At 52.4% G+C, this 115,343-nt stretch carries 98 protein-coding genes, 1 tRNA gene, 1 rRNA gene and 1 other annotated feature (2 of these 101 running past the window's edge); of the genes, 61 read left to right on the top strand and 39 right to left on the bottom strand.

Annotation, left to right across the window (positions count from 1 at the left end; all coding sequences use genetic code 11):
- Positions 1-517, top strand: the 3' portion of a protein-coding gene (gene ampE, locus SK38_RS13600) for a beta-lactamase regulator AmpE (protein WP_048236132.1). It extends 338 nt beyond the left edge of the window; 517 of the gene's 855 nt are visible here — the last part of the coding sequence; its start codon lies beyond the left edge, outside the window; it ends in the stop codon at positions 515-517.
- 92 nt (positions 518-609) lie between these two features.
- Here ampE and SK38_RS13595 read toward each other — a convergent pair whose 3' ends face one another.
- The 3 genes from SK38_RS13595 to aroP form a co-directional block, all read right to left on the bottom strand.
- Positions 610-1,560 (bottom strand): glycoside hydrolase family 43 protein, encoded by a 951-nt coding sequence (locus tag SK38_RS13595; protein WP_048236131.1) that lies wholly within the window; start codon positions 1,558-1,560, stop codon positions 610-612.
- Entirely contained in the window at positions 1,557-2,966 is a 1,410-nt protein-coding gene (locus SK38_RS13590; protein WP_048236130.1) for a glycoside-pentoside-hexuronide (GPH):cation symporter, read from the bottom strand. Before SK38_RS13590 ends, SK38_RS13595 begins: the two co-directional genes overlap by 4 nt.
- Positions 2,967-3,124: 158 nt before the next feature.
- Entirely contained in the window at positions 3,125-4,498 is a 1,374-nt protein-coding gene (gene aroP / locus SK38_RS13585; RefSeq protein ID WP_008786209.1) for an aromatic amino acid transporter AroP, read from the bottom strand.
- A gap of 564 nt (positions 4,499-5,062) precedes the next feature.
- Here aroP and pdhR point away from each other — a divergent pair.
- The 5 genes from pdhR to traT all read left to right on the top strand — a co-directional run bounded on the left by pdhR (position 5,063) and on the right by traT (position 13,084).
- Positions 5,063-5,827 (top strand): pyruvate dehydrogenase complex transcriptional repressor PdhR, encoded by a 765-nt coding sequence (pdhR, locus tag SK38_RS13580; RefSeq protein ID WP_003018699.1) that lies wholly within the window; start codon positions 5,063-5,065, stop codon positions 5,825-5,827.
- 163 nt (positions 5,828-5,990) lie between these two features.
- Positions 5,991-8,654: a pyruvate dehydrogenase (acetyl-transferring), homodimeric type gene (gene aceE / locus SK38_RS13575; RefSeq protein WP_048236129.1), complete on the top strand. Its 2,664-nt coding sequence runs from the start codon at positions 5,991-5,993 to the stop codon at positions 8,652-8,654.
- Positions 8,655-8,668: 14 nt separating this feature from the next.
- On the top strand, positions 8,669-10,558 hold the full coding sequence (aceF, locus tag SK38_RS13570) for a pyruvate dehydrogenase complex dihydrolipoyllysine-residue acetyltransferase (RefSeq protein WP_048236128.1): 1,890 nt from the start codon (positions 8,669-8,671) through the stop codon (positions 10,556-10,558).
- A gap of 175 nt (positions 10,559-10,733) precedes the next feature.
- Entirely contained in the window at positions 10,734-12,158 is a 1,425-nt protein-coding gene (gene lpdA / locus SK38_RS13565) for a dihydrolipoyl dehydrogenase (RefSeq protein WP_003829486.1), read from the top strand.
- Positions 12,159-12,352: 194 nt separating this feature from the next.
- Complete coding sequence (gene traT, locus SK38_RS13560; RefSeq protein ID WP_048236127.1) at positions 12,353-13,084, top strand: conjugal transfer complement resistance protein TraT; 732 nt, start codon at positions 12,353-12,355, stop codon at positions 13,082-13,084.
- Positions 13,085-13,147: 63 nt separating this feature from the next.
- Here the strand turns inward: traT and SK38_RS13555 are convergent, their stop codons facing one another.
- Positions 13,148-13,942, bottom strand: a complete 795-nt coding sequence (locus SK38_RS13555; protein ID WP_048236126.1) for a DUF2950 family protein — start codon at positions 13,940-13,942, stop codon at positions 13,148-13,150.
- Between the two features lie 10 nt (positions 13,943-13,952).
- Positions 13,953-15,539, bottom strand: a complete 1,587-nt coding sequence (locus SK38_RS13550) for a DUF3300 domain-containing protein (protein WP_048236125.1) — start codon at positions 15,537-15,539, stop codon at positions 13,953-13,955.
- Positions 15,540-15,987: 448 nt separating this feature from the next.
- On the opposite strand from SK38_RS13550, the gene acnB reads away from it, so the two are divergent.
- The 6 genes from acnB to SK38_RS13520 all read left to right on the top strand — a co-directional run bounded on the left by acnB (position 15,988) and on the right by SK38_RS13520 (position 23,274).
- Positions 15,988-18,585 carry a bifunctional aconitate hydratase 2/2-methylisocitrate dehydratase gene (gene acnB, locus SK38_RS13545; protein ID WP_008786215.1) on the top strand — a complete coding sequence of 866 codons (2,598 nt, stop codon included), beginning with the start codon at positions 15,988-15,990 and terminating at the stop codon, positions 18,583-18,585.
- Positions 18,586-18,759: 174 nt separating this feature from the next.
- Entirely contained in the window at positions 18,760-19,122 is a 363-nt protein-coding gene (gene yacL / locus SK38_RS13540; RefSeq protein ID WP_020996227.1) for a protein YacL, read from the top strand.
- A gap of 180 nt (positions 19,123-19,302) precedes the next feature.
- Positions 19,303-20,256 carry a 2-keto-3-deoxygluconate permease 1 gene (locus SK38_RS13535; protein ID WP_008786218.1) on the top strand — a complete coding sequence of 318 codons (954 nt, stop codon included), beginning with the start codon at positions 19,303-19,305 and terminating at the stop codon, positions 20,254-20,256.
- Positions 20,253-21,524 carry a D-threonate kinase gene (gene dtnK, locus SK38_RS13530; RefSeq protein ID WP_048236124.1) on the top strand — a complete coding sequence of 424 codons (1,272 nt, stop codon included), beginning with the start codon at positions 20,253-20,255 and terminating at the stop codon, positions 21,522-21,524. The genes SK38_RS13535 and dtnK overlap by 4 nt, the downstream gene beginning before the upstream one ends.
- Positions 21,514-22,497 carry a D-threonate 4-phosphate dehydrogenase gene (locus tag SK38_RS13525; protein ID WP_082196955.1) on the top strand — a complete coding sequence of 328 codons (984 nt, stop codon included), beginning with the start codon at positions 21,514-21,516 and terminating at the stop codon, positions 22,495-22,497. The genes dtnK and SK38_RS13525 overlap by 11 nt, the downstream gene beginning before the upstream one ends.
- Before the next feature lie 9 nt (positions 22,498-22,506).
- A complete protein-coding gene (locus tag SK38_RS13520; RefSeq protein WP_032942381.1) occupies positions 22,507-23,274 on the top strand; it encodes a DeoR/GlpR family DNA-binding transcription regulator in 768 nt (255 codons plus the stop codon).
- 30 nt (positions 23,275-23,304) lie between these two features.
- On the opposite strand, the gene SK38_RS13515 is transcribed toward SK38_RS13520, so the two are convergent.
- Positions 23,305-23,652: a YacC family pilotin-like protein gene (locus SK38_RS13515; RefSeq protein ID WP_032941691.1), complete on the bottom strand. Its 348-nt coding sequence runs from the start codon at positions 23,650-23,652 to the stop codon at positions 23,305-23,307.
- A 153-nt stretch (positions 23,653-23,805) separates the two neighbouring features.
- Here SK38_RS13515 and cueO point away from each other — a divergent pair, with 153 nt between their 5' ends.
- The 3 genes from cueO to hpt all read left to right on the top strand — a co-directional run bounded on the left by cueO (position 23,806) and on the right by hpt (position 28,049).
- Positions 23,806-25,422: a multicopper oxidase CueO gene (gene cueO / locus SK38_RS13510; protein ID WP_048236122.1), complete on the top strand. Its 1,617-nt coding sequence runs from the start codon at positions 23,806-23,808 to the stop codon at positions 25,420-25,422.
- Between the two features lie 183 nt (positions 25,423-25,605).
- Positions 25,606-27,261, top strand: a complete 1,656-nt coding sequence (tcp, locus tag SK38_RS13505; RefSeq protein ID WP_048236121.1) for a methyl-accepting chemotaxis citrate transducer — start codon at positions 25,606-25,608, stop codon at positions 27,259-27,261.
- Between the two features lie 251 nt (positions 27,262-27,512).
- Positions 27,513-28,049 (top strand): hypoxanthine phosphoribosyltransferase, encoded by a 537-nt coding sequence (hpt, locus tag SK38_RS13500; protein WP_003018658.1) that lies wholly within the window; start codon positions 27,513-27,515, stop codon positions 28,047-28,049.
- Between the two features lie 70 nt (positions 28,050-28,119).
- Here the strand turns inward: hpt and can are convergent, their stop codons facing one another.
- The gene (gene can / locus SK38_RS13495; protein ID WP_048236120.1) at positions 28,120-28,782 is read right to left on the bottom strand and encodes a carbonate dehydratase; all 663 of its coding nucleotides are present in this window, start codon (positions 28,780-28,782) and stop codon (positions 28,120-28,122) included.
- A 108-nt stretch (positions 28,783-28,890) separates the two neighbouring features.
- Between can and SK38_RS13490 the strand changes: the two genes are divergently transcribed.
- From SK38_RS13490 to SK38_RS13475, 4 genes are all read left to right on the top strand, one after another.
- Positions 28,891-29,817, top strand: a complete 927-nt coding sequence (locus tag SK38_RS13490) for an ABC transporter ATP-binding protein (protein ID WP_003829469.1) — start codon at positions 28,891-28,893, stop codon at positions 29,815-29,817.
- Positions 29,814-30,584: an ABC transporter permease gene (locus SK38_RS13485; protein ID WP_008786229.1), complete on the top strand. Its 771-nt coding sequence runs from the start codon at positions 29,814-29,816 to the stop codon at positions 30,582-30,584. Before SK38_RS13490 ends, SK38_RS13485 begins: the two co-directional genes overlap by 4 nt.
- A gap of 103 nt (positions 30,585-30,687) precedes the next feature.
- A complete protein-coding gene (locus SK38_RS13480) occupies positions 30,688-31,128 on the top strand; it encodes a PTS sugar transporter subunit IIA (RefSeq protein ID WP_032942385.1) in 441 nt (146 codons plus the stop codon).
- A gap of 61 nt (positions 31,129-31,189) precedes the next feature.
- The gene (locus tag SK38_RS13475; protein WP_048236119.1) at positions 31,190-32,419 is read left to right on the top strand and encodes a polysaccharide deacetylase family protein; all 1,230 of its coding nucleotides are present in this window, start codon (positions 31,190-31,192) and stop codon (positions 32,417-32,419) included.
- Between the two features lie 6 nt (positions 32,420-32,425).
- On the opposite strand, the gene panD is transcribed toward SK38_RS13475, so the two are convergent.
- The 16 genes from panD to thpR form a co-directional block, all read right to left on the bottom strand.
- A complete protein-coding gene (panD, locus tag SK38_RS13470; protein ID WP_000621526.1) occupies positions 32,426-32,806 on the bottom strand; it encodes an aspartate 1-decarboxylase in 381 nt (126 codons plus the stop codon).
- Positions 32,807-32,901: 95 nt separating this feature from the next.
- Complete coding sequence (gene panC / locus SK38_RS13465) at positions 32,902-33,756, bottom strand: pantoate--beta-alanine ligase (RefSeq protein ID WP_048236118.1); 855 nt, start codon at positions 33,754-33,756, stop codon at positions 32,902-32,904.
- Positions 33,757-33,834: 78 nt separating this feature from the next.
- Complete coding sequence (gene panB, locus SK38_RS13460) at positions 33,835-34,629, bottom strand: 3-methyl-2-oxobutanoate hydroxymethyltransferase (protein WP_048236117.1); 795 nt, start codon at positions 34,627-34,629, stop codon at positions 33,835-33,837.
- 116 nt (positions 34,630-34,745) lie between these two features.
- A complete protein-coding gene (locus tag SK38_RS13455) occupies positions 34,746-35,966 on the bottom strand; it encodes a fimbrial protein (RefSeq protein WP_075553053.1) in 1,221 nt (406 codons plus the stop codon).
- Between the two features lie 33 nt (positions 35,967-35,999).
- Positions 36,000-36,584, bottom strand: a complete 585-nt coding sequence (locus SK38_RS13450) for a fimbrial-like protein (protein WP_048236116.1) — start codon at positions 36,582-36,584, stop codon at positions 36,000-36,002.
- Positions 36,585-36,595: 11 nt separating this feature from the next.
- Complete coding sequence (locus tag SK38_RS13445) at positions 36,596-37,204, bottom strand: fimbrial protein (RefSeq protein ID WP_048236115.1); 609 nt, start codon at positions 37,202-37,204, stop codon at positions 36,596-36,598.
- Positions 37,205-37,218: 14 nt separating this feature from the next.
- Positions 37,219-37,785: a fimbrial protein gene (locus tag SK38_RS13440; protein ID WP_048236114.1), complete on the bottom strand. Its 567-nt coding sequence runs from the start codon at positions 37,783-37,785 to the stop codon at positions 37,219-37,221.
- Positions 37,772-40,381: an outer membrane usher protein gene (locus SK38_RS13435; protein ID WP_048236487.1), complete on the bottom strand. Its 2,610-nt coding sequence runs from the start codon at positions 40,379-40,381 to the stop codon at positions 37,772-37,774. Before SK38_RS13435 ends, SK38_RS13440 begins: the two co-directional genes overlap by 14 nt.
- Positions 40,382-40,440: 59 nt before the next feature.
- Positions 40,441-41,175: a fimbrial chaperone gene (locus SK38_RS13430; RefSeq protein WP_008786240.1), complete on the bottom strand. Its 735-nt coding sequence runs from the start codon at positions 41,173-41,175 to the stop codon at positions 40,441-40,443.
- A 178-nt stretch (positions 41,176-41,353) separates the two neighbouring features.
- Entirely contained in the window at positions 41,354-41,947 is a 594-nt protein-coding gene (locus tag SK38_RS13425) for a fimbrial protein (RefSeq protein WP_048236113.1), read from the bottom strand.
- 359 nt (positions 41,948-42,306) lie between these two features.
- Positions 42,307-42,798 (bottom strand): 2-amino-4-hydroxy-6-hydroxymethyldihydropteridine diphosphokinase, encoded by a 492-nt coding sequence (folK, locus tag SK38_RS13420; protein WP_008786242.1) that lies wholly within the window; start codon positions 42,796-42,798, stop codon positions 42,307-42,309.
- A 51-nt stretch (positions 42,799-42,849) separates the two neighbouring features.
- On the bottom strand, positions 42,850-44,247 hold the full coding sequence (gene pcnB, locus SK38_RS13415; protein WP_204354956.1) for a polynucleotide adenylyltransferase PcnB: 1,398 nt from the start codon (positions 44,245-44,247) through the stop codon (positions 42,850-42,852).
- Between the two features lie 71 nt (positions 44,248-44,318).
- Positions 44,319-45,215 carry a tRNA glutamyl-Q(34) synthetase GluQRS gene (gene gluQRS, locus SK38_RS13410; RefSeq protein ID WP_048236111.1) on the bottom strand — a complete coding sequence of 299 codons (897 nt, stop codon included), beginning with the start codon at positions 45,213-45,215 and terminating at the stop codon, positions 44,319-44,321.
- Between the two features lie 70 nt (positions 45,216-45,285).
- Positions 45,286-45,741 (bottom strand): RNA polymerase-binding protein DksA, encoded by a 456-nt coding sequence (gene dksA, locus SK38_RS13405; protein ID WP_003829221.1) that lies wholly within the window; start codon positions 45,739-45,741, stop codon positions 45,286-45,288.
- A gap of 177 nt (positions 45,742-45,918) precedes the next feature.
- Positions 45,919-46,623 carry a DNA/RNA nuclease SfsA gene (sfsA, locus tag SK38_RS13400; RefSeq protein WP_008786246.1) on the bottom strand — a complete coding sequence of 235 codons (705 nt, stop codon included), beginning with the start codon at positions 46,621-46,623 and terminating at the stop codon, positions 45,919-45,921.
- A gap of 15 nt (positions 46,624-46,638) precedes the next feature.
- Entirely contained in the window at positions 46,639-47,169 is a 531-nt protein-coding gene (gene thpR, locus SK38_RS13395; protein WP_048236110.1) for an RNA 2',3'-cyclic phosphodiesterase, read from the bottom strand.
- A gap of 73 nt (positions 47,170-47,242) precedes the next feature.
- Between thpR and hrpB the strand changes: the two genes are divergently transcribed.
- The 10 genes from hrpB (at position 47,243) to fhuB (ending at position 63,895) form a co-directional block, all read left to right on the top strand.
- A complete protein-coding gene (gene hrpB, locus SK38_RS13390; RefSeq protein WP_048236109.1) occupies positions 47,243-49,672 on the top strand; it encodes an ATP-dependent helicase HrpB in 2,430 nt (809 codons plus the stop codon).
- Between the two features lie 135 nt (positions 49,673-49,807).
- Positions 49,808-52,348, top strand: coding sequence for a bifunctional glycosyl transferase/transpeptidase (gene mrcB, locus SK38_RS13385; protein WP_048236108.1), 2,541 nt, complete (start codon positions 49,808-49,810; stop codon positions 52,346-52,348).
- A 407-nt stretch (positions 52,349-52,755) separates the two neighbouring features.
- A complete protein-coding gene (locus SK38_RS13380) occupies positions 52,756-53,322 on the top strand; it encodes a fimbrial protein (protein ID WP_048236107.1) in 567 nt (188 codons plus the stop codon).
- A 47-nt stretch (positions 53,323-53,369) separates the two neighbouring features.
- Positions 53,370-54,083: a fimbrial biogenesis chaperone gene (locus SK38_RS13375; RefSeq protein WP_048236106.1), complete on the top strand. Its 714-nt coding sequence runs from the start codon at positions 53,370-53,372 to the stop codon at positions 54,081-54,083.
- A gap of 43 nt (positions 54,084-54,126) precedes the next feature.
- Positions 54,127-56,613, top strand: a complete 2,487-nt coding sequence (locus tag SK38_RS13370; protein ID WP_048236105.1) for a fimbria/pilus outer membrane usher protein — start codon at positions 54,127-54,129, stop codon at positions 56,611-56,613.
- 34 nt (positions 56,614-56,647) lie between these two features.
- The gene (locus tag SK38_RS13365; protein ID WP_231587316.1) at positions 56,648-57,646 is read left to right on the top strand and encodes a fimbrial protein; all 999 of its coding nucleotides are present in this window, start codon (positions 56,648-56,650) and stop codon (positions 57,644-57,646) included.
- Between the two features lie 210 nt (positions 57,647-57,856).
- Positions 57,857-60,106 carry a ferrichrome porin FhuA gene (gene fhuA, locus SK38_RS13360; RefSeq protein WP_048227070.1) on the top strand — a complete coding sequence of 750 codons (2,250 nt, stop codon included), beginning with the start codon at positions 57,857-57,859 and terminating at the stop codon, positions 60,104-60,106.
- Between the two features lie 47 nt (positions 60,107-60,153).
- Complete coding sequence (gene fhuC / locus SK38_RS13355) at positions 60,154-60,951, top strand: Fe3+-hydroxamate ABC transporter ATP-binding protein FhuC (RefSeq protein WP_003829206.1); 798 nt, start codon at positions 60,154-60,156, stop codon at positions 60,949-60,951.
- Positions 60,951-61,841 (top strand): Fe(3+)-hydroxamate ABC transporter substrate-binding protein FhuD, encoded by an 891-nt coding sequence (fhuD, locus tag SK38_RS13350; RefSeq protein WP_048236104.1) that lies wholly within the window; start codon positions 60,951-60,953, stop codon positions 61,839-61,841. The genes fhuC and fhuD overlap by 1 nt, the downstream gene beginning before the upstream one ends.
- A 14-nt stretch (positions 61,842-61,855) precedes the next feature.
- The gene (gene fhuB, locus SK38_RS13345) at positions 61,856-63,895 is read left to right on the top strand and encodes a Fe(3+)-hydroxamate ABC transporter permease FhuB (RefSeq protein ID WP_156183268.1); all 2,040 of its coding nucleotides are present in this window, start codon (positions 61,856-61,858) and stop codon (positions 63,893-63,895) included.
- 113 nt (positions 63,896-64,008) lie between these two features.
- On the opposite strand, the gene hemL is transcribed toward fhuB, so the two are convergent.
- Positions 64,009-65,289: a glutamate-1-semialdehyde 2,1-aminomutase gene (gene hemL, locus SK38_RS13340; protein WP_008786258.1), complete on the bottom strand. Its 1,281-nt coding sequence runs from the start codon at positions 65,287-65,289 to the stop codon at positions 64,009-64,011.
- Between the two features lie 168 nt (positions 65,290-65,457).
- Between hemL and clcA the strand changes: the two genes are divergently transcribed.
- Genes clcA through erpA form a run of 3 tightly spaced genes read left to right on the top strand, consistent with a single transcriptional unit; the run spans position 65,458 to position 67,305 of the window.
- Positions 65,458-66,879 (top strand): H(+)/Cl(-) exchange transporter ClcA, encoded by a 1,422-nt coding sequence (clcA, locus tag SK38_RS13335; protein ID WP_008786259.1) that lies wholly within the window; start codon positions 65,458-65,460, stop codon positions 66,877-66,879.
- A 23-nt stretch (positions 66,880-66,902) separates the two neighbouring features.
- The gene (yadW, locus tag SK38_RS25000; protein WP_122973801.1) at positions 66,903-66,968 is read left to right on the top strand and encodes a small protein YadW; all 66 of its coding nucleotides are present in this window, start codon (positions 66,903-66,905) and stop codon (positions 66,966-66,968) included.
- Positions 66,961-67,305, top strand: coding sequence for an iron-sulfur cluster insertion protein ErpA (gene erpA / locus SK38_RS13330; protein ID WP_032942401.1), 345 nt, complete (start codon positions 66,961-66,963; stop codon positions 67,303-67,305). Before yadW ends, erpA begins: the two co-directional genes overlap by 8 nt.
- A gap of 119 nt (positions 67,306-67,424) precedes the next feature.
- Here erpA and SK38_RS13325 read toward each other — a convergent pair whose 3' ends face one another.
- Genes SK38_RS13325 through mtnN form a run of 3 tightly spaced genes read right to left on the bottom strand, consistent with a single transcriptional unit; the run spans position 67,425 to position 69,577 of the window.
- Positions 67,425-68,048, bottom strand: coding sequence for a TRIC cation channel family protein (locus tag SK38_RS13325; protein WP_003829199.1), 624 nt, complete (start codon positions 68,046-68,048; stop codon positions 67,425-67,427).
- 37 nt (positions 68,049-68,085) lie between these two features.
- Positions 68,086-68,886 carry a vitamin B12 ABC transporter substrate-binding protein BtuF gene (gene btuF, locus SK38_RS13320; RefSeq protein WP_003829197.1) on the bottom strand — a complete coding sequence of 267 codons (801 nt, stop codon included), beginning with the start codon at positions 68,884-68,886 and terminating at the stop codon, positions 68,086-68,088.
- Positions 68,879-69,577 carry a 5'-methylthioadenosine/S-adenosylhomocysteine nucleosidase gene (gene mtnN, locus SK38_RS13315; RefSeq protein WP_003829195.1) on the bottom strand — a complete coding sequence of 233 codons (699 nt, stop codon included), beginning with the start codon at positions 69,575-69,577 and terminating at the stop codon, positions 68,879-68,881. Before mtnN ends, btuF begins: the two co-directional genes overlap by 8 nt.
- Positions 69,578-69,660: 83 nt before the next feature.
- Here mtnN and dgt point away from each other — a divergent pair, with 83 nt between their 5' ends.
- From dgt to cdaR, 3 genes are all read left to right on the top strand, one after another.
- Positions 69,661-71,178 carry a dGTPase gene (gene dgt / locus SK38_RS13310; RefSeq protein WP_048236102.1) on the top strand — a complete coding sequence of 506 codons (1,518 nt, stop codon included), beginning with the start codon at positions 69,661-69,663 and terminating at the stop codon, positions 71,176-71,178.
- A gap of 129 nt (positions 71,179-71,307) precedes the next feature.
- Positions 71,308-72,741 carry a serine endoprotease DegP gene (gene degP, locus SK38_RS13305; protein WP_003829191.1) on the top strand — a complete coding sequence of 478 codons (1,434 nt, stop codon included), beginning with the start codon at positions 71,308-71,310 and terminating at the stop codon, positions 72,739-72,741.
- A gap of 148 nt (positions 72,742-72,889) precedes the next feature.
- Positions 72,890-74,047, top strand: coding sequence for a DNA-binding transcriptional regulator CdaR (cdaR, locus tag SK38_RS13300; RefSeq protein ID WP_003829189.1), 1,158 nt, complete (start codon positions 72,890-72,892; stop codon positions 74,045-74,047).
- 87 nt (positions 74,048-74,134) lie between these two features.
- Here the strand turns inward: cdaR and SK38_RS13295 are convergent, their stop codons facing one another.
- The 4 genes from SK38_RS13295 to map all read right to left on the bottom strand — a co-directional run bounded on the left by SK38_RS13295 (position 74,135) and on the right by map (position 79,067).
- Positions 74,135-74,521, bottom strand: coding sequence for a DUF3461 family protein (locus tag SK38_RS13295; RefSeq protein WP_005132126.1), 387 nt, complete (start codon positions 74,519-74,521; stop codon positions 74,135-74,137).
- A 109-nt stretch (positions 74,522-74,630) separates the two neighbouring features.
- The gene (gene dapD / locus SK38_RS13290; RefSeq protein ID WP_003829186.1) at positions 74,631-75,455 is read right to left on the bottom strand and encodes a 2,3,4,5-tetrahydropyridine-2,6-dicarboxylate N-succinyltransferase; all 825 of its coding nucleotides are present in this window, start codon (positions 75,453-75,455) and stop codon (positions 74,631-74,633) included.
- Between the two features lie 31 nt (positions 75,456-75,486).
- A complete protein-coding gene (glnD, locus tag SK38_RS13285) occupies positions 75,487-78,159 on the bottom strand; it encodes a bifunctional uridylyltransferase/uridylyl-removing protein GlnD (protein WP_003829184.1) in 2,673 nt (890 codons plus the stop codon).
- 113 nt (positions 78,160-78,272) lie between these two features.
- The gene (gene map / locus SK38_RS13280; RefSeq protein ID WP_003829182.1) at positions 78,273-79,067 is read right to left on the bottom strand and encodes a type I methionyl aminopeptidase; all 795 of its coding nucleotides are present in this window, start codon (positions 79,065-79,067) and stop codon (positions 78,273-78,275) included.
- A gap of 449 nt (positions 79,068-79,516) precedes the next feature.
- Here map and rpsB point away from each other — a divergent pair, with 449 nt between their 5' ends.
- From rpsB to tilS, 20 genes are all read left to right on the top strand, one after another.
- The gene (gene rpsB / locus SK38_RS13275; RefSeq protein WP_003018553.1) at positions 79,517-80,242 is read left to right on the top strand and encodes a 30S ribosomal protein S2; all 726 of its coding nucleotides are present in this window, start codon (positions 79,517-79,519) and stop codon (positions 80,240-80,242) included.
- 136 nt (positions 80,243-80,378) lie between these two features.
- Positions 80,379-81,230, top strand: a complete 852-nt coding sequence (gene tsf, locus SK38_RS13270) for a translation elongation factor Ts (RefSeq protein ID WP_003018551.1) — start codon at positions 80,379-80,381, stop codon at positions 81,228-81,230.
- Positions 81,231-81,375: 145 nt separating this feature from the next.
- Positions 81,376-82,101, top strand: a complete 726-nt coding sequence (gene pyrH, locus SK38_RS13265) for a UMP kinase (protein WP_003018549.1) — start codon at positions 81,376-81,378, stop codon at positions 82,099-82,101.
- 139 nt (positions 82,102-82,240) lie between these two features.
- Entirely contained in the window at positions 82,241-82,798 is a 558-nt protein-coding gene (gene frr, locus SK38_RS13260; RefSeq protein WP_003018547.1) for a ribosome recycling factor, read from the top strand.
- A 183-nt stretch (positions 82,799-82,981) separates the two neighbouring features.
- Positions 82,982-84,178, top strand: a complete 1,197-nt coding sequence (ispC, locus tag SK38_RS13255; protein ID WP_048236101.1) for a 1-deoxy-D-xylulose-5-phosphate reductoisomerase — start codon at positions 82,982-82,984, stop codon at positions 84,176-84,178.
- A 187-nt stretch (positions 84,179-84,365) separates the two neighbouring features.
- Positions 84,366-85,124 carry a (2E,6E)-farnesyl-diphosphate-specific ditrans,polycis-undecaprenyl-diphosphate synthase gene (gene ispU / locus SK38_RS13250; protein ID WP_008786266.1) on the top strand — a complete coding sequence of 253 codons (759 nt, stop codon included), beginning with the start codon at positions 84,366-84,368 and terminating at the stop codon, positions 85,122-85,124.
- 12 nt (positions 85,125-85,136) lie between these two features.
- Positions 85,137-85,994, top strand: a complete 858-nt coding sequence (cdsA, locus tag SK38_RS13245) for a phosphatidate cytidylyltransferase (RefSeq protein WP_003829174.1) — start codon at positions 85,137-85,139, stop codon at positions 85,992-85,994.
- 11 nt (positions 85,995-86,005) lie between these two features.
- A complete protein-coding gene (rseP, locus tag SK38_RS13240; RefSeq protein ID WP_003829173.1) occupies positions 86,006-87,358 on the top strand; it encodes a sigma E protease regulator RseP in 1,353 nt (450 codons plus the stop codon).
- Positions 87,359-87,387: 29 nt separating this feature from the next.
- Positions 87,388-89,805 carry an outer membrane protein assembly factor BamA gene (bamA, locus tag SK38_RS13235; protein ID WP_048236100.1) on the top strand — a complete coding sequence of 806 codons (2,418 nt, stop codon included), beginning with the start codon at positions 87,388-87,390 and terminating at the stop codon, positions 89,803-89,805.
- A 122-nt stretch (positions 89,806-89,927) separates the two neighbouring features.
- Positions 89,928-90,413, top strand: coding sequence for a molecular chaperone Skp (gene skp, locus SK38_RS13230; RefSeq protein ID WP_003018533.1), 486 nt, complete (start codon positions 89,928-89,930; stop codon positions 90,411-90,413).
- A 3-nt stretch (positions 90,414-90,416) separates the two neighbouring features.
- Positions 90,417-91,442, top strand: coding sequence for a UDP-3-O-(3-hydroxymyristoyl)glucosamine N-acyltransferase (gene lpxD, locus SK38_RS13225; RefSeq protein ID WP_006686790.1), 1,026 nt, complete (start codon positions 90,417-90,419; stop codon positions 91,440-91,442).
- Between the two features lie 103 nt (positions 91,443-91,545).
- Positions 91,546-92,001, top strand: a complete 456-nt coding sequence (fabZ, locus tag SK38_RS13220) for a 3-hydroxyacyl-ACP dehydratase FabZ (RefSeq protein ID WP_003018528.1) — start codon at positions 91,546-91,548, stop codon at positions 91,999-92,001.
- 3 nt (positions 92,002-92,004) lie between these two features.
- The gene (lpxA, locus tag SK38_RS13215; protein ID WP_003018525.1) at positions 92,005-92,793 is read left to right on the top strand and encodes an acyl-ACP--UDP-N-acetylglucosamine O-acyltransferase; all 789 of its coding nucleotides are present in this window, start codon (positions 92,005-92,007) and stop codon (positions 92,791-92,793) included.
- Entirely contained in the window at positions 92,793-93,941 is a 1,149-nt protein-coding gene (gene lpxB / locus SK38_RS13210) for a lipid-A-disaccharide synthase (RefSeq protein ID WP_003829168.1), read from the top strand. Before lpxA ends, lpxB begins: the two co-directional genes overlap by 1 nt.
- Positions 93,938-94,534, top strand: coding sequence for a ribonuclease HII (rnhB, locus tag SK38_RS13205; protein WP_048236099.1), 597 nt, complete (start codon positions 93,938-93,940; stop codon positions 94,532-94,534). Before lpxB ends, rnhB begins: the two co-directional genes overlap by 4 nt.
- Positions 94,535-94,558: 24 nt before the next feature.
- A complete protein-coding gene (gene dnaE / locus SK38_RS13200; protein ID WP_008786271.1) occupies positions 94,559-98,041 on the top strand; it encodes a DNA polymerase III subunit alpha in 3,483 nt (1,160 codons plus the stop codon).
- 12 nt (positions 98,042-98,053) lie between these two features.
- Positions 98,054-99,013 carry an acetyl-CoA carboxylase carboxyl transferase subunit alpha gene (gene accA, locus SK38_RS13195; RefSeq protein ID WP_003829164.1) on the top strand — a complete coding sequence of 320 codons (960 nt, stop codon included), beginning with the start codon at positions 98,054-98,056 and terminating at the stop codon, positions 99,011-99,013.
- Between the two features lie 99 nt (positions 99,014-99,112).
- A complete protein-coding gene (ldcC, locus tag SK38_RS13190; RefSeq protein WP_048236098.1) occupies positions 99,113-101,251 on the top strand; it encodes a lysine decarboxylase LdcC in 2,139 nt (712 codons plus the stop codon).
- A 66-nt stretch (positions 101,252-101,317) separates the two neighbouring features.
- Complete coding sequence (locus SK38_RS13185) at positions 101,318-101,707, top strand: VOC family protein (protein WP_003829160.1); 390 nt, start codon at positions 101,318-101,320, stop codon at positions 101,705-101,707.
- Positions 101,708-101,768: 61 nt separating this feature from the next.
- Positions 101,769-103,064, top strand: a complete 1,296-nt coding sequence (gene tilS / locus SK38_RS13180; RefSeq protein WP_048236097.1) for a tRNA lysidine(34) synthetase TilS — start codon at positions 101,769-101,771, stop codon at positions 103,062-103,064.
- A gap of 42 nt (positions 103,065-103,106) precedes the next feature.
- Here the strand turns inward: tilS and rof are convergent, their stop codons facing one another.
- Complete coding sequence (rof, locus tag SK38_RS13175; RefSeq protein WP_003018503.1) at positions 103,107-103,367, bottom strand: Rho-binding antiterminator; 261 nt, start codon at positions 103,365-103,367, stop codon at positions 103,107-103,109.
- Complete coding sequence (locus tag SK38_RS13170; RefSeq protein ID WP_048214883.1) at positions 103,354-103,554, bottom strand: YaeP family protein; 201 nt, start codon at positions 103,552-103,554, stop codon at positions 103,354-103,356. Before SK38_RS13170 ends, rof begins: the two co-directional genes overlap by 14 nt.
- Positions 103,555-103,742: 188 nt before the next feature.
- Between SK38_RS13170 and SK38_RS13165 the strand changes: the two genes are divergently transcribed.
- From SK38_RS13165 to nlpE, 3 genes are read left to right on the top strand one after another with little or no spacing between them, the layout of a single operon-like run.
- Positions 103,743-104,288 (top strand): YaeQ family protein, encoded by a 546-nt coding sequence (locus SK38_RS13165; RefSeq protein ID WP_003018497.1) that lies wholly within the window; start codon positions 103,743-103,745, stop codon positions 104,286-104,288.
- Positions 104,285-104,707 carry an alternative ribosome rescue aminoacyl-tRNA hydrolase ArfB gene (gene arfB, locus SK38_RS13160; protein WP_032942412.1) on the top strand — a complete coding sequence of 141 codons (423 nt, stop codon included), beginning with the start codon at positions 104,285-104,287 and terminating at the stop codon, positions 104,705-104,707. The genes SK38_RS13165 and arfB overlap by 4 nt, the downstream gene beginning before the upstream one ends.
- 30 nt (positions 104,708-104,737) lie before the next feature.
- On the top strand, positions 104,738-105,436 hold the full coding sequence (nlpE, locus tag SK38_RS13155; protein WP_085951559.1) for an envelope stress response activation lipoprotein NlpE: 699 nt from the start codon (positions 104,738-104,740) through the stop codon (positions 105,434-105,436).
- Between the two features lie 44 nt (positions 105,437-105,480).
- Here the strand turns inward: nlpE and proS are convergent, their stop codons facing one another.
- The 6 genes from proS to metN form a co-directional block, all read right to left on the bottom strand.
- Positions 105,481-107,199: a proline--tRNA ligase gene (proS, locus tag SK38_RS13150; protein ID WP_048236096.1), complete on the bottom strand. Its 1,719-nt coding sequence runs from the start codon at positions 107,197-107,199 to the stop codon at positions 105,481-105,483.
- A gap of 113 nt (positions 107,200-107,312) precedes the next feature.
- Entirely contained in the window at positions 107,313-108,020 is a 708-nt protein-coding gene (gene tsaA / locus SK38_RS13145) for a tRNA (N6-threonylcarbamoyladenosine(37)-N6)-methyltransferase TrmO (protein ID WP_003829147.1), read from the bottom strand.
- Complete coding sequence (rcsF, locus tag SK38_RS13140; protein WP_003018477.1) at positions 108,017-108,421, bottom strand: Rcs stress response system protein RcsF; 405 nt, start codon at positions 108,419-108,421, stop codon at positions 108,017-108,019. Before rcsF ends, tsaA begins: the two co-directional genes overlap by 4 nt.
- Before the next feature lie 116 nt (positions 108,422-108,537).
- Positions 108,538-109,353, bottom strand: a complete 816-nt coding sequence (gene metQ / locus SK38_RS13135) for a methionine ABC transporter substrate-binding lipoprotein MetQ (protein ID WP_003829145.1) — start codon at positions 109,351-109,353, stop codon at positions 108,538-108,540.
- A gap of 44 nt (positions 109,354-109,397) precedes the next feature.
- Entirely contained in the window at positions 109,398-110,051 is a 654-nt protein-coding gene (locus tag SK38_RS13130) for a methionine ABC transporter permease MetI (protein WP_003018471.1), read from the bottom strand.
- Positions 110,044-111,075, bottom strand: coding sequence for a methionine ABC transporter ATP-binding protein MetN (metN, locus tag SK38_RS13125; protein WP_003829140.1), 1,032 nt, complete (start codon positions 111,073-111,075; stop codon positions 110,044-110,046). The genes SK38_RS13130 and metN overlap by 8 nt, the downstream gene beginning before the upstream one ends.
- Positions 111,076-111,264: 189 nt before the next feature.
- On the opposite strand from metN, the gene gmhB reads away from it, so the two are divergent.
- From gmhB to SK38_RS13110, 3 genes are all read left to right on the top strand, one after another.
- Positions 111,265-111,831 carry a D-glycero-beta-D-manno-heptose 1,7-bisphosphate 7-phosphatase gene (gene gmhB, locus SK38_RS13120; protein WP_003829138.1) on the top strand — a complete coding sequence of 189 codons (567 nt, stop codon included), beginning with the start codon at positions 111,265-111,267 and terminating at the stop codon, positions 111,829-111,831.
- Positions 111,832-112,201: 370 nt separating this feature from the next.
- Positions 112,202-113,743 (top strand): 16S ribosomal RNA (locus tag SK38_RS13115).
- 85 nt (positions 113,744-113,828) lie between these two features.
- Positions 113,829-113,904: transfer RNA gene (locus SK38_RS13110), tRNA-Glu, on the top strand.
- A 221-nt stretch (positions 113,905-114,125) separates the two neighbouring features.
- Positions 114,126-115,343, top strand: a sequence feature (mutual gap in cmsearch alignment for this rRNA model is longer than 100); it runs 2,659 nt beyond the window's last position.

Raw genomic sequence — 115,343 nt, 5'->3', positions numbered from 1 at the left:
GACGCTTATCCATGGGGTTCCGCCGGACTGCGATGAGCGTGAATTCTTGCGCGAACTGCAGAACGCGCTGTTATGGAACAACTTCCGTTTTTATCTGGCGCCGTTATTTTGGCTGATTGTCGGTGGTCCGTGGGGACCTGTGACGCTGGTCGGTTATGCTTTTTTACGCGCCTGGCAGTCCTGGCTGGCGCGCTATCAGACACCGCACCAGCGTCTGCAATCAGGCATTGATGCGATCCTGCATGTGCTGGATTGGATCCCGGTGCGTCTGGCGGGCGTGGTCTATGCGCTGTTGGGACATGGTGAGAAAGCGCTGCCGGCCTGGTTTGCCTCGCTTGCGGATCTGCACACGTCGCAATATCAGGTGCTTACGCGTCTGGCGCAGTTCTCGCTGGCGCGTGAACCGCACACCGATAAAGTCGAAACGCCAAAAGCCGCCGTTTCGCTGGCGAAGAAAACCTCGTTTGTGGTGGTGGTGGCTATTGCGGTGCTCACCATTTATGGGGCATTAGTATAGCGTTGTGCCGGATGGCGCTAATGCTTATCCGGCCTACAATGAAAAAACGTGTAGGCCCGGTAAGCGCTAGCGCCACCGGGCAGTGCAACGGTTTAGTTCGTATCAGCAGGCGGCACGCCAAAATCTGGCATGCCGTTTTCGTCCCAACGCACGGGCTTCAGACGAGTGTGGCGGTTTGGGTCGTACAGCGGATCGCCCTCGATTTCGGTGTAGTTTCTCGCGTGATACACCAGTACATCTTCACCTTCCGGCGTTTGTGTAAAGCTGTTGTGTCCTGGCCCAAACTGGCGGTTTTCATAACTGGTGGTAAAGACCGGACGCGGTGATTTGTGCCAGTTCTGCGGTTTGAGCGGATCGGCGTTGAGGTCAATCCACAATAATCCCATACAGTAGTTCTCATCGGTGGCGCTGGCGGAATAGCTGATAAACAGCTTATCGCCATGAACCATGACGGCAGGACCTTCATTGACCCAAAAACCCCGGCATTCCCAGTCATACTCAGGATGACTTAGCATGACCGGCTCGCCTTTAATCGTCCATGGATTTTCCAGCTCAGCGAGATAGATATTGGAGTTTCCGGCGATATCGGGCGACTTCTGCGCCCAGAGGTACCACTGTTTTCCCTGATGGTTAAAGGTGGTGGCATCAAGCGCAAAGGTATCAAACTGCGTTTTAATCTGACCTTTCTCCGTCCACTGCCCGGTCAACGGATCGGCGTCGGCACATTCGAGCGCAAACATGCGATGCTGGAACATCCCCAGCTTGTCGAGCGACTGTGTGTGGGTGGCAGCAAAATAGATGTACCACTTGCCTGCCAGATGATGGATTTCGGGTGCCCAGATGAGTTGGCTCATGGGGCCGCTTTCTGGTTTGCGCCAGACGACAACCGGGGCGGCGGTGCGCAACCCCTCCAGCGAGTCGGCCCGGCGTATCTCCAGTCGGTCATATTCGGGTACTGAAGCAATGAAATAATAGTGGCTACCGTCACGTAAGATAAACGGATCGGCACGCTGTTCAATAAAGGGATTTGGCCACTGATTCATTGGGCTTTCCTTACGGTTTCAGTCGTTTTTATATCGTGGTATTCATTCAGTTCACGGTAGTTGGCGCGGCGCTTTTCTAAATCTGTCTGGATTTGCTGCATAAACTCGCGGTCAACTTTAAGCAGACGAACCACGCCTGCGGTAATCAGGTAGCCTACGCCCGGTATGATGGTAAACAGCAGCATAATACCGTTAATGGCAGAGTCGCTTTGCGCTTTCGCCCCAGCGTCGTAACCGTACCAGGAGAGCAGGAAGCCGACCATCGCTCCGGCAATCGCCAGGCCCAGTTTCAGGAAGAACAGGTTACCGGAGAAGCTGATTCCGGTGATGCGTTTACCGGTTTTCCACTCGCCATAGTCATCGACATCCGCCATCAGCGACCAGTGCAGCGGAGAAGGAATTTGGTGCAGGATGTTGAGCAGGAAGTAGAGCACCATAATCATCATGGTGGCTTTCGGATCGAAGAAGTAAAACGCGGCAGAGAAAATCGCCAGGATAATATTGGTCCAGAAGAAGACTTTCAGTTTGCACCAGCGATCGGTTAATACCTTCGCCAACATACTGCCGATCATCATGCCGACCACACCAAGACTGATAAACAGCGTTGCGAACTGCGTGCTTTGCTGCATAACCCATGTCACGTAGTACATGGTGGCAGCCATGCGAATAAAGCCCGGACAGACGTTGCACAGTGTTAACAGCAGAATTTTTACCCACTGATCGTTCTTCCACACGTCTTTCAGATCGGCTTTTAAATCGTCATTGGTCTGGACAGCAGGGCGCACGCGTTCACGGACCGTAGCGAAGCAAAACAGGAACATACACATGCCGATGAAAGCCAGAACCGCCATCGCCATCTGATACCCTTTGGCTTTGTCTTCCCCGCCGAACCAGTCGGCCATTGGCAGCAAGGTGAGGGACAGCAGCAGGGTTGCAATGCCTACCAACACAAAGCGATATGACTGGCAGGCGACGCGTTCCTTCGGATCGTTGGTGATGACGCTGCCGAGCGAGCAGTAGGGAATGTTGATCGCTGTATAAGTAATAGATAGCAGGAAGTAGGTAACGAACGCATAGATAACTTTGCTGTTATAGGTCCACTCTGGAGTGGTAAACATCAGTACGCTGAATAACGCGTACGGGAAAGCCATCCATAAAAGCCATGGACGAAATCGACCATATTTACTACGGGTGCGGTCGGCCATCGCGCCCATTATAGGGTCGGTAACGGCGTCGATAACGCGTACTGAGAGCAGTAATACGCCGACCAGTGCAGGTGCCAGACCAAAAATGTCTGTGTAAAAATAGTTAACAAACAACATGATGGCGCCAAAGATGATGTTGCATCCGGCGTCGCCCATTCCATAGCCGATCTTTTCTTTCACCGTGAGCTTACTGGTTTCCATCAACTGCACTCCATTAATGAGATATGGAGAGAATTATTGTCCGGTACCGGTATATTTGCGTTGCAGGATAACGCCGCTGATATGGACTAAACAGTCGTGAGTGGGAAAGTGTGAGACAGGTAACAACCCCCACCTGACGCAGGTGGGGGGAGGGGGGATTAATGCGCTTTAACCGCGCCGGCTGTTTTCTGTTTGCACAAGTAGCCGATGCCAAGAATAGCAATCCATACAGGGATTAAGTACACCGAGATCGCCATGCCCGGCGTCATCAGCATAATCACCAGTACTGCAGCCATGAAAATCAGGCACACCCAGTTACCCAGCGGATAGAGCAGCGCCGGGAAGCGGGTGGTAACACCCTGCTGCTGTTTGGCTTTGCGGAACTTCATGTGCGCCAGGCTAATCATTGCCCAGTTGATCACCAGTGCGGAAACCACCAGCGCCATCAGCAGGCCAAAGGCGGATTCCGGTGCCAGGTAGTTGATCAGCACACACAGAGCCGTCACCAGTGCGGAAACCAGAATGGTGTTCACCGGTACACCGCGTTTGTCGACGTTCATCAGCGCTTTCGGCGCATTGCCCTGCTGTGCCAGACCGAACAGCATACGGCTGTTGCAGTATACGCAGCTGTTATAGACAGAAAGGGCGGCAGTCAGCACTACGATGTTCAGGGCATTAGCAACAAAGGTGTCGCCCAGTTCGTGGAAAATAAGGACAAACGGGCTGGTATCCGCCGTGACACGTGTCCACGGCATCAGGGAAAGCAGAACCGCCAGCGAACCCACATAGAAAATCAGGATACGGTAGATAACCTGGTTGGTCGCTTTGGGAATGCTTTGCTCCGGGTTATCCGCTTCTGCTGCGGTGATCCCGACCAGCTCCAGCCCACCGAAAGAGAACATAATAATAGCCATCATCATCACCAGACCGGTGAAGCCATGCGGCAGGAAGCCTCCCTGGTCCCACAGGTTGCTGACGCTGGCCTGCGGGCCGCCGTTACCGCTAAACAGTAACCAGCCGCCGAACAGGATCATCGCTACGACGGCAATGACTTTAATAATGGCGAACCAGAACTCCATCTCACCAAACACTTTCACGTTGGTCAGGTTGATGGCGTTGATCAGCACAAAGAAGGCAGCCGCAGACACCCATGTTGGGATCTCCGGGTACCAGAACTGGATGTATTTACCCACGGCAGTTAGCTCTGCCATGGCAACCAGCACGTACAGCACCCAATAGTTCCAGCCGGAAGAGAACCCCGCGAAACCGCCCCAGTATTTATAAGCAAAGTGACTAAATGAGCCTGCAACGGGCTCTTCAACCACCATTTCACCTAACTGACGCATAATCAAAAAGGCGATAAAGCCGGCAATAGCGTAACCCAGAATAATACCCGGCCCTGCAGACTGGATAACGGATGCGCTACCGAGGAATAACCCGGTACCAATCGCGCCACCCAGCGCGATTAGCTGTATATGGCGGTTCTTAAGGCCGCGCTTGAGCTGATCGCCATGCTGTTGACTTTCCATCATGAAACCTCGTGTGTGGTTTTACTCTTCATATTTCGAGTGCTTATTTTTTGAACTACGCAGCAATGCGTGTGTAAGTTTGCAATTCCGTTTGTTGTATTAATTTGTTTACAGATGCTTTTGATAAAATGTTGCCTTAATACTTTTGTCTTGATCAGAATAATGATACGCGAGCGCGAATGCACCTGCTTTATGCGGGGAAGATGACGAGTTGAATAAAAAGAAACCATTTGTAAATGCAAGTTTATCTACCACAAAATTTCCATTTTGAATTTCTATTCATTAATAGTGGTTGATATATCGATAAATAAGCAGGTGAATCGGTTCAGATGAGATAATTTTTCGTTTCAATTCCGTTAAAACTACCCCGAGGTGGGTAAATTTAACATTTGTGCATAGTTACATGTTTGAAACGTTATTTCTGTAATGTTGTTAAAATATGCCTCCTTTACTGATTTCAATCAAAACCTGTATGGACAGATGGTGAATACTTTGTTACTTTAGCGTCAAGAACATGAAATTGGTAAGACCAATTGACTCCGGGCAAATGGCTTAAGACAGGAAATCATGGCCTACAGCAAAATCCGCCAACCAAAACTCTCCGATGTGATTGAGCAGCAGCTGGAGTTTTTAATTCTTGAGGGGACACTTCGCCCCGGAGAAAAACTCCCACCGGAACGCGAGCTGGCAAAACAGTTCGACGTCTCCCGCCCCTCCTTACGCGAGGCGATCCAACGCCTTGAAGCGAAGGGCTTACTGCTTCGTCGTCAGGGCGGTGGCACTTTTGTTCAGAGCAGCCTGTGGCAGAGCTTTAGCGACCCACTGGTAGAGCTGCTCTCCGACCATCCTGAATCCCAGTTTGACCTGCTTGAGACGCGCCATGCGCTGGAAGGTATTGCGGCTTATTACGCTGCACTGCGCAGCACGGATGAAGACAAAACGCGTATCCGTGAACTCCACCATGCGATCGAGCTTGCTCAACAGTCCGGCGATCTTGACGGCGAATCTGATGCGGTACTCCAGTATCAAATTGCTGTCACCGAAGCGGCACACAATGTGGTGCTGCTCCATTTGCTAAGGTGTATGGAGCCGATGCTGGCCCAGAACGTTCGGCAAAACTTCGAATTGCTGTATGCGCGTCGTGAAATGCTGCCACTGGTTAGCAGTCACCGTACCCGTATTTTTGAAGCAATTATTGCCGGGAAGCCGGAAGAGGCGCGTGAAGCGTCCCACCGTCACCTGGCGTTTATCGAAGAGATCCTGCTGGACAGAAGCCGTGAGGAAAGCCGTCGTGAACGCGCCTTACGCCGTCTGGAGCAACGAAAGAATTAGTGATTTTTCTGGTAGAACGTTAACCAGAAGATGTTGTAAATCAAGCGCCATATAAAGTGCGCGGCAACTAAACGCAGAACCTGTCTTATTACGCTCTCTGGCGAGAACGTAATGGGACAGGTTCCAGATAACTCAACGTATTAGATAGATAAGGAATACCCCCATGTCAGAACGTTTCCCAAATGACGTGGATCCGATCGAAACTCGCGACTGGCTACAGGCGATCGAATCGGTCATCCGTGAAGAAGGTGTTGAGCGTGCTCAGTATCTGATCGACCAACTGCTTTCAGAAGCTCGCAAAGGCGGCGTGAAAGTAGCGGCAGGTGCAGGGGCCAGCAATTATGTAAACACTATTGCCGTTGAAGATGAACCGGAATACCCGGGCAATCTGGAGCTGGAACGTCGTATTCGTTCTGCTATCCGCTGGAACGCCATCATGACCGTACTGCGCGCGTCTAAAAAGGACCTCGAGCTGGGTGGCCACATGGCATCCTTCCAGTCCTCCGCAACGGTATATGATGTTTGCTTCAACCACTTCTTCCGTGCACGCAACGAGCAAGATGGCGGCGATCTGGTGTACTTCCAGGGTCACATCTCTCCGGGCATCTACGCACGCGCATTCCTGGAAGGTCGTCTGACTGAAGAGCAGATGAACAACTTCCGTCAGGAAGTACATGGCAAAGGCCTGTCTTCCTACCCGCACCCGAAACTGATGCCAGAATTCTGGCAGTTCCCGACCGTATCTATGGGTCTGGGCCCAATCGGTGCTATCTACCAGGCTAAATTCCTGAAATATCTGGAACACCGTGGCCTGAAAGATACCTCTAAACAGACCGTTTACGCCTTCCTGGGCGACGGCGAGATGGATGAGCCAGAATCTAAAGGTGCGATCACCATCGCGACCCGTGAAAAACTGGACAACCTGGTCTTTGTTATCAACTGTAACCTGCAGCGTCTTGACGGCCCGGTAACCGGTAACGGCAAGATTGTTAACGAACTGGAAGGCATCTTCGCGGGCGCTGGCTGGAACGTTATCAAAGTCATGTGGGGCGGTCGTTGGGATGAGCTGCTGCGTAAAGACACCAGCGGTAAACTGATCCAGCTGATGAACGAAACCGTTGACGGTGACTACCAGACCTTCAAATCCAAAGATGGCGCATACGTACGTGAGCACTTCTTCGGTAAATACCCGGAAACCGCAGCACTGGTTGCTGACTGGACTGACGAGCAGATTTGGGCTCTGAACCGTGGTGGTCACGATCCGAAGAAAGTCTACGCTGCACTGAAAAAAGCGCAGGAAACCAAAGGCAGAGCAACTGTAATCCTGGCCCATACCATCAAAGGTTACGGCATGGGTGACACTGCTGAAGGTAAAAACATCGCTCACCAGGTTAAGAAAATGAACATGGACGGCGTGCGTTATATCCGCGACCGTTTCAACGTTCCTGTGACCGATGAGCAGGTTGAAAACCTGTCTTACATCACCTTCCCGGAAGGTTCTGAAGAGCACACTTATCTGCACGCTCAGCGTCAGAAACTGCATGGCTACCTGCCAGCTCGTCAGCCGAACTTCACCGAGAAGCTGGAACTGCCGGCTCTGGAAGACTTCGGTGCGCTGCTGGAAGAGCAGAACAAAGAAATCTCCACCACTATCGCTTTCGTTCGTGCCCTGAACGTGATGCTGAAGAACAAGTCGATCAAAGATCGTCTGGTTCCGATCATCGCTGACGAAGCGCGTACTTTCGGTATGGAAGGTCTGTTCCGTCAGATTGGTATCTACAGCCCGAACGGTCAGCAGTACACCCCGCAGGACCGTGAGCAGGTTGCTTACTACAAAGAAGACGAGAAAGGTCAGATCCTGCAGGAAGGTATCAACGAACTGGGTGCAGGCGCATCCTGGCTGGCTGCTGCGACTTCTTACAGCACCAACGATCTGCCGATGATCCCGTTCTACATCTACTACTCCATGTTCGGGTTCCAGCGTATTGGTGACCTGTGCTGGCAGGCAGGCGACCAACAGGCTCGTGGCTTCCTGATTGGTGGTACTTCCGGTCGTACGACGCTGAACGGTGAAGGTCTGCAGCACGAAGATGGTCACAGCCATATTCAGTCTCTGACTATCCCGAACTGTATCTCTTACGATCCGTCTTACGCGTACGAAGTTGCGGTCATCATGCACGATGGTCTGGAGCGTATGTACGGTGAGAAACAAGAGAACGTTTACTACTACATCACCACGCTGAACGAAAACTACCACATGCCGGCAATGCCAGCAGGTGCCGAGGAAGGTATCCGTAAAGGTATCTACAAACTCGAAACCCTCGAAGGTAAGAAAGGTAAAGTTCAGCTGCTGGGCTCCGGTTCTATCCTGCGTCACGTGCGTGAAGCAGCACAGATCCTGGCGAACGACTACGGTGTAGGATCTGACGTTTACAGCGTAACCTCCTTCACTGAACTGGCGCGTGATGGCCAGGATTGTGAGCGCTGGAACATGCTGCACCCGCTGGAAACTCCGCGCGTTCCGTACATCGCTCAGGTGATGAACGACGCTCCGGCAGTAGCATCTACTGACTATATGAAACTGTTTGCCGAACAGGTTCGTACTTATGTACCGGCTGATGATTATCGCGTACTGGGTACTGACGGTTTCGGTCGCTCTGACAGCCGTGAAAACCTGCGTCACCACTTCGAAGTTGATGCTTCCTACGTGGTTGTAGCGGCCCTGGGCGAACTGGCTAAACGTGGCGAAATCGATAAGAAAGTGGTTGCTGACGCAATCATCAAATTCAACATCGATGCAGATAAAGTTAACCCGCGTCTGGCGTAAGAGGTAAAAGAATAATGGCTATCGAAATCAATGTACCGGACATCGGGGCTGATGAAGTTGAAATCACCGAGATCCTGGTCAAAGTAGGCGACAAAGTTGAAGCTGAACAGTCGCTGATCACCGTAGAAGGCGACAAAGCCTCTATGGAAGTTCCGTCCCCTCAGGCGGGTATCGTTAAAGAGATCAAAGTCTCTGTTGGCGACAAAACTGAGACCGGCAAACTGATCATGATTTTCGATTCCGCCGACGGTGCAGCAGCTGCTGCACCTGTTCAGGCAGAAGAGAAGAAAGAAGCAGCTCCGGCAGCAGCACCTGCTGCCTCTGCGGCGAAAGACGTACACGTACCTGACATCGGCGGCGACGAAGTAGAAGTTACCGAGATCATGGTTAAAGTGGGCGACACCGTTGCGGCTGAACAGTCTCTGATCACCGTTGAAGGTGACAAAGCCTCTATGGAAGTTCCGGCGCCGTTCGCAGGTACCGTCAAAGAGATCAAAATCAACACGGGTGACAAAGTGTCTACCGGTTCCCTGATTATGGTCTTCGAAGTGGCGGGCGCAGCGCCTGCTGCAGCACCGGCTCAGGCGGCTGCTCCAGCAGCAGCGGCGGCTCCGGCTGCTTCCGGCTCGAAAGAAGTTAACGTACCGGATATCGGTGGTGACGAAGTTGAAGTCACTGAAGTGATGGTTAAAGTGGGCGATAAAATTGCCGCTGAGCAGTCACTGATCACCGTTGAAGGCGATAAAGCGTCGATGGAAGTTCCGGCACCGTTCGCGGGTACCGTGAAAGAAATCAAAATCAGCACCGGCGACAAAGTTAAAACCGGTTCTCTGATTATGGTCTTCGAAGTCGAAGGCGCAGCACCTGCAGCCGCTCCTGCACAAGCAGCTGCTCCGGCTCCGGCCGCTGCACCAGCGCCTGCGCAAGCCGCAGCTCCGGCCGCGAAAGCGGAAGGCAAATCTGAGTTTGCTGAAAACGACGCTTACGTTCATGCAACGCCGCTGATTCGTCGCCTGGCGCGCGAATTCGGTGTGAACCTGGCGAAAGTGAAAGGTTCTGGCCGTAAAGGTCGTATCCTGCGTGAAGACGTTCAGGCTTACGTGAAAGACGCTATCAAGCGTGCTGAAGCGGCTCCGGCTGCAGCAGCAGGTGGCGGTATCCCGGGCATGCTGCCTTGGCCGAAAGTGGACTTCAGCAAGTTTGGTGAAATCGAAGAAGTGGAACTGGGCCGTATCCAGAAAATCTCTGGTGCTAACCTGAGCCGTAACTGGGTGATGATCCCGCACGTTACTCACTTCGATAAGACCGATATCACCGATCTGGAAGCGTTCCGTAAACAGCAGAACGCCGAAGCTGAAAAACGTAAACTGGACGTGAAATTCACCCCAGTAGTCTTCATCATGAAAGCCGTTGCCGCAGCTTTGGAACAGATGCCGCGCTTCAACAGCTCCCTGTCTGAAGACGGTCAGCGCCTGACCCTGAAGAAATACATCAACATCGGTGTAGCGGTTGATACTCCGAATGGTCTGGTTGTTCCGGTCTTCAAAGACGTGAACAAGAAGAGCATTACCGAGCTGTCTCGTGAACTGACCGTGATCTCCAAGAAAGCGCGTGATGGCAAGCTGACCGCTGGCGAAATGCAGGGCGGTTGCTTCACCATCTCCAGCATCGGTGGCCTGGGTACTACCCACTTCGCGCCGATTGTGAACGCGCCGGAAGTGGCTATCCTCGGTGTCTCCAAGTCCTCTATGGAGCCAGTGTGGAACGGTAAAGAGTTTATGCCGCGTCTGATGATGCCGATTTCGCTCTCCTTCGACCACCGTGTAATTGACGGTGCGGATGGTGCGCGCTTTATCACCATCATCAACAACATGCTGTCTGACATTCGCCGCCTGGTGATGTAAGCGAAAAAGCCGGCCCGACGGCCGGCTTTTTTCTGGTAATCTCATGAAGTCAGTGAGGTTATTGTGCGAAAGACAAATCGGTTGCCGTTTGTTGTTTCAAAATTGTTAACAATTTTGTAAAATACGGGCGGATAGAACGACCCGCTGGACGACGGGTATAAATTAAGAGGTCATGATGAGCACTGAAATCAAAACTCAGGTCGTGGTACTTGGGGCAGGCCCTGCAGGTTACTCTGCTGCCTTCCGTTGCGCAGATTTAGGTCTGGAGACCGTCATCGTAGAACGTTACAGCACCCTTGGTGGTGTTTGTCTGAACGTCGGCTGTATCCCTTCTAAAGCGCTGCTGCACGTAGCAAAAGTTATCGAAGAAGCCAAAGCGCTGGCTGAACACGGTATCGTTTTTGGCGAGCCGAAAACCGATATCGACAAGATTCGTACCTGGAAAGAAAAAGTTATCACTCAGCTGACCGGCGGTCTGGCGGGTATGGCCAAAGGCCGTAAAGTGAAAGTGGTTAACGGTCTGGGTAAATTTACCGGGGCAAACACCCTGGAAGTTGAAGGCGAAAACGGCAAAACCGTGATCAACTTCGACAACGCAATCATCGCGGCGGGTTCCCGTCCGATCGAACTGCCGTTTATTCCGCATGAAGATCCGCGCGTGTGGGATTCCACCGATGCACTGGAACTGAAAACTGTTCCTAAGCGCCTGCTGGTAATGGGCGGCGGTATCATCGGTCTGGAAATGGGTACCGTGTACCATGCGCTGGGTTCAGAGATCGACGTGGTTGAAATGTTCGACCAGGTTATCCCGGCTGCCGACAAAGACGTGGTTAAAGTCTTCACCAAGCGTATCAGCAAGAAATTCAACCTGATGCTGGAAACCAAAGTGACCGCCGTTGAAGCGAAAGAAGACGGTATCTACGTTTCCATGGAAGGCAAAAAAGCCCCTGCCGAAGCTCAGCGTTACGATGCTGTGCTGGTCGCTATCGGTCGTGTACCGAACGGTAAAAACCTCGACGCGGGCAAAGCTGGCGTGGAAGTTGACGACCGTGGCTTCATCCGCGTTGACAAACAGCTGCGCACCAACGTGCCGCACATCTTTGCTATCGGCGATATCGTCGGTCAGCCGATGCTGGCACACAAAGGTGTTCATGAAGGTCACGTTGCCGCTGAAGTTATCGCCGGTAAGAAACACTACTTCGATCCGAAAGTTATCCCATCCATTGCATACACTGAACCAGAAGTTGCATGGGTTGGTCTGACCGAGAAAGAAGCGAAAGAAAAAGGCATTAGCTACGAAACCGCCACCTTCCCGTGGGCTGCTTCTGGCCGTGCTATCGCTTCCGATTGCGCAGACGGTATGACCAAACTGATTTTCGACAAAGAATCTCACCGTGTTATCGGTGGTGCGATTGTCGGTACCAACGGCGGCGAGCTGCTGGGTGAAATCGGTCTGGCGATCGAAATGGGTTGTGACGCAGAAGATATCGCGCTGACCATCCACGCGCACCCGACTCTGCACGAGTCCGTGGGCCTGGCGGCAGAAATCTTTGAAGGTAGCATTACCGACCTGCCAAACCCGAAAGCGAAGAAAAAGTAATCTTCCCGCTTTTGTGAAAACGCCTCTTCGGAGGCGTTTTTTTTGCCTGAAAACTACCAGTTTTAGTAGTCATCTCATTGATATTTCCACTAAAAAAAATTGCGCAACTGCCGATACTTTTTTCGCCATTGTGTGGCTACTGGCCGCACGGAGAAGAGGCTCTGGACTCTCTATTACACGAAAAAGGAAAATACATGTCTTTAAAAAAAATCGCGGTTGTTGGCATGGTTGTCGCGACAATGACGCTGACCGGTTGTGGTGCGATGACCACCGCCGTTAAAAAACGTAACCTTGAAGTGAAAACGCAGATGAGTGAAACCATCTGGCTGGAGCCTTCCAGCGAGAAGACCGTCTACATTCAGGTAAAAAACACCTCTGACAAAGACATGAGTAACCTGCAAACCCTGCTGGCAAATGACCTGTCAGCGAAGGGGTATAAAGTGACCAGTTCGCCAGACAGCGCTTATTACTGGGTGCAGGCGAACGTGTTGAAAGCGGACAAAATGGATCTGCGTGAAGCTCAAGGCTTCCTGAAAACAGGTTACGAAGGTGCCGCGATGGGCGCAGCGCTGGGCGCGGGGATTACCGCTTATAACAGCAACTCCTCTGGTGCGGCGCTGGGTGTTGGTATCGCGGCGGGGCTGATCGGCATGGCCGCGGATGCGATGGTGGAAGACGTTAACTACACCATGGTTACTGACCTGCAAATCTCTGAACGCAGCAAAGCGAAAGTGACAACGGATAATGTTGCTGCATTGCGTCAAGGGACATCTGGCATCAAGCTGCAAACCAGCAGCGCACAAGGCGATCGCGCAAAATACCAGACCCGCGTTGTGTCTAATGCTAACAAAGTGAATCTGAAGTTCGAAGAAGCGAAGCCGGTGTTGGAAGCTCAACTGGCGAAATCTGTCGCTAACATCCTGTAATTTGTTGCGGGTTGCCGGGGGGCGGCTATGCCTTACCCGGCCTACTAACCTTCCGACTCGGTATCAGGGCGCTACAGGTTGCCAGTTTTTATCCGGATGGAATGTGGTTAACGCTTGTGCTTTCTGCTGTGATTCAACACCGAGATCGGCCTGGTAGACTTTGTCTTCACCGTTAATGATAAAACTCATCACGCCGGTGTGATCGTAGCTAACGGGCCAGGCTACCATGGCAAAACCGCTGGTTTTATCGGCAAGGATCCGGAAGCGATAGCCGTGATAGCCCATGCCCGGCTCCTGTGGACTGAAGGCTGGGCCAAGCGGGCTTGGCGCTTCGCCCGGCGAAACAGGCCAGTACAGACCATCCTTTTTCCCTTCAGAACTGACAATCTTTTGCGCGTATTTCTGGTTCAACGCAAAATAGCTCTGCTGAGCATCCACATAGGCGTGCAACGCCTCGATGGCAGCAAGTTCGTTGCGTCCAATCTCACGGGTCAGGATCTCTTCGGCCGCTTCCTTGATATCAAATTGCCAGCCTGAAGCGTTTTTGACGACCGGGATTGGCAGTTGCCAGTCGCTGTCCCCAACCACAAGATGCGCCGTATTGCCGTCGATGACAGTGCTATGGCGTACCTTCCAGTCACGCAGGAAGCGATCAACCGCATCAGGATCGACGCCTTCTGGCGGCAGAAAATCACGCCAGTTTTCCCCGAGCAGGTTGCTCATTGCACTTTCATTTTGCTCACTGATAGCGTTTGCCAGCGCATCTGTTGCCTGGTCTGGTGTGCTGAAGGATTGTTGTGCCATCGCGGTGGCCGAAACCATGAACAACACCATTCCACTGAGTAGTTTATTTTTCATGTCGGTTCCCTTAACGATGACGGAATTCACGGTGTTCAGCACGCCCGCCAGAAGGCTGGCGCGATGGCTGATTACGGGCGACCTGCCGGCTCTGGGCACCTCGCTGTTGCTGTGCCTGCCAGTTGGCGGAGCGACTGTCGTTACCGCTCAGCGCATTGGCGCGTGGCTGGCTGGTTCGCTGTTGAAGATTGCGCTGTTGTACATTGCGTTGCTGCGCCGGTTGCGTGACCCGTTTCTCCTGTCGCTGGGCGACTGCCTGGCGATTCTCCCGCTGCTGAGTGCTCGTCCGCTTCGCGGTTTGCGGTTTGGTATCGTAACCGCGGTAGTTATTACGTTGGGAAATTTGCTTCAGTTGTTGATTCGATGCCTGACGCTGGGCGTCTCTCGTGCCCGTACGCGCCGTTTGCGGGAATGTTTTCCCCGTCGATTTTTCCATCTGGCTCAGGGCTGCCTGACGCTGGCTATCACGGTTGACCGGTCTTTGCTGGGTCGAACTTAACCCGGTTGCCGTGTTAGTGGAGTGGAAGCGGTTATTGAGCTGGCTATTTGGGTAAGGCACACCCTCACGGTAGGCCGGGTTATGCTGCCAGGTACGGTTGGCATCTGTCAGGCGCTGACCACTGATTTTATTGAAGTTATCAACGTTAATGTTGATGTTGTTATCACCGTTGCGGTTATAGCCGCCATGGTTATCCCAGTCATCATTATGATGGTGGTCGTCGTCGTCATCCCAGTCGATGTTGCTGAAGATGGCATAGGTTGTGGCGACACCAAGGCTGAAGCCTAAACCATTGACGAAGCTGTTACCAAATTGCTCACCGGGCGTTGGTGGCAGATAGGTTGGCGGATAGGCGGTATTCGGCCAGGTACCGTAAACCGTGTTCGGGTTATAGGTTGGAACGTACACCACCTGCGGATCGGCGGATTCAATCTTGATGACAGTAGGGCTTGTCGTGGTGGTAGTGCTGGTCGTCGACGTGCTGGTGGCGGTTTTCGCCGGTGCCGCTTTGGTCACGGTGGTGACGGTCTGTTGCGGTGTTGATTGCAGCGCGCCGGTTTGTTGCGCCAGCGCGCGCAGACGTTGAACGGAATCCATGACGTCCTTCGGCTGTGCGAGGAAAGCATCGCCCAGACTTTGTACCCACGGCGGATTTTCACCCATCAGCGACATCAACTGAGGAAAGGCAACCAGCGATTTCACGCTGGGATCCCAGGGCTGGCTGGCAACTGCCTGAATGGCGGCATCGCCCTGCATTTTGGGATTGTCTTTTGACCACTGTGCGGCCTGGATGACGTTAGCCGGATAGGTTGAGGCCATCAAAATTTGCGACAACAGCGAGTCTGGATAGAGCGCGATGGGCGCAACCCACTGATCGATCTGTGCTGCCGAGTAGGTTGGTGCCACGGCGGGTGCAGTTTGCTCTACCGGGGCGGGGGCCGCTACGGGAGCTGGGGCCGGTGTTGACGGTTGCTGCGCAACGGGGGCCGGAGCAGCAGGCTCCGTTGTGCGACTTTTAACAAACATCACGCCAGAGGCGGCAAACAGCCCGGCACTGCACAAAAGGACAAGCAGATGTGGCTTAAGGGGCAACTTCATAAAATGACTCCAACGAGACGAGCGCTGTGCCGTGAGGCGTTCCTGTTGCCGCGAGTATTATTCACCCGTGTTAGACAGTTTTGACTTTTATGGTTGATTCACCAGGTAGGTCCGAAAAAAGAGTGTGAGTATTTATTACACAATTATATGTGATGGCGGAAAAATCGCTGGAATATTCAGCCGATCGCGCTTGAAAATTAACCGTTTATGGGCGGTTTTAAGCTGACTTAATTTCACCTCGCCTTGTCGCTATACCATTCTTAACGATTCAGCCAATTTTTTATGTTGCTTTTTTGTAAACGGATTAACACTTAATGAAAATCCTGTTATTGTGCCTTATGCGGTACCGGGCATTTACCCTACTAACTACTGTCTCACAGGAGCGTGAAGAGAATCGCCCATCTACAAAAGCGCCGCATTATGACAATGAGAGCGAGGAGATATCGTCGTGCTAGAAGAATACCGTAAGCACGTAGCTGAGCGTGCTGCCCAGGGGATTGTGCCAAAACCTTTAGACGCAACCCAAATGGCTGCACTTGTCGAGCTGCTGAAGACCCCGCCTGTGGGCGAAGAAGAATTCCTGTTAGACCTGTTGATCAACCGCGTTCCTCCTGGCGTAGATGAAGCCGCTTATGTTAAAGCTGGTTTTCTCGCCGCTGTCGCAAAAGGCGACACCACCTCCCCGCTGGTTACCCCAGAAAAAGCCATTGAACTGCTGGGTACCATGCAGGGTGGCTACAACATTCATCCGCTGATCGACGCGCTGGACGATGCAAAACTGGCGCCGATTGCCGCCAAAGCGCTCTCTTCAACGCTGCTGATGTTCGATAACTTCTACGATGTAGAAGAAAAAGCCAAAGCGGGCAACGAATATGCGAAGCAGGTAATGCAATCCTGGGCTGATGCCGAATGGTTCCTGAACCGTCCAGCTCTGGCTGAAAAAATCACCGTTACCGTCTTTAAAGTGACGGGTGAAACCAACACCGATGACCTTTCTCCGGCACCGGATGCATGGTCTCGCCCGGATATCCCTCTGCACGCGCTGGCGATGCTGAAAAACGCCCGTGAAGGTATCGAACCGGATCAGCCGGGCGTGGTTGGCCCGATCAAACAGATCGAAGAATTGCAGAAAAAAGGTTACCCGCTGGCTTATGTGGGTGATGTTGTCGGTACCGGTTCTTCGCGTAAATCCGCAACCAACTCCGTGCTGTGGTTCATGGGTGACGACATTCCTCATGTGCCGAACAAGCGTGGCGGCGGCCTGTGCCTCGGCGGCAAAATTGCACCTATCTTCTTCAACACCATGGAAGATGCGGGCGCACTGCCGATTGAAGTGGACGTGTCGAACATGAACATGGGCGACGTGATTGACGTTTACCCGTTCAAAGGCGAAGTACGCAACCACGAAACCGGCGAACTGCTGGCAAGCTTTGAGCTGAAAACCGAAGTCCTGATCGACGAAGTACGCGCCGGTGGCCGTATCCCGCTGATCATCGGTCGTGGCCTGACCACCAAGGCGCGCGAAGCGCTGGGTCTGCCGCACAGCGACGTATTCCGTCAGGCGAAAGACGTGGCGGAAAGCAGTCGTGGCTTCTCCCTGGCACAGAAAATGGTTGGCCGCGCTTGCGGCGTGAAAGGCATCCGTCCGGGCGCGTACTGCGAACCGAAGATGACCTCCGTCGGTTCTCAGGATACTACTGGCCCTATGACCCGTGACGAACTGAAAGACCTGGCGTGCCTGGGCTTCTCGTCTGACCTGGTGATGCAGTCCTTCTGCCACACTGCGGCGTATCCGAAGCCGGTTGACGTGAACACGCATCACACGCTGCCAGACTTCATCATGAACCGCGGCGGTGTGTCGCTGCGTCCGGGCGACGGCGTTATTCACTCCTGGCTGAACCGCATGCTGCTGCCGGATACCGTAGGTACCGGTGGTGACTCCCATACCCGTTTCCCTATCGGGATTTCCTTCCCGGCAGGTTCTGGTCTGGTGGCGTTTGCTGCTGCGACCGGCGTGATGCCGCTGGATATGCCGGAATCCGTTCTGGTGCGTTTCAAAGGCAAAATGCAGCCGGGTATCACCCTGCGCGATCTGGTACACGCCATCCCGCTGTACGCGATCAAACAGGGTCTGCTGACCGTTGAGAAGAAAGGTAAGAAGAACATCTTCTCTGGTCGCATTCTTGAAATCGAAGGTCTGCCGGATCTCAAAGTGGAGCAGGCGTTCGAATTAACCGACGCCTCCGCTGAACGTTCTGCTGCCGGTTGTACCATTAAGCTGAACAAAGAGCCGATCGTTGAGTATCTGAGCTCTAACATCGTTCTGCTGAAGTGGATGATCGCAGAAGGTTACGGCGATCGCCGTACGCTGGAACGTCGTGTGCAGGGCATGGAAAAATGGCTGGCGGATCCGCAGTTGCTGGAAGCCGACGCTGACGCAGAATACGCGGCAGTGATCGACATCGATCTGGCGGATATCAAAGAGCCAATCCTGTGTGCACCGAACGATCCGGACGACGCGCGTCTGCTGTCTGACGTACAGGGCGAGAAGATCGACGAAGTGTTCATCGGCTCCTGCATGACTAACATCGGCCACTTCCGTGCCGCTGGTAAGCTGCTGGATGCGCACAAAGGCCAACTGCCAACGCGTCTGTGGGTGGCTCCGCCAACCCGTATGGATGCGGCACAGCTGACCGAAGAAGGTTATTACAGCGTGTTCGGTAAGAGCGGTGCGCGTATCGAAATTCCAGGCTGCTCTCTGTGCATGGGTAACCAGGCGCGTGTAGCCGACGGCGCAACGGTGGTGTCGACCTCTACCCGTAACTTCCCGAACCGTTTAGGTACTGGGGCGAACGTCTACCTGGCTTCTGCGGAGCTGGCGGCGGTTGCGGCGCTGATCGGCAAACTGCCGACGGCGGAAGAGTACCAGACCTATGTGGCGCAGGTAGATAAAACGGCCGTAGATACTTACCGTTATCTGAACTTCGACCAGCTGTCTCAGTACACCGAGAAAGCCGATGGTGTGATTTTCCAGACCGCGGTGTAATGCCCTAAAGCATTTTGTGTAAAAACGCATCAATGCCCGGAGAAGTCTGCTTCTCCGGGCATTTTTATTTCTATTCCTTATACCCACTACGCTTTTTTTCTGCCGCGCTGCTGCGATAATTACAGCAAGGCGCAATGCGGTATTGGCGCATTGCCGGGAGTAGAGGAAGACATTATGGATTACGAATTTCTGCGCGATATTACCGGGGTGGTAAAAGTGCGTATGTCCATGGGCCACGAGGTGGTGGGGCACTGGTTTAATGAGGAAGTGAAAGAAAACCTGGCCTTACTTGATGAAGTGGAACAGGCAGCGCGTGCGGTTAAGGGCAGTGAGCGCTCCTGGCAGCGAGCAGGGCATGAATACACGCTCTGGCTGGATGGCGAAGAAGTGATGGTTCGCGCTAATCAGCTGGAGTTCTCTGGCGATGAGATGGAAGAGGGGATGAGCTACTACGACGAAGAAAGTTTTTCGCTCTGTGGTGTAGAGGACTTTCTTCAGGTTGTGGCGGCATACCGCGAATTTGTGCATCAATCCTGAGATATTTCAGATATCAATGAAGCCGGGTGAGACAAACCCGGCTTTTTTTTCGTCCGAATGATTATTTGATTTTTATTAATCATTCAAAAACTGTGATCTGCCGCGTTTGTGATCTGATTTTGATTGAATATAATCGTTGTGATTTTGTTTAATCACAACATAACAACAGGCGGGAAGACCATGAACATCAAGAAGGCAATAGAACGCGTACCCGGCGGCATGATGGTTGTGCCGTTGGTTATCGGTGCCATTATCAACACTTTTGCCCCGCAGGCGTTGCAGATCGGTGGATTCACCACGGCTTTATTTAAAAATGGCGCGGCTCCCTTGATTGGCGCGTTCCTGCTCTGTATGGGGGCGGGAATTAGCGTAAAGGCGGCGCCGCAAGCTTTGCTACAAGGCGGCACGATTACGCTGACCAAGTTACTGGTCGCGATTGCAATTGGTCTCGGGGTTGAACACCTGTTTGGCGCGGAGGGCATCTTTGGCTTAAGCGGTGTTGCCATTATTGCGGCAATGAGTAACTCCAATGGCGGGCTTTACGCGGCGCTGGTTGGCGAGTTTGGCAATGAACGTGATGTCGGCGCGATCTCCATTTTGTCTCTGAATGACGGGCCTTTCTTTACCATGATCGCGCTGGGCGCGGCGGGTATGGCAAATATTCCTATCATGGCGCTGGTGGCGGTTCTTGTTCCGTTGGTGGTTGGCATGATCCTCGGTAACCTCGACGCTAATATGCGTGACTTCCTGACCAAAGGTGGTCCACTGCTTATTCCTTTCTTTGCGTTTGCACTTGGAGCCGGTATTAACCTGGAAATGCTGCTGCAAGGCGGTCTGGCGGGCATTCTGCTGGGCGTGCTGACCACCTTTGTGGGCGGTTTCTTTAACATTCGTGCCGATCGTCTGGTTGGCGGGAGTGGTATTGCTGGTGCTGCGGCATCCAGTACGGCGGGGAACGCCGTCGCGACGCCACTGGCCATAGCACAGGCCGATCCCTCGCTGGCAGAGGTTGCCGCTGCGGCAGCGCCGCTGATCGCTGCGTCAGTCATTACAACCGCCATTCTGACGCCAATTCTTACGTCGTGGGTCGCGAAAAGGCAGTCTCGTCAGGCCGTGCAGGAGAAGAAAGCATGAAAATGATCGTTATCGCCGATGACTTTACGGGCTCTAACGATACCGGCGTACAGCTGGCGAAAAAAGGGGCGCGTACCGAAGTAATGCTGACCCCAGCGCAGAAACCGTCGCGCCGCGCCGATGTTCTGGTCATCAATACGGAAAGCCGGGCGATGCCGGCAACGCAGGCCGCCGCGGCTGTACAACAAGCGTTAGCGCCATGGTGTGAGGGCGAAGCAATACCGCTGGTATACAAAAAAATAGACTCGACATTTCGTGGCAATGTGGGGGCTGAAGTCACTGCAGCCATGCGTACAGCCGATCGGACGCTGGCCGTGATTGCGGCGGCAATTCCTGCTGCCGGGCGCACCACGCAGGATGGCTTGTGCCTGGTCCATGGTGTGCCGCTGCTGGAAACGGAATTCGCCAGCGATCCAAAAACGCCTATTCACTCTTCGCGTATTGCTGAACTGGTCGCGCTGCAAAGCGATGTCCCTGTACATGAGGTGTCGCTGGTGGATGTGCGTCGGGGAAGTTTGAGTGCGCTGCTGAGCGCTTTTGCAAAAGCCGGCGAATGTATGGTGGTGGTGGATGCCGTGGAAGAGCGAGATCTCGCGCTCATTGCGCAGGCGGTTTGTGAGCAAAAACAGATGCCGCTGCTCGTAGGGGCGGCAGGGCTGGCCAATGCGCTACCAGCCGCAACGTTTATGCAAGAAAAGCAGGAATTACCGGTGTTGGTTGTGGCTGGCTCAATGAGTGAGGCAACGCGACGTCAGGTGGAAAAAGCAGTGTGTCAGGGTCGGGCAAAAGTCGTTGATATCGATGCCGCGCGGTTGGTTGCATCGTCATTTGCACCGGAAATGGACTCTGTTATTGAACAGGCTTGCGCGCAACTGAGCCAGCAGCAGCACACGATCTTACGCACCAGTCGATGTGCAGAAGACCGGGACATGATCGACACGCTGTGTTTCAACGTGGGGATGAGTCGCCAGCAGTTGGGAGAACTGCTGAGTCAGCGTCTAGGGGAGATAACGCTGCGCATTATTGAACAAGCACGTATCGGCGGATTGTTCCTGACCGGAGGCGATATTGCCACGGCGGTCGCCAGTGCGTTGGGTGCTGAAGGGTATCGCATCCACAGTGAGGTCGCCCCCTGTATTCCGTGCGGAACGTTTGTGAATAGCGAGATTGACGACTTGCCGGTTATTACCAAAGCGGGTGGATTCGGTTCTGATACGACCCTTTGCGATGCGCTGTATTTTATTGAGGAGATGTACCGTGGTAACTAAAACAATTGCGATTACGATGGGAGATCCGGCGGGGATTGGTCCGGAAATTATTGTTAAAGCGCTACGCGAAGATGAACTTAATGGTGCACCGCTGGTGGTGGTTGGGTGCCTAAAAACGCTGCAGCGGTTACAGGCTCAGGGGCTGGCTGACGGAGTAACATTTCGCGCTATTGAACAGGTCGCCGATGCCAGATTCACGCCAGATACGATTCATGTGATTGATGAACCGCTGGCGAAACCTGACGAACTGCTCCCAGGTACAGTGCAGGCGCAGGCGGGCGATCTGGCCTATCGCTGTGTGAAGCGGGCGACTGAACTGGCGATGAAGGGGGATGTACATGCCATCGCGACCGCGCCGTTGAACAAAGAAGCGCTGCATCTCGGCGGACACAATTATCCTGGGCATACCGAACTGCTGGCAACGCTGACCGAAAGCCGCGACTATGCGATGGTGCTGTACACCGATAAGCTGAAAGTTATCCATGTTTCGACGCATATCGCTCTGCGCAAATTCCTTGATACGCTCAATGGGCAACGTGTCGAAACGGTGATTGGTATCGCGGATACCTTCCTGAAGCGCGTAGGCTTTGCACACCCGCGTATTGCCGTTGCGGGGGTGAATCCACATGCCGGAGAGAATGGCCTGTTTGGCGATGAGGAAATTCGTATTGTCGGACCCGCGATTGAGAATATGAAAGCGAAGGGGATGGATGTTTACGGTCCGTGCCCTCCGGATACCGTGTTTTTACAGGCTTATGAAGGTCAGTATGACATGGTGGTGGCGATGTACCACGATCAGGGGCATATCCCGCTGAAATTGCTGGGTTTCTATGATGGTGTAAATATCACAGCAGGTTTACCGTTTATTCGTACCTCTGCCGATCACGGTACGGCATTTGATATCGCCTGGACGGGAAAAGCAAAATCTGAGAGCATGGCCGTATCGATCAAACTGGCAATGCAACTGGCGTAATTTACTGTTATGAAAGGGCAACACCGTCTGGATAAGATTGTGGCGTATTTGAAAAATCATACGCTGGTTACCGTGGAACAGTTGGTTGACGCGGTTGACGCCTCTCCAGCAACGATCAGGCGCGATCTCATCAAGCTGGATGAACAGGGTGTGATCAGCCGCAGTCACGGCGGTGTTGCGTTACGACGCTTTGAAGCGGCGCAGCCAACCACAAACGAAAAGCAACTGCGATCGCCTGCTGAGAAACGGGCGATTGCGCGTTTTGCCGCCTCAATGGTGCGTGCGGGCGATGCCGTGGTGCTTGATGCCGGTACCACAATGCTGGAGCTGGCAAAATGTCTGACGCATTTGCCGCTGCGAGTGATTACCGTTGATCTGCATATTGCCCTGTTTTTGTCAGAATTCCGTCAGATAGAGGTGACGATCGTCGGTGGACGCATCGATGACAGCAGCCAGTCCTGTATTGGTGAGTTTGGCCGGAAAATGTTGCGCAGCGTCTATCCTGATATTGCTTTTATGAGCTGTAACACCTGGAGTATGGAAAAGGGTGTAACCACGCCAACGGAAGACAAAGCGGGATTAAAGCAGGAAATTATTGCGAATGCCCAACGGAAGGTATTGCTGGCGGATAGCAGTAAGTACGGCGCACATTCGTTATTTAACGTCGCGCCGCTTAGTTGCTTTACCGATGTTGTTACCGATGTGAATCTACCGCCAAACGCGCAGGCTGAATTAAAAGCGCAATCCGTTGCCCTGACGCTGGTACAGCCAGAGTAACTGCACTCTCAACCCTGATTGCGCCGGAGATTATTTAACGTAGGCCAGCAGGCTCAGAGAGTCACGCGCCAGCGCTTTGCATTTCTTTGCTGTTGGGATGCCGATACCGCTGAGATCGCGGTAGCTGTCTTCACCCAGCGCTTTCATATTGAAGGTGTCGTAATTACTCAGGTCCCACTGGTTTTGCTGGGCAAAAAAGACCAGTGCGCGACGAATCTGCCCATTAGGCAAATTCTGGTATCCACAGTCATTTTTCAGAAAAACAAAAACTGCCGTTAAATCGGCCATATCTTCGGCTTCGGACTCGCTGAGCGCGTAGCTATTTGCGCATACGGCCATCAGGGTGCCGAACAAAACTGTTCTGAAAAACGTCTTCATTGCTTCTACCACTGCATCACGGAATTTAAACGTTAGCATACTGCGAGCGAAGCGACGACCTTTATTATTAGCCGTTCACTTGACCTTCCCGTAAGGGGAAGGCTTATGCTTAAAAGATAGCCTGCTTAAGCTGCTGAATATAAGGAAGTGATTATGCAACGTCGTGACTTTTTAAAGTACTCCGTGGCGCTGGGCGTCGCGTCAGCGTTACCTCTGTGGAGCCGGAGCGTATTTGCCGCAGACCGCCCTGCATTGCCCATTCCTGACCTGCTAACCGCGGATGCCTCAAACCGTATGCAATTGGTGGTGCAAACCGGAAAATCGAGCTTTGCTGGTAAAACAGCGACGACCTGGGGATATAACGGCAATTTACTCGGACCTGCGGTCAAGCTGAACAAAGGGCAGTCGGTGACCGTGGATATCCATAACCAGCTTGCCGAAGAGACGACGTTGCACTGGCACGGTCTGGAAATCCCCGGTGAAGTAGACGGTGGGCCGCAAGGCATTATCCCGGCGGGCGGGAAACGTTCCGTGACCTTCACGCCGGATCAACGGGCGGCAACCTGCTGGTTCCACCCGCATCAGCATGGAAAGACCGGTCGTCAGGTAGCGATGGGACTGGCCGGACTGGTGCTGATTGAAGATGAAGAGATTCGCAAGCTGATGCTGCCTAAGCAGTGGGGCATTGATGATGTGCCGGTGATTATTCAGGACAAACAGTTCTCTGCTGATGGGCAGGTTGATTATCAACTGGACATCATGACCGCCGCCGTCGGCTGGTTTGGCGATACGCTGCTGACCAACGGGGCGATTTATCCTCAGCATGCCGCACCGCGTGGCTGGTTGCGTCTACGCCTGTTGAATGGTTGTAACGCACGCTCACTGAACATTGCGGCCAGCGACAATCGTCCTTTGTACGTCATTGCCAGCGACGGCGGACTGTTGGCGGAACCGGTAAAAGTGACCGAGCTGCCTATGCTGATGGGCGAGCGCTTTGAAGTGCTGGTGGATGTCAGTGACGGCAAAGCTTTTGATCTGGTCACTCTACCAGTCAGCCAGATGGGGATGGCGATTGCGCCATTCGATAAGCCGCACCCGGTGATGCGCGTTCAACCGTTGCTGATTACCGCTTCCGGCACGCTGCCAGATTCGCTGACATCCATGCCATCGCTGCCATCACTGGAAGGTCTGACGGTGCGCAAGCTGCAGCTGTCGATGGATCCGATGCTCGATATGATGGGCATGCAAATGCTGATGAAGAAATACGGCGGTCAGGCCATGGCGGGTATGGATCATGGGAAGATGATGGGCCATATGAATAATGACAATATGGGCCACGGCAATATGAATCATGGCAATATGAACCACGGTGAGATGGGGAATATGCAGCATGGCGACATGGGCAACATGAAGCATGGAACATTCGACTTCCATAATGCCAACCGGATTAATGGCCAGGCATTTGATATGAATAAACCGATGTTTGCCGCGGCGAAAGGTCAGCACGAACGCTGGGTGATTTCCGGCCAGGGCGACATGATGCTGCATCCGTTCCACATTCACGGCACGCAGTTCCGCATTCTGTCTGAGAATGGCAAAGCGCCTGCCGCACACCGCGCGGGATGGAAGGACACTGTGCGGGTAGAAGGCGGCGTGAGCGAGGTGTTAGTGAAGTTTGACCACGACGCGCCAAAAGAGCATGCCTATATGGCGCACTGCCATCTGTTAGAGCATGAAGATACCGGGATGATGCTCGGCTTCACCGTCTAAAAAATTACGCTGTGCTTATCCGGCCTGCAGAAATTTCTCGTAGGCCGGATAAGACACAGTCTCTTTACAGCGTTTCACCGCACGACTCCCTCCTCCTGCAAATTCTGCTATTGCACATAAAGTAATCGCCTTTGAAGCCGATAATCATTGGGTACCCAATGTGAGTTCAATGGATGAAATACTATGATTAAAAATGTGCGTGTTATTACCGGCATTCTTCTGGTTCTCGCCATTTTCTGTTTGCTACAGGTCGTGACAGGAAGCTTTTTTTATTCTGCGGTAAACAATGATCGCCATAATTTCCAGAACTCAGGCACCCTGAATGCCCAACAGGAAAATCTGAGTGATAGCGTCAATACGCTGATTAAAACCCGAGTAACGGTAACCCGCGTAGCAATTCGTTTCTTAAAGAATCAACGCGATCCGGCCTCACTGGCGGCCATTGATACTTTGCTAAAAACGGCGAGTGAGTCGATGAAGAAGGCTGAGGGATACTTCGCGCATTATCAGTCATTGCCGCAGGTGTCGGGGCAGAATCCGCAAATTGCATCTGAAATGGAAAAACAGTATCGGCAGATGCACGACGTGATGGCGTTATCGATAGAGTATCTGCGCGCGAATAACTATCAGGCCTATGGCGATCTTGATGCTCAGAAGGCGCAGGATGAAATGGAAGCCAGCTATGACCAGTGGCGTAACGAAAACAACGCGTTGCTGCAACACGCGGCGGCGGAGAATCAGCACAGCTTTACCCGCATGCAATGGACGTTAGGGGCAATTGTCGTCGCTGTGCTCATCGTTCTGGGCATGATCTGGAGTGGGTTGCAGCATATGCTGCTTAAACCCCTGGCGCAGATCATGGAGCATATCCGCATTATTACCCGTGGTGATCTGACCCATCAACTCGACGTCCAGGGACGTAATGAAATGGGACGTTTGGCCACGGGCTTAGATGAAATGCGACAGTCGCTGATTTCGACAGTCACGTCGGTGCGTAACAGCTCAGAAACGATTCATAGCGGCGCAACGGAAATCTCATCAGGTAACAACGATCTGTCTTCGCGTACTGAGCAGCAGGCTGCTTCACTTGAAGAGACAGCCGCCAGCATGGAACAGCTTACCGCGACCGTGAAGCAAAATACGGACAATGCGAAACAGGCGACTCAACTGGCTAAGAATGCGTCTGATACTGCCGCACGTGGTGGACGGGTTGTTGATACTGTCGTGCACACGATGAGTGAAATTGCCGGTAGTTCACAGCAAATTGCGCAGATCACCAGCGTCATCGACAGTATTGCTTTCCAGACCAATATCCTGGCGCTCAACGCGGCGGTTGAGGCTGCCAGAGCAGGAGAGCAGGGACGCGGATTTGCTGTTGTGGCGGGTGAAGTCCGTACCCTGGCAAGCCGTAGCGCTCAGGCAGCCAAAGAGATCAAAGCGTTGATTGATAACTCAACCCACAGCGTGGGGATGGGATCTCAGCAGGTGTCGGACGCGGGTAAAACGATGAAAGAGATTGTCGCAGCGGTCACCCGCGTGACGGACATCATGGGGGAAATCGCCTCAGCCTCGGAGGAACAGAGTCGGGGGATTGAGCAGGTGAGTCTCGCGGTCTCGCAGATGGACAGTGTCACACAACAAAACGCCGCGCTGGTAGAGGAGTCTGCCGCCGCAGCCGCTTCGTTGGAACAACAAGCTGAACAGTTACGCCTGGCCGTGGCGGCATTTCGCATCACTCGCGATGCCTCCAACAGTGAGCATCGAAAACCACCTAAGGATACTCCACGAGCGACCTCTGCGGGGAGTTCGCCACAAGACCCGCACTGGGAAACGTTTTAGCCACAGGCTGCCGTGCGCTCCTGGTTTTGATTAATAAGCGTACAAAAAACGACGCAAACGGGTTCTCCTGTGAACTATCAGAGGAACCCGCTCTCTTTACTGGTATACTTCATCAACTGAATTGTTTGTATGCTGTCGCAAGTTTTGTGGTTAGAGCGGGTCGCCGTCTGTCAGTCGGTGTATCAACGTAAGCGCTTTCTTTCGATCTGCATGATGTGTCAACTGATAAAAATCAGTGAGTTATAGGGTTTATGAAACATACTGTTGAAGTGATGATCCCGGAAGCGGAGATCAAAGCGCGTATTGCTGAACTGGGGCGCCAGATTAACGAACGTTACAAGGACAGCGGCAGCGATATGGTGCTGGTTGGTCTGTTACGTGGCTCATTTATGTTTATGGCGGATCTGTGCCGTGAAGTGCATGTCTCTCACGAAGTCGATTTCATGACGGCATCCAGCTACGGTAGCGGAATGTCTACCACGCGTGATGTTAAAATCCTGAAAGACCTGGATGAAGACATTCGTGGCAAGGACGTGCTGATTGTCGAAGACATCATCGATTCCGGCAATACGCTGTCCAAAGTGCGTGAAATTCTGAGCCTGCGCGAGCCGAAATCCCTGGCTATTTGTACGCTGCTGGACAAACCTTCTCGTCGTGAAGTGAATGTTCCGGTCGAGTTTATCGGCTTCTCAATTCCTGATGAGTTTGTGGTCGGTTACGGCATTGACTATGCCCAGCGTTATCGCCATCTGCCGTATGTTGGCAAAGTAGTGCTGCTGGACGAGTAATTGGCTGGAGCGCCTGATGGCGCAGGTTTGTAGGCCGGGTAAGGCGTCGCCGCCTCCCGGCAATGTCACATTATTTATGGTTGCAGTGTTTCTGACTCAGGTTAGACAATCCCTGGCGATAGCGCTGTTCCAGCGTTTCGCGGCTGGTGGCGGTGACGTCGAGATCGCGCAGCAGGCCATCATGAATACCGTAAGCCCAGCCGTGAATGGTCACTTTCTGACCGCGCTTCCAGGCTGAACGCATAATGGTTGAGTGGCCCAGGTTATAGACCTGTTCCATGACATTCAGTTCGCACAGGGTGTCCATACGACGTTCCTGCGGCATTTCGCCCAGCAGTGAGCTGTGTTTGAACCAGATATCGCGGATGTGCAGTAACCAGTTATCAATCAGCCCCTGTTCTTTATTTTCAATCGCCGCCTGGACGCCGCCGCATCCATAGTGGCCGCATATAATAATATGTTCCACTTCCAGCACATCCACCGCATACTGAACCACTGAGAGACAGTTCAGGTCGGTGTGAATAACCAGATTGGCAACATTGCGGTGAACAAATAATTCACCCGGTTCAAGACCGGTCAATCGTTCAGCGGGAACGCGGCTATCGGAACATCCAATCCATAGAAAACGCGGATTCTGGGCATGCGTCAGCGTTTCAAAAAATCCGGGATCTTCTTCTATCAGCATCTTTGACCATAGTGCATTGTTGCTGATGAGTGTATCTATGTCTTTCATGGAGTAGCACGACCCGAAGCCAGATAAATTCGATGGGCTAATATAGGGTAACTCCATCATTATTTAAACTATATATAAAATGTCAGAACGTAAGGTAAGTATAAAAACATGACCATTGCTCTGGAACTTCAACAACTTAAAAAAACTTACCCCGGTGGCGTTCAGGCGTTACGCGGGATAGATTTGCAAGTCGAAGCGGGTGATTTTTATGCGCTTTTGGGACCGAATGGCGCAGGAAAATCCACCACCATTGGAATAATCAGCTCGCTGGTGAATAAAACCTCCGGGCGGGTGAGTGTCTTCGGATACGATCTTGAAAAAGATACGGTTAATGCTAAACGCCAGCTTGGCCTGGTACCGCAGGAATTTAACTTTAACCCGTTTGAAACCGTGCAGCAGATCGTGGTCAACCAGGCGGGTTACTACGGTGTTGAGCATAAAGAAGCGGTCAAACGCAGCGAACTATATTTGAAGCAGCTCGATTTATGGGAAAAACGTAACGAGCGCGCGCGCATGCTGTCTGGTGGGATGAAACGTCGTCTGATGATTGCCCGTGCGCTGATGCACGAGCCGAAATTACTCATTCTGGATGAACCAACGGCGGGCGTCGACATTGAGCTGCGTCGTTCAATGTGGGGCTTTTTAAAGGATTTAAACGACAAAGGCACCACCATTATTCTGACCACTCACTATCTCGAAGAAGCGGAAATGCTGTGTCGTAATATCGGCATTATTCAGCACGGCGAGCTGGTGGAAAACACCTCGATGAAGAGTCTGCTCTCCAAGCTGAAATCCGAGACCTTTATCCTCGATCTGGCACCAAAAAGTCCGCTGCCGAAACTGGAAGGTTATCAGTACCGACTGGTCGACACTTCCACGCTGGAAGTGGAGGTTCTGCGTGAACAAGGGGTCAACAGCGTCTTCTCTCAGCTGAGCGCACAGGGCATTCAGGTATTGAGTATGCGTAACAAAGCGAACCGACTGGAAGAACTGTTTGTTTCTCTGGTGCATGAAAAACAAGGAGATCGCGCATGATGCAGCTTTACTGGGTTGCGCTGAAAAGCATCTGGGCGAAAGAGATCCACCGCTTTATGCGTATCTGGATCCAGACTTTGGTGCCACCCGTCATCACCATGACGCTCTATTTTATTATCTTTGGTAACCTGATCGGCTCGCGTATCGGCGAAATGCATGGCTTTAGCTACATGCAGTTTATTGTGCCGGGGCTGATTATGATGGCAGTGATCACCAACTCGTACGCCAACGTGGCCTCGTCATTCTTTAGCGCCAAGTTTCAGCGCAATATCGAAGAGCTGCTGGTCGCCCCGGTGCCGACGCACGTGATTATCGCCGGTTTCGTCGGCGGCGGCGTGGCGCGTGGCCTGTGCGTAGGCATTCTGGTCACGGCTATTTCACTGTTCTTCGTACCGTTCCAGGTGCATTCCTGGGTCTTTGTGGCGCTCACGCTGGTGTTAACGGCGGTACTGTTCTCGCTAGCCGGTTTGCTGAACGCAGTCTTTGCTAAAACCTTTGACGATATCAGCCTGATCCCCACCTTTGTGCTGACGCCGCTGACCTATCTGGGTGGCGTGTTCTATTCGTTAACGCTGCTGCCGCCGTTCTGGCAGGGACTGTCGCATCTGAACCCAATTGTCTACATGATTAGTGGCTTCCGCTACGGCTTCCTGGGTATTCATGATGTTCCGCTGGTCACCACGTTTGGCGTGCTGGTGGTGTTCATTGCGGCGTTTTACTTGCTGTGCTGGTACCTGATTCAGCGCGGACGCGGCCTGCGTAGCTAATTCTTTCTTCCTCTCCTGACTCGGGAGAGGAAGACTTTTGATGCTTATCACCATTACCGATTTATCACCCTGATAAACTACTTGCCTGCTAAGGAGGTAGGCAATGTTAGGTTGGGTAATTACCTGTCATGACGATAAGGCACAGGATATGCTGCATCGTCTGGAGAAAAAGTACGGTCCGTTGGAGCAATGTCAGGCGGTAAGTTTCTGGCGTGGGCTCAGCTCGAATATGTTAAGCCGCATGATGTGCCATGCCCTGCATGCCACAGACTCTGGTGAAGGGGTAGTATTCCTGACGGATATGGCCGGGGCTGCGCCTTACCGTGTGGCTTCGTTAATGAGTCATAAACATCCCCAGTGCGAAGTGATTTCAGGTATCAGCTATCCATTGCTTGAGCGAATGATTTCGTCACGGGAATCGCTGAGCAGTTCTGCGTTTCGTGATTGCATCGTCGCGCTTGGCGGCCCCGAAGTCTCCAGCCTCTGGCATCAACAACAAAAAAATCCCCCCTTCGTGTTGAAGCATGATTTGTATGAGTATTAATCATTGGTATTGATGATGCTTTTGCTACAATAACCGAGGTTTCTCGCCTCGGTTAAATCATATGGTTATGCGCGTTTTGTTTGTTCTGTTGCTCCTGTTCTCTGGTGGCGTAGGTGCGGCCTTGCCCGCTCGCTATATGCAAACCACGGAAGATGCGGTGATCTGGGCGCATATTGGCAATAAGACGGAGACTGTCGGTAATTTACGCGCGGGACAGATTATTGCCGTTGAACCGGATGCAAAGGATTACTACACCTTCAACTTCGGCTTTGGCAAAGGCTACATCGACAAAGGGCACCTGGAGTCTGTGCAGGGGCGTCAGCGTGTGGAAGACGGCCTGGGTGACTTAAATAAACCGTTGAGTAACCAGAATCTGATTACCTGGAAAGATACTCCGGTCTATAACGCGCCGGACGTAGGCAGTGCGCCGTTTGGTACGCTGGCTGAGAATCTACGCTACCCGGTGCTCAGTCGGCTGAAAGACAGACTGAATCAGACCTGGTATCAGATTCGCATCGGCGAGCGGCTGGCCTATATCAGCGCGCTGGATGCTCAGCAGGATAACGGTATCCCGATTCTGACTTACCATCATATTCTGCGCGATGAAGAGAACACGCGTTTTCGTCATACCTCCACCACCACATCAGTGCGCGCGTTCAGTAACCAGATGACCTGGCTGCGAGATATGGGCTATACCACGCTGACGATGTATCAGTTAGAAGACTACCTCAATAATCGCGCAAACCTTCCGGCGCGTTCGGTCGTTATTACGTTCGATGATGGCCTGAAGTCCGTTAGCCGCTATGCGCATCCCGTCCTCAAGCAGTATGGCTTTAAGGCGACGGCGTTTATCATTAGCTCACGTATCAAGCGCCACCCACAGAAGTGGGATCCGAAATCGCTGCAGTTTATGAGTATTTCCGAGCTGGAAGGGATTAAAGATGTTTTCGACTTCCAGTCGCACACCCATTTCTTGCATCGGGTGGATGGCCAGCGACGACCTATTTTACTCAGCCGTAACTATCACAATATTCTGTTTGATTTTGAACACTCCCGTCGGGCGCTCGGGCAGTTTAATCCGCATGTGCTCTATCTTTCCTACCCGTTTGGCGGCTATAACGCGACGGCGGTGAAAGCGGCGCATGATGCCGGTTTTCATTTGGCGGTGACGACGGTGAAAGGGAAGGTGAAGCCTGGCGATAACCCGATGTTGCTAAAGCGGCTGTATATCCTGCGGACGGATTCGCTGGAAACAATGTCGCGGCTGATAGTCAATCAGCCGCAGGGGTAAGGGCTGTCAGGCGACCTGTACCGGAATGGCTTTTGCAGTGCGTTTCATTTCGTTGTCGCCTTCAAAATAGGCCACTTTCGGACGCCATGTACGGGCTTCTTCGTCAGACATGGTGACGAAGCTGGCGATAATCACAATGTCGCCAACTTCAGCACAGTGCGCCGCTGCACCGTTCACCGAGATGATTCTGGAGCCGCGTTCAGCCGCAATGGCATAGGTTGAGAAACGTTTACCATTGGTCACGTTCCAGATATCAATAGCTTCGTTTTCCAGAATACCTGAGGCATCGAGGAAATCCTGGTCGATGGCGCAGGAGCCTTCGTAATGCAGGTCCGCCTGCGTGACTTTTACGCGGTGGAGCTTGCCTTGCAGCATGGTGCGAATCATAACTTCTATACCCTGTCGTTTACCTTGGCTAAGCAGGCGCGACTGGCCTGCTTTGAGAAATCTTCAGGCAGTATTGCCCGATTTTTAACCCCTGTCTACTGGGCTAATGTAACGCTTTGATTATCGATCAGACGAGCCTGACCCAGCCATGCTGCGGCCAGAATCACCGCGCGTTTACTGGTTTCAGTCAACTCCAGCAGCGTGTCGGCATCACGAATCTGAATATCGTCGGCGCGGAAGCCTTTTTCATTCAGTTCTTGTTCGGCAATGGTAATAATTTCTTGCAGTTCACGATTACCCGCAATCAGCTTTTCAGCGATACCGTTCATCACGTTGTACAGGCCTGGCGCAATTTTACGCTGTTCTGCCGTTAGATAACCGTTACGTGAGCTGAGGGCCAGACCGTCTTTGGCGCGAATAATCGGTACGCCAACGATCTCAATGTCATAACCCATGTCCGCTACCATTTTGCGGATCAGCGCCAGCTGTTGGAAATCTTTTTCACCAAAGCAGGCGATATCGGGTTGGATCAGGTTAAACAACTTGCTGACGATAGTGGAAACACCACGGAAGTGGCCCGGGCGGCTGGCGCCTTCCAGCATGGTAGAGAGGCCGGGAACATCAACGAAAGTCTGGCCTTCCAGACCCTGCGGGTAGATCTCTTCAACGGCCGGAGCAAAGACATAATCGACTTTACGCTTGTTCAGCTTTTCGCAATCTTCCTGCAGGGTGCGCGGATAGCGCACCAGATCGTCTGGTCGGTCAAACTGCATCGGGTTAACGAAAATGCTGACGAACACCACATCATCCCGCGCTTTTGCTTCATCGACCAGTTTCATATGGCCGTCGTGCAGGTTACCCATGGTGGGAACCAGTGCGACGCGTTTGCCTTCCTGACGCAGACGACGAATATGCTGGCGCAGCAGCGGCAGGGTTTCAATGATTAACACGACAAGACTCCTTGAGTTGCCTGAGGTACCGTAGGCCGGATAAGACGCGTAGCGTCGTCATCCGGCACGGTCAGAAAATTAGTGGAAGCTGTGCTCTTCACCCGGATAAACGCCGGACTCCACTTCAGCCATATACTGCCGCACTGCGGCGCGCATGTCGCCTGCTTCATTGAGGAAATTCTTCGCAAATTTCGGAATGTGGCCGCCGGTAATGCCAAAGGCATCATGCATGACGAGGATTTGCCCGTCGGTGACGTTGCCGGCACCGATACCAATCACCGGGATCGACAGCGCTTCAGTGACGCGCTTCGCCAGCTCAACCGGCACGCACTCCAGCACCAGCAACTGAGCGCCAGCGGCTTCTAAGGCCAGCGCATCATCCAGCAGTACCTGCCCGGCGTCGCCGCGGCCCTGAATTTTATAGCCGCCGAAGATATTCACCGACTGGGGTGTTAATCCCAGATGGCCGCAAACCGGCACCGCGCGTTCGGTGAGCATTTTCACCGTATCTACCAGCCAGGCGCCGCCTTCGATTTTGACCATATTAGCGCCCGCGCGCATGACCACCGCAGCGTTTTCAAACGCCTGCTTCGGAGTGGCATAAGCCATAAACGGTAGGTCGGAGAGCAGCAGACAATTCGGTGCGCCGCGACGCACGGCTCGGGTGTGGTAAGCAATGTCTTCAACGGTGACGGGCAGGGTGGAGTCGTGCCCCTGTACCGTCATGCCCAGCGAATCACCGACCAGCATCACGTTGATGCCTTCATCGGCAAACAGCTTAGCGAAGCTGTAGTCGTAGGCGGTGATAGTCGCGAAGCGCTTTTTCTCTTGTTTGCATTTCTGCAACACAGCGATAGTGGTGGGTTTGCTCATAACCTCTCCGGCCATAATATTGATGAATATAATGGCCGCATTGTAGGGGAATGAAGCAGAAAAGCGTTAGCCCTTTGTGTGTATTCCCGGCAGCGAGAGCCGCCGGATTAACGCGCTTAGGGATAGTCAATAGTGAAGCTGCCTGTCGCTTTGAACTCGCCGGGTTTGATGGTGTTGCTACCGTCTTGTTTCAGCGTTGCTCTGAAATTCAGAATCTGATCGGGGTTACCGATATTGCTATAGGTATAGTCTTCCATATTCGTAAACTTATAAACGGAGCTGGAGTTGTTTGGCATGATCGTCATCCAGTCGCTGATGCTTGCTGGATTCTTCTCGCCGGCAACCGTCACGCCAATACCGCTGGCGGCACCAGATGTTAAAGTATTACCCAATAATGCGTTGTCACTGCTGCCTGTTATTGTTGATCCTAACTTCACTTCGACATTTTTAATGTAGGTACAGTTACTTAATTTTATTGAAAAGTCTTTTGTCACACCGTCGCCTTTCAGTTCTTCTGCGTTGCGACTGCCAAAAGGCACGGTAGATCCTGAAACACCTTCACCTGTAACGGCAGTGGCAGTACATGTTGGGTAGTGAATCGTTATTGAACCTGGACTGATGACGTAATCAAGGTAGTGGTTGCCACCACCGATACTGGTGTCTGAAAGCTTAAATCGGAAGTTGTAACCGGTACTTGTTGGAAAGGTAACGTTAACTGCTGATGTGGTTGGCTTAAATGTATCATCAGCATAAAGATGGAATTTAATCCACAGAACAATTCCCCCCATTTCAAAATAACCTTTCTTCCATGCGATTGAATCACAGAAAGTGGAGAAATCTGCATAAGAGGTACTAATGAAATTCAGATCAAAGGACTTATAATCCGTACCACCGCCGTTCCAGTCAACCCAAAATGAACTCCCTGGATAATAGGCGGTGCCAAAGTTAATCTTGGTAATTTCCATACCAAGATACAAACCCGTAGTATTTGTTTTCCATAATGGATTGCCGCTATTATTTTTAATACCCGCACTCTGAAAACCATGATAAAGATTTACACTATGAACATCGTGGTTATAGTTACAATTAAGTCCATGCTTGGGATCAAATTCTGTCGCACCAGAAACGGCAAGTTCGCGTAAGCCTGATTCTGTATGGGCGGCAACTGAAGGGAGCAGGTTCCATGAGAATGGAGCTGAGTAGTCTTGTACATCTGCATATTCTGCACCTCCTTGATACGAGGTCGCTTGCCCAATATAGACAGACCAGGCATAAGCGTTGCTGGCTCCTAACCATAAAAATAGAGATGATATTAAAAGGAGTATGTTTTTCTTCATGGCTAATTTCCCTATTAATGGTCGTTCCGAATTTTATTGGTAGGTGACATTGACAAGTACATGGCTACTTAATTGACCTGGCGTCACCGTGCCGCTATCAAGGATTTTTTGCATTCTGGAATAAAAGGTCCAGGTTGTATCGCTATAATCTGTAGCGGAAAATATCGCCCTTGACGAGCCGTCAGTATTCAACACATTTTGACGTGGTGAATCTGTGGTGAAAATCACTACTCCTACATTTGCCACACCGCCCGAGGTCTGAGTTAGATCATTCGCAAATACCTGCTGATTGCCCTTCGCAAACTGGCCGCTTTGGGGGGTAAAGTTAAAAGTAACATTAGTGATGGCTCCGTCACTGATTGGACAATTCAGAAGTTTAATTGAAAACTCTTGACCGCCTTCATAATCAGTTTCCGCAGTAATGCCGTCGGCAAAATAGGCGGGACCTACGGTTGCGAAATTTACCGTTCCACTGCCGTTAATCTCTAACTGGCAGGTATCCTTCTGCACGGTGGCGGTGAAATCCACGTTGGTGTCGGCATACAGCGGCGCGACAACCAGAGCTGTTGCCAGCCCTGGAATTAACGCGGAGAGTGTTAATCTACGCAAACGCATCATGGTGATTACCGTTACTGGTAAGTAATGGTGAACGTGGTTGGTGAATAGAAATCACCGGCAGTAATACCAGAAAGGGCAGCACCTTGAACGGCTACCATACGTGCGCTGAGTGGGTAATCTACAGGCGTTGTTGTGGTGGCGCTGCTCAGATCAACGGTCTCTGGGTTTTTATTATAACAGTGGAATTGCACGCTATCTGTACCTCCAGGTGTACTGGTTGTCCAGACCTCAACACCGGTTTTGCTCGCTTTTGTGCTCGATGTTGAAGAGTTTGCAAATGCTGCCTGATTTGAGTCACCGCCAGAACAACCGACGTTATTTGGTGATAAAGTAACGGTCGCAGTTTTGTCCTTTAATCCCGCGCATTCACTAAAGCGCAGCTTAAACGGTTTCACTTTTGTTTTTGCAAAAACTTCAGAGATATAGACATTACCAAAGGCAATGGTGTTGGTAGCGGTCTCGCCGTCAACCACCGATGCCGCACAGGTACCGGCGGTGATATTTGCCTCTACGGTTAAGTCCAACTGTGCAGTACCATCAGCCTGCGCCATGGTGGAAACGCCCGCCCCCATCGTTGCCAGTGCGCCAATCATTAACCCGCGCAAAAGTTGTTTTTTCATTATCATCGTCCCTGTTATTGATAAGTGAAGGTGAAGGTCGCTTTAGAGCTGAATGCACCGGTGGTACCTGCGCCATCCGTCAGTTCGCGCAGCGCCACTGTCATTTCGACGGCGTTGTTAGTACGTTCTTCAGGGGTCCAGGTGAAGGAACCAGAACCTGGCTTCATATAGGTTTCATCACTGACGCTTTTACGTTTAAAGCCCATACCGATATTGGTGGCGGCACCTGAATCAGCGGATTCATTTTTAATGAAGTTACCGCTGGCAGAGGTCGAGGTTGCCAGTGCTGTGGTGATACTGGTCAATGAACCGGCACAATCGCTGGCGACGAACTTAAAGTTCTTCTGCGATTCAGCTGATTTCTTAATGATCTTATCCAGACCAACATCGCCCACCGTTAACTTATAGCCGTTGGTGGCATCGCCAGAAACCGATGAGCCATCCAGGGCCGCAATGGTCATGCTGCAGGTGGTGGCCAACACGGTGGCGGTGAAGTCGACGTTAAGTGTTTCCGCCTGACTGGTCAGCGGAAAGAGTACCGCGAGTACGGAGGCAGCTAAAAAGCGCTTATTCCTTTTCATTGGGGATTCCATTTGTATTGTGGTTAGTGACACGACACGTAATGTTGTCTAACAGTAGGGTCTGGCTGGAGCCGACCGTTTGTTGCGTTGCTGGCAACAGGAAGGTTGCCGTACAGGTTGCGGGTTGGTTATTTTCAAACCAGCGCACCGTAAGTTCGCCGTTATCGCTAATACCGCGGACAAAAGCCTGGCCGCCCTGGCCCATATTGCCGATCTGTACATTGTTCTCATAAACTTCGGCGCCGAATGGGATCGTCTGGTGATCGCTGCGCGTCATGTTGAGAATGGCTGAACGTCCTTCATCGGTTTCGAAACTGGCGAAAACGACCGCACCATCGCGTGGTACCAGTGTGGTACTGGTGCTCTTCAGCTCGACGTCGTTATCCATCGTGTCGATGTCGAGATTGACCTGGTTTTCCCGGTAGGCCGTCAATGAGTTCGTTGCGCCATAACCCCAGCGATCAATTGTGCTGCTTCCACCGTTAATCCGAGCGCCTTTAGCGCCAGGCGCTTTCACCAGCACAATGGCATCGCTGTTGCCAAAGTTGTCGTTGGTAAACGTTAAACCACCGCTGTGCAACACAAAACCGCCGTCAGTGGAGAGCGAATACTGACGATTACTGTCGTTATTCGCCGAGGCGGATGCTGAAAGATCTCCCCATGGGGACTGATAGCTGGTATATCCACCAATATCGGAGATGTTTTTCCCCTCTTTTTGCATGGTGTAGCCTGTATTCACGCTGTAGTTCAGCTTATTGTCTTCGCTGCTGCCGCTACTGTTCATGCTGAGCTGGTGCCCACCGTTAAAATCGGTACGCATCTGGGTGCTCAAGTTGCTGAATCCTGAGCGGCGACGTTCACCACCCAGCAGGTTCTCCAGCGGAATATTGAAGTTGATATAAAGCGAATCATCCTTATCGCCTTCTTCATCCCAGGTGCGCTGCAGGTTGATACTCATGCTGCCCCAGGAAAATCCTTTGCCATAACCCAGGCTGTAATCGCTGCGGCTCTCGTTGCTTGCCCAGTAGTCGGTCCAGGTGGCTGACAGATAAAATGAACCGTAATCAACCTCAGCGGACTGCAAAGGTTGGTTCATGCTGACGGTGACCTGATTCTTCATACGCGAGAAGTTATTCATGGTATTGCGTTCTGCGTCAGTACCTTTGAATTTGGCATCGTCGATTAGCTCTAGCGCGTCATTCAGGCCCAGGTAGTCTCGCGTCGAGTAGCGATAGGCCGCGACGTTGAACGACGTATCGGTCGCCTCAATCAGTTTGTTCCAGGTCAAGCGATAGCTTTGGCCTTGATAGGTATTGTCGTCAGGGATATCTGCGCGTGAATGGGTAACGTCAACCGCCAGTGCGCCAAAGGGTGTATTCAGACCCAGACCGAGGAGTCCAGCGAAATAGTCGTTGTCCGTTGCCTGAATACCGGTGTAGGCCGTCAGAAAGTTGTTCAGACCGTAGTAGTATGAGCCCTGAGCCAGGTTTGGTTTGTCATGAAGTTCGTCGTTATTGACTTCCCCGACGCTCACGTCCCAGCGTCCGACGCCCGGGCGCTGCATCTGCATGACCGAAGAAAACGGCTGGGAGAAAGTACGTTTACTGCCATCAGCTTCTTCGATGGTGACGATCAGGTCGCTACCGTAGCCGGAAGGGCTGATATCGTTGATCTCGAAAGGTCCCGGCGGAACGGTCGCTTCATAAATCTTATAACTGCCCTGAGTCACGGTCACTTTGGCGTTAGTGTTGGCGACGCCGCGGATAATAGGCGCATAGTTAGCCAACTGTGAAGGCAGCATACGCGTGTCGCTATACAGACGTGCCCCGCGGATGTTCACCGAGTCAAAGGTTTCGCCAGTGGTATAGGCTTCGCCGACAATCAGCTGTGAGCGTAGTGCCGGGAGGTCGCGCTGCAGATAACGGTTCTGGTATTCGAAATTGCTGCCGCCGTCCTTCGCCCAGTTGTAGTTACCACTGGCACGAAGACGCCATGCACCGAGATTGATGCCCGTATTAAATGCAGCATACAAGCTATCGCTGTCAGTATCGTGGTTGGTGCTGTGGTAGCCGTTAAGGGTATAGGAAAACAGGGCTGCCGGGATGCCGCTTTCCCACAAGGAGGGTTCGACATAGCCAGAATAACCTTTAATGAGCCACGCCTGAGGAACGGAAATATCCAGGCGCTGCTCACCCATATCAAAGCTTACGTTTGACTGCTCGATAAGTGCAGGTAGGTTTAAGCAGTCATCCCCATCTTCATCGCCTTTTTTCAGAATAGCGTGTTCGTTGCCGATCTCAGGCTGCTTAATGTGCAGCTGTGCCAGATTCTTCGATGTCAGGCAGGCTTGTGCGCTATTTTTACCGACATCAACAAAGGGTAGGGTCAGGCTTGCTACTGATTTCTCGTTGACGAAAACTTTCACACTGTAGGTTCCCGCTGGCGTAGGGTTGCCGTCGGAATATTTACTGATATCGATACTAGCCGCGCTACTTCCCATTAAAAATGAGCTGTCGTACTCGACGCTTTCTGCGGCAAAACCGGGCTGGCTGTAAAGCAGTGCACAGCACATCGCCAGTAGCGTTTTTTTCGGCATCGATTCGGTATAAGGAAAGTTTTGCACCGTCTTTTGCATCCTGCGTTTTGATTAATCGATTACAGTGAAACAGAGCCTTCGATCATGCCGCCATAATCGTTAATGGCGTGGTAGTCCAGTTTGCCTGATACGGTATTTTGTAGACCTTTGACGTTAAAAGAGGCATTGCTCAAAGGCGCAACCATGGTGGCATCAACGGTATAGCGCTTCCCGCCAACCGTAACGACAGCATCATTAAATGAAACGTAGTAAGGTGTTGGGTTATTAACCTTTAGCGTCGTATGACCTTGTTCATTCCCCATCTGCCACTTCAACTGTTTGGTGGCTTCTGCAGGTGAACCCTGTAAACCGGCAGGGCGGTAAAACAGTTTGATACGAGTGCGGAAAGCTAACTGCAGCAAACTTTTGTTTTCTTCTTTGTTGGCGTCTGCTTTTGGCGGTACTTCCAGCACGTTAAACCAGAACACGCTTTCACGGTCTTTTGGTAATGCTGTGGTTTGGGTAAACATTACTTTCACGGATTGACCGTGCTTTGGTTCTATACGTGAAACGGGAGGAGTGGAGACGAATGGGGCCTTAATACTGCCTGGATCGGCATTATCATTCCCGAGATCAATCCAGTTTTGCACCAGCAGCGGTCGGGTACCTTTATTTTCCAGGCGGATACTGACATCTTTTTTATTTTCATCATAAATGATGCGCGTGCCGGAAATGATAATATCGGCATGACTGGTATTACTCAATAAGCTTCCTGCTAGTACCAATGTGGTAAGCGTTTTCTTAAAATTCAACATGAGCATTCCTTGCCAGTGGATGATTTGGTGTTCTTAATTTAAGAAACGAGGTGCGATAGTAATCGTAATTCTCACCTCGTTATTACAAGCTGTGTTAATGACAAACGGTGTAATAATTCCGGTTAATGCTATTAACGCGCTTTTTTGTATACTTATTTCATCAGTAAAGCGTTAATGCTTACTGATAAGTAAAGGTATACATTGCGTTAGTGGTAACGTGACCTGGGGTTACGTCATCACTCAGTACTGCTTTCACATAGGAAGCTACAAAGTGGTAGGTAGCGATTTTGCTGGCATCGAAGGTGGCTTCGTGAACGTCTGCACCGTCAACTTTCATCAGCGTTTTGGTGTCTGCATCGTGAATCGCGATGTTTACGTTCTTCGCAGCAGCCATGCCGGCGGCAGTCAGGTTGGTGTCGTTATCCAGCGTGCCTTTGGTGTTACCAAAAGAAGAGACCATTGACAGACTGGCCTTAGTTCCGGTGGTCACTTCGGATGCATCTTTACAGTTCAGAACGATGGAGAAAGGTTCTGCTTTTGCGCCGTAAGTAGCATCAGCGACTTCAGTGGTGATATCCGCCGGGGTTGCGGTTTCCAGATAGATATTGCCATCAGTGGATTCATCACCACGGCTGGTGGAAACGACTTTAGAACAGGTTGTAGCACTGACTAAACCGTGAAAATTAAGCTGACCGCCTTCTGCATCCGCTGCCATTGCTGAAGTTGAGCCCATTGCCATAACCATAGCTACTGCCAAAATTGCTTTTTTCATTACTGTATCCTTACAGGATTTGAAATATTAGATAATTACTACTTTGCTATATTAAATAGCAGGGGCATATTCTAGCGGTTAGTAATGTTTTGTAAAATAACTTGGGTCTATGATTTTTATAAAATCATTTTATTTTAAAATTATTGTAGGAGGGCTTTCTTTGTTTTTTGAAATATATTTTTATGGGATATAGGTTTGTGTGATAAAGCGCAAGGAACAAACAACTACTGGTCTTTAATAATAATTGTTTTGCATGGATGATGTCTGAGTAGTATGTGTTAATTAGATTTACTGAAAGGAAAATGTAGTTTAATTAATTTGAGTGAGGCTTTTCATAATTAATTTATTATATAACGCGGTTACCATTGCGCCGGACGAGGAGTGGTTTGCTGGATGAAAAACGCAAGTGGTTGTTTATCGTCTGGAAAGATAAGATCCGGCGCGATTTCAGCGAGCGGCCACAGCATAAAACCACGGTTTTTCATGTCGTAGTGCGGTACGGTCAGACGTTCGGTGTTAATCACTTCATCGCCAAACAGCATAATGTCGAGGTCCAGCGTTCGTGGTCCCCAGCGTTCGGCTTTGCGCACCCGGCCCTGCTGTAACTCAATGCGTTGGGTGTGATTGAGTAATTCTTCCGGCGCAAGGGTGGTTTCCAGTGCGACGGCGGCGTTCAGGTAATCGGGTTGATCCTGTGGGCCTAATGGTGGCGTACGGTAAAATGAGGAGACAGCCACGATTCGGCTGTCAGGGATTTCCCCGATCGCTTTCACGGCAGCATTAACCTGCTCCAGAGGGGAGGCTAAATTACTGCCGAGGGCGATATATACCCGTCGTTTTTCAAGCTGCATCTGTGTCACCGCCTTGATACGACTCGAAATTTGTTGGGTATACGTGATAGGTCATGCGGAGCCTTCACGGCGTGGCGCGCGTTTACGCGGGCGACGATGGCGACGACGTGTGTCTGGCTCTTCATCCAGCTCGTTCAGCATGCCTTTTTGTTCTGGCGGCGCAGAAACCTGGAATTCACCCCACCATTTCGCCAGTCGCTGCAATTCCGCGTTGTGTTCGACTTCAGCACGCAGCGCTAACAGGTCGTAAGCTGCGCGGAACTTTGGATGCTCCATCAGCTTCCAGGCGCGTTTGCCCTGGCGACGGGACATACGTAACTGCAACTGCCAGATATCGCGGGTCAGTGAGGTCAAACGTTTCGGGATCGCCAGCGAGCGGCAGGCTTCGTCCAGCACGTCGTTCATTGCCAGCGCGAAAGCGTCGTAATAGGCCAGACCGCTTTCTTGCGCAATTTTCTGTGCGGCTTCCAGTAAAGGATACCAGAACATGGCAGCAAACAAGAACGCCGGGTTAACGCGCATATCATTGTGAATGCGGTTATCGGTATTCTTCAGTACCTGGGCAATGATGCGTTCCATCGGGCTGTCACCGTCTTCGGTGAAGTAGCGCGTAATGGTTGGGAACAGCGGTTGGAACAGGCTGTACTCACGCAGTTTTTTATAGGTTTCGTACCCATAGCCCGCCTGTAACAGCTTGAGCGCTTCTTCAAACAGGCGTGCAGGAGGAATATCGTTAAGCAAGGTAGCCAGACGTGGGATCGGCTCTGCGGTTTCCGGGCTGATACGCATGTCGAGCTTGGCGGCAAAGCGTACGGCGCGCAGCATACGCACGGGATCTTCGCGATAGCGCGTTTCCGGATTACCGATCAGGCGAATGATGCCCTCTTCGAGATCCTGCATTCCCCCAACGTAATCACGTACGGTGAAATCGGCCACGCTGTAATACAGGCTGTTAATCGTGAAATCACGACGCTGTGCATCTTCTTCGATGGAGCCGAAGATGTTGTCACGCAGCAGCATACCGTTTTGCCCGCGCTGCGATGTTGTGCGATCGGATTCGCTGCCTTCATGATGGCCGCGGAACGTCGCCACTTCGATAATTTCAGGGCCGAACATGACATGGGCCAGACGGAAACGGCGACCGACCAGGCGACAGTTACGAAACAGTTTACGCACCTGATCCGGCGTTGCGTTAGTGGTGACATCAAAATCTTTCGGTTTTTTGCCCAGCAAAAGATCGCGTACACCACCGCCAACCAGCCATGCCTCGTATCCGGCCTTATTGAGCCTGTACATTACCTTCAGGGCATTTTCACTGATATCTTTGCGGGAGATAGAGTGCTGCTCACGCGGAATTACCGTCATATGTGGACGGGCGACGGCGAGCTCAGCCTCGCGCTCCTCGCGGCTTAGCACCTTGCGGCAAAAATTAGCGACTCGGGTAAAAATAGTGCACCTCGGTAGTGTCAAACTTCAATCAGAACAAGTGTTGCTGTGTAAAAATAGCGGCTAATCATAGCTCAGCATGATGCATTTGAGAATGCCGGATTTAAGATCGCCGATTCAGGCACTGCTGTCAGACGCCAATTCTCAACGGCAAACTCCAGGATCTGATCAACCTGCATATCCTGCCACGGGATATCGGCACGCTGGCCGAGAAAGCGCAGCGCGGCAATAATCACCGGACGCGGATCGCCTTGCGGCAGCGCAGGTGCATGATTTTGTTTTGAAAGTTTAGCGCCTTGTTCGTTGAGCGCCAGCGGAAGATGAATATAGTCAGGCGCTTGCCAGCCAAACTGCTGATACAAAGAGATTTGCCGCACCGTGGGTTCGATAAGATCGGCGCCGCGTACAATCTCCGTTACGCCCTGAAAGTGGTCATCTACCACTACCGCGAGGTTATAGGCAAACAGCCCGTCGCGGCGGTGAATAATAAAATCTTCACCAGCAAGCTGCGGGTCAGCCTGAATCACACCGCGTAGCAGGTCAGTAAACTGCATCACCGGGTGACGTTGCTTTATGCGGACTGCCGCCTGCTCTGGTCCGAGGCGTAACTCACGGCAGTGGCCGTCATAAATACCGCCGACGCTTTGAATACGCGCCCGCGTACAGGTGCAGTAATAGCTCAGATCCTGTTGATGTAACCAGGCGAGCGCCTCGCGGTAGGCATCATGACGTTGGGATTGCCATAAAATATCGCCATCCCAGTGCAGTCCGTAATGTTCCAGCTGACGCAGAATCGTATCTGCAGCACCGGGAACTTCACGAGGGGGGTCAATATCTTCAATGCGCACTCGCCAGATTCCGCGCTGTGCGCGGGCCTGCAGGTAACTCCCGAGGGCGGCAATTAGTGAACCGAAATGCAGTTCGCCAGAAGGGGAAGGGGCGAAGCGGCCTATATAGTGTGAATCACTCATTTTGCGGACTAACAAATAATAAGGCGGGAGAAGCTCCCGCCTGTAGTAAACGTGGTAAAAATGACCGGAATTAACCTGCCATTTGTTTTTCGCGGATTTCTGCCAGCGTTTTACAGTCGATGCACAGATCGGCTGTCGGACGCGCTTCCAGACGGCGAATACCAATTTCTACGCCGCATGATTCGCAGTAGCCGAAATCTTCGTCTTCTACTTTCTTCAGCGTCTTCTCGATCTTTTTGATCAGTTTGCGCTCACGGTCACGGTTACGCAGCTCAAGGCTGAATTCTTCTTCCTGTGCGGCGCGGTCCACCGGATCAGGGAAGTTAGCCGCTTCGTCTTGCATATGAGTTACGGTGCGATCGACTTCATCCCTAAGTTGATTGCGCCATGCCTCAAGAATACGCCTGAAGTGCGACAGCTGGGCTTCGTTCATATACTCTTCGCCCGGTTTCTCCTGGTACGGCTCCACCCCAGCGATGGCGAGAATACTCAGGGACGATGTTTTACGGTTTTGCCCTTCTTGCATGTTGCTTCTCCTTAACACGCACTATCGATCCCCATGTTCGGGGGAAAAATCAGGTCGCTATAAATAGCAGATGCTTTTCCGGATAGCAATTATCTAAACGTAACACTTGACAACCCTGTGAGGAAAAGCGTATTTGCCCACGCGCCCAGAATACTAATTGACCAGATATTTACACCATTACAAGGTAATGGGCAACGGCTCTTTAAGAGTCATACCGTGGGCAGAAAGTTCCGCTTTATAAACCAGAATTTCAACCCCCTTAAGCTGTGCTTCAACTAATAATTGCGCATATTTTGCATCGATATGGCGCGCGGGTGAAAACCGTGTAATGGCTGAATGTAGCACGGCGAAAAATATCACTGCCCGCTTGCCTTCAGCCGCTACGCTCATCAATTCCCGAAGATGCTTCTGACCTCGTTCAGTGATGGCATCGGGAAAATAACCCTGCTCTTTTTCCGCCAACGTGACTGATTTCACTTCAATATAGCAGTCAGGTCGGGAATCTGCCTGTAACAAAAAGTCGATGCGGCTCCCTTCGGCTCCGTATTTTACTTCACTTTTCAAAGTACTGTAGCCTGAAACTTCCGAAATTAACGCCTGCTGAATCGCCTCTTTCGTTAATCTGTTGGCCCACAGCGTGTTAACACAAATAAATTCACCGGATTGGGTTTGCGTTAATTCCCAGGTATGTGGATATTTGCGTTTAGTATTTTCTGATGTCGAATACCAAACGGTGTCACCTGGCATTGCGCATCCGGTCATTGCACCGGTATTTGGGCAGTGTAGCGTTAACGCTGTGCCATCGGGTGTGATCACATCCGCTAAAAAGCGCTTATAGCGCTGAATGAGCGTTGCAGGTTGTAAAGGTGGAGAAAATTGCATAAGCAGTCCCTTTAATTATTCAGTCAGCGTCCAGTGTTGCAGCGGCGTATAACGCGTGCGTCCTCGTGAGAATGAGGAGGAGTAAAGTGCGAACTCCGTTACCGGAAATGACCAGCCGAAGCCCGGTGGAGGGATTGGAACCGCGTGACCGGCATCGCGCAGCAGCGTGATATGCGGGTGAAACGGCTGCGGGCTTTGATAGCACCCGCTGCGCGCGGCCTGCGCCCGTAGCATATTCGCCAGTTGCAGCAACCCGCGCGGCGGCTGACGCATACCCAGCCACACGACCCTGGATCGCAGCCATTGCCCGGCATCATCGAATTTGAGCGTGAAACCTGGCTGGCGAATACGCCCCGCGAGCTGCGACAGCGCCTGTTGCTTCTCAGTGCTGACGTCGCCTAAAAAGGCCAGCGTCAGATGCAGATTATCAGCCGCGACGGGGCGACCCGCTTCAGGGGGGAACTGCGCGGCCCGCCAGTGGATTAGCTGCTCCCGAACCCCGGCTGGCAATTCAATCGCAAAGAACAGCCTTTTTGGCTCAGACATGATGGATACTCGGTTATGAATTAACGCGATGCTACAATGCAGCGCGAAGAATGTTAACCCTCTGGAGCCATTTGTGACGTCGTTGCCCGTTGCCGCTGTAGTGCCTGAACTGCTTACCGCCCTTGATGCCTCGCCGCAGGTTCTGCTGACGGCGCCGACCGGTGCCGGGAAATCGACCTGGCTGCCGTCGCGACTTCTTGAGCATCGCGGTATTACGGGGCGGATTATTTTGCTGGAGCCGCGCCGCCTGGCAGCGCGCAATGTGGCGCAACGATTAGCGGAATTGCTGAACGAAAAGCCTGGTGAAACCGTGGGCTATCGCATGCGCGCACAAAGTTGCGTAGGGCCGCAGACCCGGCTGGAAGTGGTAACAGAGGGCGTCCTGACGCGGATGATCCAACGCGATCCTGAACTGACAGGCGTCGGGCTGGTGATCCTCGACGAATTTCACGAACGGAGTTTACAGGCTGATCTGGCGCTGGCGCTATTGCTGGATGTGCAGCAAGGGCTGCGGGACGATCTGAAACTGTTGATTATGTCCGCCACTCTGGATAACGGGCGTTTGCAGCAGATGTTGCCCGATGCGCCGACGATCGTTTCTGAAGGCCGCGCATTTCCCGTTGAGCGGCGGTATCAGCCGTTGGCGGCGCATTTGCGTTTTGATGAAGCGGTGGCGATAGCGACGGCGGAGCTATTGCGCCATGAAGGTGGGTCACTGCTGCTGTTTTTACCGGGTGTGGGCGAAATCCTGCGTGTACAGGAGCAGCTGGCTACGCGTGTAGGCAGCGATGTTGTGCTGTGTCCACTGTACGGCGCGTTAACGCTTTCCGAGCAGCGTCAGGCGATTGTGCCCGCGCCGCAAGGCAAACGCAAAGTGGTGCTGGCCACCAATATTGCTGAAACCAGCTTAACGATCGAAGGCATCCGGCTGGTGGTGGACTGCGCCCAGGAACGCGTGGTGCGCTATGACGTGCGTACCGGTCTGACGCGACTGATTACCCAGCGCATCAGCCAGGCTTCGATGACTCAGCGCGCGGGACGTGCGGGTCGTCTGGAGCCCGGTATTTGCGTGCATCTGCTTGCCAAAGAGCAGGCAGAAAGAGCGGCAGCGCAGGGGGAAGCGGAGATATTGCAGAGCGATCTGTCCGGGCTACTGATGGAGTTGCTGCAATGGGGATGTACCGAACCTGAGCAACTGAACTGGCTGGATACGCCGCCCGCCATCAACCTGCAGGCGGCAAAACGGCTGTTGCAGATGCTGGGCGCGCTTGAGGGCGACAGGCTCAGTGCCCGCGGGCAGAAAATGGCGGCATTGGGTAACGATCCTCGTTTAGCGGCGATGCTGGTCGGTGCCCAAAATAATACCGAAGCGGCTACGGCGGCAAAACTGGCCGCGATTCTGGAAGAGCCGCCGCGCGGTGGAAGTACCGATCTGACCGTGGCGTTTTCACGAAATCAGCCCGCCTGGCAGCAGCGCAGTCAACAGTTGCTGAAACGGCTTAACGTTAGCAGCGGGCAGCCTGACAGCACGCTGCTCCCCTCATTGCTGGCGCGGGCGTTTGCCGATCGGATCGCGCGTCGACGCGGGCAGGAAGGGCGCTATCAGCTGGCGAATGGCATGGGCGCCATGCTGGATGCCGATGATGCCTCAGGACGCCATGAATGGTTGATAGCGCCACTTTTGTTGCAGGGCAGCGCTTCGCCAGACGCGCGTATCTTGCTGGCTCTGCCGCTGGATATCGAGTCGCTGATGCAGGCATGTCCTGAGCTGCTGCAACAGTCCGACACCATCGAATGGGATGAAACCCAGGGAACGTTAAAGGCATTGCGTCGGTCGCGCATTGGTCAGCTCACGGTAAAAGTACAGCCATTGGCCAAACCCTCGGAAGAGGAGTTGCATCAGGCGATGTTGAATGGCATTCGCGATAAAGGGCTAAGTGTGCTCAACTGGACGCCGGAAGCCGAGCAGTTTCGACTGCGTCTGCAATGTGCGGCAAACTGGTTGCCAGAGTATGACTGGCCCGCGGTAGATGAGGATTCTCTGCTGGCGTCGCTGGAGACCTGGCTGCTGCCGCACATGGGCGGTGTGCACTCGTTACGCGCATTAAAAGCACTCAATGTGGGACAGGCGTTGCGCGGTTTACTGGACTGGTCAATGTTGCAACGTCTGGATAGTGAGCTGCCTGCGCATTACACTGTGCCGACGGGAAGCCGGATTGCCATTCGCTATCATGAGGATAATCCTCCAGTATTGGCAGTTCGGATGCAGGAAATGTTTGGTGAAGCAAAGACTCCAACCATTGCCCAGGGGCGCGTGCCGCTGGTGCTGGAGCTGCTGTCTCCGGCCCAAAGACCGCTACAGGTGACGAGCGATCTGAGCGCGTTCTGGCAGGGATCGTACCGCGAGGTGCAAAAAGAGATGAAAGGGCGTTATCCCAAACATGTCTGGCCGGACGATCCGGCGAATACCGCGCCAACGCGGCGCACCAAAAAGTATTCGTAATGTAACTGTAGGCCGGATAAGGCGTTATGCCGCATCCGGCGAAAGAGCGGTAATAATTGAGAGATTTCTTCTTCTGTCGCAGGACGGAAGAACAGAGAATCGGGCCCTTGCGCCTGAATGTTGCGGAGAAAAAGCATGGCGGGGAATGACCGCGAGCCAATTGGACGTAAAGGGAAACCCTCGCGTCCGGTGAAACAAAAGGTGAGCCGTCGTCAACTCAGAGATGAAGAGTATGACGACGATTATGATGATGATGACTATGAGGATGAAGAACCGATGCCGCGTAAGGGTAAAGGCAAAGGGCGTAAGCCTCGTGGTAAGCGCGGCTGGTTCTGGCTGCTGGTAAAACTGTCGATTGTCTTTTTGGTGCTGATCGCCATTTACGGCGTTTATCTGGACCAAAAAATTCGTAGCCGTATTGATGGCAAAGTCTGGCAGCTTCCTGCGGCAGTTTATGGCCGTATGGTTAACCTTGAGCCAGAAATGCCTATCGGCAAAAACGAGATGGTGAAGCTGCTGGAGGCCACGCAGTATCGTCAGGTGACGAAGATGACGCGTCCGGGCGAATTTACCGTACAGGCGAAGAGCATCGAGATGATTCGTCGTCCGTTTGACTTCCCGGACAGTAAAGAAGGGCAGGTGCGTGCGCGTCTGACCTTTGACGGCGATCATCTGGACACCATCGAGAATATGGATAACAACCGCCAGTTCGGTTTCTTCCGTCTCGATCCGCGTCTGATCACCATGCTCTCTTCACCTAACGGTGAGCAGCGCCTGTTTGTTCCGCGTAGCGGCTTCCCGGATCTGCTGGTGGACACGCTGCTGGCGACCGAAGATCGTCACTTCTATGAGCATGACGGTATCAGTCTCTATTCCATTGGCCGTGCGGTGCTGGCGAACCTGACAGCTGGTCGTACGGTACAGGGGGCCAGTACGCTGACTCAGCAGCTGGTGAAAAACCTGTTCCTGTCCAGCGAACGTTCCTACTGGCGTAAGGCCAACGAAGCCTATATGGCGCTGATCATGGATGCGCGTTACAGCAAAGACCGCATTCTTGAGCTGTACATGAACGAAGTCTATCTCGGCCAAAGCGGTGATAACGAGATTCGCGGCTTCCCGCTGGCGAGCCTCTATTATTTCGGTCGTCCGGTAGAGGAGCTGAGCCTCGACCAGCAGGCGCTGCTGGTGGGGATGGTTAAAGGGGCGTCGATCTACAACCCGTGGCGTAACCCGAAACTGGCGCTGGAGCGTCGTAACCTGGTTCTGCGTTTGCTGCAACAGCAGCAGATTATCGACCAGGATCTGTATGACATGCTGAGTGCGCGTCCGTTAGGCGTACAGCCGCGTGGTGGGGTGATCTCCCCGCAGCCTGCCTTTATGCAGATGGTGCGTCAGGAGCTCCAGGCGAAGCTGGGCGATAAAGTTAAAGATCTCTCCGGCGTGAAGATTTTCACCACCTTTGATTCCGTGGCGCAGGATGCCGCAGAAAAAGCGGCGGTGGAAGGCATTCCGGTACTGAAGAAACAGCGTAAGCTGAGCGATCTGGAAACCGCGATTGTGGTCGTTGACCGCTTTAGTGGTGAAGTTCGCGCCATGGTCGGCGGAGCAGAACCGCAGTTTGCGGGCTATAACCGTGCGATGCAGGCGCGTCGTTCGATTGGTTCTCTGGCCAAGCCTGCAACCTATCTGACCGCGCTCAGCCAGCCGAAGTTGTACCGCCTGAATACCTGGATTGCCGATGCGCCGATTGCGCTGCGTCAGCCGAACGGCCAGGTGTGGTCACCGCAGAACGATGACCGTCGCTATAGCGAAAGCGGCAAAGTAATGCTGGTGGATGCGTTAACGCGTTCAATGAACGTGCCAACGGTAAATCTGGGGATGGCGCTGGGCCTGCCTGCTGTAACCGATACCTGGTTGAAGCTGGGTGCGCCGAAAGATCAGCTTAACCCGGTTCCGGCCATGCTGCTGGGTGCGTTAAACCTGACGCCAATCGAAGTGGCGCAGGCGTTCCAGACTATCGCCAGCGGTGGGAACCGCGCGCCGCTGTCGGCGCTGCGTTCGGTGATTGCCGAAGATGGTACCGTGCTGTACCAGAGCTTCCCACAGGCCGAGCGTGCTGTTCCGGCGCAGGCGGCGTATATGACGCTGTGGACTATGCAGCAGGTGGTTCAGCGTGGTACGGGTCGCCAGCTTGGCGCGAAGTATCCGGGTCTGCATCTGGCAGGGAAAACCGGGACCACCAACAACAACGTGGATACCTGGTTTGCTGGGATCGACGGCAGCCAGGTGACCATCACTTGGGTGGGCCGCGATAACAACCAGCCAACCAAGCTGTACGGTGCCAGCGGCGCGATGTCGATTTATCAGCGTTATCTGGCCAACCAGACGCCAACACCGCTGGTGTTGACGCCGCCGGAGGATGTGGTGGATATGGGCGTAGACTACGACGGTAACTTCGTTTGTAGCGGCGGGATGCGCACGCTTCCTGTATGGACCACCGATCCGGATTCACTGTGTCAGCAAAGTGAGATGCTGCAGCAGTCGGGTAATCCGTTCGATCAATCTTCTCAGCAGCCACAGCAACAGCAGCCTCAACAGCAGCAACCGCCGCAGCAAGAGAAGAAGGACGGCGATGGCGTAGCCGGTTGGATTAAAGAGATGTTTGGTAGTAATTAATTCAGTAGTAAATTAGACCTAAACACCCGCTATTAGCGGGTGTTTTTATTTCTGGGTAAAATGAGTTTTATTTTTTTCATGATGTAATTGTATTGATTTAATTTTAATTAAGAACAGATTAAGTAAAATAAATGTTTGCAAAAAACATTGGAAATTAAATGGTTAACTTCTTTTATGATGTGTGAAAAATTGCAGGCTATAGACAGTCTCTCCGGTGGTTTGATTTAATCCGCGAGTGAACACTATACACGATTCATTGTATTGATTTGATGAAGGGATTTCAGAAGATCATGTTTTTTGCATATCTTTATTCTTTTCTCTCCGTGCTCACCCTCAATATTTCTCGCCAGTAATTTATTATTGGCAATGGGACTTTGTCATTCAATCGTTCTGATTAAGGGATTCTAATGAATAAAAAGCTTCTTACTGTGCTGATGGCCGGAAGCCTGATTGCCGCTGTAAATACTTCTGCATTTGCAGAAGATACGGGTAAGGTAGAGTTTTCTGGCCGTATTGTTGCCGACACTTGCGTTATTGATGTCGATGGCGCAGGAGCAAATACCGTGGTGACTTTTGCTGATGCTTACCCGGAGAATTTTGGTTCAGATGGGGCAATTGGCCCGACAAAAGATTTCCAGATTTCTTTGGCTAAATGTGACCCTGCCATAGCAAGTTTAAACCTGAGGTTCAGTGGTGACACTACTGACGGCGAGAATTTACGCCTGAAGAACGACCTTAGTGATGCGAGTGCTGCAAAAAATGTGGGTATTACCGTGACCAATAATAATGGTGGTAACACTGACGTTGTGTTTGATGACTCCGTTCCGGCATCAACCACGGATGTGGCGAATACTGGCGATGAAGCGACGCCTTCTATTTTCAACTATACCGCGAAAGTGATTCAGATTGGTGATGAACAACCGACTGCAGGTAAATATCACGCCTCCGCGAATTTTACCGTGTTCTATCGTTAAGTATGACAGGCAGCCCTTCAGGGCTGCCTGACCAGGGAGTATTGCGGGTGAAATTATATGCGCGAATTTGTTTTGCCATCATTGGGCTTATTGCCATAAATGCACAGGCCAGCATTGTCCTGGGGGGAACTAGAATCATTTACCCGGAGAATAAAAAAGAAGTACAGATATCTATTAAGAATAAAGAAGATGCCAATAAATATCTGATACAAAGCTGGGTAACAAAGACAGATAACACAAAAGCGCCTTTTATTATCACTCCGCCGATTTATAAAATGGACGCTAATGGCCAGGCTCTGCTGCATATCGTCTTTATTGGCGATAAAGGATCGCTACCACAAGACCGTGAATCGATGTTTGTTGCCAACTTTAAATCTGTTTCGGCTATGCCTGATGAATTAAAAGATAAAAATACGTTGCAGTTTGCGATGAAAACACAGCTGAAACTTTTTTGGCGGCCAGTGGGTCTTAAAGAATCGGCCGCTGCCGGTGCGTGGGAAAAATTACGGTTTAGCCGTCAGGGTTCTCAATTAACCGCAAAAAATCCAACGCCATTTCATATTTCGTTATTAGAACTCTCTGTTGGCGGAAAGCAGGTAAAACCTCTCGCAGACAGTTCTGTACCTGAGTCATTGTCAATGACGGTTCCTCCCTTTGGGGAACAGATATTTTCAATACCTGCAACTGCAGTAGGTGATGTGTCATGGGCTGCAGTGAATGACTATGGTGCTGCAACGGTGAAAAAGCGCCAACAACTATAAACGCAATGACGCGTATGGGTAAAAATTAAAGGGACTTTATTATATGCAGCCTTATCCTTTGCGATCTTGCCGACTCTTTTTGCTCAACAGCATTACGCTGGCATTATGCTCATTTTTGCACCCAGCGAGTGCTGAAGATGAATTCAATTTGCATATTCTGGAACTCGGTACACCGTTAGAGAATACGTCAACACTGGAAACCTTTTTGCAAAATAATGGGTTACAGCCAGGAACTTATTTGACTGAAGTTGTGTGGGATTATGATCGCATTGATAAGCGAAATATTACATACGTACTATCGCAGGATAAGACGCAGTTACTCCCGCAGTTCAGCAAAGGGGATCTCAGAGAGCTGGGGGTGAAGGTTGATAGCCTTCCCGGCTTGAAATCATTGGCTGATACGGCTCCAGTTGGCGACATCGCCCAGTACATATCGGGAGCAAAGTTTGATTTTCAACTCGATAGCCAAACTCTTTTCGTGCGGATCCCGCAAATTTATCGCGACCAGCAAGTCGCTGGCGCTATCCCTATTAAAGACTGGGACGATGGCATTCCTGCGGCATGGAGCAGCTATTACATTAGCGGCAACCGCCAGCAAGTAAATGGCGAGAACGATAACTCGAACTGGGCAAGCCTTAATTCCGGTCTAAATCTTGGCGCCTGGCGGCTTCGTAATTCAAGTACCTACAGCAATTCGGATGGCTGGAATGCGATCAGCACCACGCTGGAGCGGGATATTAAATTTCTGCAAAGTCAGCTTGAAATTGGCCAGACATATACCAACGGCGAACTGTTTGACAGCGTACAGATGACAGGGGTGAAGCTGGAAACCGATACCAGCATGTTACCCAATAGCTTACAAGGGTTTGCGCCTGTTGTGCGCGGAATTGCCAATAGCGATGCAAAAGTAACGATTAAGCAAAATGGCTACACGATATACCAGACTTATGTCTCCAGCGGCCCCTTTGAAATCAGAGATCTCAGTCAGGTAACAGCAGGGTCAGATTTACAAGTTACCGTTAAAGAGGCTGATGGAAGCGAGCATTCGTTTATTCAGGCAAGCGCTTCGGTACCCATCTTACAGCGTGAAGGTGCGCTGAAATATAGCCTTGCTGGTGGAAAATACCGCGATAGCGATAACGGCGAGGAACCTGGGTTTGGTCAGGCGACGGTAATCTACGGCATGCCTCATGGCATTACGCTGTATGGCGGAGCGCTCGAAGCATCAATTTATCGTGCCGGTTTGGTCGGGGCAGGGGCCGATCTCGGTGAACTTGGTTCTGTGTCTGTAGATGTTACTGCGGCCAGAACTCAGTTTGACGACGGGCGTGGTAATGCCAATGGTTTATCCTGGCGCGCACAATATTCCAAAGACTTTTCTGCAACAGATACCACGGTGACGCTGGCCAGTTACCGTTATTCCACTTCTGGTTTTTATACCTTCCAGGAAGCACTCGATCAGCGCGATAGAGGTGAAGATGATGGAATCTACAATTACCGTAAAACAAACAATCGTCGTAGCCGTTTACAGTTGAGTATGTCGCAATCATTGGGCTCTGTCGGGTCTGTGTATATCAATGGTTATCAACAAGATTACTGGGATATGAGTGGGCATGAGCGCAGTGCCAGTATGGGATTCAGCTCCAGTTGGCAGGACATCACCTGGTCTGTGAACTATAGCCTGACAAAAACACCAAACAGCGATAATGACCAGCAGGTTGCATTTTCCGTCAATATTCCTTTGTCACGTTGGCTGTCAAACAGTTGGGCGACCTACAACCTAAACAGCGCTAAAAATGGCAATACCGTGCATCAGGTTGGGATTGGCGGGACTGCGCTGGAAGATAACAACTTAAGTTATAACCTGCAGCAAAGCTATACCGATCACGATACTGGATATGGTGCGAGCATGACGGGGCGTTATCGTGGCTCATACGGTGAAATTGGGGCGAACTATAGCTATGCCAAAGATAGCAAACAGTGGAACTACAGCGCGCAAGGATCCGTCGTCGCACATCCTTATGGTATTACGCTGGGGCAATCTGTCCAGGATGCTTTTGCTATTGTCCATATTGACGAGGGAGCAGATGTTAAAGTCCAGAATATGCAAGGTATTTATACTGACTACTGGGGAAATGCGGTCGTACCATATTTAACTAATTATCGTCGTAATACCGTCACGGTGAACAGCGGGGAACGCGACGATCTGGATATCGAAAAACCGGCCAAAGATGTCGTACCTACGAAAGGGGCAGTTGTCGCAGCTAATTTCTCTGCCCGCCAGGGTATTCGCGCCTTATTAACACTTCACCATGGATCGAGTTTTGTGCCTTTCGGCGCGGTACTGTCAATTGAGGGGGGCTCCTCAATAGTCGGAGATGGTGGCGAAGTTTATCTGACCGGTTTGAAAGGTAATGTACCGTTTAAAGTACAGTGGGGTAGTGCTCCAGAACAACGCTGCGAAGGAAATGCACAGATCCCGGAAGATATCGAGTCCTCTATTTACCAGGCTGCGGTTGAGTGTCGATAGTGTAAAGGGAAAACATAAAATGGACTGTGGGAATATGAATAATTATATGATTTTTAGATTGATCCTATGTTGCGGTCTATTGTTCGCACAGCAATCAGTTCAGGCATCCTGCAAAATAGATAATGATGCGTCGCCGTCAACCTCTACGTTCAATATGCCGTCGTTTACGGTAAATGCGGACGCCGCTCCAGGTACGATCATTGCAACCCAGGAAGTGACTGGCGACCTTATTAATGTCGTGGACTGTACAGATAATGGCGATATCTATACAGGTTATACCGTATTCACGAGTAGCGATGCCCGCACGGATAATCCCCTTAGCCGTGTTTATCAAACAAATGTTCCGGGAATAGGTTTTCGGGTTGCCTGGTCTAAAGATAGCTCTTCCGCCCTAACAGAAGGATCGCTGGTTACCCCTATGCATCTAGGGACGGCAAAAACAACCCACTTAAGTGACTATAGTATTCAATCACGTGCGAGAGCTGAATTTGTCGTCACTGGTGTTGTGCAGTCAGGGGTTATTGACGTCAACATGCTCAATGCGGACTGGATTTATGATTCGCAGGTTATTGCTCAAATTCGCTTTGCGCCAATAGCGATTAACGTTACTGCTAACACCTGCAATTTGGTTGAAAAAAATATCACAGTGCCGCTTAAGAGAATCATGACTAGCGATATTGTGGAGGGCTATTCCGATGTTGTGTCTGATGATAGTTTCAAGATTCAGCTGGAACAGTGTGTCGCGGGCATCAAACTTGATTATAAATTCACCACTGCCGGTTCAACTGGCGTGAGTGGCAATAGCGACATCCTGGAGATCGCCAGTGGTAATGACGCAGCCGAAGGGGTCGGATTACAAATTCTCGACAGCAACAATAATGTGCTGAAATTTGATCAAGATTACAACGCGGTAGCGCAAACAAGCGATAGGCAGTCTGTCACTATCCCTTTGAAAGCGAGATATGTACAAACAGGCACTGTAAAAGCGGGAAAGGTTGACTCTGTTGCGACATTTAACGTTTTTTACCGCTAGCCAAAAATAGCCTGTGTATTTGCAGGCTTTTCTTTTCAACATTCCAGCCTAATTTATTAACCCTTTCTTTTCATCTGGTTATTTCTTAACCCCTCAGTTTTAGTAGGGACGCGTATTGCTTGCGATCGCAACAGTGTTTCGAATATTATGCTCTCGTTATAATAATAATTCTCGTTTACGTTATCATTCACTTTCATCAGAGAAATACCAATGGCGCGTCTTAAAACTGCTCAGCCAAGTTCATCGCTGCGTAAAATCGCAGTAGTGGTAGCCACAGCGGTTAGCGGCATGTCTGTCTATGCACAGGCGGCGGTTGACCCGAAAGAAGAAACCATCACCGTAACTGCTGCACCTGCTCCGCAGGAAAGCGCATGGGGGCCTGCGGCAACCATCGCTGCACGACAGTCTGCTACGGCGACCAAAACCGACACTCCGATTCAAAAAGTTCCTCAGTCTATTTCAGTGGTCACCGCCGAAGAGATGGCGTTGCATCAGCCAAAATCGGTCAAAGAAGCGCTCAGCTACACCCCGGGCGTTGCCGTGGGTACGCGTGGCGCGTCCAATACCTATGACTACCTGATTATTCGCGGATTTGCCGCAGACGGCCAAAGTCAGAATAACTATCTGAATGGCCTGAAGATGCAGGGCAACTTCTACAATGATGCGGTCATCGACCCTTATATGCTGGAGCGCGCCGAAGTGATGCGCGGTCCGGTTTCCGTTCTGTACGGAAAGAGCAACCCGGGTGGGTTGTTGAACATGGTCAGCAAGCGCCCGACAACGGAGCCGCTGAAAGAAGTTCAGTTCAAAATGGGCACTGACAGCCTGTTCCAGACCGGTTTTGACTTCAGCGATGCGCTGGATGACGATGGTGTGTACTCATACCGCCTGACCGGCCTGGCGCGTTCCGCGAATGCGCAGCAGCAGGGCGCAGAAGAACAGCGTTATGCTATCGCGCCATCTTTCACATGGCGTCCGGATGATAAGACGAATTTCACCTTCCTCTCCTACTTCCAGAACGAGCCGGAAACCGGTTATTACGGCTGGTTGCCGAAAGAGGGGACCGTGTCTAAGCTGCCAAATGGTTCACGTCTGCCGACCGATTTCAACGAAGGTGCGGACAACAATACCTACTCTCGTAACGAGAAGATGGTGGGCTACAGCTTCGACCACGAATTTAACGACACCTTTACCGTACGTCAGAACCTGCGTTATGCGCAAAACAAAGTGTCGCAGAAAAGCGTTTACGGCTATGGCATGTGCTCCGATCCGCTGTATACCAAAGATCCGGCTAACAGCCCTTGCGCCAGCATCCCTCAGTCAGATTGGGATCACACGCTGACTCGTCAGTACGTTGACGATAATGAAAAATTGCAGAATTTCTCTGTTGATACCCAGTTGCAGAGCACATTCGCCACCGGTTCCCTGGATCACACATTGCTGACCGGCGTTGACTATATGCGTATGCGTAACGATATCAACTCCTGGTTCGGTTGGGCTGGTTCGGTAGCGCCGTCTGATATCTATAATCTTGATCGTAGCGATTTTGACTTTGGCTCGCACCCTGGACCTGGCGCAGCTTATCGCGTTCTGAATAAACAGGAACAAACGGGCCTGTACGCTCAGGATCAGATGCAGTGGGATAAGGTGCTGGTCACTCTGGGCGGTCGTTACGACTGGGCTAAGCAGGACTCTCTGAACCGCGTTTCTGGTGTGCTGGACTCCCGTGATGATCGACAGTTCACCTGGCGTGGCGGTGTTAACTACCTGTTCGATAACGGTGTAACCCCGTATTTCAGCTACAGCGAATCGTTTGAACCTAATTCTCAGGTTGGGGAAAGCGGCAATATCTTTGCGCCATCTAAAGGTAAGCAGTACGAAGCGGGCGTGAAGTACGTGCCGAGCGACCGTCCGATTGTATTAACCGGTGCCGTTTACCAGTTGACCAAAACCAACAACCTGATGGCCGATCCGAATGGATCGATCTGGTCAGTTGAAGGCGGTGAAATTCGTTCACGCGGTGTGGAAATCGAAGCGAAAGCGGCACTGTCTGCCAGCGTTAACGTGGTGGGTTCTTATACCTACACCGATGCGGAATACACCACCGACACCAACTACAAAGGCAATACGCCTGCTCAGGTGCCAAAACATATGGCATCACTGTGGGGGGATTACACCCTCTATGATGGCGCGCTTTCCGGGCTGACGTTGGGTACGGGTGTTCGTTATACTAGTTCCAGCTATGGCGATCCGGCAAACTCCTTCAAAGTGGGAAGCTACACGCTGGTAGATGCGTTAGTACGTTACGATCTGGCGCGTGTTGGTATGGCTGGCTCCAACGTGGCGCTGCATGTGAACAACCTGTTTGACCGTGAATACGTCGCCAGCTGCTTCAATACTTATGGCTGCTTCTGGGGCGCAGAACGTCAGGTCGTTGCAACTGCAACCTTCCGTTTCTAATTTCTCTTTGGGCACGCTTTGCGTGCCCGTTTTACAAGTTGGCTGCTATGCAGGAAAACAGATCCCATCCCGACACCACTTTTGCGTTGCGTAATGTCTCCTTTCGTGTGCCTGGCCGCACGCTTTTGCATCCTCTCTCATTAACTTTTCCTGTAGGGAAAGTGACTGGCCTTATCGGCCACAACGGTTCCGGTAAATCGACATTATTGAAAATGCTGGGACGTCATCAGCCGCCGTCAGAAGGTGAAATCCTGCTCGACGAACAGCCGCTGGAGAGCTGGAGTAGTAAAGCGTTTGCCCGCAAGGTCGCCTATCTGCCGCAACAGCTGCCGCAGGCAGAAGGGATGACGGTACGCGAACTGGTGGCGATTGGTCGTTATCCGTGGCACGGGGCGCTGGGGCGTTTTGGCGTTGCCGACAGAGAGAAAGTAGAAGAAGCAATTTCGCTGGTAGGTTTAAAGCCGCTGGCGCACCGTCTGGTCGATAGCCTGTCCGGTGGGGAACGCCAACGCGCGTGGATTGCCATGCTGGTGGCACAGGACAGCCGCTGTCTGCTGCTTGATGAACCGACTTCCGCGCTGGATATCGCCCATCAGGTTGACGTGCTGGCGCTGGTGCACCGCTTAAGCCAGCAGCGCGGGCTGACGGTGGTTGCGGTGCTGCATGATATCAATATGGCGGCCCGTTACTGCGATTACCTCGTTGCGCTGCGCGGCGGTGAGATGATTTCTCAAGGAACGCCTGCTGAACTTATGCGCAGTGAAACTCTGGAACAAATTTACGGTATCCCGATGGGCATTTTGCCGCATCCGGCCGGTGCCGCACCCGTGAGTTTTGTCTATTAATGATCGGATTACATCATATTACTCGTCGGCGGCTGCTTACGGCGATGGCGCTGTCGCCTCTGCTGTGGCGGATGAATGCGGCGCACGCCGCGGCGGTTGATCCCCAGCGCATTGTAGCGCTGGAATGGCTGCCGGTAGAGCTGCTGCTGGCGCTGGGTATTACGCCGTATGGCATCGCAGACATCCCTAACTACAAGCTGTGGGTCAGTGAGCCTCCTCTGCCGGACTCGGTAATTGACGTCGGGCTACGTACGGAACCCAATCTCGAACTGCTGACCGAAATGAAGCCCTCATTTCTGCTCTGGTCGGCAGGTTACGGTCCTTCCCCTGAAAAGCTGGCGCGGATTGCACCTGGCCGGGGATTTAACTTCAGCGATGGCAAAAAGCCGCTGGCCGTTGCGCGACAGTCGCTGCAGGAAATGGCGCAATTGTTCAATCTGCAAGCTTCTGCTGAACGCCATTTGACTGAGTACGATCATTTTATCGCCAGCCTGAAACCGCGCTTTATGCAACGCGGCGCGCGTCCCGTGCTCCTGACATCCCTGCTTGATTCGCGGCATATGCTGGTGTTTGGTTCAAACAGCCTGTTCCAGGACGTACTGGACGAATATGGGATCCCTAACGCCTGGCAGGGAGAAACAAACTTCTGGGGCAGCACTGCCGTGAGTATTGACCGTCTGGCTGCTTATAAGGATGTCGATGTGCTGTGCTTTGATCACGGCAACGATAAAGAGATGGCTGCGCTGATGTCTACGCCATTATGGCAGGCAATGCCGTTTGTCCGTGGCGGACGTTTTCAACGTGTGCCTGCCGTTTGGTTCTATGGCGCAACGCTATCGGCCATGCATTTTGCCCGTATTCTGGATAATGCGTTGGGAGGCAAAGCGTGAGCAGGAAACTTGAAATGCCGGATGGCGGCGCGAAAAGCGCTTTATCCGACCTACGGTTTGGGCGCTTTGTAGGCCGGATAAGGCGAAGCCGCCATCCGGCGTTGCTGTTGTTGGTGCTGTTTGTTGCTGCCTGCTGGCTGACATGGGTTAACTTCTCCGTTGCGCTACCGCGCAGTCAGTGGCAACAGGCTATCTGGTCACCGGATATCGACATCATTGAGCAGATGGTTTTTCACTATAGCCTGCTGCCGAGGCTGGCGATATCGCTATTGGTCGGCGCCGGGCTGGGTCTGGTCGGCGTGTTGTTTCAGCAGGTGTTGCGTAACCCGCTGGCGGAGCCAACCACGCTGGGCGTTGCGACTGGTGCGCAGTTGGGCATTACGGTTACCACGCTGTGGGCTATTCCTGGTGCGCTGACCACGCAATTTGCGGCGCTGGCGGGAGCATGTGTCGTTGGGGCGCTGGTGTTTGGCGTTGCCTGGGGCAAGCGTCTTTCTCCGGTGACGTTAATCCTTGCCGGGCTGGTGGTCAGCCTGTACTGCGGGGCGATTAACCAGTTGATGGTTATCTTCCATCACGATCAGCTGCAAAGCATGTTTTTATGGAGCAGCGGCACGTTAACGCAAACCGACTGGAGCGGCGTACAGCGTCTGTGGCCGCAGCTGTTGGGCGGTGTGATGCTGACTCTGTTGTTATTACGCCCAATGACGCTGATGGGACTGGATGACGGCGTGGCGCGCAACCTCGGTCTGGCGCTGTCGCTGGCACGTCTGGCGGCGTTATCGCTGGCCATTGTCATCAGCGCCTTACTGGTTAACGCGGTTGGGATTATCGGCTTTATTGGCCTGTTTGCACCGCTGCTGGCGAAAATGCTCGGTGCGCGTCGTTTGCTGGCACGTCTGGTACTGGCCCCGCTGATTGGTGCGTTGATCCTCTGGCTCTCCGACCAAATCATTCTGTGGCTGACCCGCGTATGGATGGAAGTCTCCACCGGTTCAGTGACGGCGTTGATTGGCGCACCGTTGCTACTGTGGTTGTTGCCGCGCTTGAGGAGTATGAGCGCCCCGGATATGAACGCCAGTAATCGCATCGCCGCTGAGCGTCAGAATGTGCTGATGTTTGCGCTGGCGGGTGGCGTAATCTTGCTGCTAACCCTCGTGGTGGCGCTGTCGTTTGGCCGCGACGCACATGGCTGGACATGGGCTAGCGGCGCGATGCTGGATGAGCTGATGCCCTGGCGCTGGCCTCGCATTCTGGCGGCCCTGATTGCCGGGGTGATGCTGGCGGTAGCGGGCTGTATTATTCAACGTCTGACGGGCAACCCGATGGCCAGCCCGGAAGTGCTGGGCATTAGCTCCGGTGCGGCATTTGGCGTGGTGCTCATGCTGTTTTTGGTCCCCGGAAATGCTTTTGGCTGGCTGCTGCCTGCCGGAAGCCTCGGGGCCGCGGCTACTCTGCTTATCATTATGATAGCTGCCGGGCGCGGTGGTTTTTCACCGCACCGTATGCTGTTGGCCGGTATGGCGCTCAGTACGGCCTTTACTATGCTGCTGATGATGCTGCAAGCCAGCGGCGATCCGCGCATGGCGGGCGTGTTGACCTGGATTTCTGGTTCAACCTATAACGCGAGCGGAGAGCAGGTACTGCGTACCGGGATTGTGATGGTGATTCTGCTGGCGATGACGCCACTGTGCCGCCGTTGGCTAACAATTTTACCGCTAGGCGGCGATACGGCGCGGGCTGTCGGTATGGCTATCACGCCATCACGCGTGGGGTTACTGCTGCTGGCGGCAGGGCTGACGGCGACAGCCACCATGACTATTGGACCGTTGAGCTTTGTCGGGCTGATGGCTCCGCATATTGCCCGTATGATGGGTTTTCGCCGGGCGATGCCGCATATGCTGATTTCGGCGCTGGCGGGTGGCGTGTTGCTGGTCTTTGCTGACTGGTGCGGCAGGATGGTGCTGTTTCCGTATCAGATCCCGGCGGGATTATTGTCGACGTTTATTGGTGCGCCGTACTTTATCTATCTGCTGAGAAAGCAGAGTCGCTGAGGCTGACCCCTTTCATGTAGGCCGGATAAGACGCTTTGCGTCGACATCCGGCAATAAAAAAGCCGGGTGGCGGCTTCGCCTTACCCGGCCTACATTTCTGCACGTTCTCTTTTTTACAACTTCGCAAACACCCGGCGCGCGGCGTCGATGGTGTTATTGATATCGTCTTCACTGTGCGCCACGGACATAAAGCCCGCTTCGAAAGCAGACGGCGCCAGATAAATTCCTTCATCCAGCATCATGTGGAAGAAGCGCTTGAAGCGTTCGACGTCGCATGCCATCACATCCTGATAGCAGGTTACGGTTTCTGCATCTGTGAAGAAAATCCCGAACATCCCGCCCACATGGTTAACCACCAGCGGAATATTCGCTTCTTCGGCAGCTTCCAACAGACCTTCCGCCAGACGCGTCGTCAGTTCGTTCAGCGTTTCATGAATACCCGGTTGGGCGACTTCAGTCAGACAGGCATAACCTGCCGCCATCGCGATCGGGTTACCGGAAAGCGTCCCCGCCTGGTAAACCGGACCGGTCGGCGCCAGTGCGTCCATCACATCGCGGCGACCGCCGAATGCGCCAACGGGCATTCCGCCACCGATGATTTTACCGAGGCAGGTCAGATCCGGCACGACGCCGTAATAATCCTGTGCTCCGGCCAGCGCTACGCGGAAACCGGTCATCACTTCATCGATGATCAACAGTGCGCCAAACTCATCGCACAGCGCACGCAGGCCCGGCAGGAATTCCGGCAGCGGCGGGATGCAGTTCATGTTGCCGGCAACCGGCTCAACGATGATGCACGCAATCTCCTGCGGATACTGTTCAAATGCCGCACGTACTGAAGCGAGATCGTTGTAGGTGCAGGTCAGGGTGTGTTTCGCGAAATCGGCCGGAACGCCTGGGGAGTTCGGCTGGCCCAGCGTTAATGCGCCTGAACCAGCCTTAACCAGCAGGCAGTCGGCATGGCCGTGGTAGCAGCCTTCAAATTTGATGATTTTATCGCGACCGGTGAAACCGCGCGCCAGACGGATTGCGCTCATTGTCGCTTCCGTACCGGAGTTCACCATGCGCACCATGTCCATGGTCGGCACTAATTCGGTGACCAGCGCCGCCATTTTCACTTCCATCTCGGTCGGTGCACCGAAGCTTAAACCGCGCTCCGCAGCTTCAATCACCGCATTACGGATTGCCGGGTGGTTGTGACCCAGTACCATCGGTCCCCAGGAACCGACGTAATCGACATAGGCTTTACCATCGACATCGTACAGATACGCGCCGTCCGCTTTTTCGATAAACAGCGGAGTACCACCCACGCCAGTAAAGGCGCGAACGGGGGAGTTAACGCCGCCTGGGATAAGTTCGCGTGCTGCGCTGTAGAGATTTTCAGACTTACTCATGGATGGGGTCCTGGTTCGTAGAAAAAGTAAATGCCCGCTATTCTAGTTATTCAGAGAAGGTTATGAAAGTTTTACGCATTTGAAACAATGCGATTTGCAGGGGATTTTCGCGAAATGTGCGAGTAGAATGCCGATTCCGTATTTGTATTACCAATTAATGATCATCTGATGAAGACAGACACTCCCTCTTTTGAAGCACAGCAAATTGTGCGTTTACGCCGCAGGGATCAAATTCGTCGTCTCCTGGAACGAGACAAAACGCCGTTGGCGATCCTGTTGATGGCTGCAGTAGTGGGTACTGTGACAGGGCTTGTTGGCGTGGCATTTGAGAAAGCGGTGACCTGGGTGCAGAATCAGCGCATTGGCACGCTGGCTCAGGTTGCGGACCATGACATTCTGCTGTGGCCGCTGGCGTTTATTCTCTCGGCGTTGCTGGCGATGGTCGGCTATTTCCTGGTGCGTAAATTTGCGCCGGAAGCCGGTGGTTCGGGGATCCCAGAGATTGAAGGTGCGCTGGAAGAGCTGCGACCTGTGCGTTGGTGGCGTGTCCTGCCGGTGAAATTTATCGGCGGCATGGGCACGCTGGGTGCTGGCATGGTGCTTGGGCGTGAAGGTCCGACCGTGCAGATTGGCGGTAACCTCGGGCGCATGGTGCTGGATATTTTCCGCATGCGTAGCGCCGAAGCGCGGCATACCTTATTGGCTACCGGTGCGGCTGCGGGCCTTTCGGCGGCGTTTAACGCTCCGCTGGCGGGGATCCTGTTCATCATTGAAGAGATGCGCCCGCAGTTTCGCTATAACCTTGTGTCGATCAAAGCCGTGTTTACCGGCGTTATTATGTCGAGCATTGTGTTTCGTGTTTTCAACGGTGAAGCCCCGATAATTGAAGTCGGGAAACTGTCTAATGCGCCGGTGAATACGCTGTGGCTGTATCTCGTGCTCGGGCTTATTTTTGGCTGTGTCGGGCCATTGTTCAACACCATGGTGTTGCGCACCCAGGATATGTTCCAGCGCTTTCACGGCGGTGAAATTAAAAAATGGGTGCTGATGGGCGGCGCGATCGGCGGTCTGTGCGGTATCCTGGGATTAATTCAACCTGAAGCGGCAGGCGGTGGCTTTAATCTGATCCCGATTGCCGCAGCAGGCAATTTTAGCGTCGGTCTACTGCTGTTTATATTTATCACCCGGGTCGTCACCACGCTGCTGTGCTTCTCATCCGGCGCGCCCGGTGGGATCTTTGCCCCGATGCTGGCGTTGGGGACGTTGCTTGGTACGGCGTTCGGTATGGCTGCGGCGGCCTCTTTTCCGCAGTATCACCTGGAGGCCGGAACCTTTGCCATTGCCGGAATGGGGGCTTTGTTGGCTGCTTCGGTGCGTGCGCCGCTAACAGGTATTGTACTGGTGCTGGAGATGACCGATAACTATCAGCTCATTTTGCCAATGATTATTACCTGTCTTGGCGCAACACTATTAGCCCAATTTATGGGCGGAAAGCCGCTATACTCGACTATCCTGGCTCGTACGCTGGCAAAACAGGAAGCGGAGCAGGCGGCAAAAAGCCAGGGTACTGCCGCTGGCGAGAATACTTGAACGAAATACCAGGGTATTAGATAATGGCCCAAAATATTGGGTTGAAATTTACCCAATTGCCGATGTCGTTTGGAGCAAAATATGAGTGATGACGTAGCGCTGCCACTGCAATTTACTGAAGCAGCAGCCAATAAAGTTAAAAGCCTGATCGCTGACGAAGATAACCCGAATCTGAAATTACGCGTGTATATCACTGGCGGTGGTTGCAGCGGTTTCCAGTACGGTTTCACCTTTGATGATCAGATCAATGAAGGTGATATGACCATTGAGAAACAAGGTGTTGGTCTGGTCGTTGATCCGATGAGTCTGCAATATCTGGTGGGCGGCGCGGTTGACTATACCGAAGGTCTGGAAGGTTCCCGCTTCGTTGTGACTAACCCGAATGCGAAAAGCACCTGCGGGTGTGGTTCTTCTTTCAGCATCTGATTGCTGTCTGTAATACTGATGGTCTGATGTTGTAGGCCCGGTAAGCGTAGCGCCACCGGGCAATGTGCCGGATAGCGGCGTAAACGCCTTATCCGGCCTACATGTTCTGTATCGTCCTATCAACGCCCGTTATCATCCAGCGCAAACGTCGGCAATTTCAGATGCCAGCGAATGGCGGCAAGCCGAATCAGCAGGGTGACAATCATCCCCATCATACTGGCGTTTTCCAGTGAAACATCAAAGGTATAAAACGCTGTCGCATGCACGATCCCGCCGATAATACAGGCTGTGGCGTAGATCTCGGTGCGCAAAATCATCGGGACTTCACGAGCTAACACATCGCGAATGATCCCACCACCAACGCCGGTAATCACCCCCATACAAATCGCCACCAGCGGCCCTGTTCCTGCGAGAAATGCCTTGTTGACCCCAATACCCACGAACACAGCCAGACCAACGGCATCCAGCACCGGAAGGATCCATTTCGGTATGCGTCTTGGTTGACGTACCAACAGGATCGTCAGCATGCTGGTGATCATCGCCACCACCAGATCGGTCGGATCCTTAACCCAAAAAACCGGTCCATTATCCAGCGCCATATCGCGGATCGTTCCACCACCAACGGCAGTAACCACGCCGAGTACCAGGACGCCAAACGGATCCATACGTAATTTTCCGGCCAGTAATACGCCAGAGATTGCAAATACCGCGGTGCCGACAATATCAAGCCAATAGACGAGCATTTTTAAATCCTCACAACAGACCTGGTGGGGGCAGGCGCTAATTTATCTGTGAAAGCGCATTACAGAGTTGTTTTGCGGCGAGGATAATACGCGGGCTCGCGCGTTCGAACCAGTCACTATTAAGTGTAATAATGGGTATTTTTAGCTGGTTTCCCCAGTATTGCTCAATTTTCAGAGTTTCACCCGGACCGCCTGTGGCAACAATAGCCTGGGGGGCTCGTGCCAGGACCTGCTCACGGCTAACCTGCGGCCAGGGAACCCGACTACCGGCAAAGATGTTTTCTCCGCCGCATACCTCAAGAACTTCGTGCTGAATAGAACCTTTTCCACTGGTAAACAGAGGATTGGCACCAAACTGGAGAAACACGCGTTTTTTCGGTTTGTTGGCATACTGAGATTTAAGTAAAGCATAGTCATCAAGCATGGTTTGCGCCGCCTGTTTAGCTTGTTCAGGCTTGGGGCTCCATGCTGCTAATTGGCGTAGCGCATCGGCAACCTGCTCAATGGTAACGGCATCCACCCAGATGACCTTAATTCCCAGAGAGGTCAGTTGATTCACCTGCCGCTCAGCATTTCCCCCGCGCCAGGCGACGACCAAATCAGGTTTCAGCGCCACAATACGTTCAAGATTCATCCCTTGCCAGGTTGAGACTTCCTCAATATTTTTGGCTTCTGGCGGGTAGTTTGAATAGCTGCTGACGCCAACGGGGGTAATGCCAGCGGCAAAAGCGAGTTCAGTATTGGCAGGAGAAAGCGTCACAACACGCGGCGCGGCGTAAAGGAACGCCGGGAGAGTGAAAAGCAGGGCGACCAGCGCCCTGGAGAGTAATTTAGCCATGCGCCAGTTTCTGTACCAGCGTTTCAACCATCAGGCTTGACTGCTTCGCGGCAACCACCAGGAATTCGTCAAAGCTGAGATGGGACTGCTGATCGGCAACGTCAGAGATAGCGCGAACCACGACAAATGGCACGTTAAAGTTGTGGCAAACGTGCGCAATTGCGGTCGCTTCCATCTCAACGGCAATCGCCTGTGGGAAGTTATGCTTAATTTTAGCCAGCCCCACGGAACCGTTAATGAATGCGTCGCCGCTGACGATAAGTCCGCGAACGGCGTTCAGATTGAGTTCGGCGATGCAAGACTCTGCGGCAGCAATCAACGCAGGATCGGCTTTAAAACCAGCCGGGCAGCCCGGTAGTTGACCAAATTCATAGCCAAAGGCAGTGACGTCGGCGTCGTGATAGCGCGCTTCGTCAGAAACTACGATATCCCCGACTTTCAGCGTAGAGGCCAGGCCACCCGCAGAACCGGTATTAATGATGGCGTCCGGCTTGCAGCGTTCAAGCAGCAGCGTAGCGCCCAGTGCCGCAGCCACTTTACCGATACCCGATTTCAGCAGCGCAACCTCTGTACCGTTCAGTTGGCCGGTGTAAATTTCACAACCGCCGAGCGCGATGGTCTGACGGTTTTCGATTTTGTCACGCAGCAGCGTAACTTCTTCTTCCATTGCACCAATGATGCCGATTTTCATAGATTTACTCGCGATAAGCCAGATTTGAGGGCATAGTCTATCATGCGCTTAAGGGGTAGCGCATTTCTCAGGCGGGAGAGGACATGGCACAGATCGATTTCCGAAAAAAAATAAACTGGCATCGTCGTTACCGTTCGCCGCAGGGCGTGAAGACTGAGCATGAGATCCTGCGTATTTTCGAAAGCGATCGCGGACGTATTATCAATTCTCCGGCAATTCGCCGACTGCAACAAAAAACGCAGGTCTTTCCGCTGGAGCGTAATGCGGCAGTACGCACGCGCTTGACGCACTCGATGGAAGTTCAGCAGGTTGGGCGCTATATCGCGAAAGAGATCCTCAGCCGACTGAAAGAACTAAAGCTGCTGGAGCAGTATGGCCTGGATGAACTGACAGGGCCATTTGAGAGTATTGTCGAAATGTCCTGCCTGATGCATGACATTGGTAATCCGCCGTTTGGCCATTTTGGGGAAGCGGCGATTAATGACTGGTTCCGCCAGCGACTGTATCCCGCAGACGCAGAAAGTCAGCCCCTAAGTGATGACCGCTGCCAGGTGGCGGCATTACGGTTGCGTGAAGGCGAGGAGTCGCTGAATGATATTCGCCGTAAGGTACGCCAGGACCTGTGCCATTTTGAAGGCAATGCGCAGGGTATTCGCCTTGTGCATACGTTGATGCGTATGAACCTTACCTGGGCGCAGGTTGGCGGTATTTTAAAATATACCCGTCCAGCGTGGTGGCGCGGCAGTGCACCCGAAACACACAATTATTTAATGAAGAAGCCGGGTTATTACCTTTCTGAAGAACCGTATATTGAGCGGTTGCGTAAAGAATTATCATTAGCGCCTTACAGTCGCTTTCCATTAACCTGGATTATGGAAGCTGCCGATGATATCTCTTATTGCGTAGCGGATCTGGAAGATGCCGTTGAGAAAAGAATCTTTAGCGTCGAGCAGCTTTATCACCATCTGCATGAGGCGTGGGGGCAACATGAAAAAGGTTCCCTGTTTATCCAGGTTGTTGAGAACGCCTGGGAAAAATCACGTTCAAATACATTAAGCCGGAGTACCGAAGATCAGTTCTTTATGTATTTACGCGTCAATACGCTGAATAAACTGGTGCCGTATGCGGCCCAGCGGTTTATTGATAATTTGCCGCAGATTTATGAAGGCAGCTTTAATCACGCGCTGCTAGAAGATGCCAGTAGCTTCAGCCAGCTACTGGGCGTTTATAAAAATGTGGCAGTAAAACATGTGTTTAGCCATCCGGATGTTGAACAACTGGAATTACAGGGCTATCGGGTGATCAGCGGGTTGCTGGAGATCTATCAGCCGTTATTAAAAATGTCTCAGTCAGATTTTTCTGAACTGGTCGACAATGAAAGAGTAAAACGTTTTCCTATCGAGTCCCGTTTATTTCAGAAGTTGTCTACCCGCCATCGTCTTGCGTATGTTGAGGCGGTTAGTAAAATATCGACGGGGTGCGCCGAGTATTCGGTTCTGGAATATTATTATCGCTGCCGGTTGATCCAGGATTATATCAGCGGAATGACAGATTTGTATGCCTGGGATGAATATCGTCGCTTGATGGCCGTAGAACAATAAATACTCATTTGTAAAGACGGCCAATAAAATTTTACTTTTTCCTTAAACTTAATTCTGGAACTTAGCGCTATAAAACGACTCTGACGTATACAGCAATTTTGCGTTACCTGTTAATCGAGAACGAAACACATGAAAAAAACCACATTAGCAATGAGTGCACTGGCTCTGAGTTTAGGTTTGGCGTTGTCCCCCCTGTCTGCTACAGCGGCTGAGACGTCGTCTTCAGCAATGACCGCCCAACAGATGCCAAGCCTGGCCCCGATGCTCGAAAAAGTGATGCCATCGGTGGTAAGTATTAACGTCGAGGGGAGCACGACGGTAAATACGCCGCGCATGCCGCGTAATTTCCAGCAGTTCTTCGGTGATAATTCACCGTTCTGCCAGGACGGTTCTCCGTTCCAGAGTTCACCGTTCTGCCAGGGCGGCGCACCGGGCGCTGACAATGGCGGCGGCCAGCAGCAGAAATTTATGGCACTCGGTTCCGGCGTAATTATTGATGCCGCGAAAGGGTATGTCGTGACCAATAACCACGTGGTAGATAACGCCACGGTGATTAAAGTTCAGTTGAGCGATGGTCGTAAATTTGACGCGAAGATCGTGGGTAAAGATCCGCGCTCCGATATCGCGCTGATCCAAATTCAGGATCCGAAAAACCTGACGGCGATTAAGCTGGCAGATTCCGATGCGCTGCGCGTGGGTGATTACACCGTGGCAATTGGTAACCCGTTTGGCCTCGGTGAAACGGTGACTTCCGGTATCGTTTCTGCACTGGGCCGTAGCGGCCTGAATGCGGAAAACTACGAGAACTTTATCCAGACGGATGCTGCGATCAACCGGGGTAACTCCGGTGGTGCGCTGGTCAACCTGAACGGTGAGCTGATCGGTATTAACACCGCGATCCTCGCGCCGGACGGCGGTAACATCGGTATCGGTTTTGCGATCCCAAGCAACATGGTGAAAAACCTGACCTCGCAGATGGTTGAGTTTGGCCAGGTTAAACGCGGTGAGCTGGGCATTATGGGTACCGAGCTGAGCTCTGAGCTGGCGAAAGCGATGAAAGTTGACGCTCAGCGTGGCGCATTCGTCAGCCAGGTGATGCCGAACTCTTCCGCAGCGAAAGCGGGGATTAAAGCCGGGGATGTGATTACCTCCCTGAACGGCAAACCTATCAGCAGCTTCGCCGCCCTGCGTGCGCAGGTCGGTACGATGCCGGTTGGCAGCAAAATCACCCTGGGTCTGCTGCGTGACGGTAAGCCGGTCACCGTGAACCTGGAATTGCAGCAGAGCAGCCAGACTCAGGTTGACTCCAGCTCTATCTTTAAAGGCATCGAAGGTGCCGATATGAGCAACAAAGGCCAGGACAAAGGTGTCGTGGTAAGCGACGTGAAACCGAATTCTCCGGCTGCACAGATTGGCCTGAAGAAAGGGGATGTGATTATCGGCGCGAACCAGCAGCCGGTGAAAAACATCGCTGAACTGCGCAAAATCCTCGACAGCAAACCGGCTGTACTGGCGCTGAATATTCAGCGCGGTGACAGCTCCATCTATCTGTTGATGCAGTAATCTCCCTCAACCCCTTCCTGCACAGGAAGGGGTTTCTTTTTGTGATACTTCCCACAACTCCATACTTCTCCCTTTCGCTTTGTGCATTTGCACAATGTCGCCGCTTATTATCTTCCCTATGCTTGAGCTCTGCTCACAGGAGGGGTTTATGGCTGGTTGGCATCTTGATACCAAAATGGCGCAGGATATCGTGGCGCGTACCATGCGCATCATTGATACCAATATCAACGTAATGGATGCCCGTGGGCGGATAATCGGCAGCGGCGATCGCGAACGTATTGGTGAATTGCACGAAGGCGCGCTGCTGGTGCTTTCGCAGGGTCGGGTGGTCGATATCGACGATGCGGTGGCACGTCACTTGCACGGTGTACGACAGGGGATAAACCTGCCTCTACGTCTGGAAGGCGAAATCGTTGGCGTTATCGGCCTTACCGGCGAGCCGGAGCATCTGCGCAAATACGGCGAGTTAGTATGTATGACCGCCGAAATGATGCTGGAACAGTCGCGCTTGATGCATCTGTTAGCGCAGGATAGCCGTCTGCGTGAAGAGCTGGTGATGAACCTGATTCAGGCGGAAGAGAATACGCCAGCGCTGATGGAATGGGCCCAGCGTTTAGGCATTGATTTGAACCAGCCGCGCGTGGTGGCGGTGTTGGAGGTCGATAGTGGCCAGCTTGGCGTTGACAGTGCGATGGCGGAGTTACAGCAATTGCAGAATGCGTTGACCACACCCGAACGTAATAATCTGATTGCGATTGTCTCTCTGACCGAGATGGTGGTGCTGAAACCGGCGCTCAATCAGTTTGGCCGCTGGGACGCTGAAGATCATCGTAAGCGGGTTGAGCAGCTTATTGCCCGCATGAAAGAGAACGGACAGCTGCGTTTTCGCGTGTCGCTGGGCAACTATTTTACCGGGCCTGGTAGCATTGCCCGTTCGTATCGTACGGCGCGCACCACCATGATGGTCGGTAAACAGCGGATGCCGGAAAGCCGTAGCTATTTCTATCAGGATTTGATGTTGCCAGTGCTGCTGGACAGCCTGCGCGGTGGCTGGCAGGCCAATGAGCTGGCGCGTCCGTTGGTGAGGCTGAAAGCGATGGATAACAATGGGTTGCTGCGTCGGACATTGGCGGCATGGTTTCGTCATAACGTCCAGCCGCTGGCGACCTCAAAGGCACTGTTTATTCACCGCAATACGCTGGAATATCGCCTGAATCGTATTTCAGAACTGACCGGGCTGGATCTGGGGAATTTTGACGACAGACTGCTGCTGTATGTGGCGTTACAACTGGATGAACAGCATTGATTAATTGCCTGATGGCGCTACGCTTATCAGGCAAAATGCCGGGTGGCGGCTTCGCCTTACCCGGCTTACGAATACATTCACGCGCGGTTATTTACGCGTCAGTTTTTCCAGATCGGCTTCAATTTCGCTGATCTTGTTGGTCACGACGCTTTCGAGATGACGTAAATCATCAAGGATCTTGCGTTTAAGATCGACTTCGCTGCGATCGCGCTGGCAGATCTGATCCAGTTCATCGATCACATAGCGCAGGTTGGGACTGATCTCCTGCACTTCTTTGTAACCCTGGCCGATGCCATCAGCTACCACCGTTTTGCGCTGACGGGGATATTTGAACTTCACGCTCTTGGCAAAAAACTCGCCTTTATCCTTTTGGAAATAGATTTTCAGGATATCGTTGTTGGCTTCTTGCCGCAGGCTGTAACGATCGATCTCTTCAGGATTAGTAATGCCCAGACTTTTCAGATTGTCATACATAGCGGTACCCTTAAGCTCACTATAACCATTGAATAATTAACGAAAAGCCTTGTTTATGCCACTCGCAGATGTAAAAAAAGCGGGCTAAGCCCGCTTTTTCAAATCGCTGTTAGTCGATAGTGCGCAACAGTTCGTTGATTCCCACTTTGCCACGCGTTTTGGCATCGACTTTCTTCACAATCACCGCGCAGTACAGGCTGTATTTACCATCTTTCGACGGCAGGTTGCCGGAGACGACCACGGAGCCTGCCGGAACGCGACCGTAATGCACTTCGCCAGTTTCGCGATCGTAAATACGGGTGCTCTGACCGATGTACACGCCCATGGAGATAACAGAACCTTCTTCGACGATCACGCCTTCAACCACTTCAGAGCGTGCGCCGATGAAGCAGTTGTCTTCGATGATGGTTGGGTTAGCCTGCAACGGCTCCAGTACGCCGCCGATGCCAACGCCACCGGACAGGTGTACGTTTTTACCGATTTGCGCACAGGAACCGACTGTCGCCCAGGTATCAACCATCGTACCTTCATCAACATAAGCGCCGATGTTTACGTAAGATGGCATCAGCACGGTGTTACGGGCGATAAACGCACCCTGACGCACGGCCGCAGGCGGAACCACGCGGAAACCTTCCTTCTGGAAGCGCGCTTCGTCGTAGTTGGCGAATTTCATCGGTACTTTATCGAAGTAACGGCTTTCCGCACCTTCGATGACCTGATTATCGTTAATACGGAAAGAGAGCAGGACCGCCTTTTTCAGCCACTGATGTGTGACCCACTGACCCTCAATCTTCTCTGCGACGCGCAGTGCACCGGAATCCAGTAAAGAAATAACCTGATTCACCGCTTCGCGGGTTACGGTATCTACATTTGCCGGAGTAATGTCGGCACGGCGCTCGAAAGCGGACTCAATAACGTTCTGTAACTGCTGCATTGTTAAACTCTTTCCATAATAAATAAAAACATCACCCTTTATCGTTTGGATTGAGGGCCTCTGTCAACCGTTGATGCACTTCCTGCTGCAGCTCATTATTAAGGGCGCGCCGGTCGGCGGTGGCTATTATGAATAAATCTTCTACTCGCTCGCCAATGGTTGTAATTCGGGCGCCATGCAGCGAAATTCCCAGATCGGCAAAAATCTGCCCGACCCGCGCCAGCAGGCCGGGCTGGTCGAGAGCGATAAGCTCCAGGAATGATTTTCGGTCGGTATGGGTCGGCAAAAAGGTAACTTCAGTATCGACGGTAAAGTGGCGTAATTTTGCCGGCTGGCGACGCGGTTGCGGTGGCTGCCAACTGCGCTGCGTGATGGCCTGTTCCAGTCCAAAACGGATCGCTTCATGTCGGTCTGAAGACAGCGGGCTGCCGTCCGGTTCCAGTACGATGAACGTATCCATCGCCATCCCATCGCGGGTAGTGAAAATCTGCGCATCGTGGACGCTAAGATTACGCCTGTCCAGTTCGGCGCAGACGGCGGCAAACAGGTAAGGGCGGTCAGGGCTCCAGATGAAAATTTCTGTCCCGCCGCGCGTGGCCTGTGGGCTGAGCAGGATCAGCGGCTTGCTGAGATCGTGTTGCAACAGATGGCGCGCATGCCAGGCCAGCTGATTTGGGCTGTGACGCACGAAGTAGTTGGCGCGACAGCGTGACCAGATGTGGTGCAACGCTTCTTCATCAATGTTGTCCATCCGCAGTAGCGCCAGCGCCTGAAGCTGATGATGGCGTACACGCTCACGCATATCCGGCGTATTTTGCATGCCACGACGGAGTTGTTTTTCCGTTGCAAAGTACAGCTCACGTAGCAGGCTTTGCTTCCAGCTATTCCACAGCGTTTCGTTGGTGGCGCAAATATCCGCGACGGTCAGACACACCAAAAAGCGCAGACGGTGTTCCGTTTGTACCTCTTCGGCGAATTGCTTAATTACTTCGGGATCCTGAATATCGCGGCGCTGAGCGGTCACCGACATCAGCAAATGCTGGCGCACCAGCCACACGATCAGCTGCGTTTCGCGGGAATTCAGGCCGTGCAGTTCGGCGAACTTGAGCACATCCTGAGCGCCGAGTACCGAGTGATCGCCGCCGCGACCTTTGGCGATATCGTGGAACAGCGCGGCAATCAGAATCAACTCCGGCTGTCGCAGACGCGGCCATAGATCCACACACAGCGGATGGCGCTGACGGGTCTCTTCGTTAGCAAAACTTTCCAGCTTGAGCATTACGCGGATGGTGTGTTCATCCACCGTATAGGCATGAAACAGGTCAAACTGCATTTGGCCGACAATATGCGACCATTGCGGCATATAGGCCCACAACACGCTGTGGCGATGCATCGGCAGCAGACCGCGGCTCACCGCGCCCGGATGGCGTAACATGCTGAGAAACAGCGATCGCGCTTCCGGGATGTAGCACAGCGGCTGCGTTAAATGACGGCGGGCATGACGCAAATGGCGCAGCGTGGTGGAGTAAATCCCGCTGATCGCGCTGTTACGCACCATGATGTAAAACATCCGCAGTATCGCTTCTGGTTTGCGGATAAACAGATCGTCGTTGCGCAGATCGATCAACGTGCCGCGTAGTTGGAAGTCGTCATCAATCGGGCGCGGTTTTTCATCGGCGGGCATGGCGAGGATCGCCTCGTCGAACAGTTGCAACAGCATGTGATTCAGTTCGCTGACCCGTCGGGTGACGCGGAAATAGTCTTTCATCATCCGCTCGATAGGCTCGTTGCCTTCGCCGCCGTAGTTTAGCCTTTGCGCCACGCTGAGCTGGCGGTCAAACAGCAGGCGGTTGTCGTATCGACTAACGACCAGATGCAGGGCGAAGCGAATCCGCCACAGGATATGCAAACATTCATTCAGCTCGGCGCGTTCAGCCAGTGTCAAAAAGCCGAAGCCGACCATTTCGTCCAGTGAGGTGGCGCCAAAATGGCGACGCGCCACCCATTGCAGGGTATGGATATCGCGCAGGCCGCCGGGACTGCTTTTGATGTCCGGCTCCAGGTTGTAGCTGGTGCCGTGATAGCGCTGGTGGCGCTGATTCTGCTCTTCCACTTTAGCGGCGTAAAACTTGTCGGAAGGCCAGAAACCTTCGCTAAAAATATGCTTTTGCAGCTCCAGAAACAGCGCCACATCGCCGATCAGCAAGCGTGTTTCAATCAGGTTGGTGGCGACGGTTAAATCTGACAATCCTTCCAGCAGACACTCTTCCAGCGTACGCACGCTATGCCCAACCTCCAGCCTCACGTCCCATAGCAGCGTTAACAGCTCACCGACTTTCTCGGCCTGCGCATCAGGCAGCTTTTTACGACTCAGGATCAGCAGGTCAATATCGGAAAGCGGGTGCAATTCGCCTCGTCCGTAGCCACCAACGGCAACCAGCGCCAGATCGGCTATTTGCCCGAACCCAGCTTCTATCCACAAACGCTGTAGCAGTTGGTCAATAAATTCGGTGCGGGCCTCAATGAGCTGTTCTGCGGAAATTCCACTGTCAAACGCTTCGCCTAACCAGTTCTGGAAGGTGTCGATATGCGCTTTAATACCGGAGCAGTTGAGATCTTGCTGTGGCCATGTCCCTGGGTTTTGCGGTTGGCCAGGCAGGGTGGGGAGGGCAGTATTTGCGTGCTGTTCAGGAAGTGTATTCATTATGCGCCACCCATTAAAAAGCCGGATGATGGCGTGAACGCCTTATCCGGCCTACTAAGTAGTACAATTTGTAGGCCTGATAAGATGCGAATGCATCGCCATCAGGCAAAACATTATTCGCCGTGTGTGATGATCGCCGGGATGGTGTCATCCTTGCGTAACGTCAGAATTTCACAGCCGTTTTCCGTCACTACAATAGTATGCTCGTACTGTGCAGACAAGCTCCGGTCTTTGGTTTTCACCGTCCAGCCGTCTTTCATGGTGCGGATGCGGTAATCACCGGCATTCAGCATCGGTTCTATGGTGAACGTCATGCCCGGCTGCAGTACCACACCACCGTCGTCTGCATCGTAGTGCAGAACCTGTGGCTCTTCATGGAAGCCGCGACCGATACCGTGACCGCAGTATTCACGAACAACAGAGAAACCTTCGCCTTCCGCGTATTTCTGAATTGCAGCGCCCAGCGTGCGCAGGCGAATGCCCGGTTTTACCATCCGCAGCGCCAGGTACAGGCTTTCCTGTGTGACGCGGCACAGACGCTCGCCCAGAATAGTAGGTTTGCCGACGATAAACATCTTGGAGGTATCGCCGTGGTACTCGTCTTTAATCACGGTTACGTCGATGTTGACGATGTCGCCGTCTTTCAGAAGTTTGGCGTCGTCTGGGATCCCGTGGCACACGACTTCATTAATAGAGATACATACGGATTTCGGATAGCCGTGATAGCCCAGGCAGGCGGAAATAGCCTGCTGCTCATTCACGATGTAGTCATTACAGAGGCGATCCAGCTCGCCGGTGCTGACGCCCGGTTTAACAAACGGCGCGATCATTTCCAGTACATCAGCGGCCAGGCGGCCAGCGACGCGCATTTTTTCGATTTCTTCAGGGGTCTTGATTGAGATAGCCATAAATTCTGTCCATCAGTGCCGATGATATCGGCAATAATTGTTTAAGTGCTGCCAATGGTATCAGTCTGGGGTGTACCCTGCCAAATTGAGAATCATTCTGAACTTCGCCTTTCGTGCCACAGATGCGTTGGCTACATTTTTTCACCCCAGTCACTTACTGGTTGTAAGCTCCCGGGGATTCAAAAATTTGCCGCCTTCCTGTAACACGAAATTCATCGTTCATTCAGCACAGACCGCCAACAATTATTGGTGTCGGTGGCGTATTTGTGGTATAAAGCGCGCCGGACTTCCGATCCATTCGAAGACTACACACGATGGACGGGAGCGACAAATCTCACTTTGTGTAACAACACACACGTATCGGCACATATTCCGGGGTGCCCTTTGGGGTCGGTAATATGGGATGCGTGGAGGCTTAACCCCAACTTTTATATATAGAGGTTTTAATCATGGCAACTGTTTCCATGCGCGACATGCTCAAGGCTGGTGTTCACTTCGGTCACCAGACCCGTTACTGGAACCCGAAAATGAAGCCGTTCATCTTCGGTGCGCGTAACAAAGTTCACATCATCAACCTTGAGAAAACTGTACCGATGTTCAACGAAGCTCTGGCTGAACTGAACAAGATCTCTGCTCGTAAAGGTAAAATCCTTTTCGTTGGTACTAAACGCGCTGCAAGCGAAGCGGTGAAAGAAGCTGCTAACAGCTGCGACCAGTTCTTCGTGAACCATCGCTGGCTGGGCGGTATGCTGACTAACTGGAAAACCGTTCGTCAGTCCATCAAACGTCTGAAAGATCTGGAAACTCAGTCTCAGGACGGTACTTTCGAAAAGCTGACCAAGAAAGAAGCGCTGATGCGTACTCGTGAGCTTGAGAAACTGGAAAACAGCCTGGGCGGTATCAAAGACATGGGCGGTCTGCCGGACGCTCTGTTCGTAATCGATGCTGACCACGAGCACATTGCTATCAAAGAAGCAAACAACCTGGGTATCCCAGTATTTGCTATCGTTGATACCAACTCTGATCCGGACGGTGTTGACTTCGTTATCCCGGGTAACGACGACGCAATCCGTGCTGTGACCCTGTACCTGGGCGCTGTAGCTACTACCGTTCGTGAAGGCCGTTCTCAGGATCTGGCTTCCCAGGCGGAAGAAAGCTTCGTAGAAGCTGAATAATAAGGCACGCTCGTTAGAGCCCTTATAGACCAGGTAGTATCACGTTTGGTTAGGGGGCCTGTATATGGCCCCCTTTTTCACTTTTAAATCTGTGCGGTTTCATGCCGGGCAGATCAAATCTTCCGAGGATTTTAGAATGGCTGAAATTACCGCATCCCTGGTAAAAGAGCTGCGTGAGCGTACTGGCGCAGGCATGATGGATTGCAAAAAAGCACTGACTGAAGCTAATGGCGACATCGAGCTGGCAATCGAAAACATGCGTAAGTCCGGTGCAATCAAAGCGGCGAAAAAAGCAGGCAACGTTGCTGCTGACGGCGTAATCAAAACCAAAATCGACGGCAACATCGCTTTCATTCTGGAAGTTAACTGCCAGACTGACTTCGTTGCTAAAGATGCTGGTTTCCAGGCATTTGCTGACAAAGTACTGGACGCTGCCGTTGCTGGCAAAATCACTGACGTTGAAGTTCTGAAAGCACAGTTCGAAGAAGAACGTGTTGCTCTGGTTGCTAAAATCGGTGAGAACATCAACATCCGTCGCGTTGCTTCCCTGGAAGGCGAAGTTCTGGGTAACTACCAGCACGGTGCTCGTATCGGTGTTCTGGTTGCTGCAACTGGCGCTGACGAAGAACTGGTTAAACAGCTGGCAATGCACGTTGCTGCAAGCAAACCAGAATTCGTTAAACCGGAAGACGTTTCCGCTGAAGTGGTAGAAAAAGAATACCAGGTTCAGCTGGACATCGCTATGCAGTCTGGCAAGCCGAAAGAAATCGCAGAGAAAATGGTTGAAGGCCGCATGAAGAAATTCACCGGCGAAGTTTCTCTGACCGGTCAGCCTTTCGTCATGGAACCGAGCAAATCTGTTGGTCAGCTGCTGAAAGAGCATAACGCTGACGTAACTGGTTTCATCCGCTTTGAAGTGGGTGAAGGCATCGAGAAAGTTGAGACTGACTTTGCAGCAGAAGTTGCTGCAATGTCCAAGCAGTCTTAATTTTTAAAGGAGCCGCCTGAGGGCGGCTTCTTTTTGTGTCTGGCTTGTAAATTCAGCGAACCGCTATAGTGGTCATGCTGAAAAGCGACATACAATGTCGCCGGAATTAACTCATCTCATTCGTTGACAGTCTCAGGAAAGAAACATGGCTACCAATGCAAAACCCGTCTACAAACGTATTCTGCTTAAGTTAAGTGGCGAAGCTCTGCAAGGTTCAGAAGGCTTCGGTATTGATGCAAGCATCCTCGACCGCATGGCTCAGGAAATCAAAGAGCTGGTTGAGCTGGGTATTCAGGTTGGCGTAGTGATTGGTGGTGGTAACCTGTTCCGTGGCGCTGGTCTGGCGAAAGCGGGGATGAACCGCGTTGTGGGCGACCACATGGGCATGTTAGCCACCGTAATGAACGGTCTGGCGATGCGCGATGCGCTTCACCGCGCCTATGTGAACGCTCGCTTGATGTCCGCAATTCCTCTGAACGGCGTGTGTGATAACTACAGCTGGGCCGAAGCTATCAGCCTGCTGCGTAACAACCGCGTTGTTATTTTGTCTGCGGGTACCGGCAATCCGTTCTTCACCACCGATTCTGCAGCCTGCCTGCGCGGTATTGAAATTGAAGCGGATGTGGTTCTGAAAGCCACCAAAGTCGATGGCGTATTTACTGCCGACCCGGCTAAAGATCCAACGGCGACTATGTACGAACAGTTGACCTACACTGAAGTGCTGGATAAAGAGCTGAAAGTAATGGATCTTGCCGCGTTCACGCTGGCTCGTGACCACAAATTACCGATTCGTGTCTTTAACATGAACAAACCAGGTGCACTGCGCCGTGTTGTTATGGGTGAAAAAGAAGGCACGTTAATCACGGAATAATTCCCGTTGCGGCTAAATGCAGGTAATATTCCGCTTTAATGTCGCGGGATACGTCCCTCAAAATTAATCAAGACTATACTTGTCACATCTTGCGTGGCGGGTATGGTCTGACTGAAACAAGCTTTCAAGGATTCGTAACGTGATCAACGATATCAGAAAAGATGCTGAAGTACGCATGGACAAATGCGTCGAAGCGTTCAAAAACCAAATCAGCAAAATTCGCACGGGTCGTGCTTCTCCTAGCCTGCTGGATGGTATTGTCGTGGAATATTACGGCACGCCGACTCCGCTGCGCCAGCTGGCAAGCGTAACGGTTGAAGATTCCCGTACCCTGAAAATCAACGTATTTGACCGTTCTATGGGTCCAGCCGTTGAGAAAGCAATCATGGCTTCCGACCTCGGTCTGAATCCAAGCTCTGCGGGCTCTGACATCCGCGTTCCGCTGCCGCCGCTGACCGAAGAACGTCGTAAAGATCTGACCAAGATCGTACGTGGTGAAGCTGAAGGCGCGCGTGTTGCGGTACGTAACGTACGCCGCGATGCAAACGACAAAGTGAAAGCGTTGTTGAAAGAAAAAGAGATCAGCGAAGATGACGATCGCCGTTCTCAGGACGACGTACAGAAACTGACTGACGCAGCAATCAAAAAAGTTGATGCGGCGCTGGCAGAGAAAGAAGCAGAACTGATGCAGTTCTGATTCGCCTGTACGCTAAAAACGCCGCTTAGAAGGCCTGAGAAGGCTGGATGGCGGCGTTTTGCTTTTTTCTGTCTACATACTCTAAATAATTCAAGTTGCAGGAAGGCGGTGACGCCAAAGGCCGATTAAAGCCAACGTACATGCAACTTGAAGTATGGCGAGTAAAATTCTTCTGGATGTCCGATGAAGCAATTAACCATCCTGGGATCAACCGGTTCCATTGGTTGCAGTACGCTGGATGTAGTACGCCATAACCCGGAAAAATTTCGTGTTGCTGCATTGGTGGCGGGTAAAAATGTTGCCCGTATGGTAGAGCAATGCCTGGAGTTTGCGCCTCGCTATGCGGTAATGGATGATGAAAAAAGCGCGGCACAGGTAAAAGCTGCTCTTTTGGCACAGGGTAGCCATACCGAGGTGATGAGCGGGCAGCAGGCTGCCTGTGATATGGCTGCGCTGGATGATGTTGATCAGGTCATGGCGGCGATTGTCGGCGCAGCGGGTTTGCTGCCGACGCTGGCGGCAATTCGTGCGAGCAAAAGCATTTTGCTGGCGAATAAAGAATCCCTGGTGACCTGCGGTCGTCTGTTTATGGACGATGTGAAACGCCACAAAGCGCAGCTTTTGCCGGTAGATAGCGAGCATAACGCGATTTTTCAGAGTTTACCGCAACCTATCCAACACAATCTGGGATACGCTGACCTTGAGCAAAACGGCGTCATGTCAGTTCTGCTTACCGGGTCTGGTGGCCCATTCCGTGAAACGCCATTGCGCGATCTGGTCTCTATGACCCCCGATCAGGCATGCCGTCATCCGAATTGGTCGATGGGACGAAAAATCTCTGTCGATTCCGCCACCATGATGAACAAAGGTCTGGAATACATTGAAGCGCGTTGGTTATTTAATGCCAGCGCAAGCCAGATGGAAGTGCTGATTCATCCGCAGTCGGTTATTCATTCGATGGTCCGTTATCAGGATGGTAGTGTTCTGGCGCAGTTGGGTGAACCTGATATGCGTACACCTATTGCCCATACGATGGCATGGCCAGAACGTGTGACGTCCGGTGTTAAGCCTGTCGACTTTTGCAAACTCAGTGCGTTGACGTTTTCCGCACCTGATTACCAGCGTTATCCGTGCCTGAAACTGGCGATGGACGCGTTTGAGCAAGGTCAGGCGGCGACGACCGCACTCAATGCCGCGAATGAAATTACCGTTGCCGCATTCCTGGCGCAGCAGATCCGATTTACCGATATTGCCGATCTCAATTTATCTGTACTGGATAAGATGGATTTGCAGGAACCACAGAGTGTTGACGACGTGTTGAAGGTCGATGCCATCGCGCGGGAAGTCGCCAGAAAAGAAGTGATGCGACTCTCAAGCTGATGATAATCCCTCTACGGAGAATCGTGCTATTTGTTAGCGTTGGGCTTCAGTGATATAGTCTGCGCCACCCGATCGCGGGTATTTGCTTTTTTTCGGTCGGGTAAGCCGTGGTTTGACACGGCTTTTTTGTGGATAGGCTTCAGTATTCCTGAGTACCGTAAATCCTTTCAGGGACTAATAACGCGTTATGTTGTCTGCAACTAAACCATTAAGCGAAAATTTGCCAGCACATGGTTGTCGCCATGTCGCAATTATCATGGATGGCAATGGCCGCTGGGCGAAAAAGCAAGGGAAGATTCGCGCCTTTGGGCATAAGGCTGGAGCAAAATCCGTCCGCCGGGCTGTCTCTTTTGCTGCAAATAACGGTATTGATGCGTTAACGCTGTATGCCTTTAGCAGTGAGAACTGGAACCGACCTGCGCAGGAAGTGAGCGCGTTAATGGAACTGTTTGTGTGGGCACTTGATAGCGAAGTGAAAAACCTGCATCGCCATAACGTACGCCTGCGTATTATCGGGGATATCAGTCGATTTAACTCACGTTTGCAAGAACGGATTCGCAAATCAGAAGCGATTACCGCCCAGAATACCGGGTTGACGCTGAATATTGCAGCGAATTACGGTGGACGGTGGGATATTGTCCAGGGAGTCAGGCAACTGGCACAACAGGTGCAGGACGGTGTGCTGCATCCTGAGCAAATCGATGAAGAGATGCTTGGGCAGCAAATTTGTATGCATGAGCTGGCTCCTGTGGATTTAGTGATAAGGACTGGGGGAGAGCACCGAATTAGTAATTTTCTGTTGTGGCAAATTGCCTACGCCGAACTTTACTTTACCGATGTTCTCTGGCCCGATTTCGATGAACAAGACTTTGAAGGTGCGCTGCATGCCTTTGCTAATCGTGAGCGTCGTTTCGGCGGCACCGAACCCGGTGATGAAAAAGCCTGATGGGGGTCGCTTTTGCTGAAGTATCGCCTGATTTCTGCTTTTGTTTTAATACCCGTTGTCATCGCGGCGCTGTTTTTGCTGCCGCCGGTGGGGTTCGCCATTGTTACGTTGGTCGTCTGTATGTTGGCCGCCTGGGAATGGGGACAGTTAAGCGGTTTTACCACGCGTACGCAGCGAGTCTGGCTGGCGGTTTTGTGCGGGCTATTGCTGGCACTGATGCTATTTTTGCTGCCAGAGTACCATCGCGATATCCATCAACCGCTGGTTGAAGTATCGCTGTGGGCGTCGCTGGGCTGGTGGGTCGTAGCGCTGTTACTGGTATTGTTTTACCCAGGTTCTGCGTCGGTCTGGCGTAATTCCAAAACATTACGCATAATTTTCGGCGTGTTAACCATTGTCCCGTTCTTTTGGGGAATGCTGGCGCTACGTGCATGGCACTATGATGAGAATCATTATAGTGGCGCGCTATGGCTGCTGTATGTCATGATCCTCGTTTGGGGAGCGGACTCTGGTGCGTATATGTTTGGTAAGCTGTTTGGCAAACATAAGCTGGCACCGAAGGTTTCTCCTGGTAAAACCTGGCAGGGTTTTATTGGCGGACTCGCCACTGCGGCCGTGATCTCATGGGGTTATGGCATGTGGGCGAATCTTGAAGTTGCGCCTGTCACCTTGCTCATTTGCTCCATCGTTGCAGCCCTGGCCTCCGTGCTGGGTGACCTGACCGAGAGTATGTTTAAGCGTGAAGCAGGTATTAAGGACAGTGGTCACTTAATTCCAGGACACGGCGGTATTCTGGATCGTATTGATAGCCTGACGGCTGCGGTACCGGTCTTTGCCTGCCTGTTGTTACTGGTGTTCAGGACGCTCTAACGGATGGTCTTATGCTGAGTATTCTCTGGAATTTGGCTGCATTCATCATCGCACTTGGTGTGCTTATCACCGTGCATGAATTTGGTCATTTCTGGGTTGCGCGGCGCTGCGGAGTCCGCGTCGAACGCTTTTCCATTGGCTTTGGAAAAGCGCTTTGGCGGCGTACCGATAAATCAGGTACGGAATACGTCATCGCCATGATTCCCCTCGGCGGTTACGTCAAAATGCTGGATGAGCGCGCTGAACCGGTCGCACCGGAATTGCGCCATTACGCCTTCAACAATAAAACGGTTGGACAACGTGCTGCCATTATCGCCGCGGGTCCGATTGCAAACTTCCTTTTTGCTATTTTTGCTTATTGGCTGGTGTTTATCATTGGTGTCCCTGGCGTTCGTCCGGTTGTTGGTGAAATAACACCCAACTCGATTGCTGCACAGGCGCAAATTCAGCCGGGTACGGAACTAAAAGCGGTTGATGGCATCGAAACCCCTGATTGGGATGCCGTGCGATTGCAACTGGTATCCAAAATTGGCGATGAGCATACGACCCTCAGCGTGGCGCAATTTGGCAGTAACCAGCGACAGGACAAAACGCTGGATTTACGCCATTGGGCATTTGAGCCAGACAAAGAGGATCCTGTCTCTAGTTTGGGCATGCGTCCGCGTGGTCCGCAGATTGAACCGGTACTGTCAGAAGTGCAGGTTAACTCCGCTGCAAGTAAGGCAGGTTTGCAAGCTGGCGACAGGATCGTTAAAGTCAATGGTCAGTCGCTGACGCAATGGATGACGTTCGTGACGCTGGTGCGCGATAATCCGGATACGCCGTTAGCGCTAGATATTGAAAGACAAGGAAGTTCCTTGTCTTTAACGTTAACCCCAGATTCAAAACAGGTTAACGGTAAGGCAGAAGGGTTTGCGGGCGTGGTGCCTAAAGTTATTCCTCTGCCTGATGAGTATAAGACTGTACGCCAGTATGGGCCATTCAGCGCCATCCTCGAAGCCTCGGATAAAACGTGGCAGTTGATGAAGCTGACGGTCAGTATGCTGGGAAAATTGATTACCGGTGATGTAAAACTGAACAACCTCAGTGGGCCGATTTCTATCGCCCAGGGGGCTGGGATGTCAGCGGAGTTCGGGATTATTTATTACCTGATGTTCCTTGCGCTTATCAGCGTGAACTTAGGGATAATCAACCTGTTTCCGTTGCCCGTTCTTGACGGGGGGCATCTGCTGTTCCTGGCGATTGAAAAGCTGAAGGGCGGTCCGGTATCCGAGCGGGTTCAAGACTTTAGTTATCGCATTGGCTCTATCTTGCTGGTGTTGTTAATGGGGCTTGCACTTTTCAATGATTTCTCTCGGTTGTAAGAGAGTGTTAGGAAGAACGCATAATAACGATGGCGATGAAAAAGTTGCTCATAGCGTCGCTGCTGTTTAGCAGCGCCACCGTATACGGTGCTGAAGGGTTCGTAGTGAAGGACATTCATTTCGAAGGCCTACAGCGAGTCGCCGTTGGTGCGGCTCTCCTCAGTATGCCGGTGCGCACAGGCGACACGGTTAATGATGAAGACATCAGTAATACCATTCGTGCTCTGTTCGCCACCGGAAACTTTGAGGATGTCCGCGTCCTGCGCGATGGTGATACCCTTCTGGTTCAGGTAAAAGAACGTCCGACGATTGCCAGCATCACTTTCTCCGGTAACAAATCGGTGAAAGATGACATGCTGAAGCAAAACCTCGAGGCGTCTGGCGTGCGTGTTGGCGAGTCTCTGGATCGCACCACGCTTGCCGATATCGAAAAGGGCCTGGAAGATTTCTACTATAGCGTCGGTAAGTACAGCGCCAGTGTGAAAGCGGTGGTGACGCCGTTGCCGCGTAACCGCGTTGACCTCAAGCTGGTCTTCCAGGAAGGTGTTTCGGCGAAGATCCAACAGATCAATATCGTCGGCAACCATGCCTTCTCGACTGACGAACTTATCTCTCACTTCCAGTTGCGTGACGAAGTGCCGTGGTGGAACGTGGTGGGCGATCGTAAATACCAGAAACAGAAGCTGGCGGGCGACCTTGAAACCCTGCGTAGCTACTATCTGGATCGCGGTTATGCTCGCTTCAATATTGATTCCACTCAGGTCAGCCTGACGCCGGATAAAAAAGGCATCTACATCACCGTTAACATCACTGAAGGCGAGCAGTACAAGCTTTCTGGGGTTCAGGTGAGCGGTAACCTGGCCGGGCATTCCGCCGAAATTGAGACCCTGACGAAGATCGAGCCAGGTGAACTCTATAACGGCACCAAAGTGACCAAAATGGAAGATGACATCAAGAAGCTTCTGGGTCGCTATGGCTATGCCTATCCGCGCGTACAGTCGCAGCCTGAAATCAACGACGCTGACAAAACCGTTAAATTACGTGTAAACGTGGATGCGGGTAACCGTTTCTATGTGCGTAAGATCCGTTTTGAAGGTAACGACACTTCTAAAGACTCCGTTCTGCGTCGCGAAATGCGTCAGATGGAAGGCGCATGGTTGGGCAGCGATCTGGTCGACCAGGGTAAAGAGCGTCTGAACCGTCTGGGTTACTTTGAAACCGTTGATACCGATACTCAGCGTGTTCCGGGCAGCCCGGATCAGGTTGATGTGGTCTACAAGGTCAAAGAGCGTAACACCGGTAGCTTTAACTTCGGCGTCGGTTACGGTACCGAGAGCGGCGTGAGTTTCCAGGCTGGCGTTCAGCAAGATAACTGGTTAGGTACCGGTTATTCTGTCGGGATTAACGGTACCAAAAACGACTACCAGACCTATACTGAGTTGTCTGTCACTAACCCGTACTTCACCGTTGATGGTGTGAGCCTTGGTGGCCGCGTCTTCTATAACGACTTTGAAGCGGATGATGCAGACCTGTCCGACTATACCAACAAAAGTTATGGTACAGACGTGACGCTGGGCTTCCCGGTCAACGAATACAACACGTTGCGCGCGGGCCTGGGTTATGTACATAACAAACTGTCCAATATGCAGCCGCAGGTTGCGATGGATCGTTATCTTGAGTCAATGGGTGAGACCAATACCAACAGCTTTGCTGCTGATGACTTCACCTTTAACTATGGTTGGACATATAACAAGCTTGACCGCGGCTACTTCCCAACGGAAGGTACGCGCGTCAACCTGAACGGCAAAGTCACCATTCCGGGTTCTGACAACGAATACTATAAAGCGACGTTGGATACCGCGACCTATGTACCGATCGATGACGATCATAAGTGGGTAGTGTTAGGACGTACGAAGGTAGGCTATGGCGACGGTATTGGCAGTAAAGAAATGCCGTTCTACGAGAACTTCTATGCCGGTGGCTCCAGCACCGTGCGTGGCTTCCAGTCGAATACCATCGGTCCAAAAGCAGTCTATAAATCAGGGGCTTATGCAGGGGATCCTGACAGCTACGAAGAGTGTACCAATAAAGACGGTTCGTACTGTAAATCAGACGATGCGGTCGGTGGTAACGCCATGGCCGTAGCCAGCCTGGAATTTATTACCCCGACGCCGTTTATCAGCGATAAGTATGCTAACTCGGTCCGTACCTCCTTCTTCTGGGATATGGGTACCGTTTGGGATACTAACTGGCAGGATAGCGATCAAACTCGCGCTATTGGGGTTCCAGATTACGGTGATCCGAGCAATATCCGTATGTCTGCAGGTATCGCGTTACAATGGATGTCCCCATTGGGGCCGTTGGTTTTCTCCTACGCCCAGCCGTTCAAGAAGTACGATGGAGACAAAGCGGAACAGTTCCAGTTTAACATTGGTAAAACCTGGTAACTGTTCTTCGCAAAGGAATGTAGTGGTAGTGTAGCGATGACTTTAGGCGATCTTGCATGGGATCGCCTGGCCACGCAAAGAACTGCACCTTCGGGTGCAAATGGGATGGTAAGGAGTTAATTGTGAAAAAGTGGTTATTAGCTGCAGGTCTCGGTTTAGCGATGGCAACGTCCGCACAGGCTGCTGACAAAATTGCAATCGTCAATATGGGTAGCCTGTTCCAACAGGTTGCACAGAAGACGGGTGTTTCTGCTACGCTGGAAAACGAGTTCAAAGGCCGTGCCAGCGAACTGCAGCGTATGGAATCCGATCTGCAATCTAAAATGCAGCGTCTGCAATCAATGAAAGCAGGTAGCGATCGTACCAAGCTGGAAAAAGACGTCATGGCTCAGCGCCAGACTTTCTCTCAGAAAGCTCAGGCTTTCGAGCAGGATCGTGCACGTCGTTCCAACGAAGAACGTGGCAAACTGGTTACTCGTATCCAGACAGCTGTGAAATCTGTTGCCAGCAGCCAGAGCATTGATCTGGTCGTTGACGCAAACACCGTTGCATACAACAGCAGCGATGTAAAAGACATCACCGCTGACGTACTGAAACAGGTTAAATAAGTAATGCCTTCAATTCGACTGGCTGATTTAGCAGAGCAGTTGGATGCAGAATTACACGGTGATGGCGATATCGTCATCACCGGCGTAGCGTCCATGCAATCTGCGCAAACTGGCAATATCACGTTCATGGTGAATCCTAAATACCGTGAACACTTAGGCGTATGTCAGGCGTCTGCCGTTGTGATGACGCAGGACGATCTTCCTTTTGCTAAGAGTGCGGCGCTGGTAGTGAAGAATCCCTACCTGACCTATGCACGTATGGCGCAAATTTTAGATACCACGCCTCAGCCTGCACAGAACATTGCACCCAGTGCAGCGATCGATGCGACGGCGAAGCTGGGTAATAATGTCTCTGTGGGCGCAAATGCGGTCATTGAGTCTGGCGTAGAACTGGGCGATAACGTGGTTATCGGTGCAGGTTGCTTCGTCGGAAAAAATACCAAAATCGGTGCAGGTTCACGCTTGTGGGCGAATGTGACGATTTACCACGACATCCAGATCGGTGAAAATTGTCTGATCCAGTCCAGCACTGTCGTTGGATCTGATGGATTTGGTTACGCGAACGATCGTGGTAACTGGGTGAAGATCCCCCAGCTTGGTCGCGTGATTATCGGCGATCGCGTCGAGATCGGCGCTTGTACCACCATTGACCGTGGTGCTCTGGACGATACTGTGATCGGTAATGGTGTTATCATTGATAACCAGTGCCAGATTGCGCATAACGTTGTGATTGGCGACAATACGGCGGTAGCCGGTGGCGTCATTATGGCGGGTAGCCTGAAGATTGGCCGTTATTGCATGATTGGCGGTGCCAGCGTGATCAATGGGCATATGGAAATATGCGACAAAGTTACGGTAACTGGCATGGGTATGGTGATGCGTCCTATCACTGAACCTGGCGTCTACTCCTCAGGCATTCCGCTACAACCCAACAAGGTATGGCGTAAAACAGCTGCACTGGTGATGAATATTGATGATATGAGCAAGCGCCTCAAAGCGATTGAGCGCAAGGTTAATCAACAAGACTAAAGCACCGTTTTTGCATGTCTGACTTTTCGGCCTGTCCCATTCATACGATTGCGACAGGCCGTGTTATTATTGCCTTTTAGTATATTTTGACAGGAAGAGTATTTTGACTACTAACACTCATACTCTGCATATTGAAGAGATTTTAGAACTTCTGCCGCACCGTTTTCCGTTTCTGCTGGTTGACCGCGTGCTGGATTTTGAAGAAGGTCGTTTTCTGCGCGCAGTGAAAAATGTATCCGTTAACGAGCCTTTCTTTCAGGGCCACTTCCCGGGTAAACCTATTTTCCCTGGCGTATTGATTCTGGAAGCGATGGCACAGGCTACCGGTATCCTCGCGTTTAAAAGCGTAGGAAAACTGGAACCAGGCGAACTGTATTATTTCGCTGGTATTGATGAAGCACGCTTTAAGCGTCCTGTCGTGCCTGGCGATCAGATGATCATGGAAGTGACTTTCGAGAAAACGCGCCGTGGCCTGACCCGTTTTAAAGGGGTTGCGCTGGTCGACGGTAAAGTTGTGTGCGAAGCAACGATGATGTGTGCCCGTAGCCGGGAGGCCTGATACGTGATTGATAAATCCGCCTTTATTCACCCGACCGCCATTGTAGAAGAGGGCGCCAGCATTGGTGCCAATGCTCACATTGGCCCATTTTGTATTGTTGGACCCCATGTTGAAATTGGTGAGGGTACCGTACTGAAGTCTCACGTTGTCGTGAATGGCCATACAAAAATTGGTCGCGATAACGAGATCTATCAGTTTGCCTCCATCGGTGAAGTTAACCAGGATCTTAAATATGCTGGTGAACCGACCCGTGTGGAAATTGGCGATCGCAACCGCATCCGCGAAAGCGTCACCATTCATCGTGGCACAGTGCAGGGCGGTGGAGTGACGAAGGTGGGCAGCGATAACTTACTGATGATTAATGCGCACGTCGCGCATGATTGTACGGTAGGCAACCGCTGTATTCTGGCGAATAACGCCACGCTTGCCGGACATGTTTCGCTTGATGATTTTGTTATCATCGGCGGCATGACTGCGGTGCATCAGTTCTGCATCATCGGTGCACATGTGATGGTTGGCGGCTGTTCTGGTGTAGCCCAGGACGTGCCTCCGTACGTTATCGCCCAGGGCAACCACGCGACGCCGTTTGGCGTCAATATCGAAGGTCTGAAGCGTCGTGGATTCACCCGCGAAGCGATTACCGCGATTCGTAACGCCTACAAAGCGTTGTACCGTAGCGGTAAAACGCTGGAAGAAGTGAAACCAGAAATCGCGGAACTGGCGAAACAGTACCCCGAAGTTCAGGCTTTCAGCGACTTCTTTGAACGCTCAACGCGTGGCCTGATTCGTTAATGACTGAACAGCGTCCTTTAACGATTGCCCTCGTCGCCGGAGAAACCTCCGGCGATATTCTTGGTGCAGGGTTAATCCGTGCACTCAAGGCTCGCGTTCCCAATGCGCGTTTTGTTGGCGTGGCGGGTCCGCTGATGCAGGCCGAAGGTTGTGAAGCCTGGTACGAAATGGAAGAGCTGGCGGTCATGGGCATTGTTGAAGTGCTCGGACGCCTGCGCCGTTTACTGCATATTCGTGCCGACCTCACTCGCCGATTCACCGACTTAAAGCCGGATGTTTTCGTCGGCATTGATGCGCCTGATTTCAATATTACCCTCGAAGGGAACTTGAAAAAACAGGGCATTAAAACCATTCATTATGTCAGTCCGTCCGTCTGGGCGTGGCGACAGAAACGCGTTTTCAAAATAGGCAGATCCACCAACATGGTGCTGGCCTTTCTGCCTTTCGAAAAAGCGTTTTATGACAAATTTAACGTCCCGTGCCGCTTTATCGGTCATACCATGGCGGATGCCATGCCGTTGGACCCGGATAAAAATGCGGCACGTGATGTTCTGGGCATTCCTCATGACGCTCACTGCCTGGCGCTACTGCCAGGAAGCCGCGGTGCAGAAGTGGAGATGCTCAGCGCCGATTTTCTGAAAACGGCGCAGCTATTACGCCAGCATTATCCGGATCTCGAAGTGGTGGTGCCGTTGGTGAATGCCAAACGTCGCGAGCAGTTTGAACGCATTAAAGCGGAAGTTGCACCGGAGCTTTCTGTACATCTGCTCAATGGGATGGGACGTGAAGCAATGGTGGCCAGCGATGCCGCACTGCTGGCTTCAGGTACCGCCGCGCTGGAGTGTATGCTGGCAAAATGCCCGATGGTGGTTGGCTACCGTATGAAACCCTTCACCTTTTGGCTGGCGAAGCGCCTGGTGAAAACGGATTACGTTTCGCTACCTAACCTGCTGGCGGGAAGAGAACTGGTTAAAGAGCTGTTGCAGGAAGAGTGTGAACCGCAGGCGCTGTCGCAAGCGCTGTTGCCATTGCTGGCAAATGGTAAAACCAGCCATGCGATGCATGACACATTCCGTGAACTGCACCAGCAGATCCGTTGCAATGCTGATGAGCAGGCGGCGGATGCGGTCCTGGAGTTAGCGCAATGATTGAATTTGTGTATCCGCATACGCATTTAGTGGCGGGTGTGGATGAAGTCGGGCGCGGCCCTTTGGTTGGCGCAGTCGTCACTGCTGCCGTCATTCTGGATCCGGCTCGCCCTATTATCGGTCTTAACGACTCAAAAAAACTGTCAGAAAAACGTCGCCTGGCGCTGTTTGATGAAATTAAAGAAAAAGCGTTAAGCTGGAGCCTGGGTCGGGCGGAACCGCATGAAATCGACGAGCTGAACATTTTGCATGCCACCATGCTGGCCATGCAGCGTGCGGTTGCGGGTCTGCATATTGCGCCTGAATACGTGCTGATTGACGGCAATCGTTGCCCGGCATTACCGGTACCGTCGATGGCGGTGGTCAAAGGTGATAGCCGCGTGGCGGAGATTAGCGCCGCATCGATTCTGGCAAAAGTGACCCGTGACGCTGAAATGGCGGCGCTGGATACGGTTTTTCCACAGTATGGTTTTGCAAAGCACAAAGGCTATCCAACCGCATTTCATCTGGAAAAATTGGCACTGCATGGTGCAACTGAGCACCATCGCCGCAGCTTTGGCCCCGTCAAACGCGCACTGGGACTCTCGTCCTGATTCTTGTGTCGAAGGAATCTGAAGATGTCTGAACCACGTTTCGTCCACCTTCGGGTGCACAGCGACTACTCCATGATCGATGGGCTGGCGAAAACCGGGCCGCTGGTGAAAAAGGCGGCCGCGTTAGGCATGCCTGCGCTGGCGATCACCGATTTTACCAACCTGTGTGGTCTGGTGAAGTTTTACGGAGCGGGCCACGGCGCGGGTATCAAGCCGATAGTTGGCGCAGATTTTCATGTCCGCAGTGAGCTGTTGGGCGATGAACTCACGCAGCTCACCGTGCTGGCCGCAAATAATACCGGCTATCAGAACCTGACGTTGTTGATTTCGAAAGCCTATCAGCGAGGCTATGGCGCAGAAGGACCGGTTATCGACCGGGACTGGTTGGTCGAGCTAAAAGAAGGTTTGATTTTGCTCTCCGGCGGTCGCATGGGCGATGTCGGACGCAGCCTGCTGCGCGGCAATAGCGCACTGGTTGACGAGTGCGTGGCGTTTTACGAAGAACATTTTCCCAATTGCTATTTCCTCGAACTGATTCGCACCGGCAGGCAAGATGAAGAAAATTATCTGCATGCAGCCGTAGCACTGGCCGAAACGCGTGGTCTACCGGTGGTAGCGACTAACGATGTCCGCTTCCTTGAAACCGGAGATTTCGATGCGCATGAAATCCGCGTGGCAATCCACGACGGGTTTACCCTTGATGACCCGAAACGCCCGCGCAACTATTCGCCGCAGCAGTACATGCGCAGCGAAGATGAGATGTGCGAGCTGTTCTCGGATATTCCGGAAGCGCTGCAAAACACCGTCGAGATAGCCAAACGCTGCAACGTGACGGTGCGTCTGGGCGAATACTTCCTGCCGCAGTTCCCGACCGGCGATATGACCACAGAGGATTTCCTCGTGGCGAAATCACGCGAAGGGCTGGAAGAACGTCTCGAATTTTTGTTCCCTGACCCTGAAGTTCGTGCGCAGAAGCGCCCGCCTTACGATGAACGTCTGGAAGTTGAACTTAAAGTTATCAACCAGATGGGATTCCCAGGCTACTTCCTGATCGTTATGGAATTTATCCAGTGGTCGAAAGATAACGGCGTACCGGTAGGCCCGGGACGTGGTTCCGGCGCTGGCTCACTTGTCGCCTATGCGCTGAAAATTACCGATCTCGATCCGCTGGAATTTGACCTGCTGTTCGAACGTTTCCTTAACCCGGAACGTGTCTCAATGCCCGACTTCGACGTTGACTTCTGTATGGAGAAACGCGACCAGGTTATCGAGCACGTGGCGGAAATGTACGGTCGTGATGCGGTTTCGCAGATTATTACCTTTGGTACGATGGCTGCAAAAGCGGTTATCCGCGACGTGGGCCGCGTGCTGGGGCATCCGTACGGTTTCGTTGACCGTATTTCGAAACTGGTGCCGCCCGACCCGGGCATGACGCTGGCAAAAGCCTTTGAAGCCGAACCCCAACTGCCGGAAATCTATGAGGCAGATGAAGAGGTTAAAGCGCTGATCGATATGGCGCGTAAGCTGGAAGGCGTCACGCGTAACGCCGGTAAGCACGCCGGTGGTGTGGTTATCGCACCGACAAAAATTACTGATTTTGCGCCTTTGTACTGCGATGAGCAGGGGCTGCACCCGGTTACTCAGTTTGATAAGAACGACGTGGAATATGCCGGTCTTGTGAAGTTCGACTTCCTCGGCCTGCGTACGCTCACCATCATCAACTGGGCGCTGGAAATGATCAACGCGCGCCGTGAAAAGAACGGTGAGCCACCGCTGGATATTGCGGCTATCCCGCTGGATGACAAGAAAAGCTTCGATATGCTGCAACGCTCGGAGACCACGGCGGTCTTCCAGCTTGAATCCCGCGGTATGAAAGACCTGATCAAACGTCTGCAGCCTGACTGCTTCGAAGACATGATCGCACTGGTGGCTCTGTTCCGCCCAGGTCCGCTACAGTCGGGGATGGTAGATAACTTTATCGACCGTAAGCATGGTCGCGAAGAGATTTCCTACCCGGACGTACAATGGCAGCATGAGTGTCTGAAACCGGTACTGGAGCCGACCTACGGCATTATCCTGTATCAGGAACAGGTTATGCAGATTGCCCAGGAGTTGTCCGGGTACACCCTTGGCGGCGCGGATATGCTGCGTCGTGCGATGGGTAAGAAAAAGCCGGAAGAGATGGCTAAGCAGCGCGGCACCTTTGAAGAAGGGGCGAAAAAGCGCGGCGTAGACGGCGAACTGGCGATGAAAATCTTTGACCTGGTGGAGAAATTCGCCGGTTACGGATTTAACAAATCGCACTCCGCAGCCTATGCGCTCGTCTCTTACCAGACGCTGTGGCTGAAGGCGCATTATCCTGCTGAGTTTATGGCGGCGGTAATGACCGCCGATATGGATAACACTGAGAAAGTGGTCGGGCTGGTAGATGAATGCTGGCGTATGGGGCTCAAAATCCTACCGCCGGATATCAACTCCGGGCTTTACCATTTTCACGTGAATGATGATGGCGAGATTGTTTATGGCATCGGCGCGATAAAAGGCGTGGGTGAAGGACCAATTGAAGCTATTATTGAGGCGCGTAACGAAGGCGGTTACTTCCGTGAGCTGTTTGATCTCTGTGCGCGCACGGATATCAAAAAACTTAACCGCCGGGTGCTGGAAAAGCTAATTATGTCTGGGGCGTTTGATCGCCTTGGTCCGCATCGCGCGGCGTTGATGAATTCGCTCAACGATGCGCTAAAAGCCGCCGATCAGCATGCAAAAGCCGAAGCCATCGGTCAGGCCGATATGTTTGGCGTGCTGGCGGAAGAACCGGAGCAAATTGAACAATCCTATGCCAGTTGCCAACCGTGGCCGGAGCAGGTGGTATTAGATGGTGAGCGTGAAACGTTGGGGCTTTACCTGACGGGACACCCCATCAACCAGTATTTAAAAGAAATTGAGCGCTATGTCGGAGGCTACAGGCTGAAAGACATGCATCCGACAGAACGTGGTAAAGTCACCACGGCTGCGGGGCTCGTCATTGCTGCGCGGGTAATGGTCACCAAGCGCGGCAATCGTATCGGCATCTGTACACTGGATGACCGTTCCGGACGTCTGGAAGTTATGTTGTTTACCGATGCTCTGGATAAATACCAGCAATTGCTGGAAAAAGACCGCATACTTATCGTCAGCGGACAGGTCAGCTTTGATGACTTCAGCGGCGGGCTTAAAATGATGGCCCGTGAAGTCATGGATATTGACGAAGCCCGGGAAAAATATGCTCGCGGGCTTGCTATCTCGCTGACGGACAGGCAAATTGATGACCAGCTTTTAAACCGACTCCGTCAGTCTCTGGAACCCCACCGCTCGGGGACAATTCCAGTACATCTCTACTATCAGAGGGCGGATGCACGTGCGCGGTTGCGTTTTGGCGCGACGTGGCGTGTCTCTCCGAGCGATCGTTTGCTAAACGATCTCCGTGGCCTTATTGGTTCGGAGCAGGTGGAACTGGAGTTTGACTAATACAGGAATACTATGAGTCTGAATTTCCTTGATTTTGAACAGCCGATTGCAGAGCTGGAAGCAAAAATCGATTCTTTGACTGCGGTTAGCCGTCAGGATGAGAAACTGGATATTAACATCGATGAAGAAGTGCATCGCCTGCGTGAAAAAAGCGTAGAACTGACGCGTAAAATCTTCGCCGATCTTGGCGCATGGCAGGTAGCCCAACTGGCGCGCCATCCACAGCGTCCGTACACCCTGGATTATGTCCGCCTGGCGTTTGATGAATTTGATGAGCTGGCGGGCGATCGTGCCTATGCGGATGATAAAGCTATTGTCGGCGGTATCGCGCGTCTGGATGGCCGTCCGGTGATGATCATTGGTCATCAGAAAGGCCGTGAGACCAAAGAAAAGATTCGCCGTAATTTCGGCATGCCAGCGCCGGAAGGCTATCGCAAAGCGCTGCGTCTGATGGAAATGGCCGAGCGTTTCAACATGCCGATCATTACCTTCATCGACACCCCAGGGGCTTACCCGGGCGTGGGCGCGGAAGAGCGTGGTCAGTCAGAAGCGATCGCGCGCAACCTGCGTGAAATGTCGCGTCTGAGCGTACCGGTAATCTGCACCGTTATCGGTGAAGGTGGTTCCGGTGGCGCGCTGGCGATCGGTGTAGGCGATAAAGTGAATATGCTGCAATACAGCACCTATTCCGTTATCTCCCCGGAAGGTTGTGCTTCAATTCTGTGGAAAAGCGCCGACAAAGCACCGCTGGCCGCAGAAGCGATGGGAATTGTTGCCCCGCGTCTGAAAGAGCTGAAGCTTATCGACTCTATCATTCCGGAACCGTTAGGCGGCGCACACCGCAATCCGGAAGTGATGGCTGCGTCCCTGAAAGCACAGCTGCTGGCCGATCTCGCCGATCTCGACGTGTTAAGCAAAGACGATCTGAAAAACCGTCGTTACCAGCGTCTGATGAGCTACGGTTACGCGTAAACTGCATTAATTCCGAAAAGGGCCACAACGTTGTGGCCCTTTTTTTTACCTGTGGTTTGGCCAGGCTATGATTAACTAAGGTTTTTCCAGGAGGAACGCATGAATATCATTGCCATCATGGGACCGCATGGCGTCTTTTATAAAGATGAGCCCATCAAGGAACTTGAACGTGCGCTGCAACAGCAGGGATTTCAGATTATCTGGCCGCAGAATAGCGTTGACCTGCTGAAGTTTATCGAACACAACCCGCGAATTTGCGGCGTCATTTTTGACTGGGATGAATATAGCCTGGAGCTGTGTAGTGACATCAACCAGCTCAACGAGTATCTCCCGCTCTACGCCTTTATTAATACCCATTCGACGATGGATGTCAGTGCGCACGACCTGCGCATGGCGCTGTGGTTTTTTGAGTATGCGCTGGGTCAGTCTGAAGACATTGCCACCCGCATTCGCCAGTACACCAGCGAATACCTCGATAACATCACGCCTCCGTTCACCAAGGCGCTGTTTACCTATGTGAAGGAAGGAAAGTATACCTTCTGTACGCCCGGGCACATGGCGGGTACGGCGTACCAGAAAAGCCCGGTCGGCTGCCTGTTCTATGATTTCTTTGGCGGCAATACGCTGAAAGCCGACGTGTCCATTTCCGTAACCGAACTGGGTTCATTGCTTGATCATACCGGACCACACCTCGAAGCGGAGGAGTACATCGCGCGTACTTTTGGTGCCGAACAGAGCTATATGGTGACCAACGGCACCTCGACATCGAACAAGATTGTCGGCATGTATGCTGCGCCTGCAGGCAGTACGTTACTGATTGACCGCAACTGCCATAAGTCGCTGGCGCATTTGCTGATGATGAGCGATGTGGTGCCAATCTGGCTGAAGCCTACGCGTAACGCGTTGGGGATCCTCGGCGGTATACCCCGTCGGGAATTTACCCGTGCAAGTATTGAACGCAAGGTAGAAGAGACGACTCAGGCGCAATGGCCGGTACACGCGGTGATCACCAACTCCACCTATGACGGGCTGCTTTATAACACCAACTGGATCAAGCAAACCCTGGATGTGTCCTCCATCCATTTTGATTCAGCCTGGGTGCCGTATACCCATTTTCATCCGATCTATCAGGGGAAAAGCGGGATGAGCGGCGAACGGGTACCGGGAAAGGTGATATTTGAAACCCAGTCCACCCACAAGATGCTGGCGGCGTTGTCACAGGCTTCGCTGATCCACATTAAGGGTGACTATGATGAAGACACGTTCAACGAAGCCTTTATGATGCACACCTCCACGTCTCCGAGCTATCCGATTGTGGCGTCGATAGAAACGGCGGCGGCAATGCTGCGTGGTAATTCCGGCAAGCGGTTAATCAATCGTTCGGTGGAACGGGCGCTGCATTTCCGTAAAGAAGTGCAGCGTCTGCGCGAAGAGTCGGATGGCTGGTTCTTTGATATCTGGCAGCCGGAAAAGGTCGATGAAGCAGAATGTTGGCCGGTAGCGCCAGGTGAAGACTGGCACGGATTTGTTGATGCTGATGCCGACCACATGTTCCTCGACCCGGTGAAGGTCACGATTCTGACGCCGGGAATGGATGAACAGGGAAATATGAGCGAAGAGGGGATCCCCGCGGCGCTGGTGGCGAAATTCCTTGATGAACGCGGCGTCGTCGTCGAAAAAACGGGACCGTATAACCTGTTGTTCCTGTTCAGTATTGGCATAGATAAGACCCGGGCGATGGGGCTGCTACGTGGCCTGACGGAATTTAAGCGCTCGTACGATCTGAATTTACGCGTGAAAAATATGCTGCCGGATCTGTATGCTGAAGATCCCGATTTCTATCGCAATATGCGTATTCAGGATCTGGCACAGGGGATCCATAAGCTGATCCGCCAGCACGATCTCTCCGGACTGATGCTGCGGGCATTTGATACCTTGCCGGAAATGAAAATGACACCGCACCAGGCCTGGCAGCGGCAGATCAAAGGTGAGGTGGAAACCGTGGCGCTTGATCAACTGGTAGGACGCGTGTCCGCCAATATGATCCTGCCTTATCCTCCAGGCGTGCCGCTCTTGATGCCCGGGGAAATGATCACTGCCAAAAGCCGGGCTGTCCTCGATTTTCTTCTGATGCTGTGTTCAGTGGGGCAGCGCTACCCGGGATTTGAAACCGATATCCATGGCGCTAAACTGGGCGAGGATGGCGTGTATCGCGTGAGAGTCTTAAAAATGGCATAACGACTTGCCTGACCCTAAGACGTACGAGTAACGTTCTGACAGAAAAATGAAAGAGGCGATGACGCTATGCTGGGATTAAAACAGGTTCACCATATTGCCATTATTGCGACGGACTACGCGGCAAGTAAGGCATTTTACTGCGATGTGCTTGGCTTTACACTGATGAGCGAAGCCTATAGGGAAGAGAGAGACTCGTGGAAAGGCGATCTGGCATTGAACGGCCAGTATGTGATTGAGCTTTTTTCTTTCCCGTTTCCACCTTGCCGTCCGAGCCGACCGGAAGCCTGCGGTTTGCGTCATCTGGCGTTCAGCGTGGAGGATGTGGAAAAGTCGATCGCGCATCTGGAAGCACACCACGTGAAGTGTGAATCCATACGTATCGATCCATTTACCGGTAAACGCTTTACGTTTTTCAACGATCCGGACGGATTGCCCCTCGAACTGTACGAGCTGTAAGGCTTGTCATTGTGGCGTTAGCCCGGTAACGTGCCGGGCAATGCCATTGTAAGTAACCATCATGACGACACTCACGCTGAACACTTCACTGCTGAATTCTCAATCGATTTTGGTCGCCTTTAGCGGCGGGCTGGACTCAACCGTACTCCTGCATCAGCTGGTGCAGTGGCGAGCGCAGCATCCTGAGGTCGCTTTACGCGCAATCCATATTCATCACGGATTAAGCCCACATGCAGACAGTTGGGTGCAGCACTGTGAGTCAGTATGTATGCAGTGGCAGGTGCCGCTAGTGGTTGAGCGGGTACACCTTGAGGACGATGGCCTGGGCATCGAAGCTCAGGCACGACGCGCGCGCTATCAGGCATTTGCGCAGACCTTACTACCGGGCGAGGTGCTGATGACCGCCCAGCATCTCGATGACCAGTGTGAAACCTTTTTGCTGGCGCTTAAGCGCGGCAGCGGCCCTGCCGGACTTTCCGCCATGGGCGAAAACTCACCGTTCGCCGGAACCCAGCTGATTCGACCTCTGCTGGCGCAAACGCGAGAGGCGCTTGAAGCATGGGCGCGGCAGCATGAATTATGCTGGATTGAAGATGAAAGCAATCAGGATGATACCTACGATCGCAATTTCCTCAGATTGCGCGTTACCCCATTGCTCCAACAGCGCTGGCCGCACTTCGCGCAAGCCGTAGCCCGCAGCGCCGCGCTGTGTGCTGAGCAGGAGAGTTTACTGGATGAACTGCTGGCCAGCGATTTAGCCGATTGCATCACAGCCCACGGCACACTGCTACTGGTACCGTTAATGATGATGAGCGACGTGCGTCGTGCCGCGCTGCTTCGTCGCTGGCTGGCGGGGTTAAATGCGCCGATGCCTTCTCGTGATGGACTGGAACGTATCTGGCAGGAAGTGGCGCTGGCGCGGGAAGATGCCTCACCCTGTTTTCGCCTCGGGGAGTACGAGGTCCGCCGTTATCAGTCACAGCTGTGGTGGGTGAAGTCAGTCGATGGGCAAAGCGAAACCGTTATCCCATGGCTAGAGTGGAAAACACCGTTGGCGCTGCCTGCCGGATTGGGTTCGGTTCAGTTAATCTCTGCGGGTGAATTGCGCATGCCGCAAGCGGATGAAGCTGTCAGCATTCGTTTCAAAGCACCAGGGTTATTGCATATTGTCGGGCGTAAGGGTGGACGGAAATTAAAGAAAATCTGGCAGGAACAGGGGATCCCGCCCTGGCGACGAGATACCACACCGCTGCTGTTTTACGGCGAAACGTTGATTGCGGCTGCGGGTGTTTTCGTGACGCGTGAGGGAGCGGCGGAAGATGAAGAAGGCGTGAGTCTGGTTTGGCGTGGAAAGTAGGCCGGATAAGGTGCTTTGCACCGTCATCCGGCACCAAAATAATCAGGATTCGCTGACCACCACGGTACCGATTTGCGGGTGGCTGAAGCTGGCAATTTTGTCGAGACGAAGCTCCCGGGTTTCACCTGCGACATCTGCGACCAGATACTCCACGTTTTTGCGTGAAACCAGGTCGTTCGCTTTCGCCTGCAAAACTTCGCCATCTTTTAACGCCAGCGTCAGTAACAAATGGTGCTGGCAGGCGAGTTCAAGATTGTCGTAATCATCGCAGTTGATGGGTTGATACGTTTCATTCATTGACATAATCGCTCACCAGTAAGTTCGCGGCAGCATAGGCCGCTTTTTCCCTGACCGACTCAGGAAGGGCGCTGTCTGTCGCCACTTCATTAAGCACCTTCAATACGCAACCCAGCGCATCCGGGATATACCCTAAGTCTCCGCTGGCGATTTCCGCGTACCGCTTGCGTATTAACTCACAATATTTTTCCACATGCCCTCCTGTCAGCACTCTGACTTAACCGTGGATGCAAGTCTAAGCCTACGAAGATAAACTCTGTTTAGCAAGGTGACTATACCATACTCATTCAAGCAATATCAGCGCCTTGATAGATGAGCAGTTAGCAGCCTTTTGCCGCAGTTTTCGCTACAATGTGCGCCTGATTCGAAAGGAGTTCTCCCATGGCGCTTAAAGCGACAATTTATAAAGCCGTCGTCAACGTAGCGGATCTTGACCGCAACCAGTTTCTTGACGCGGCCTTGACGCTGGCGCGTCACCCCTCTGAAACCCAGGAGCGCATGATGCTGCGCCTGCTGGCCTGGATTAAATATGCCGATGAACGGCTGCAGTTCACGCGTGGCCTGAGCGCGGAAGACGAGCCTGAAGCATGGCTGCGTAACGACCATCTGGGCATCGATCTTTGGATTGAGCTGGGTCTGCCGGATGAGCGCCGTATCAAGAAAGCCTGTACCCAGTCTGGTGAGGTTGCTCTGTTTGCCTACAACAGCCGTGCGGCTCAGATCTGGTGGCAGCAAAACCAGAACAAATGTGCGCAGTTTAAAAATCTCACCGTGTGGTATCTGGATGATGAACAGCTGGCGCAACTGAGTGATTTTGCTGGTCGTACAATGGCGCTGCAGGCGACTATTCAGGACGGCGCTATTTGGCTGTCCGATTCTCAGAACAATCTGGAAATTCATCTGACCGCGTGGCAGCCGCGTTCATGATTGTTCTCTCCCGAAACGTCTCTATCCCTGATAATGAGCTGGAAATCACGGCGATTCGGGCACAAGGCGCGGGTGGTCAGCACGTTAACAAGACCTCGACGGCTATCCATTTGCGCTTTGACATTCGGGCCTCGAGCCTGCCAGAGTATTACAAGGAACGCCTGCTGGCCGCCAGCCATCATCTGATTAGCGGCGATGGCATTATTATCATTAAGGCGCAGGAATACCGTAGCCAGGAGCTCAATCGGGAAGCGGCAATCTCCCGACTGGTGGCGGTGATAAAAGAATTAACCGCGGTGCAAAAAAGCCGACAGGCAACTCGCCCTACGCGCGCCTCGAAAGAGCGCAGGTTGTCATCGAAGGCGCAAAAATCCACAGTGAAAGCACTGCGCGGGAGAGTTCGTCGAACGCAAGACTGACGAGCGGGAATAAAAATTAATAAGGAATTGATAGTGAAAACAGCAATATTGTCCGTGGTCGCTGCATGCACGCTTTTTTCCTTGATTGGCTGTAATAATCGTACTGAAGTTGAAGTACTACAGCCGACGCGGGCGGCAGAATTAAAACCGATGCAGCAAAGCTGGCGTGGCATCTTACCTTGCGCGGACTGCGAAGGGATTGAAACCTCTCTGTTTCTGGAAAAAGACGGCACATGGGTGATGAACGAACGCTATCAGGGCGTGCGGGATGAACCGTCTTCGTTTGCCTCTTATGGCACATGGGCGCGTACAGCCGACAAACTGGTGCTGACCGACAGCAAAGGTGAAAAGTCGTACTACCGGGCTAAAGGCGAGGCGCTGGAAATGCTCGATCGTGAAGGTAACCCGATTGAGTCACAGTTTAACTACACGCTCCAGCCGGTTTCCGCCAGCTTACCGGTGACGCCAATGCCGATGCGAGGCATGTATTTCTATATGGCTGACGCGGCAATCTTTACCGACTGCGCAACGGGTAAACGGATGCCGGTGGCGAATAACGCTCAGCTTGAACGCGACTATTTAGCCGCTCGTGCGGAAAACGGACAGTCCGTACTGCTGACGCTTGAGGCGCATTTCACGCTGGAGTCAAACCCGGATACGGGTGAGAAAGTGAAAACGTTGATGGCGGATAAAGACGCGAAATTTATCCCTGGTAAAGCGTGTAATTAATCGATAGAAAAAAGGCCCTGATAATCAGGGCCTTTTTGTTGGTATTAGCCTTTAATGGCTTTGACCAGGAAGTCGACGATGTCGCCGGTTTTAATCAGCTCTTTCTCGCCGTTACGACGGTATTTGTATTCGATATCGTCGTTGTCGAGGTTACGGTCGCCCAGCACGATGGTGTGCGGAATACCGATCAGTTCCATATCGGCAAACATCACGCCCGGACGTTCTTTACGATCGTCCATCAGCACTTCAATACCCTGCGCGCGCAGCTCAGCGTACAGCTTCTCAGCCAGCTCCTGCACACGGTAGGATTTGTGCATGTTCATCGGCAGAATGGCGACCTGGAACGGGGCAATGGCATCTGGCCATACGATGCCACGATCGTCAAAGTTTTGTTCAATAGCAGCAGCGACTACGCGAGTGACCCCGATACCGTAGCAGCCCATAGTCAGCGTCTGGTTACGGCCATCTTCGCCCTGGACGGCGGCTTTCATCGCTTCAGAGTACTTGGTACCCAACTGGAAGATATGGCCGACTTCGATACCGCGTTTGATCATCAGTGTACCTTTGCCGTCCGGGCTAGGGTCGCCGGCGACCACGTTACGGATGTCAGCAACTTCCGGGGTGCCCACGTCGCGATCCCAGTTGATACCGAAATAGTGTTTACCGTCGATGTTGGCACCGGCAGCGAAATCGCTCATTACTGCAACGGTACGGTCGATAACCACCGGAATTGGCATATTCACCGGACCGAGCGAGCCAGGACCTGCTTTTACCAGCGCACGAATTTCTTCTTCGGTGGCAAAGGTCAGCGGGCTGGCAACCTGCGGCAGTTTTTCCGCTTTGACTTCGTTCAGCTCGTGATCGCCACGAACCAGCAGGGCGACCAGCGGGTAGCTGCTGCCTTCAACCGCTTTCACCAGCAGGGTTTTCACGGTTTTTTCGATAGGCAAGTTGAACTGCTCAACCAGTTCGGCGATGGTTTTAGCGTTCGGCGTATCTACCAGCGTCATTTCCTGGGTTGCTGCCGCGCGCGGCTCCTTCGGCGCAACGGCTTCGGCAAATTCGATGTTCGCCGCATAGTCGGAAGAGTCGGAGAAGATCACATCGTCTTCGCCGCTCTGCGCCAGCACCTGGAATTCGTGAGAGGCGCTGCCGCCGATAGAACCGGTATCCGCTTGTACTGCACGGAAATCCAGCCCCATACGGCTGAAGATTTTGCTATACGCAGCGTACATCGCGTCGTAGGTTTCCTGCAGGGATTCCTGAGAGGTGTGGAAAGAGTATGCATCTTTCATCAGGAATTCGCGGGAGCGCATCACGCCGAAGCGTGGACGGACTTCGTCACGGAATTTGGTCTGAATCTGATAGAAGTTCAGCGGCAGCTGTTTGTAAGAGCTCAGCTCGTTACGGATCAGGTCGGTGATCACTTCTTCATGCGTTGGGCCGAGGACGAACGAACGATCGCCACGGTCAGCAATACGCAGCAGTTCCGGGCCGTATTGTTCCCAACGGCCGCTCTCTTCCCACAGTTCAGAAGGCTGAACGACCGGCATCAACACCTCGATCGCACCGGCGTTGTTCATCTCTTCACGCACGATGTTTTCGACTTTTTTCAGGACGCGCACGCCGGTCGGCAGCCAGGTATATAACCCGGAGGCCAGCTTGCGGATCATCCCGGCGCGCAGCATCAGCTGGTGGCTGATGACTTCGGCGTCGGCAGGTGTCTCCTTCAGAGTGGAGAGCAGATATTGGCTAGTACGCATGTTGTTACGGTTCCAGTTGAACGATCGAACAGGCTCAAAACGAGCCTGGCACAAAACAAAAGTGGTTTAGTTTACCAGCGAGAAAGGGATGTCAAAAGAGTACGCGACGCAAATTAGCGGGCTTCCAGAGCAAAGACCTCAAATCCTGACGGCGTGACGCGCCAGCGGACGTTAAAGTCCAGTAGCCAGACGGCGTAGGTTTTGCCTTCTTCCTCATTTTTACGGTAGGCAGGACGCGGATCCTGCGCCAGCACTTCGGCAATAAACTGACGAAGATGCGGGTAACGTTGTTCGAGCTTCGGTAGCTGCTCCGCGAGATCTTCACTGAACGTCACGTCTACGCTGGCCTGGGGGGCATCCTGAGCATAGCTGGCGCGAGCATCGGGTAACGATTCGGCAAACGGCAGATACGGTTTTATATCTACAACTGGCGTGCCATCAACGAGATCCAGCCCACCTAGTTCGAGGATCACATGCTCTTTATGGCAGCGGATGCCCCGTAGCTCGACCAACGACATGCCAACAGGGTTAGGACGAAACGTTGAACGCGTGGCAAAGACACCCATTCTGGCGTTGCCGCCAAGGCGGGGAGGGCGCACGGTCGGACGCCATCCACCTTCCATTGTCTGGTGAAAAACAAAAATCACCCACAAATGACTGAAGGCTTCCAGGCCGCGAACGGCATCGGCCTGGTTATAAGGTGCGAGCAAATGCAGTTCACCGCTGGCGCTTTTCACCAGACCGGGCTGGCGTGGAACGGCGAACTTTTCTTTATAAGGTGAGCGGATAACGCCTATTTGCTCGAACTGAAAATGGCTCATTTCGCCGAAATGTTCAGTGCAGAACCGATGCAAACCGCCTGACGATAGCAACCCGGCGTTCCGCTGGTCACTTCGCAACTGTGCAGCAATACCGCATTAGCTTTCATTTTTGATGCGTTAATCTGCATGCGTTTGCGTGCGGTTGGAATGCTCGGAGGGGAATCCTGGTTTGAAGCCTGGCAGGATTCACCGCTAACTTCGCCAAGATCGCGGAACGGTTTGCCTACTAAATCTTCAGCGTTAGTAATGATTCTTACCGGCGTAGCGCGCGGTGCTTTCGGTTTTTCCGGCTCCGCTTTCGGCGGGGTTGCGGTGCTTTGAACGGGTTCAACAGGGGATCTGCTTAACATAGAACAGCCGCTCAGCAAGAGTGCTACTAAACAGATCGGTAAAGCACGCATAATATTTCCTCAATGAATGATCTAAACGTCAGATATTGAATCAGGTGCTTGCATAAATGACAAGACGGGCAAGCGCCCGTCCTGATGATATTACAGATTCTGTAAACAGCCTAAAATTACCAGCCCTTAACAGCACCGCCGTTGAAGACTTTGTTTGCTGCTTCGTACACTTCGTCAGACTGGTATGCTTCAACGAATTTCTTCACGTTCTCAGCATCTTTATTGTCTTCACGAGTTACAATCAGGTTTACGTACGGGGAATCTTTATCTTCAACAAAGATACCGTCTTTTGCCGGAGTCAGGCCGATCTGGCTGGCGTAGGTGGTGTTGATGACCGCCAGTGCGATTTGTGCATCGTCCAGGGAACGCGGCAGCTGCGGTGCTTCCAGTTCAACCAGCTTCAGGTTTTTCGGGTTTTCAATCACGTCCAGCGCGGTTGGCAGCAGGCCAACACCGTCTTTCAGTTTGATTAAGCCCACTTTTTGCAGCAGCAGCAAGGAACGGCCAAGGTTAGTCGGGTCGTTTGGAATCGCGACCTGGGAACCGTCCTGCAGCTCATCCAGTGATTTGATTTTTTTGGAGTAGCCCGCAATCGGGTAAACAAAAGTATTGCCTACAGCAACCAGCTTGTAACCACGATCTTTGATCTGCTGGTCCAGGTATGGTTTGTGCTGGAAGGCGTTAGCATCGATATCGCCTTTGCTCAGCGCTTCGTTAGGCAGAACGTAATCGTTAAACGTGACCAGCTCAACGTCCAGACCGTATTTTTCTTTTGCCACTTTCTGCGCGACTTCTGCAACCTGCTGCTCTGCGCCAACAATAACGCCCACTTTGATGTGATTAGGATCTTTTTCATCCTGACCGCAACCCACAAGTGCCAGAGAACCGATCAGGGCTCCAACTGCCGCAAAGGTTTTGAATTTGAACGCCATGCTTATTTCCTTTTCTTAATGAGTTTTTAGTGTTGTGTGCAACGTTATTTGTGCGTGACAGCCCGGACGATGCGATCGCCGGATAACTGAATTAAATAAACCAGAACGACGAGCAATACCAGTACTGTATTCATTACGGTAGCGTTGTAACCAATATAGCCGTACTGATAGCCAATCTGTCCAAGACCACCGGCACCGACGGCACCGCCCATCGCGGAGTAACCAACCAGCGTGATAAGGGTGATGGTGGCCGCATTGACCAGTCCTGGCAGCGCTTCTGGCAGTAATACCTTACGTACAATTTGCAGCGGTGTGGCGCCCATCGCACGAGAGGCTTCTATCAGCCCGGTCGGGATTTCGAGCAGCGCGTTTTCCACCATACGGGCGATAAACGGCGCGGCACCGACGGTCAGCGGAACGATAGCTGCCTGCAGTCCGATAGAGGTGCCTACGATCATGCGGGTGAATGGAATCATCCACACCAGTAAGATGATGAACGGGATGGAACGGAAAATGTTCACCAGCGCAGAGAGCGTACGGTAGAGCTTCGCGTTCTCAATAATTTGCCCCGGACGCGTTACGTACAGCAACACGCCGACCGGCAGACCAATCACAAAGCCAAAAAAACCGGACACAAAGGTCATTGCCAGCGTTTCCCATACGCCGCGAACCAGCAGCCACATCATCGGCTCAGACATAACCCAGTACCTCTACTTTTACATGGTGTTCCTGCAACCAGCTAATGGCTGCTTGTGTATCTTCCTGTGTGCCGTGCATTTCAGTCAGCATGATGCCGAACTTCACACCGCCGGCGTAATCCATCTGCGCGCTAATAATGTTGTTATTCACATTAAACCGACGGGCCGTCTCAGAAAGTAGCGGTGCATCGACCGAATGGCCGGTGAATTCCATACGCAGCATCGGCACGCTGTCGGCTTCCGGCTCCGCTTTCAAACGTTCCAGATAATCTTCCGGAATATCCAGGTGCAGCGTGGACTGGATAAATTTCTGTGCCAGCGGCGTTTTCGGGTGTGAGAACACTTCACTAACGGTGTCTTGCTCAATCAGTTCACCATTACTGATGACCGCCACGCAGTCACAAATACGTTTTACAACGTCCATCTCGTGAGTAATCAGCAGAATGGTGAGTCCCAGACGACGATTAATATCTTTCAATAATTCCAGAATCGAGCGTGTCGTTGCCGGATCGAGTGCGCTGGTGGCTTCATCGCACAGCAACACTTTGGGATTACTTGCCAGCGCACGGGCGATCGCCACACGCTGTTTTTGTCCACCGGAAAGGTTGGCCGGGTAGCTATCGTGCTTGTCTCCAAGACCAACCAAATCCAACAGTTCTGTTACGCGGCGTTTGATCTCTTCTTTTGGCGTGTTATCCAGTTCCAGCGGTAGTGCGACGTTACCGAACACCGTACGGGAAGAGAGCAGGTTAAAGTGCTGAAAAATCATGCCGATTTGACGGCGAGCTTTAGTCAACTCCGACTCAGAAAGCGTGGTCAGCTCCTGACCGCCAACCTGAACGCTGCCTTCGGTAGGGCGTTCGAGTAGGTTAACGCAGCGGATGAGCGTACTTTTACCGGCACCGGAGGCGCCAATAACGCCATAAATCTGCCCGGCAGGAACATGCAGGCTGACATTATTTAGCGCCTGAATGGTGCGAGTCCCCTGCTGGAACACTTTGGTGATATTCGAAAGTTTAATCATTGGTTATTTATTATCGTAATTAAGTTAGCCGTGGCATTTTCGTCTGTCAGGTACGGTCGAAGCCGTCAACAAGATGGATGTTAAGGCATCCAGACGTCTAAATCAATCGGGCTTTGCACGATGAGCACTTTCTTGCCCGCTGAAACATGCGATACTAGAGTCACATGCCTTATTCAGGAGCTATAAAAGGTGGCAAAGTCTGTACCCGCAATTTTTCTCGACCGTGACGGTACCATTAATGTGGACCACGGTTATGTACATGAGATCGACGAGTTTGAGTTTATCGACGGCGTTATTGATGCCATGCGTGAACTTAAAAAGATGGGTTACGCGCTTATTATCGTGACGAACCAGTCTGGTATCGCGCGTGGTAAATTTACTGAGGCGCAGTTTGAAACGTTGACCGAATGGATGGACTGGTCGCTGGCCGATCGCGACGTTGAGCTGGATGGTATCTACTACTGCCCGCATCACCCGCAGGGTACTGTAGAAGAGTATCGTCAGGTCTGCGACTGCCGTAAACCGCATCCTGGCATGTTTATCTCCGCCCGAGACTTCTTGCACATCGATATGGCCGCTTCTTATATGGTTGGCGACAAAATTGAAGATATGCAGGCGGCGGCAGCTGCGAATGTTGGCACGAAGGTATTGGTGCGCACAGGCAAACCCGTCACACCGGAAGCAGAAAATGCGGCAGATTTGGTCATAAATAGTTTGGCAGACCTGCCAATGGCGATCAAAAAGCAGCAAAAGTAAGCGTTGTGGATAAAAGGTGAGCGGTTGAAACAAAAATGCATTTTTCCGCTTGTCTTCCTGAGTCGACTCCCTATAATGCGCCTCCATCGACACGGCGGATGTGAATCACTTCACACAAACAGCCGGTTCGGTTGAAGAGAAAAACCTGAAAATGAGGGTTGACTCTGAAAGAGGAAAGCGTAATATACGCCACCTCGCGACAGAGCGCTAAAGCGCGTCGCAACTGCTCTTTAACAATTTATCAGACAATCTGTGTGGGCACTCGAAGATACGGATTCTTAACGTCGCAAGACGAAAAAATGAATACCAAGTCTCAACGAGTGAACACGTAATTCATTACGAAGTTTAATTCATTGAGCATCAAACTTTTAAATTGAAGAGTTTGATCATGGCTCAGATTGAACGCTGGCGGCAGGCCTAACACATGCAAGTCGAACGGTAGCACAGAGGAGCTTGCTCCTTGGGTGACGAGTGGCGGACGGGTGAGTAATGTCTGGGAAACTGCCCGATGGAGGGGGATAACTACTGGAAACGGTAGCTAATACCGCATAACGTCGCAAGACCAAAGAGGGGGACCTTCGGGCCTCTTGCCATCGGATGTGCCCAGATGGGATTAGCTAGTAGGTGGGGTAACGGCTCACCTAGGCGACGATCCCTAGCTGGTCTGAGAGGATGACCAGCCACACTGGAACTGAGACACGGTCCAGACTCCTACGGGAGGCAGCAGTGGGGAATATTGCACAATGGGCGCAAGCCTGATGCAGCCATGCCGCGTGTATGAAGAAGGCCTTCGGGTTGTAAAGTACTTTCAGCGAGGAGGAAGGTGTTGTGGTTAATAACCGCAGCAATTGACGTTACTCGCAGAAGAAGCACCGGCTAACTCCGTGCCAGCAGCCGCGGTAATACGGAGGGTGCAAGCGTTAATCGGAATTACTGGGCGTAAAGCGCACGCAGGCGGTCTGTCAAGTCGGATGTGAAATCCCCGGGCTCAACCTGGGAACTGCATCCGAAACTGGCAGGCTAGAGTCTTGTAGAGGGGGGTAGAATTCCAGGTGTAGCGGTGAAATGCGTAGAGATCTGGAGGAATACCGGTGGCGAAGGCGGCCCCCTGGACAAAGACTGACGCTCAGGTGCGAAAGCGTGGGGAGCAAACAGGATTAGATACCCTGGTAGTCCACGCCGTAAACGATGTCGACTTGGAGGTTGTGCCCTTGAGGCGTGGCTTCCGGAGCTAACGCGTTAAGTCGACCGCCTGGGGAGTACGGCCGCAAGGTTAAAACTCAAATGAATTGACGGGGGCCCGCACAAGCGGTGGAGCATGTGGTTTAATTCGATGCAACGCGAAGAACCTTACCTACTCTTGACATCCAGAGAACTTAGCAGAGATGCTTTGGTGCCTTCGGGAACTCTGAGACAGGTGCTGCATGGCTGTCGTCAGCTCGTGTTGTGAAATGTTGGGTTAAGTCCCGCAACGAGCGCAACCCTTATCCTTTGTTGCCAGCGGTTCGGCCGGGAACTCAAAGGAGACTGCCAGTGATAAACTGGAGGAAGGTGGGGATGACGTCAAGTCATCATGGCCCTTACGAGTAGGGCTACACACGTGCTACAATGGCATATACAAAGAGAAGCGACCTCGCGAGAGCAAGCGGACCTCATAAAGTATGTCGTAGTCCGGATTGGAGTCTGCAACTCGACTCCATGAAGTCGGAATCGCTAGTAATCGTGGATCAGAATGCCACGGTGAATACGTTCCCGGGCCTTGTACACACCGCCCGTCACACCATGGGAGTGGGTTGCAAAAGAAGTAGGTAGCTTAACCTTCGGGAGGGCGCTTACCACTTTGTGATTCATGACTGGGGTGAAGTCGTAACAAGGTAACCGTAGGGGAACCTGCGGTTGGATCACCTCCTTACCTTAAAGAACCTGCCTTTGTAGTGCTCACACAGATTGTCTGATGAAAAGTAAATAGCAAGGCGTCTTGCGATTGAGACTTCAGTGTCCCCTTCGTCTAGAGGCCCAGGACACCGCCCTTTCACGGCGGTAACAGGGGTTCGAATCCCCTAGGGGACGCCACTTGCTGGTATGTGTGAGTGAAAGTCGCCGACCGAAGTATCTCAAAACTGACTTACGAGTCACGTTTGAGATATTTGCTCTTTAAAAATCTGGATCAAGCTGAAAATTGAAACGACACACTGTTTCATTTCTCCGTAATAAGAAATGAAAAATGGTGTGTTCGAGTCTCTCAAATTTTTGCAAGTCGATGATGAATCGAAAGAAACATCTTCGGGTTGTGAGGTTAAGCGACTAAGCGTACACGGTGGATGCCCTGGCAGTCAGAGGCGATGAAGGACGTGCTAATCTGCGATAAGCGTCGGTAAGGTGATATGAACCGTTATAACCGGCGATTTCCGAATGGGGAAACCCAGTGTGTTTCGACACACTATCATTACGTGAATACATAGCGTAATGAAGCGAACCGGGGGAACTGAAACATCTAAGTACCCCGAGGAAAAGAAATCAACCGAGATTCCCCCAGTAGCGGCGAGCGAACGGGGAGCAGCCCAGAGTCTGAATCAGCATGTGTGTTAGTGGAAGCGTCTGGAAAGTCGCACGATACAGGGTGAAAGTCCCGTACACAAAAGTGCATGTGTTGTGAACTCGAAGAGTAGGGCGGGACACGTGGTATCCTGTCTGAATATGGGGGGACCATCCTCCAAGGCTAAATACTCCTGACTGACCGATAGTGAACCAGTACCGTGAGGGAAAGGCGAAAAGAACCCCGGCGAGGGGAGTGAAAAAGAACCTGAAACCGTGTACGTACAAGCAGTGGGAGCATCCTTCGGGGTGTGACTGCGTACCTTTTGTATAATGGGTCAGCGACTTATATTCTGTAGCAAGGTTAACCGAATAGGGGAGCCGAAGGGAAACCGAGTCTTAACTGGGCGTTAAGTTGCAGGGTATAGACCCGAAACCCGGTGATCTAGCCATGGGCAGGTTGAAGGTTGGGTAACACTAACTGGAGGACCGAACCGACTAATGTTGAAAAATTAGCGGATGACTTGTGGCTGGGGGTGAAAGGCCAATCAAACCGGGAGATAGCTGGTTCTCCCCGAAAGCTATTTAGGTAGCGCCTCGTGAATTCATCTTCGGGGGTAGAGCACTGTTTCGGCTAGGGGGTCATCCCGACTTACCAACCCGATGCAAACTGCGAATACCGAAGAATGTTATCACGGGAGACACACGGCGGGTGCTAACGTCCGTCGTGAAGAGGGAAACAACCCAGACCGCCAGCTAAGGTCCCAAAGTCATGGTTAAGTGGGAAACGATGTGGGAAGGCACAGACAGCCAGGATGTTGGCTTAGAAGCAGCCATCATTTAAAGAAAGCGTAATAGCTCACTGGTCGAGTCGGCCTGCGCGGAAGATGTAACGGGGCTAAACCATGCACCGAAGCTGCGGCAGCGACACTATGTGTTGTTGGGTAGGGGAGCGTTCTGTAAGCCGTTGAAGGTGT

The sequence above is a fragment of the Citrobacter sp. MGH110 genome, from assembly GCF_001037515.1.
Classification (GTDB): domain Bacteria; phylum Pseudomonadota; class Gammaproteobacteria; order Enterobacterales; family Enterobacteriaceae; genus Citrobacter; species Citrobacter portucalensis.
Note: the sequence above shows the minus strand (reverse complement) of the source record. Positions and strands in the feature narration are given on the sequence as shown.

Coding starts and splice junctions, on each gene's coding strand:
- SK38_RS13595 (WP_048236131.1), bottom strand. CDS start 1,560: ATGAATCAGTGGCCAAATCCCTTTATTGAACAGCGTGCCGATCCGTTT.
- SK38_RS13590 (WP_048236130.1), bottom strand. CDS start 2,966: ATGGAAACCAGTAAGCTCACGGTGAAAGAAAAGATCGGCTATGGAATG.
- aroP (WP_008786209.1), bottom strand. CDS start 4,498: ATGATGGAAAGTCAACAGCATGGCGATCAGCTCAAGCGCGGCCTTAAG.
- pdhR (WP_003018699.1), top strand. CDS start 5,063: ATGGCCTACAGCAAAATCCGCCAACCAAAACTCTCCGATGTGATTGAG.
- aceE (WP_048236129.1), top strand. CDS start 5,991: ATGTCAGAACGTTTCCCAAATGACGTGGATCCGATCGAAACTCGCGAC.
- aceF (WP_048236128.1), top strand. CDS start 8,669: ATGGCTATCGAAATCAATGTACCGGACATCGGGGCTGATGAAGTTGAA.
- lpdA (WP_003829486.1), top strand. CDS start 10,734: ATGAGCACTGAAATCAAAACTCAGGTCGTGGTACTTGGGGCAGGCCCT.
- traT (WP_048236127.1), top strand. CDS start 12,353: ATGTCTTTAAAAAAAATCGCGGTTGTTGGCATGGTTGTCGCGACAATG.
- SK38_RS13555 (WP_048236126.1), bottom strand. CDS start 13,942: ATGAAAAATAAACTACTCAGTGGAATGGTGTTGTTCATGGTTTCGGCC.
- SK38_RS13550 (WP_048236125.1), bottom strand. CDS start 15,539: ATGAAGTTGCCCCTTAAGCCACATCTGCTTGTCCTTTTGTGCAGTGCC.
- yacL (WP_020996227.1), top strand. CDS start 18,760: ATGGATTACGAATTTCTGCGCGATATTACCGGGGTGGTAAAAGTGCGT.
- SK38_RS13535 (WP_008786218.1), top strand. CDS start 19,303: ATGAACATCAAGAAGGCAATAGAACGCGTACCCGGCGGCATGATGGTT.
- dtnK (WP_048236124.1), top strand. CDS start 20,253: ATGAAAATGATCGTTATCGCCGATGACTTTACGGGCTCTAACGATACC.
- SK38_RS13520 (WP_032942381.1), top strand. CDS start 22,507: ATGAAAGGGCAACACCGTCTGGATAAGATTGTGGCGTATTTGAAAAAT.
- SK38_RS13515 (WP_032941691.1), bottom strand. CDS start 23,652: ATGAAGACGTTTTTCAGAACAGTTTTGTTCGGCACCCTGATGGCCGTA.
- cueO (WP_048236122.1), top strand. CDS start 23,806: ATGCAACGTCGTGACTTTTTAAAGTACTCCGTGGCGCTGGGCGTCGCG.
- tcp (WP_048236121.1), top strand. CDS start 25,606: ATGATTAAAAATGTGCGTGTTATTACCGGCATTCTTCTGGTTCTCGCC.
- hpt (WP_003018658.1), top strand. CDS start 27,513: ATGAAACATACTGTTGAAGTGATGATCCCGGAAGCGGAGATCAAAGCG.
- can (WP_048236120.1), bottom strand. CDS start 28,782: ATGAAAGACATAGATACACTCATCAGCAACAATGCACTATGGTCAAAG.
- SK38_RS13490 (WP_003829469.1), top strand. CDS start 28,891: ATGACCATTGCTCTGGAACTTCAACAACTTAAAAAAACTTACCCCGGT.
- SK38_RS13485 (WP_008786229.1), top strand. CDS start 29,814: ATGATGCAGCTTTACTGGGTTGCGCTGAAAAGCATCTGGGCGAAAGAG.
- SK38_RS13480 (WP_032942385.1), top strand. CDS start 30,688: ATGTTAGGTTGGGTAATTACCTGTCATGACGATAAGGCACAGGATATG.
- SK38_RS13475 (WP_048236119.1), top strand. CDS start 31,190: ATGGTTATGCGCGTTTTGTTTGTTCTGTTGCTCCTGTTCTCTGGTGGC.
- panD (WP_000621526.1), bottom strand. CDS start 32,806: ATGATTCGCACCATGCTGCAAGGCAAGCTCCACCGCGTAAAAGTCACG.
- panB (WP_048236117.1), bottom strand. CDS start 34,629: ATGAGCAAACCCACCACTATCGCTGTGTTGCAGAAATGCAAACAAGAG.
- SK38_RS13455 (WP_075553053.1), bottom strand. CDS start 35,966: ATGAAGAAAAACATACTCCTTTTAATATCATCTCTATTTTTATGGTTA.
- SK38_RS13450 (WP_048236116.1), bottom strand. CDS start 36,584: ATGATGCGTTTGCGTAGATTAACACTCTCCGCGTTAATTCCAGGGCTG.
- SK38_RS13445 (WP_048236115.1), bottom strand. CDS start 37,204: ATGAAAAAACAACTTTTGCGCGGGTTAATGATTGGCGCACTGGCAACG.
- SK38_RS13440 (WP_048236114.1), bottom strand. CDS start 37,785: ATGAAAAGGAATAAGCGCTTTTTAGCTGCCTCCGTACTCGCGGTACTC.
- SK38_RS13435 (WP_048236487.1), bottom strand. CDS start 40,381: ATGCCGAAAAAAACGCTACTGGCGATGTGCTGTGCACTGCTTTACAGC.
- SK38_RS13430 (WP_008786240.1), bottom strand. CDS start 41,175: ATGTTGAATTTTAAGAAAACGCTTACCACATTGGTACTAGCAGGAAGC.
- SK38_RS13425 (WP_048236113.1), bottom strand. CDS start 41,947: ATGAAAAAAGCAATTTTGGCAGTAGCTATGGTTATGGCAATGGGCTCA.
- folK (WP_008786242.1), bottom strand. CDS start 42,798: ATGCAGCTTGAAAAACGACGGGTATATATCGCCCTCGGCAGTAATTTA.
- gluQRS (WP_048236111.1), bottom strand. CDS start 45,215: ATGAGTGATTCACACTATATAGGCCGCTTCGCCCCTTCCCCTTCTGGC.
- dksA (WP_003829221.1), bottom strand. CDS start 45,741: ATGCAAGAAGGGCAAAACCGTAAAACATCGTCCCTGAGTATTCTCGCC.
- sfsA (WP_008786246.1), bottom strand. CDS start 46,623: ATGCAATTTTCTCCACCTTTACAACCTGCAACGCTCATTCAGCGCTAT.
- thpR (WP_048236110.1), bottom strand. CDS start 47,169: ATGTCTGAGCCAAAAAGGCTGTTCTTTGCGATTGAATTGCCAGCCGGG.
- mrcB (WP_048236108.1), top strand. CDS start 49,808: ATGGCGGGGAATGACCGCGAGCCAATTGGACGTAAAGGGAAACCCTCG.
- SK38_RS13380 (WP_048236107.1), top strand. CDS start 52,756: ATGAATAAAAAGCTTCTTACTGTGCTGATGGCCGGAAGCCTGATTGCC.
- SK38_RS13370 (WP_048236105.1), top strand. CDS start 54,127: ATGCAGCCTTATCCTTTGCGATCTTGCCGACTCTTTTTGCTCAACAGC.
- SK38_RS13365 (WP_231587316.1), top strand. CDS start 56,648: ATGAATAATTATATGATTTTTAGATTGATCCTATGTTGCGGTCTATTG.
- fhuA (WP_048227070.1), top strand. CDS start 57,857: ATGGCGCGTCTTAAAACTGCTCAGCCAAGTTCATCGCTGCGTAAAATC.
- fhuC (WP_003829206.1), top strand. CDS start 60,154: ATGCAGGAAAACAGATCCCATCCCGACACCACTTTTGCGTTGCGTAAT.
- fhuD (WP_048236104.1), top strand. CDS start 60,951: ATGATCGGATTACATCATATTACTCGTCGGCGGCTGCTTACGGCGATG.
- fhuB (WP_156183268.1), top strand. CDS start 61,856: ATGCCGGATGGCGGCGCGAAAAGCGCTTTATCCGACCTACGGTTTGGG.
- hemL (WP_008786258.1), bottom strand. CDS start 65,289: ATGAGTAAGTCTGAAAATCTCTACAGCGCAGCACGCGAACTTATCCCA.
- clcA (WP_008786259.1), top strand. CDS start 65,458: ATGAAGACAGACACTCCCTCTTTTGAAGCACAGCAAATTGTGCGTTTA.
- erpA (WP_032942401.1), top strand. CDS start 66,961: ATGAGTGATGACGTAGCGCTGCCACTGCAATTTACTGAAGCAGCAGCC.
- SK38_RS13325 (WP_003829199.1), bottom strand. CDS start 68,048: ATGCTCGTCTATTGGCTTGATATTGTCGGCACCGCGGTATTTGCAATC.
- btuF (WP_003829197.1), bottom strand. CDS start 68,886: ATGGCTAAATTACTCTCCAGGGCGCTGGTCGCCCTGCTTTTCACTCTC.
- mtnN (WP_003829195.1), bottom strand. CDS start 69,577: ATGAAAATCGGCATCATTGGTGCAATGGAAGAAGAAGTTACGCTGCTG.
- dgt (WP_048236102.1), top strand. CDS start 69,661: ATGGCACAGATCGATTTCCGAAAAAAAATAAACTGGCATCGTCGTTAC.
- degP (WP_003829191.1), top strand. CDS start 71,308: ATGAAAAAAACCACATTAGCAATGAGTGCACTGGCTCTGAGTTTAGGT.
- cdaR (WP_003829189.1), top strand. CDS start 72,890: ATGGCTGGTTGGCATCTTGATACCAAAATGGCGCAGGATATCGTGGCG.
- SK38_RS13295 (WP_005132126.1), bottom strand. CDS start 74,521: ATGTATGACAATCTGAAAAGTCTGGGCATTACTAATCCTGAAGAGATC.
- dapD (WP_003829186.1), bottom strand. CDS start 75,455: ATGCAGCAGTTACAGAACGTTATTGAGTCCGCTTTCGAGCGCCGTGCC.
- glnD (WP_003829184.1), bottom strand. CDS start 78,159: ATGAATACACTTCCTGAACAGCACGCAAATACTGCCCTCCCCACCCTG.
- map (WP_003829182.1), bottom strand. CDS start 79,067: ATGGCTATCTCAATCAAGACCCCTGAAGAAATCGAAAAAATGCGCGTC.
- rpsB (WP_003018553.1), top strand. CDS start 79,517: ATGGCAACTGTTTCCATGCGCGACATGCTCAAGGCTGGTGTTCACTTC.
- tsf (WP_003018551.1), top strand. CDS start 80,379: ATGGCTGAAATTACCGCATCCCTGGTAAAAGAGCTGCGTGAGCGTACT.
- pyrH (WP_003018549.1), top strand. CDS start 81,376: ATGGCTACCAATGCAAAACCCGTCTACAAACGTATTCTGCTTAAGTTA.
- ispC (WP_048236101.1), top strand. CDS start 82,982: ATGAAGCAATTAACCATCCTGGGATCAACCGGTTCCATTGGTTGCAGT.
- ispU (WP_008786266.1), top strand. CDS start 84,366: ATGTTGTCTGCAACTAAACCATTAAGCGAAAATTTGCCAGCACATGGT.
- rseP (WP_003829173.1), top strand. CDS start 86,006: ATGCTGAGTATTCTCTGGAATTTGGCTGCATTCATCATCGCACTTGGT.
- bamA (WP_048236100.1), top strand. CDS start 87,388: ATGGCGATGAAAAAGTTGCTCATAGCGTCGCTGCTGTTTAGCAGCGCC.
- lpxD (WP_006686790.1), top strand. CDS start 90,417: ATGCCTTCAATTCGACTGGCTGATTTAGCAGAGCAGTTGGATGCAGAA.
- lpxB (WP_003829168.1), top strand. CDS start 92,793: ATGACTGAACAGCGTCCTTTAACGATTGCCCTCGTCGCCGGAGAAACC.
- rnhB (WP_048236099.1), top strand. CDS start 93,938: ATGATTGAATTTGTGTATCCGCATACGCATTTAGTGGCGGGTGTGGAT.
- dnaE (WP_008786271.1), top strand. CDS start 94,559: ATGTCTGAACCACGTTTCGTCCACCTTCGGGTGCACAGCGACTACTCC.
- accA (WP_003829164.1), top strand. CDS start 98,054: ATGAGTCTGAATTTCCTTGATTTTGAACAGCCGATTGCAGAGCTGGAA.
- ldcC (WP_048236098.1), top strand. CDS start 99,113: ATGAATATCATTGCCATCATGGGACCGCATGGCGTCTTTTATAAAGAT.
- SK38_RS13185 (WP_003829160.1), top strand. CDS start 101,318: ATGCTGGGATTAAAACAGGTTCACCATATTGCCATTATTGCGACGGAC.
- tilS (WP_048236097.1), top strand. CDS start 101,769: ATGACGACACTCACGCTGAACACTTCACTGCTGAATTCTCAATCGATT.
- rof (WP_003018503.1), bottom strand. CDS start 103,367: ATGTCAATGAATGAAACGTATCAACCCATCAACTGCGATGATTACGAC.
- SK38_RS13165 (WP_003018497.1), top strand. CDS start 103,743: ATGGCGCTTAAAGCGACAATTTATAAAGCCGTCGTCAACGTAGCGGAT.
- arfB (WP_032942412.1), top strand. CDS start 104,285: ATGATTGTTCTCTCCCGAAACGTCTCTATCCCTGATAATGAGCTGGAA.
- proS (WP_048236096.1), bottom strand. CDS start 107,199: ATGCGTACTAGCCAATATCTGCTCTCCACTCTGAAGGAGACACCTGCC.
- tsaA (WP_003829147.1), bottom strand. CDS start 108,020: ATGAGCCATTTTCAGTTCGAGCAAATAGGCGTTATCCGCTCACCTTAT.
- rcsF (WP_003018477.1), bottom strand. CDS start 108,421: ATGCGTGCTTTACCGATCTGTTTAGTAGCACTCTTGCTGAGCGGCTGT.
- metQ (WP_003829145.1), bottom strand. CDS start 109,353: ATGGCGTTCAAATTCAAAACCTTTGCGGCAGTTGGAGCCCTGATCGGT.
- SK38_RS13130 (WP_003018471.1), bottom strand. CDS start 110,051: ATGTCTGAGCCGATGATGTGGCTGCTGGTTCGCGGCGTATGGGAAACG.
- metN (WP_003829140.1), bottom strand. CDS start 111,075: ATGATTAAACTTTCGAATATCACCAAAGTGTTCCAGCAGGGGACTCGC.